This is a genomic window from Streptomyces sp. NPDC033174 (genome assembly GCF_055577795.1).
The window spans coordinates 1-110,309 of sequence record NZ_JBVIPQ010000001.1 but is presented as its reverse complement, the minus strand read 5'-3'; the positions used below and the strand labels follow the sequence as shown (position 1 = coordinate 110,309).

At 71.8% G+C, this 110,309-nt stretch carries 109 protein-coding genes, 1 pseudogene and 1 riboswitch (1 of these 111 running past the window's edge); of the genes and pseudogenes, 58 read left to right on the top strand and 52 right to left on the bottom strand.

Going from position 1 to position 110,309, the window contains the following annotated elements; all coding sequences use genetic code 11:
- A protein-coding gene (locus tag ACZ5VC_RS00550; RefSeq protein ID WP_469117949.1) for an antibiotic biosynthesis monooxygenase crosses the window boundary here: on the top strand, positions 1-145 show its 3' portion. The gene continues 590 nt to the left of window position 1, outside the view; the window shows 145 of its 735 coding nt (coding positions 591-735); the start codon falls outside the window, past its left edge; the stop codon is at positions 143-145.
- A 31-nt stretch (positions 146-176) separates the two neighbouring features.
- On the opposite strand, the gene ACZ5VC_RS00545 is transcribed toward ACZ5VC_RS00550, so the two are convergent.
- Positions 177-2,015: an endonuclease/exonuclease/phosphatase family protein gene (locus ACZ5VC_RS00545; RefSeq protein ID WP_469117948.1), complete on the bottom strand. Its 1,839-nt coding sequence runs from the start codon at positions 2,013-2,015 to the stop codon at positions 177-179.
- Between the two features lie 201 nt (positions 2,016-2,216).
- Between ACZ5VC_RS00545 and ACZ5VC_RS00540 the strand changes: the two genes are divergently transcribed.
- The 3 genes from ACZ5VC_RS00540 (at position 2,217) to ACZ5VC_RS00530 (ending at position 6,038) form a co-directional block, all read left to right on the top strand.
- Positions 2,217-3,674, top strand: coding sequence for a hypothetical protein (locus ACZ5VC_RS00540; RefSeq protein ID WP_469117947.1), 1,458 nt, complete (start codon positions 2,217-2,219; stop codon positions 3,672-3,674).
- A 489-nt stretch (positions 3,675-4,163) separates the two neighbouring features.
- Positions 4,164-5,741 (top strand): TROVE domain-containing protein, encoded by a 1,578-nt coding sequence (locus ACZ5VC_RS00535; protein WP_469117946.1) that lies wholly within the window; start codon positions 4,164-4,166, stop codon positions 5,739-5,741.
- Positions 5,742-5,816: 75 nt separating this feature from the next.
- A complete protein-coding gene (locus ACZ5VC_RS00530; protein WP_468711237.1) occupies positions 5,817-6,038 on the top strand; it encodes a hypothetical protein in 222 nt (73 codons plus the stop codon).
- A gap of 100 nt (positions 6,039-6,138) precedes the next feature.
- Here ACZ5VC_RS00530 and ACZ5VC_RS00525 read toward each other — a convergent pair whose 3' ends face one another.
- The 3 genes from ACZ5VC_RS00525 to ACZ5VC_RS00515 all read right to left on the bottom strand — a co-directional run bounded on the left by ACZ5VC_RS00525 (position 6,139) and on the right by ACZ5VC_RS00515 (position 8,584).
- Positions 6,139-7,329, bottom strand: coding sequence for a TerD family protein (locus tag ACZ5VC_RS00525; RefSeq protein WP_469118885.1), 1,191 nt, complete (start codon positions 7,327-7,329; stop codon positions 6,139-6,141).
- Between the two features lie 134 nt (positions 7,330-7,463).
- Positions 7,464-7,691: a hypothetical protein gene (locus ACZ5VC_RS00520; RefSeq protein WP_469117945.1), complete on the bottom strand. Its 228-nt coding sequence runs from the start codon at positions 7,689-7,691 to the stop codon at positions 7,464-7,466.
- A gap of 83 nt (positions 7,692-7,774) precedes the next feature.
- Positions 7,775-8,584, bottom strand: coding sequence for an NAD-dependent epimerase/dehydratase family protein (locus tag ACZ5VC_RS00515; RefSeq protein WP_469117944.1), 810 nt, complete (start codon positions 8,582-8,584; stop codon positions 7,775-7,777).
- 237 nt (positions 8,585-8,821) lie between these two features.
- Here ACZ5VC_RS00515 and ACZ5VC_RS00510 point away from each other — a divergent pair, with 237 nt between their 5' ends.
- On the top strand, positions 8,822-9,787 hold the full coding sequence (locus ACZ5VC_RS00510; protein WP_469117943.1) for a 5-dehydro-4-deoxyglucarate dehydratase: 966 nt from the start codon (positions 8,822-8,824) through the stop codon (positions 9,785-9,787).
- The gene (locus tag ACZ5VC_RS00505; protein WP_469117942.1) at positions 9,784-10,929 is read left to right on the top strand and encodes a hypothetical protein; all 1,146 of its coding nucleotides are present in this window, start codon (positions 9,784-9,786) and stop codon (positions 10,927-10,929) included. Before ACZ5VC_RS00510 ends, ACZ5VC_RS00505 begins: the two co-directional genes overlap by 4 nt.
- 28 nt (positions 10,930-10,957) lie before the next feature.
- Here the strand turns inward: ACZ5VC_RS00505 and ACZ5VC_RS00500 are convergent, their stop codons facing one another.
- From ACZ5VC_RS00500 to ACZ5VC_RS00480, 5 genes are all read right to left on the bottom strand, one after another.
- Positions 10,958-11,377, bottom strand: a complete 420-nt coding sequence (locus ACZ5VC_RS00500) for a hypothetical protein (protein ID WP_469118884.1) — start codon at positions 11,375-11,377, stop codon at positions 10,958-10,960.
- A gap of 108 nt (positions 11,378-11,485) precedes the next feature.
- On the bottom strand, positions 11,486-12,937 hold the full coding sequence (locus tag ACZ5VC_RS00495) for a penicillin-binding transpeptidase domain-containing protein (protein WP_469117941.1): 1,452 nt from the start codon (positions 12,935-12,937) through the stop codon (positions 11,486-11,488).
- A gap of 76 nt (positions 12,938-13,013) precedes the next feature.
- Complete coding sequence (locus ACZ5VC_RS00490; RefSeq protein ID WP_469117940.1) at positions 13,014-13,712, bottom strand: response regulator transcription factor; 699 nt, start codon at positions 13,710-13,712, stop codon at positions 13,014-13,016.
- Positions 13,709-14,950, bottom strand: a complete 1,242-nt coding sequence (locus ACZ5VC_RS00485; protein ID WP_469117939.1) for a sensor histidine kinase — start codon at positions 14,948-14,950, stop codon at positions 13,709-13,711. Before ACZ5VC_RS00485 ends, ACZ5VC_RS00490 begins: the two co-directional genes overlap by 4 nt.
- Complete coding sequence (locus ACZ5VC_RS00480; protein ID WP_469117938.1) at positions 14,947-15,915, bottom strand: hypothetical protein; 969 nt, start codon at positions 15,913-15,915, stop codon at positions 14,947-14,949. Before ACZ5VC_RS00480 ends, ACZ5VC_RS00485 begins: the two co-directional genes overlap by 4 nt.
- A gap of 167 nt (positions 15,916-16,082) precedes the next feature.
- On the opposite strand from ACZ5VC_RS00480, the gene ACZ5VC_RS00475 reads away from it, so the two are divergent.
- Positions 16,083-16,583, top strand: a complete 501-nt coding sequence (locus tag ACZ5VC_RS00475) for a cupin domain-containing protein (RefSeq protein ID WP_469117937.1) — start codon at positions 16,083-16,085, stop codon at positions 16,581-16,583.
- 27 nt (positions 16,584-16,610) lie between these two features.
- Here ACZ5VC_RS00475 and ACZ5VC_RS00470 read toward each other — a convergent pair whose 3' ends face one another.
- Positions 16,611-17,381: an IclR family transcriptional regulator gene (locus tag ACZ5VC_RS00470; RefSeq protein WP_468711250.1), complete on the bottom strand. Its 771-nt coding sequence runs from the start codon at positions 17,379-17,381 to the stop codon at positions 16,611-16,613.
- A 102-nt stretch (positions 17,382-17,483) separates the two neighbouring features.
- Here ACZ5VC_RS00470 and ACZ5VC_RS00465 point away from each other — a divergent pair, with 102 nt between their 5' ends.
- Both ACZ5VC_RS00465 and ACZ5VC_RS00460 read left to right on the top strand, forming a co-directional pair.
- Positions 17,484-19,013, top strand: coding sequence for an aldehyde dehydrogenase (NADP(+)) (locus ACZ5VC_RS00465; protein WP_469117936.1), 1,530 nt, complete (start codon positions 17,484-17,486; stop codon positions 19,011-19,013).
- Positions 19,014-19,017: 4 nt separating this feature from the next.
- On the top strand, positions 19,018-19,626 hold the full coding sequence (locus tag ACZ5VC_RS00460; protein WP_469117935.1) for a DUF1349 domain-containing protein: 609 nt from the start codon (positions 19,018-19,020) through the stop codon (positions 19,624-19,626).
- Between the two features lie 2 nt (positions 19,627-19,628).
- Here ACZ5VC_RS00460 and ACZ5VC_RS00455 read toward each other — a convergent pair whose 3' ends face one another.
- The gene (locus ACZ5VC_RS00455) at positions 19,629-20,627 is read right to left on the bottom strand and encodes a zinc-dependent alcohol dehydrogenase family protein (RefSeq protein WP_469117934.1); all 999 of its coding nucleotides are present in this window, start codon (positions 20,625-20,627) and stop codon (positions 19,629-19,631) included.
- A gap of 94 nt (positions 20,628-20,721) precedes the next feature.
- Between ACZ5VC_RS00455 and ACZ5VC_RS00450 the strand changes: the two genes are divergently transcribed.
- Positions 20,722-21,645: an AraC family transcriptional regulator gene (locus tag ACZ5VC_RS00450; RefSeq protein WP_469117933.1), complete on the top strand. Its 924-nt coding sequence runs from the start codon at positions 20,722-20,724 to the stop codon at positions 21,643-21,645.
- A 74-nt stretch (positions 21,646-21,719) separates the two neighbouring features.
- Here the strand turns inward: ACZ5VC_RS00450 and ACZ5VC_RS00445 are convergent, their stop codons facing one another.
- Positions 21,720-23,111, bottom strand: coding sequence for an MFS transporter (locus ACZ5VC_RS00445; RefSeq protein ID WP_469117932.1), 1,392 nt, complete (start codon positions 23,109-23,111; stop codon positions 21,720-21,722).
- A 70-nt stretch (positions 23,112-23,181) separates the two neighbouring features.
- On the opposite strand from ACZ5VC_RS00445, the gene ACZ5VC_RS00440 reads away from it, so the two are divergent.
- From ACZ5VC_RS00440 to ACZ5VC_RS00425, 4 genes are all read left to right on the top strand, one after another.
- Positions 23,182-24,303, top strand: coding sequence for a GlxA family transcriptional regulator (locus tag ACZ5VC_RS00440; RefSeq protein ID WP_469117931.1), 1,122 nt, complete (start codon positions 23,182-23,184; stop codon positions 24,301-24,303).
- A complete protein-coding gene (locus ACZ5VC_RS00435) occupies positions 24,300-24,776 on the top strand; it encodes a GNAT family N-acetyltransferase (protein ID WP_469117930.1) in 477 nt (158 codons plus the stop codon). The genes ACZ5VC_RS00440 and ACZ5VC_RS00435 overlap by 4 nt, the downstream gene beginning before the upstream one ends.
- A gap of 76 nt (positions 24,777-24,852) precedes the next feature.
- Entirely contained in the window at positions 24,853-25,551 is a 699-nt protein-coding gene (locus ACZ5VC_RS00430) for a DsbA family oxidoreductase (RefSeq protein ID WP_469117929.1), read from the top strand.
- Positions 25,552-25,620: 69 nt separating this feature from the next.
- Positions 25,621-26,673 carry an aminotransferase class V-fold PLP-dependent enzyme gene (locus ACZ5VC_RS00425; protein ID WP_469117928.1) on the top strand — a complete coding sequence of 351 codons (1,053 nt, stop codon included), beginning with the start codon at positions 25,621-25,623 and terminating at the stop codon, positions 26,671-26,673.
- Positions 26,674-26,743: 70 nt separating this feature from the next.
- Here ACZ5VC_RS00425 and ACZ5VC_RS00420 read toward each other — a convergent pair whose 3' ends face one another.
- Positions 26,744-27,241 carry a MarR family winged helix-turn-helix transcriptional regulator gene (locus tag ACZ5VC_RS00420; protein WP_469117927.1) on the bottom strand — a complete coding sequence of 166 codons (498 nt, stop codon included), beginning with the start codon at positions 27,239-27,241 and terminating at the stop codon, positions 26,744-26,746.
- 150 nt (positions 27,242-27,391) lie between these two features.
- On the opposite strand from ACZ5VC_RS00420, the gene ACZ5VC_RS00415 reads away from it, so the two are divergent.
- The gene (locus ACZ5VC_RS00415) at positions 27,392-28,459 is read left to right on the top strand and encodes an alkene reductase (protein WP_469117926.1); all 1,068 of its coding nucleotides are present in this window, start codon (positions 27,392-27,394) and stop codon (positions 28,457-28,459) included.
- 100 nt (positions 28,460-28,559) lie between these two features.
- On the opposite strand, the gene thpD is transcribed toward ACZ5VC_RS00415, so the two are convergent.
- From thpD to ectA, 4 genes are read right to left on the bottom strand one after another with little or no spacing between them, the layout of a single operon-like run.
- The gene (gene thpD / locus ACZ5VC_RS00410; RefSeq protein ID WP_469117925.1) at positions 28,560-29,426 is read right to left on the bottom strand and encodes an ectoine hydroxylase; all 867 of its coding nucleotides are present in this window, start codon (positions 29,424-29,426) and stop codon (positions 28,560-28,562) included.
- 3 nt (positions 29,427-29,429) lie between these two features.
- Positions 29,430-29,828, bottom strand: a complete 399-nt coding sequence (locus tag ACZ5VC_RS00405; protein ID WP_468711269.1) for an ectoine synthase — start codon at positions 29,826-29,828, stop codon at positions 29,430-29,432.
- A gap of 30 nt (positions 29,829-29,858) precedes the next feature.
- Positions 29,859-31,127, bottom strand: a complete 1,269-nt coding sequence (ectB, locus tag ACZ5VC_RS00400) for a diaminobutyrate--2-oxoglutarate transaminase (protein ID WP_468711272.1) — start codon at positions 31,125-31,127, stop codon at positions 29,859-29,861.
- 33 nt (positions 31,128-31,160) lie between these two features.
- Entirely contained in the window at positions 31,161-31,664 is a 504-nt protein-coding gene (ectA, locus tag ACZ5VC_RS00395) for a diaminobutyrate acetyltransferase (protein ID WP_468711275.1), read from the bottom strand.
- A gap of 531 nt (positions 31,665-32,195) precedes the next feature.
- On the opposite strand from ectA, the gene ACZ5VC_RS00390 reads away from it, so the two are divergent.
- Positions 32,196-33,077, top strand: a complete 882-nt coding sequence (locus tag ACZ5VC_RS00390) for a LysR family transcriptional regulator (protein ID WP_469117924.1) — start codon at positions 32,196-32,198, stop codon at positions 33,075-33,077.
- On the opposite strand, the gene ACZ5VC_RS00385 is transcribed toward ACZ5VC_RS00390, so the two are convergent.
- A complete protein-coding gene (locus tag ACZ5VC_RS00385; protein WP_469118883.1) occupies positions 33,058-34,158 on the bottom strand; it encodes a pyridoxal-phosphate-dependent aminotransferase family protein in 1,101 nt (366 codons plus the stop codon). The two genes, ACZ5VC_RS00390 and ACZ5VC_RS00385, sit on opposite strands and share 20 nt — an antisense overlap.
- Positions 34,159-34,237: 79 nt before the next feature.
- Between ACZ5VC_RS00385 and ACZ5VC_RS00380 the strand changes: the two genes are divergently transcribed.
- A complete protein-coding gene (locus ACZ5VC_RS00380; protein WP_469117923.1) occupies positions 34,238-35,323 on the top strand; it encodes an amidohydrolase family protein in 1,086 nt (361 codons plus the stop codon).
- On the opposite strand, the gene ACZ5VC_RS00375 is transcribed toward ACZ5VC_RS00380, so the two are convergent.
- Positions 35,313-38,105, bottom strand: coding sequence for a GNAT family N-acetyltransferase (locus ACZ5VC_RS00375; RefSeq protein ID WP_469117922.1), 2,793 nt, complete (start codon positions 38,103-38,105; stop codon positions 35,313-35,315). The two genes, ACZ5VC_RS00380 and ACZ5VC_RS00375, sit on opposite strands and share 11 nt — an antisense overlap.
- Positions 38,106-38,480: 375 nt before the next feature.
- On the opposite strand from ACZ5VC_RS00375, the gene ACZ5VC_RS00370 reads away from it, so the two are divergent.
- On the top strand, positions 38,481-39,440 hold the full coding sequence (locus tag ACZ5VC_RS00370) for an SCO1860 family LAETG-anchored protein (protein ID WP_469117921.1): 960 nt from the start codon (positions 38,481-38,483) through the stop codon (positions 39,438-39,440).
- 134 nt (positions 39,441-39,574) lie between these two features.
- Here the strand turns inward: ACZ5VC_RS00370 and cobC are convergent.
- Positions 39,575-41,319, bottom strand: a pseudogene (gene cobC / locus ACZ5VC_RS00365) (Rv2231c family pyridoxal phosphate-dependent protein CobC).
- A gap of 137 nt (positions 41,320-41,456) precedes the next feature.
- Between cobC and ACZ5VC_RS00360 the strand changes: the two are divergent.
- Positions 41,457-42,185 (top strand): ZIP family metal transporter, encoded by a 729-nt coding sequence (locus ACZ5VC_RS00360; protein WP_469117920.1) that lies wholly within the window; start codon positions 41,457-41,459, stop codon positions 42,183-42,185.
- A 9-nt stretch (positions 42,186-42,194) separates the two neighbouring features.
- On the opposite strand, the gene ACZ5VC_RS00355 is transcribed toward ACZ5VC_RS00360, so the two are convergent.
- From ACZ5VC_RS00355 to ACZ5VC_RS00325, 7 genes are all read right to left on the bottom strand, one after another.
- Positions 42,195-43,577, bottom strand: coding sequence for a cobyrinate a,c-diamide synthase (locus ACZ5VC_RS00355; RefSeq protein ID WP_469117919.1), 1,383 nt, complete (start codon positions 43,575-43,577; stop codon positions 42,195-42,197).
- Positions 43,571-44,179 (bottom strand): cob(I)yrinic acid a,c-diamide adenosyltransferase, encoded by a 609-nt coding sequence (cobO, locus tag ACZ5VC_RS00350; protein ID WP_469117918.1) that lies wholly within the window; start codon positions 44,177-44,179, stop codon positions 43,571-43,573. The genes ACZ5VC_RS00355 and cobO overlap by 7 nt, the downstream gene beginning before the upstream one ends.
- Positions 44,179-46,224: a putative cobaltochelatase gene (locus ACZ5VC_RS00345; RefSeq protein WP_469117917.1), complete on the bottom strand. Its 2,046-nt coding sequence runs from the start codon at positions 46,222-46,224 to the stop codon at positions 44,179-44,181. Before ACZ5VC_RS00345 ends, cobO begins: the two co-directional genes overlap by 1 nt.
- Positions 46,225-46,345: 121 nt before the next feature.
- A complete protein-coding gene (locus tag ACZ5VC_RS00340) occupies positions 46,346-47,836 on the bottom strand; it encodes a cobyric acid synthase (RefSeq protein WP_469118882.1) in 1,491 nt (496 codons plus the stop codon).
- A gap of 11 nt (positions 47,837-47,847) precedes the next feature.
- Complete coding sequence (locus ACZ5VC_RS00335) at positions 47,848-48,810, bottom strand: cobalamin biosynthesis protein (RefSeq protein WP_469117916.1); 963 nt, start codon at positions 48,808-48,810, stop codon at positions 47,848-47,850.
- 35 nt (positions 48,811-48,845) lie between these two features.
- Positions 48,846-48,983, bottom strand: a riboswitch (cobalamin riboswitch).
- 136 nt (positions 48,984-49,119) lie between these two features.
- Positions 49,120-49,341: a hypothetical protein gene (locus ACZ5VC_RS00330; protein WP_469117915.1), complete on the bottom strand. Its 222-nt coding sequence runs from the start codon at positions 49,339-49,341 to the stop codon at positions 49,120-49,122.
- A 12-nt stretch (positions 49,342-49,353) separates the two neighbouring features.
- Entirely contained in the window at positions 49,354-50,601 is a 1,248-nt protein-coding gene (locus ACZ5VC_RS00325; protein ID WP_469117914.1) for an inorganic phosphate transporter, read from the bottom strand.
- A 268-nt stretch (positions 50,602-50,869) separates the two neighbouring features.
- Here ACZ5VC_RS00325 and ACZ5VC_RS00320 point away from each other — a divergent pair, with 268 nt between their 5' ends.
- The 3 genes from ACZ5VC_RS00320 (at position 50,870) to ACZ5VC_RS00310 (ending at position 54,342) form a co-directional block, all read left to right on the top strand.
- Positions 50,870-51,526: a class II aldolase/adducin family protein gene (locus ACZ5VC_RS00320; RefSeq protein WP_469117913.1), complete on the top strand. Its 657-nt coding sequence runs from the start codon at positions 50,870-50,872 to the stop codon at positions 51,524-51,526.
- A gap of 191 nt (positions 51,527-51,717) precedes the next feature.
- Positions 51,718-52,845, top strand: a complete 1,128-nt coding sequence (locus tag ACZ5VC_RS00315; RefSeq protein WP_469117912.1) for an alpha/beta hydrolase — start codon at positions 51,718-51,720, stop codon at positions 52,843-52,845.
- 111 nt (positions 52,846-52,956) lie between these two features.
- Positions 52,957-54,342, top strand: coding sequence for a hypothetical protein (locus tag ACZ5VC_RS00310; RefSeq protein WP_469117911.1), 1,386 nt, complete (start codon positions 52,957-52,959; stop codon positions 54,340-54,342).
- A gap of 4 nt (positions 54,343-54,346) precedes the next feature.
- Here the strand turns inward: ACZ5VC_RS00310 and ACZ5VC_RS00305 are convergent, their stop codons facing one another.
- Together ACZ5VC_RS00305 and ypfJ are read right to left on the bottom strand one after the other, a co-directional pair.
- Positions 54,347-54,748: a VOC family protein gene (locus ACZ5VC_RS00305; protein WP_469117910.1), complete on the bottom strand. Its 402-nt coding sequence runs from the start codon at positions 54,746-54,748 to the stop codon at positions 54,347-54,349.
- Positions 54,749-54,883: 135 nt separating this feature from the next.
- On the bottom strand, positions 54,884-55,774 hold the full coding sequence (gene ypfJ / locus ACZ5VC_RS00300) for a KPN_02809 family neutral zinc metallopeptidase (protein WP_469117909.1): 891 nt from the start codon (positions 55,772-55,774) through the stop codon (positions 54,884-54,886).
- A gap of 243 nt (positions 55,775-56,017) precedes the next feature.
- Here ypfJ and ACZ5VC_RS00295 point away from each other — a divergent pair, with 243 nt between their 5' ends.
- The 3 genes from ACZ5VC_RS00295 to ACZ5VC_RS00285 all read left to right on the top strand — a co-directional run bounded on the left by ACZ5VC_RS00295 (position 56,018) and on the right by ACZ5VC_RS00285 (position 59,283).
- Complete coding sequence (locus ACZ5VC_RS00295; RefSeq protein WP_468711308.1) at positions 56,018-57,616, top strand: ABC-F family ATP-binding cassette domain-containing protein; 1,599 nt, start codon at positions 56,018-56,020, stop codon at positions 57,614-57,616.
- A gap of 457 nt (positions 57,617-58,073) precedes the next feature.
- The gene (locus ACZ5VC_RS00290) at positions 58,074-58,295 is read left to right on the top strand and encodes a helix-turn-helix domain-containing protein (RefSeq protein ID WP_018518904.1); all 222 of its coding nucleotides are present in this window, start codon (positions 58,074-58,076) and stop codon (positions 58,293-58,295) included.
- 187 nt (positions 58,296-58,482) lie between these two features.
- Positions 58,483-59,283 (top strand): enoyl-CoA hydratase/isomerase family protein, encoded by an 801-nt coding sequence (locus tag ACZ5VC_RS00285; protein ID WP_469117908.1) that lies wholly within the window; start codon positions 58,483-58,485, stop codon positions 59,281-59,283.
- 35 nt (positions 59,284-59,318) lie between these two features.
- Here ACZ5VC_RS00285 and ACZ5VC_RS00280 read toward each other — a convergent pair whose 3' ends face one another.
- On the bottom strand, positions 59,319-60,038 hold the full coding sequence (locus tag ACZ5VC_RS00280) for a hypothetical protein (protein ID WP_469117907.1): 720 nt from the start codon (positions 60,036-60,038) through the stop codon (positions 59,319-59,321).
- Between the two features lie 91 nt (positions 60,039-60,129).
- Between ACZ5VC_RS00280 and ACZ5VC_RS00275 the strand changes: the two genes are divergently transcribed.
- From ACZ5VC_RS00275 to amaP, 5 genes are read left to right on the top strand one after another with little or no spacing between them, the layout of a single operon-like run.
- The gene (locus tag ACZ5VC_RS00275; protein ID WP_469117906.1) at positions 60,130-60,600 is read left to right on the top strand and encodes an Asp23/Gls24 family envelope stress response protein; all 471 of its coding nucleotides are present in this window, start codon (positions 60,130-60,132) and stop codon (positions 60,598-60,600) included.
- A 19-nt stretch (positions 60,601-60,619) separates the two neighbouring features.
- Entirely contained in the window at positions 60,620-60,811 is a 192-nt protein-coding gene (locus tag ACZ5VC_RS00270) for a hypothetical protein (protein ID WP_469117905.1), read from the top strand.
- Positions 60,812-60,817: 6 nt separating this feature from the next.
- The gene (locus tag ACZ5VC_RS00265) at positions 60,818-61,165 is read left to right on the top strand and encodes an Asp23/Gls24 family envelope stress response protein (RefSeq protein WP_469117904.1); all 348 of its coding nucleotides are present in this window, start codon (positions 60,818-60,820) and stop codon (positions 61,163-61,165) included.
- On the top strand, positions 61,162-61,821 hold the full coding sequence (locus ACZ5VC_RS00260) for a DUF6286 domain-containing protein (protein WP_469117903.1): 660 nt from the start codon (positions 61,162-61,164) through the stop codon (positions 61,819-61,821). The genes ACZ5VC_RS00265 and ACZ5VC_RS00260 overlap by 4 nt, the downstream gene beginning before the upstream one ends.
- 13 nt (positions 61,822-61,834) lie before the next feature.
- Positions 61,835-62,425, top strand: a complete 591-nt coding sequence (gene amaP, locus ACZ5VC_RS00255) for an alkaline shock response membrane anchor protein AmaP (RefSeq protein ID WP_469117902.1) — start codon at positions 61,835-61,837, stop codon at positions 62,423-62,425.
- A gap of 60 nt (positions 62,426-62,485) precedes the next feature.
- On the opposite strand, the gene ACZ5VC_RS00250 is transcribed toward amaP, so the two are convergent.
- The 6 genes from ACZ5VC_RS00250 to ACZ5VC_RS00225 all read right to left on the bottom strand — a co-directional run bounded on the left by ACZ5VC_RS00250 (position 62,486) and on the right by ACZ5VC_RS00225 (position 67,897).
- Entirely contained in the window at positions 62,486-63,241 is a 756-nt protein-coding gene (locus ACZ5VC_RS00250) for an SDR family oxidoreductase (RefSeq protein ID WP_469117901.1), read from the bottom strand.
- 4 nt (positions 63,242-63,245) lie between these two features.
- Positions 63,246-65,030, bottom strand: a complete 1,785-nt coding sequence (locus tag ACZ5VC_RS00245; protein ID WP_469117900.1) for a glycoside hydrolase family 15 protein — start codon at positions 65,028-65,030, stop codon at positions 63,246-63,248.
- Between the two features lie 30 nt (positions 65,031-65,060).
- The gene (locus ACZ5VC_RS00240; protein ID WP_469117899.1) at positions 65,061-65,849 is read right to left on the bottom strand and encodes an SURF1 family cytochrome oxidase biogenesis protein; all 789 of its coding nucleotides are present in this window, start codon (positions 65,847-65,849) and stop codon (positions 65,061-65,063) included.
- A gap of 82 nt (positions 65,850-65,931) precedes the next feature.
- Positions 65,932-66,165, bottom strand: coding sequence for a hypothetical protein (locus ACZ5VC_RS00235; protein ID WP_468714801.1), 234 nt, complete (start codon positions 66,163-66,165; stop codon positions 65,932-65,934).
- Positions 66,166-66,219: 54 nt separating this feature from the next.
- Entirely contained in the window at positions 66,220-67,191 is a 972-nt protein-coding gene (locus ACZ5VC_RS00230; protein ID WP_469117898.1) for a DEDDh family exonuclease, read from the bottom strand.
- A 64-nt stretch (positions 67,192-67,255) separates the two neighbouring features.
- Positions 67,256-67,897 carry a TetR/AcrR family transcriptional regulator gene (locus ACZ5VC_RS00225; RefSeq protein WP_469117897.1) on the bottom strand — a complete coding sequence of 214 codons (642 nt, stop codon included), beginning with the start codon at positions 67,895-67,897 and terminating at the stop codon, positions 67,256-67,258.
- A gap of 104 nt (positions 67,898-68,001) precedes the next feature.
- Here ACZ5VC_RS00225 and ACZ5VC_RS00220 point away from each other — a divergent pair, with 104 nt between their 5' ends.
- From ACZ5VC_RS00220 to ACZ5VC_RS00185, 8 genes are all read left to right on the top strand, one after another.
- The gene (locus tag ACZ5VC_RS00220) at positions 68,002-68,799 is read left to right on the top strand and encodes an acetoacetate decarboxylase family protein (protein WP_469117896.1); all 798 of its coding nucleotides are present in this window, start codon (positions 68,002-68,004) and stop codon (positions 68,797-68,799) included.
- On the top strand, positions 68,799-69,683 hold the full coding sequence (locus tag ACZ5VC_RS00215; protein WP_469117895.1) for an SDR family NAD(P)-dependent oxidoreductase: 885 nt from the start codon (positions 68,799-68,801) through the stop codon (positions 69,681-69,683). The genes ACZ5VC_RS00220 and ACZ5VC_RS00215 overlap by 1 nt, the downstream gene beginning before the upstream one ends.
- A gap of 22 nt (positions 69,684-69,705) precedes the next feature.
- Positions 69,706-70,989 (top strand): amidohydrolase family protein, encoded by a 1,284-nt coding sequence (locus ACZ5VC_RS00210; RefSeq protein WP_469117894.1) that lies wholly within the window; start codon positions 69,706-69,708, stop codon positions 70,987-70,989.
- Positions 70,986-72,215, top strand: coding sequence for an amidohydrolase family protein (locus tag ACZ5VC_RS00205; RefSeq protein WP_469117893.1), 1,230 nt, complete (start codon positions 70,986-70,988; stop codon positions 72,213-72,215). The genes ACZ5VC_RS00210 and ACZ5VC_RS00205 overlap by 4 nt, the downstream gene beginning before the upstream one ends.
- Before the next feature lie 27 nt (positions 72,216-72,242).
- Complete coding sequence (locus ACZ5VC_RS00200; protein ID WP_469117892.1) at positions 72,243-72,953, top strand: VIT1/CCC1 transporter family protein; 711 nt, start codon at positions 72,243-72,245, stop codon at positions 72,951-72,953.
- Positions 72,954-73,096: 143 nt separating this feature from the next.
- Positions 73,097-73,981 (top strand): sterol desaturase family protein, encoded by an 885-nt coding sequence (locus ACZ5VC_RS00195; protein WP_469117891.1) that lies wholly within the window; start codon positions 73,097-73,099, stop codon positions 73,979-73,981.
- Entirely contained in the window at positions 73,978-74,667 is a 690-nt protein-coding gene (locus ACZ5VC_RS00190; protein WP_469117890.1) for a lysoplasmalogenase, read from the top strand. Before ACZ5VC_RS00195 ends, ACZ5VC_RS00190 begins: the two co-directional genes overlap by 4 nt.
- 18 nt (positions 74,668-74,685) lie before the next feature.
- Positions 74,686-75,729: a zinc-dependent alcohol dehydrogenase family protein gene (locus ACZ5VC_RS00185; protein ID WP_469117889.1), complete on the top strand. Its 1,044-nt coding sequence runs from the start codon at positions 74,686-74,688 to the stop codon at positions 75,727-75,729.
- On the opposite strand, the gene ACZ5VC_RS00180 is transcribed toward ACZ5VC_RS00185, so the two are convergent.
- Positions 75,719-77,044, bottom strand: coding sequence for a CoA transferase (locus ACZ5VC_RS00180; RefSeq protein ID WP_469117888.1), 1,326 nt, complete (start codon positions 77,042-77,044; stop codon positions 75,719-75,721). The two genes, ACZ5VC_RS00185 and ACZ5VC_RS00180, sit on opposite strands and share 11 nt — an antisense overlap.
- 95 nt (positions 77,045-77,139) lie before the next feature.
- Positions 77,140-78,675, bottom strand: coding sequence for a S8 family peptidase (locus ACZ5VC_RS00175; RefSeq protein WP_469117887.1), 1,536 nt, complete (start codon positions 78,673-78,675; stop codon positions 77,140-77,142).
- Positions 78,676-78,919: 244 nt separating this feature from the next.
- On the opposite strand from ACZ5VC_RS00175, the gene ACZ5VC_RS00170 reads away from it, so the two are divergent.
- From ACZ5VC_RS00170 to moaA, 3 genes are all read left to right on the top strand, one after another.
- Positions 78,920-79,285: a DUF485 domain-containing protein gene (locus tag ACZ5VC_RS00170; RefSeq protein WP_468714828.1), complete on the top strand. Its 366-nt coding sequence runs from the start codon at positions 78,920-78,922 to the stop codon at positions 79,283-79,285.
- Complete coding sequence (locus ACZ5VC_RS00165; protein ID WP_469117886.1) at positions 79,282-80,934, top strand: solute symporter family protein; 1,653 nt, start codon at positions 79,282-79,284, stop codon at positions 80,932-80,934. The genes ACZ5VC_RS00170 and ACZ5VC_RS00165 overlap by 4 nt, the downstream gene beginning before the upstream one ends.
- A 153-nt stretch (positions 80,935-81,087) precedes the next feature.
- Positions 81,088-82,077: a GTP 3',8-cyclase MoaA gene (gene moaA / locus ACZ5VC_RS00160; RefSeq protein WP_469117885.1), complete on the top strand. Its 990-nt coding sequence runs from the start codon at positions 81,088-81,090 to the stop codon at positions 82,075-82,077.
- A gap of 3 nt (positions 82,078-82,080) precedes the next feature.
- Here moaA and ACZ5VC_RS00155 read toward each other — a convergent pair whose 3' ends face one another.
- Together ACZ5VC_RS00155 and ACZ5VC_RS00150 are read right to left on the bottom strand one after the other, a co-directional pair.
- Entirely contained in the window at positions 82,081-82,302 is a 222-nt protein-coding gene (locus ACZ5VC_RS00155; RefSeq protein ID WP_468714833.1) for a hypothetical protein, read from the bottom strand.
- Between the two features lie 200 nt (positions 82,303-82,502).
- The gene (locus ACZ5VC_RS00150) at positions 82,503-82,880 is read right to left on the bottom strand and encodes a DUF3099 domain-containing protein (protein ID WP_469118881.1); all 378 of its coding nucleotides are present in this window, start codon (positions 82,878-82,880) and stop codon (positions 82,503-82,505) included.
- A gap of 215 nt (positions 82,881-83,095) precedes the next feature.
- On the opposite strand from ACZ5VC_RS00150, the gene ACZ5VC_RS00145 reads away from it, so the two are divergent.
- The gene (locus ACZ5VC_RS00145; protein WP_469117884.1) at positions 83,096-83,368 is read left to right on the top strand and encodes a GlsB/YeaQ/YmgE family stress response membrane protein; all 273 of its coding nucleotides are present in this window, start codon (positions 83,096-83,098) and stop codon (positions 83,366-83,368) included.
- An 81-nt stretch (positions 83,369-83,449) separates the two neighbouring features.
- On the opposite strand, the gene tyrS is transcribed toward ACZ5VC_RS00145, so the two are convergent.
- From tyrS to ACZ5VC_RS00130, 3 genes are all read right to left on the bottom strand, one after another.
- On the bottom strand, positions 83,450-84,715 hold the full coding sequence (gene tyrS / locus ACZ5VC_RS00140) for a tyrosine--tRNA ligase (RefSeq protein WP_469117883.1): 1,266 nt from the start codon (positions 84,713-84,715) through the stop codon (positions 83,450-83,452).
- Positions 84,716-84,778: 63 nt separating this feature from the next.
- On the bottom strand, positions 84,779-86,170 hold the full coding sequence (locus tag ACZ5VC_RS00135) for a metallopeptidase TldD-related protein (RefSeq protein WP_469117882.1): 1,392 nt from the start codon (positions 86,168-86,170) through the stop codon (positions 84,779-84,781).
- Positions 86,167-87,690, bottom strand: a complete 1,524-nt coding sequence (locus ACZ5VC_RS00130) for a TldD/PmbA family protein (RefSeq protein WP_469117881.1) — start codon at positions 87,688-87,690, stop codon at positions 86,167-86,169. Before ACZ5VC_RS00130 ends, ACZ5VC_RS00135 begins: the two co-directional genes overlap by 4 nt.
- Before the next feature lie 186 nt (positions 87,691-87,876).
- Here ACZ5VC_RS00130 and fabG point away from each other — a divergent pair, with 186 nt between their 5' ends.
- From fabG to ACZ5VC_RS00115, 3 genes are all read left to right on the top strand, one after another.
- The gene (gene fabG, locus ACZ5VC_RS00125; protein ID WP_468714777.1) at positions 87,877-88,581 is read left to right on the top strand and encodes a 3-oxoacyl-[acyl-carrier-protein] reductase; all 705 of its coding nucleotides are present in this window, start codon (positions 87,877-87,879) and stop codon (positions 88,579-88,581) included.
- A 5-nt stretch (positions 88,582-88,586) separates the two neighbouring features.
- Entirely contained in the window at positions 88,587-89,363 is a 777-nt protein-coding gene (fabI, locus tag ACZ5VC_RS00120; RefSeq protein WP_469117880.1) for an enoyl-ACP reductase FabI, read from the top strand.
- Positions 89,364-89,526: 163 nt separating this feature from the next.
- The gene (locus tag ACZ5VC_RS00115) at positions 89,527-89,934 is read left to right on the top strand and encodes a hypothetical protein (RefSeq protein WP_469117879.1); all 408 of its coding nucleotides are present in this window, start codon (positions 89,527-89,529) and stop codon (positions 89,932-89,934) included.
- Here the strand turns inward: ACZ5VC_RS00115 and ACZ5VC_RS00110 are convergent.
- Positions 89,897-90,583, bottom strand: coding sequence for a FadR/GntR family transcriptional regulator (locus ACZ5VC_RS00110; protein WP_469117878.1), 687 nt, complete (start codon positions 90,581-90,583; stop codon positions 89,897-89,899). The genes ACZ5VC_RS00115 and ACZ5VC_RS00110 overlap by 38 nt on opposite strands.
- A gap of 124 nt (positions 90,584-90,707) precedes the next feature.
- Here ACZ5VC_RS00110 and ACZ5VC_RS00105 point away from each other — a divergent pair, with 124 nt between their 5' ends.
- From ACZ5VC_RS00105 to ACZ5VC_RS00090, 4 genes are all read left to right on the top strand, one after another.
- Positions 90,708-92,033 carry a CynX/NimT family MFS transporter gene (locus tag ACZ5VC_RS00105; protein WP_469117877.1) on the top strand — a complete coding sequence of 442 codons (1,326 nt, stop codon included), beginning with the start codon at positions 90,708-90,710 and terminating at the stop codon, positions 92,031-92,033.
- Between the two features lie 17 nt (positions 92,034-92,050).
- The gene (locus tag ACZ5VC_RS00100) at positions 92,051-92,170 is read left to right on the top strand and encodes an SGM_5486 family transporter-associated protein (RefSeq protein ID WP_468714767.1); all 120 of its coding nucleotides are present in this window, start codon (positions 92,051-92,053) and stop codon (positions 92,168-92,170) included.
- 152 nt (positions 92,171-92,322) lie between these two features.
- The gene (locus ACZ5VC_RS00095; RefSeq protein WP_469117876.1) at positions 92,323-92,529 is read left to right on the top strand and encodes a hypothetical protein; all 207 of its coding nucleotides are present in this window, start codon (positions 92,323-92,325) and stop codon (positions 92,527-92,529) included.
- 98 nt (positions 92,530-92,627) lie between these two features.
- Positions 92,628-93,179, top strand: coding sequence for a SixA phosphatase family protein (locus ACZ5VC_RS00090; RefSeq protein WP_469117875.1), 552 nt, complete (start codon positions 92,628-92,630; stop codon positions 93,177-93,179).
- Between the two features lie 120 nt (positions 93,180-93,299).
- Here ACZ5VC_RS00090 and serB read toward each other — a convergent pair whose 3' ends face one another.
- Positions 93,300-94,505, bottom strand: a complete 1,206-nt coding sequence (gene serB / locus ACZ5VC_RS00085; protein WP_469117874.1) for a phosphoserine phosphatase SerB — start codon at positions 94,503-94,505, stop codon at positions 93,300-93,302.
- Positions 94,506-95,030: 525 nt separating this feature from the next.
- Between serB and ACZ5VC_RS00080 the strand changes: the two genes are divergently transcribed.
- A complete protein-coding gene (locus tag ACZ5VC_RS00080) occupies positions 95,031-97,568 on the top strand; it encodes an ABC transporter ATP-binding protein/permease (RefSeq protein WP_469117873.1) in 2,538 nt (845 codons plus the stop codon).
- 78 nt (positions 97,569-97,646) lie between these two features.
- Here the strand turns inward: ACZ5VC_RS00080 and ACZ5VC_RS00075 are convergent, their stop codons facing one another.
- The 3 genes from ACZ5VC_RS00075 to ACZ5VC_RS00065 form a co-directional block, all read right to left on the bottom strand.
- Complete coding sequence (locus ACZ5VC_RS00075; RefSeq protein WP_469117872.1) at positions 97,647-98,366, bottom strand: transglycosylase SLT domain-containing protein; 720 nt, start codon at positions 98,364-98,366, stop codon at positions 97,647-97,649.
- A gap of 290 nt (positions 98,367-98,656) precedes the next feature.
- On the bottom strand, positions 98,657-99,724 hold the full coding sequence (locus ACZ5VC_RS00070; protein ID WP_469117871.1) for an S-adenosylmethionine:tRNA ribosyltransferase-isomerase: 1,068 nt from the start codon (positions 99,722-99,724) through the stop codon (positions 98,657-98,659).
- A gap of 37 nt (positions 99,725-99,761) precedes the next feature.
- Positions 99,762-100,460: an SDR family NAD(P)-dependent oxidoreductase gene (locus ACZ5VC_RS00065; RefSeq protein WP_469117870.1), complete on the bottom strand. Its 699-nt coding sequence runs from the start codon at positions 100,458-100,460 to the stop codon at positions 99,762-99,764.
- A gap of 171 nt (positions 100,461-100,631) precedes the next feature.
- Between ACZ5VC_RS00065 and ACZ5VC_RS00060 the strand changes: the two genes are divergently transcribed.
- The 3 genes from ACZ5VC_RS00060 to ACZ5VC_RS00050 all read left to right on the top strand — a co-directional run bounded on the left by ACZ5VC_RS00060 (position 100,632) and on the right by ACZ5VC_RS00050 (position 102,863).
- On the top strand, positions 100,632-101,789 hold the full coding sequence (locus ACZ5VC_RS00060) for a GAF domain-containing sensor histidine kinase (RefSeq protein ID WP_469117869.1): 1,158 nt from the start codon (positions 100,632-100,634) through the stop codon (positions 101,787-101,789).
- Positions 101,782-102,462, top strand: coding sequence for a response regulator (locus ACZ5VC_RS00055; RefSeq protein WP_469117868.1), 681 nt, complete (start codon positions 101,782-101,784; stop codon positions 102,460-102,462). Before ACZ5VC_RS00060 ends, ACZ5VC_RS00055 begins: the two co-directional genes overlap by 8 nt.
- A 161-nt stretch (positions 102,463-102,623) precedes the next feature.
- Positions 102,624-102,863, top strand: coding sequence for a chaplin (locus ACZ5VC_RS00050; protein ID WP_469117867.1), 240 nt, complete (start codon positions 102,624-102,626; stop codon positions 102,861-102,863).
- Positions 102,864-102,946: 83 nt separating this feature from the next.
- Here the strand turns inward: ACZ5VC_RS00050 and ACZ5VC_RS00045 are convergent, their stop codons facing one another.
- Positions 102,947-103,726 (bottom strand): hypothetical protein, encoded by a 780-nt coding sequence (locus ACZ5VC_RS00045; RefSeq protein ID WP_469117866.1) that lies wholly within the window; start codon positions 103,724-103,726, stop codon positions 102,947-102,949.
- A gap of 123 nt (positions 103,727-103,849) precedes the next feature.
- On the opposite strand from ACZ5VC_RS00045, the gene ACZ5VC_RS00040 reads away from it, so the two are divergent.
- The 4 genes from ACZ5VC_RS00040 to ACZ5VC_RS00025 all read left to right on the top strand — a co-directional run bounded on the left by ACZ5VC_RS00040 (position 103,850) and on the right by ACZ5VC_RS00025 (position 107,038).
- Positions 103,850-104,641 carry an ABC transporter ATP-binding protein gene (locus ACZ5VC_RS00040; protein ID WP_469117865.1) on the top strand — a complete coding sequence of 264 codons (792 nt, stop codon included), beginning with the start codon at positions 103,850-103,852 and terminating at the stop codon, positions 104,639-104,641.
- 69 nt (positions 104,642-104,710) lie between these two features.
- Entirely contained in the window at positions 104,711-105,139 is a 429-nt protein-coding gene (locus ACZ5VC_RS00035) for an NfeD family protein (RefSeq protein WP_469117864.1), read from the top strand.
- Between the two features lie 81 nt (positions 105,140-105,220).
- Positions 105,221-106,171 (top strand): SPFH domain-containing protein, encoded by a 951-nt coding sequence (locus tag ACZ5VC_RS00030; RefSeq protein WP_469117863.1) that lies wholly within the window; start codon positions 105,221-105,223, stop codon positions 106,169-106,171.
- 93 nt (positions 106,172-106,264) lie between these two features.
- Positions 106,265-107,038, top strand: a complete 774-nt coding sequence (locus ACZ5VC_RS00025; RefSeq protein ID WP_469117862.1) for a sulfite exporter TauE/SafE family protein — start codon at positions 106,265-106,267, stop codon at positions 107,036-107,038.
- 100 nt (positions 107,039-107,138) lie between these two features.
- Here ACZ5VC_RS00025 and ACZ5VC_RS00020 read toward each other — a convergent pair whose 3' ends face one another.
- The 3 genes from ACZ5VC_RS00020 to ACZ5VC_RS00010 form a co-directional block, all read right to left on the bottom strand.
- Positions 107,139-107,654, bottom strand: a complete 516-nt coding sequence (locus tag ACZ5VC_RS00020) for an HNH endonuclease (protein ID WP_469117861.1) — start codon at positions 107,652-107,654, stop codon at positions 107,139-107,141.
- A gap of 191 nt (positions 107,655-107,845) precedes the next feature.
- Positions 107,846-108,382 (bottom strand): YbhB/YbcL family Raf kinase inhibitor-like protein, encoded by a 537-nt coding sequence (locus tag ACZ5VC_RS00015; RefSeq protein ID WP_469117860.1) that lies wholly within the window; start codon positions 108,380-108,382, stop codon positions 107,846-107,848.
- A gap of 44 nt (positions 108,383-108,426) precedes the next feature.
- Positions 108,427-109,209, bottom strand: coding sequence for a sporulation protein (locus tag ACZ5VC_RS00010; protein WP_469117859.1), 783 nt, complete (start codon positions 109,207-109,209; stop codon positions 108,427-108,429).
- A gap of 74 nt (positions 109,210-109,283) precedes the next feature.
- Between ACZ5VC_RS00010 and ACZ5VC_RS00005 the strand changes: the two genes are divergently transcribed.
- The gene (locus ACZ5VC_RS00005; protein ID WP_469117858.1) at positions 109,284-109,925 is read left to right on the top strand and encodes a DNA-3-methyladenine glycosylase; all 642 of its coding nucleotides are present in this window, start codon (positions 109,284-109,286) and stop codon (positions 109,923-109,925) included.
- Positions 109,926-110,309: the final 384 nt, after the last annotated feature.

The window sequence follows — 110,309 nt, the reverse complement described above, 5'->3', positions numbered from 1 at the left end:
GGCCCACATCGAGGCGCTCGGCGCGCCCGGCGAGGGGGTGGGTTCACCGACGCCGCAGTGGGACAGGGTCAGGAACTACCCCGGCGTGACTGCCGGCGGCGTGCGGCGCTACACGCCCGCGCTGAGCCTCAGCGCGGACGTGTAGCGGGTACGCAACCGGGTGCCGGCCGGCCGGGCTACGGCCGGAAGCGCAGCACCTGCGGGTCGTGGTCGCTGTCCTGCTCGGCGAACTCCGCGTTGATGTGCACGCTGTCGTACTCGAAGTCGTCGATCGACGGGCTGACCAGGATCTGGTCCAGCACCTGGCTGTTGCCCTGGAAGACGTACGAGTACCGCTCGCTGCGCGGCAGCGACTTCACCGCCGGGTAGAGCGCGCCGCCGTCGGTCAGCGCCTTCGCCGTCGCCGAGAACTCGAAGTCGTTGATGTCACCGAGGACGAGCACGTCGGCGTTGCGCTGCACCTTCAGGATGTCCTTGACGAAGGTGTTCACCGCCTGCGCCTGCTGGAGACGCTTGGCCTCGGAGGAACGATTCGGCGGCTGGTGGTGCGAGACCAGCGACTCGTCGCCGCCCTTCGAGCCGAAGTGGTTGGCGATGACGAAGACCGTGCGGCCGCGGAAGGTGAACTCGCCGCCGAGCGGCTTGCGGCTGTTGTCCCACGCCGCGTTCGCCGGGTCGATCCGGCCGGGGGAGAGGGTCAGGGCCGCGCGGCCCCGCTCCCCGCGCACCACCCCGGTCGCCGTCAGCGCGTCGCCACCGGCGCGGTCGGTGAACGACACCCGCTCCGGGTTGAAGAGGAAGACCTGACGGATGTTGCCGCCGGGCTCGCCGCCGTCCTTGTTGTTCTCCGGGTCGATGGACCGCGACTCGTACGCGGGGCCGCCGGCCGCGGCGATCGCCGCCGTGAACCTGCGCACCGTCTCGCCGGCCGCGACCGTGCCGTCGTTCTTGGCGCCGTTGTCGTCCTGGATCTCCTCCAGGGCGAGGATGTCCGGCGACGCGAGGTTGTCGACCACGGCCTTGGCCAGCGCGTCGAACTTCTCCTGCGGGTCGGACGGGTCCAGGTTCTCCACGTTGTACGTGGCCACCGCGAGCTCGCCGCGGCGCTGCTCGCGGGTCTTCTCGCGCTCCAGGCCGCCGTCGGTGACCGTGCCGAGGGTGCGGGCGGTGAGGGTGTAGCCGCCGAACTGGTTGAAGTCCAGCGGGCCTTCGGTGGTGCCCGTCAGCACGTCGCCGACGTTCGCCTTCGGGAAGGGCTGCTGCGCGATCGGCGTCAGCGACTGGATCTGGAGCCGGCCGGTGTTCTGCGAGGTGTACGAGCCGTAGACCGTGCCGCCGCGCCGGTTGTCGTGCTCGTACGGCTTCACCGTCACCCACAGCTCGGAGTACGGGTCGGTGGCGCCGACCACGCGCGAGGAGCCGATCCTGACGTTGGTGCCCTCCAGGGACTCGTAGTAGTCCAGGGCGAAGGCGCCGGGCTGGAGCGGGAGGGCGTTGATCGAGCCACCGGCCGCCGGGTCGCCCTCGGGGGCGTACGCGGAGGGGACCGACTTCGCGGAGATCGTGACGGCCTCGGGGACCGGGTTGCCGGAGGAGACCACGGTCACGGTCGGCTTGGTGATCTGGGTGAGCGACTGGTTGCCGGAGTTCACACCGCCGGGGACGTACTCGCCGACCGTGCCGGAGACCTTGACCTGGTCGCCGACGGCGACGGTCGGCGCGGTGCCGGTGTAGACGAAAATGCCCTCGCTGGTGGCCGGGTTGTCGTCGCCCTGCGGGTCCTGGAACCAGAAGCCGCGGGAGCCGTACGTCCGCACACCGGTGACGACGCCCGTGACATCGGCGACCGTCTGCCCGGTCAGCGGGGAGGTCCGGGTGGTGCCCTGGATGTCATGGATGCGGGTCGCCACGGCGTCGTCGGCCGAGGCGGCGGACGAACCGGCGAGAAGGCCGGCGGCGAGAGCGGCGGCGACGACGGCGGAGACCGCCGCGGTTCTCGGTATGGAGGAACGCATCAAGGTACTCCGGAGGTACTTGGAGGATGTGGGGATGTCTACGCGCGTCAATCTCTTGTGCGAGCCCAGGAGTTGTCAAGAGCAGCCGGAGGTTGAAAGGTGTACGGGGGCTGACGAGTTCATGAACCGGCAGGCATGGGGGCAATTGCGTCTACGCTTGGGGCCGCCTGGACCACGTACGTCCCCGAGGAGAGACCCCTGATGGCATCGGACCGCCCCACCCTGCCGCCCGTACGGCTGCATTCGGACGCGGAGCTGGCGCGGGACGCCCTCGCCACCCCGCTGCTGTCACGGGCCGTCCGCCTCGCCCGCTGGGCCGGGCCGGAGACCAGGGTCGGCGCGGGCGGCGAACTCGTCGACGAGCAACTGCCCCTCGCCGCCGAGGTGCTGGGCCTCGGGGCGGACGAGGAGGGCGCGGCGTACGCGAGCGAGGCATGGCGGTTGGCCGTGGACACCGGACTCCTCGACGTCGAGGACCCGCGGGGCGACGACGGGACGGGCGCCGGCGCGGTGACCGCGGGGGAGAACCTCGCCCTCGTCACCGGCGCGCCGCAGGACGTGCTCTCGCTCTGGCTGGACGGCCTGGACGTGGTCTTCGCAGACGCCACCGCACCTCTCTTCGACGACCTCGCCGATGTCGTCGGAGAGGACGGAGAGATCGACTTCGACAGGCTCGACTGGGACCCGGAGGCGGAGACCGAGTTCCTGGAGGGCGTCCTCGGCAACCTCTATCTGCTCACCGTCAGCGAGGGCGGCGCGGGCGAGGGCCCGGTACCGCTGCCGGCGCTCGCCGCGTCCGTGATCATCCCCGACGACATGGTGGAGCCCACCGACGACGTCCTGGAGCAGGTGTCGGAGGCGATGATGCGCCTCGACGACCAGTTCCGGCTGCTCGAACCGATCGGGCTCGTCGCCTACAAGCCGGTGGACGAGGCCCTGATGGCCGAGGAGGGTGAGGAGCCCACCCCGTCGGGGGACGCCCTCGACGAGGAGGACGTGGCCCGGTACGGGATGGTCAGGCTCACCCCGCTCGGCCTCTACGGCATCCGCTCCCGGATGCTGGAGGCGGGCGTGGTCGCGCCGGCGGTCGGCGAACTGGCCGACAAGAGCGCGGACGCGCTCCTGGACGGCGTGGCGCACTACCCCGAGCCGGCCGCGCGGGCCGAGACGGAGCAGTGGCTGGCCCGCCGTGAACCGCTGGCCGGCGCGCGGGAACTGCTCGCCGCGGCCCGGGGCGACGACGCCGGCTCCCCGCTGCGCCGCCTCCACTGCCAGCAGGCGCTCACGCTCGTCGGCGGCGAGGCCGAGCCCGCCGTCCGCGAGGTCCTGGACGACCCGGAACTGGGCGGTCTCGCCCGCGTCTGGCTCGCCGAGCGGGGCGCGGCGGACATTCCCGCGCCGCCCGAGTCCATGATCTTCTGGCTGGCCGTCGACACGATCGCGGCCCAGCTCGACGCGAACGGCGACCTGGAGGAGCTCCAGGACCTGGTGGAGGGCCTGACGGGCCGGCACAGCGGCTTCTTCGAGGCGGCGTGGCGGGTGGAGCACCCGGCGACCGCGGAGGTGCTGGAGGCGATGGGCCGACTGCACCGGGACAAGAAGTCGGCCAAGGAGGCCCGTAAGGCGGCGTTCAAGGCGCGCTCACGGGCGGCCGGCTGACCGGCGCGCCACGATAAATCCCGTGGCACGCCACCGGGTTCTCCCCCTACAGTGATCCACGTCCAGGTGCGACAGGCAGGACCTACTTCCACTCATAATGGGGAGGCCGCGGGTTCGATTCCCGCCGCCGGCACTCGTGCCGGTGTAGCTCAGTGGCAGAGCACCAACCGTCGGTTCCGCCGGCCTTGAACTCTGGACACCACAACGTCACGCACCTCCCGGTGCGCCGGCAGCGGCTACTTCACTCCAACGAAATCACGCCGCCGCCACCTTTGATCTCGGGAGGCACAGCATGCGTCGTGGGTGCCCGGTGCGCAGGCAACGGATACTTCATGGGGAACAGCCGGTTGCGGGTTCAAGTCCCGTCACGTCTTCGGGACGTGTAGCTCAAGTGGCAGAGCAGCAGTTATATGGACCGTCGCCGACCCTGAACTCGGGCACCCCCGTCGCTGTGTCTCCCCTCGCGTTCTCGAATTCGGGGGAATTCTCATGGCACGCTTCAACACCCGTACCACCAAGGCCCGTCCCACCTCGCCCGTGACCTCCACCGGCGCCACCGCCCGTACCCATCAGGGCGGCACCGGTGTACTGCGCGACGCCAGGTCCGAGCTGTTCCTGCTCGCCGTCGCCAATCTCGTCTCCCAGGACACCTTCTACGAGAGCGGCGAGAAGCGCGACGACCGCTTCGCCGCGCTCGTGCGCACCCTCGCCGTCGAGGACCCCGAGTGGACCGCCGGCCTGCTCGGCTGGCTGCGCCGGGACGGCCATCTGCGGACCGCGTCGCTCGTCGGCGCCGCCGAGTACGTGAAGGCGCGTCTGGACGCGGGCGCCGAGAACGGCCCCTCCAACCGCCAGGTCGTCGCCTCCGTCCTGCTGCGCGCGGACGAACCGGGTGAGCTGCTCGGCTACTGGACCTCGACCTATGGGCGCGCCGTCCCCAAGCCCGTCAAGCGCGGGATCGCCGACGCCGTCCGGCGCCTCTACCACGGCCGGTCCCTGCTCAAGTACGACACCGCCTCCAAGGGCTACCGCTTCGGCGACATCCTCAATCTGGTGCACGCCTCGCCCGACCCCGAGAAGGCATGGCAGGGCGAGCTGTTCCGGTACGCGCTGGACCGCCGGCACAACCCCGAGACCGCCGTGCCGCCGGCCTCCGACCGGACGCTGACCGCGCACCGGGCCCTGATGGCGCTCCCGGTCGGCGAGCGCCGCGCGGTGCTCACCGCGCCCGACGGCGCACGCCGGCTGGCCGACGCGGGGATGACCTGGGAGGCCCTGGCGGGCTGGCTCCAGGGGCCGATGGACGCGGCGGCCTGGGAGGCCGTCATCCCGTCCATGGGTGCCATGGCGCTCGTCCGCAATCTGCGCAACTTCGACCAGGCCGGAGTCTCGGACGAGGTCGCGGCCCGGGTGGCGGCGAAGATCTCGGATCCCGAGGTGGTCGCGGCATCGCGGCAGTTCCCCTTCCGCTACCTGGCCGCGTTCCAGCACGCGCCCTCGCTGCGCTGGTCGTACCCGCTGGAGAAGGCCCTCGGCCACTCGCTGGCGAACGTTCCGGCGCTGCCCGGCCGCACCCTGGTCCTGGTCGACCGGTCGGGTTCGATGTGGTCGCGGCTCTCGGACCGCTCCGAGCTGAACCGGGCGGACGCGGCGGCCATTTTCGGCGCTTCCGTGGCGATGCGGGCCGCCGACGCCGATCTGGTCGAGTTCGGCACCTCCAGCGCCCGGGTGAAGTACCGCGCGGGCGAATCCGTACTGAAGGTGCTGGGCCGCTTCGGCGAGCTCGGCGGCACCAACACCACCGAGGCCGTGCGCAAGCACTACAAGCGCCACGACAGGGTGCTGATCGTCACCGACGAGCAGGCGTCGTACAGCCACTACGGCGACCCGACCGCGCAGGTGCCGGACCACATCCCGGTCTACACCTGGAATCTGGCCGGCTACCGGGTGGGCCACGCCCCCTCGGGAAGCGGCAACCGTCACACCTTCGGAGGCCTGAGTGACGCCGCCTTCCGGATGGTGCCGCTGCTGGAGGCGGGGCGGAACGCGGACTGGCCCTGGAGCTGACGAAGGACACATGTTCGCATCTGTGCCGTCGCGATCTGGTCCTCCGGGGCTCAGGAGGGCGCATACTTAATCACAATGACGAAGCGACCCGCGCCCCGGCGCCACCTGCCCACGAGCCCCTTCCAAGCCCCGGTCGACCCCCTCATCAAGGCGTTCGCCCTGGGAGACCGCGTCTCGCACGACCAGTACGGCCTCGGAAAGGTCATCGGTGTCGAGGACGGGGTCGCCATGCTGGTCGACTTCGGCTCCAGCCGGACCCGCATCCTCAGCCCGTACTCCCGCATGAACAAGCTCTGAGCGGGCGCGCGACCCTGGTGTCCGCGCCCGGGACGAACCGCCCCGGCGCGCTGCACCGGGGCGGATCTTCCGCGTCCGCGCGGCTCTGACCTGCCGCTTCTCAGAGGATCTGGGCGGCGGGCTTCACCATGCCCCGGACCGTCCGGGACTTCACGAACTCGCCGATGGCCGTCATCTCCCACTCGCCGGAGAACTGCTTGATCAGCTTCGCCATCATCACCCCGGTCTGCGGCTCGGCGGTGGTGAGATCGAAGCGGACCAGCTCCTCACCGGTCGCCGCGTCGATGAGCCGGCAGTAGGCCTTGGCGACCTCGGTGAACTTCTGTCCCGAGAAGGAATTGACCGTGAAGACCAGACCGGTCGCGTCGGCCGGCAGCCTTCCGAGGTCGACCACGATCACCTCGTCGTCCCCCGCGCCCTCGCCGGTGAGGTTGTCGCCGGAGTGCTTCACGGACCCGCCCAGGATGGACAGCTTGCCGAAGTAGCAGCTGTCCAGGTGGTTGCGCTGGGGGCCGTACGCGATGACGGAGGCGTCGAGGTCGATGTCCTTGCCGCGATAGGCGGGCTCCCAGCCCAGACCCATCTTGACCTGGGACAGCAGCGGCCGGCCGCCCTTGACCAGGGAGACGGTCTGGTTCTTCTGGAGGCTGACCCTGCCCTTGTCGAGGTTGATCTTGCCGCTGCCGGCGGGCGCGGGTGCCGGGGCGGCGGGCGGCGCGGAGGGGACGGGCGGGGCCTGGGGTGCGGTCGTCCTCGGGTCGACATGCGCGGGGGCGGGCGCCGGGGCGGCGGCGGGCTCCTCGTCGACCGAGACGCCGAAGTCCGTGGCGATGCCGGCCAGCCCGTTGGCATACCCCTGGCCGACGGCACGCGCCTTCCAGGCACCGCCGCGCAGATAGATCTCGACGACGACCAGGGCGGTCTCGGCGCCGAGCCTCGGCGGGGTGAAGGTCGCCAGCGCGTTCCCGCTGTCGGCGTCGCGGATGGTCGCGGTGGGCTCGATGCCCTGGAAGGTCTGCCCCGCGGCGTCCGGGCTGGCCGTCACGACGATCTTCTCGATCCCGGCCGGCACGGCGGACGTGTCCACGATGATCGCGTCGGGCGCCGTGCCGCCACCGGAGCGGTAGGTGACACCGGGGCCGGCCGGCTGGTTGTAGAAGATGAAGTCGTCGTCCGAGCGGACCTTGCCATCGGCGGTGAGCAGCAGGCCCGATACGTCGAGCCGCACCGGGGCGGCGACGTCCACCGCCACACGGGTGGCGGCGAGGGGGATGTTCGAGCCGGGGGTCATTGCGGTCATGCCAGGGGTAACGAGCGAGGTGGCTTTGCCGTTCCCTTACCTTTCCAAGCTTCCGAAACGTTCCTCCGGTCGGCGGCCGTCCGCTGTCGGCCACTGACTGCCGCAGTCCGGCCGCGGGGCACCGTCTACCGGCGGCCGCGGTTGCGGGGATGGTCCCGGGCGGCCCGCTCGTTGCCGTGCTTGTACGCGCCCGTCCAGCGGGCCATCACCAGCTGGGCGTCACCGAATCCCACCTCCGCCAGGAACTTCTCCGCGCGGCTGCCACGCAGCGTCCCGGCGGCGCGTCCCTGGTGGGTGATGTCGACGCTGCCGTCGGCGTGCTGTTCGAAGGTGAATCCACGAGGTCTTGGCATGGCGGAATCCTCGTCGCACCCCACCGGGCGCGTCACCCGGATATTCGCCTCTCCCGCCGCACGTTCGCCGCGCCCACCGGACGTCAGTGCGGCCAGAGCGGCGGGCGGGTGCAGAAGTGGCCGCCCAGATGGGCGTGGTCGGGGTTGTCGTCGGAGAGCTCACCCTGCTCGGCGAGGAGATCTCGCGCGTACGGCTCCGAGTCGTCCTGGGGTTCGTAGCCGAGCGCACGGGCGCCGGCGAGGTCCCACCAGAGACGGGTGTTGGCCGACGAACCGTAGACGACGGTGTGCCCCACGCCGTCGGCGGTGAGCGCGGCGTGGAAGAGCCGGGCGCCGTCGGCGGGGCTCATCCAGACGGAGAGCATCCGTACCGAGGTGGGCGCGGGAAAGCAGGAGCCGATCCGTACGGACACGGTCTCCAGACCGTGCCGGTCCCAGTACAGCTGCGCGAGGTCCTCTCCGAAGCCCTTGGACAGGCCGTAGAAGGTGTCGGGGCGGCGGGGCGTGTCCACCGGGATCAGGGGGTCTCCCGCGCGGGGGCGGGGGGTGAAGCCGACGGCGTGGTTGCTGGAGGCGAAGACGATCCGTCCGACCCCTTCCTCCCGGGCGGCCTCGTAGAGGTGGTAGGTGCCCTGGACGTTGGCGCTCAGGATCTTCTCGAAGGTGGACTCCAGGGAGATTCCCGCCAGATGGAGGATCGCGTCCACGCCCTCGACCGCCTCGCGCAGCGCCCCCTTGTCGGCCAGATCGGCGGTGATCGCGTCGGGCGCTCCCTCGACCGGCCGCGCATCGAGGAGGCGGAGCTCGTAGCCGTACGCGGGGAGCAGTCCGCGCATCAGGGTGCCGAGGCCTCCGGCGGCGCCGGTGAGCAGGAGGGTGCGAGGAGCGGGCATGGGCGGGACTCTCCTTGAACGCTCATATGAATGACTGTAGTTCACATCCATGGAAACGCAGGGACACGCTAGAGAGTGCGTCCGAGCGTCGTCAAGCCTCCGCGTCCCGGGTCAACTCCGGTCCAGAGGCGCGGTTTTCCGCCTTGACCGGCGCACGGGCGCTGTCCTAGCGTGGCGGTGTTCAGAAATATGGACGTCGATCAGAATTGTGCACGACAGTCTGCCCAGGGAGCGCCCGTGACCTCGCCCGTGTCTTCGCCCGTGGCCGCGCCCGCCGCCCCGGCCCCGCTCGCCGGCCGGCTCGGCGGCCTGCTGTTCTTCCCCGTCACCCCGTTCGGACCGGACGGCGGGCTCGACCTCGGCACCTTCCGCGCGCATGTCCGTTCCGGAATCGACGCCGGGGCCGCCGCGGTCTTCGCCTGCTGTGGCACGGGGGAGTTCCACGCCCTGACCCCCGAGGAGTTCCGCGCCTGCGTCGCCGCCGCCGTCGAGGAGGCCGCCGGCCAGGTGCCCGTGGTGGCCGGAGCCGGCTACGGCACCGCGCTCGCCGTCCAGTTCGCGAAGCTCGCCGAGGAAGCCGGCGCGGACGGCCTCCTCGCCATGCCGCCCTACCTCGTCTTCGCCGACCAGCAGGGGCTGCTGCGCCACTACACCGATCTCGCCGCGGCCACCTCGCTCGATGTGATCGTCTACCAGCGCGACAACGCGATCCTCACCCCCGAGACCGTCGTCGCCCTGGCCCGCACCGAGGGCGTCATCGGCCTCAAGGACGGCCACGGCGACCTCGATCTGATGCAGCGCATCGTCAGCGCGGTCCGCACGGAGGGCCTCGGCCTGCTGTACTTCAACGGCCTGCCGACAGCCGAACTCACCGGCCCCGCCTACCGGGGCATCGGTGTCACCCTCTACTCGTCGGCCGTCTTCTGCTTCGCCCCCGACATCGCCCTCGCCTTCCACACCGCGCTCGACAGCGGCGACGACGCCACCGTGAACCGGCTCATCGACGGCTTCTACCGTCCGCTCGTCGAATTGCGGGCCAAGGGCCACGGCTACGCCGTCTCCCTCGTCAAGGCGGCCGTACGGACGGGTGGCCTCGACGTCGGCGGCGTCCGCCCGCCGCTGAGCGAACCCGCCCCCGCCCATCTCAAGGAGCTCGGCGAGATCATCGAGCGCGGCCGAGCCCTGCTGCGGGAGGGCGCGTGAGGGCGTCCGCCTTCGTCTATCCGTGGGACGTCGTCGGTGACCCCGACGCGCCGGCCCGTATCGCGGACCTCGGCGTCCAGCAGGCCACCCTCGCCTCTGCCTACCACTCCACCCGCGCGCTGACCCCCCGCCATCCCCGCCACCGCGTCGTCACCGCCGAACACGCCGCCGTGCTGTACGAGCCGGACCCGGCGCGCTGGGCGGGCCGCGCACTGCGGCCGAACGCGGCGGGGGCCTGGGCGCCCGGCGACACGTACGGAGAGGCCGCCGAAGCCCTGGAGCGCGCCGGGCTCGACGTGCACACCTGGGTCGTCCTCGCGCACAACTCCCGCCTGGGCGCCGAACACCCGGAGACCTCGGTGGTGAACGCCTACGGCGACCGCTACCCCTGGGCGCCCTGCGTCGCCCGGCCCGAGGTCCGCACCCTGCTCGTGGACCTCGCGGCGGAGGCGGCGGTACGCCCCGGGGCGCGCGGCACCGAGCTGGAGTCCTGCGGCTGGTACGGCATGGCGCATCTGCACGCCCACGACAAGACCGCGGGAGTCGCACTCGACGACACCGCGCAGTATCTGATGTCGCTCTGCTTCTGTGCGCAGTGCGTGCGCGGATACGCCGAGACGGACCTGGACGCCGGCGAACTGAGCGCGTCGGTACGCGCCGCGCTGGAGCCGGTCTGGCGCGGCGGACCCTGCGCGGGTGAGAGCGGCGCGCTCCTGGCCGCCACGCTGGGGTTCCGGGCCCGGGTGGCACGGACCCTCCAGGACGAGGCAATCGCGGCGGTACGGGCGGCCGCGCCCCCCGGATTCCAGGTGCTCCTCCACGCCGACCCGGCGCCCCATCACTGCGGCGCCAACGCCGGCGTGGACCCGGAACACATCCTGCGCGTCGCCGACGGTGTCGTGGTGCCCTGCGCGGGCGGGGCGGGCCTCCTCGCCCCCTTCGCCGCGCACGCCTCCCCCTCGAACGTCCTCGCCGCCAACTTCCCCGTCGTACGCGGCATGGGCGGCAGCCCGGACACCCTCGCCGCCGACGCCGCGCGCGCCGCCGGGCGGGGCGCCACCGAACTGCGCCTCTATCACGCCGGGTTGGCCTCGGACGCGGACCTGGCGTCGGTTGCGTCGGCGCTCGCCGCCCTCGGCTGAAGGGAGGGAGCGCGGGATCGGGCGGGCCCTAGCCTTCCGCCGGCCCCCGGCGGCTGTCGGCGGCGGTCCTGCGGCCGGCGCTCCCCTTCTCGTACCGCAGCGCCGCCCCCGTGAGCACCGCTCCCACGCCCTCCCAGACGCCCACGCCCAGGAAGCCGGCGGGCGCGCGGCCGCTGAGCACCGCCGCCGTGAAGACCGCGCAGGTGAGCAGGCGGAAGGGAACCGTCCAGCGGAAGAAGGCCTTCCAGTCCGCCAGCGCGGCCAGGATGTAGTACGCACCCATATTGAGCGCGGCCATCGAGGAAGCGGTGAGATAGACGAGGGTGTAGTCGCCCTCCGCGCGGCGGGACTCGGACATGGGGTCGAAACCCATGGACTCGATCATCACGTCCGGGGCGATCAGCCCCACGACACCGAGGCCCGCGGCGAGTACGCCGAAGACGGCCATGGTCCAGCCGGACAGGGAGCGGGGCAGCCGCACTGAAGTTCTCCGTAAACGAGGGACGTTGACGCGTCCCTGCCTATCGTGCGGCCTGCCCCGCCCGCGACCCGGGGTCTACCCGAGCGCCGCGGCCATCATCTTCTGGGCGACCGGAGCGGCCAGGCCGTTGCCGCTGACCTCCGACCGGGCGGCGCCCGAGTCCTCTACGAGGACGGCGACCGCGACCTCCTTGCCGGTCGAGGCGCTCTTCGCGTACGAGGTGAACCAGGCGTACGGCGTCTTGCTGTTGTTCTCGCCGTGCTGGGCGGTGCCGGTCTTGCCGCCCACCTCCGCGCCCGCCACCTTGGCGTTGGTGCCGGTGCCCTGGTCGACCACGGTCACCATCGCGCTGCGCAGCTGCTCCGCGGTGCCGGAGGACACGACGCGCCGCGCGCCGTCGCCGTCCCCGTACGACTGAAGGGTGTTGCCGTCGGCGTCCACGACCCTGGACACCATGTGGGGCGCCGCCATCACCCCGTCGTGGGCGAGGGCCGCCGACACCATGGCCATCTGGAGCGGCGTGGCCGTCACATCGAACTGCCCGATGCCGGTCAGCGCCGTCTGCGCCTTGTCCATCCCCGACGGATACACACTGGCGTAGGCGCGCACGGGGACATCGCGTGCGTCCTCGTTGAACCCGAACTTCTCCGCCATGGCTCGCACCTTGTCCTGCCCCAGGTCCACGGCCATCTTGGCGAAGACGTTGTTGCAGGAGTACCGCAGCGCGGTGCGGATCGTGGCGTTCTCGCAGGGAGCGGACCGGTTCTCGTTCTCCAGCACCGTGCGCGTGCCGGGCAGGGTGTAGGGGTCCGGGCTGTCGGTCGCGGTGTCCACCGACCCGTAGAGCCCGTCCTCCAGCGCGGCCGCCGCCACGACCAGCTTGAACGTCGAGCCGGGTGGCAGGGGCTGGCGCAGCGCCCGGTTCACCAGGGGCTTGTCCTCGTCGGAGGTGAGCTTCTTCCAGGCCGCGCCGTCCGTCGCCGAGGCGATCGTCGAGGGGTCGTACGAGGGGGTGCTGACCATGCCGAGGATCTTCCCGGTCCCCGGGTCGACGGCGACGGCCGCGCCCTTGGTGTCTCCCAGCGCCTTGTACCCGGCCTTCTGCACGGCCGGGTCGATGGTGGTGAGCACGTCACCGGGCTGCTGCCGCTCGCCGGTGAGCGCGTCCAGCGGGTTCTTCAGGCGCGTGTCGGTGCCGTCGAGGACCCCGGAGTAGATGCCCTCCAGCTGCGTGGCGCCGAACGCCTGGGAGCTGAAGCCGGTGACGGCCGCGTACAGCGGGCCGTCGGTGTAGGTGCGCTTGTACGCGAGGTCGTTGCCCTCCGTCCTCGTCGAGCCGGTGACCGGAGCGCCGGCCACGATGATGTCCCCGAGCGGCTGCGCGTACTGCGCGATGACGTTCCGCCGGTTGTGCTTGTCGTCCGCGAGAGCCGTGGCTTCGTACGCCTGAACCCAGGTCACCCGCACCAGCAGGGCGAGGACCAGGAGCAGCGAGAAGACCGAGGCGTGCCTGATCGTCTTGTTCATCCCACAGGAGGACGAAAGGGCAGGAGGGCGGCGTTCCGTTTCTCCGGGTTTCTCAGGGAATCCTCATCCTGGCCGGTCAGCGGGATGCCGTCCCGCGCGGGCTGACGAACCCCGACTCGTACGCCACGATCACCGCCTGCGTGCGGTCCCTCGCCCCGGTCTTCGCCAGGACGGCCGCCACATGGGTCTTCACCGTCGCCGGTCCGACCTCGAGCCGGTCGGCGATCTCCGCGTTCGTCAGGCCCGTCACCATCAGCCGCAGGACGTCGGCCTCCCGCTCGGTGAGCCTGGACAGCCAGGCGGGGGCGGCCGGACGCCGGCGGGCGTGCTCGGCCGCCAGATCCCGCACGGCGGCCGGGTACAGCAGCGAATCGCTGCGGGCCACCAGCCGGACCGCCGCGACCAGGTCCTCCGCCGCCGCCCGCTTCAGCAGGAAACCGGCCGCGCCCACCCGCAGCGCCTCGAAGACGTAGGAGTCGTTCTCGAAGGTGGTGACCACCAGGATCCGCGGCGGCTCCCCGGACGCGCCGAGGATCTGTTCGGTGGCCCGGATACCGTCGATCTGTGGCATCCGCACATCCATCAGGACGACGTCGGGCCGCAGTGCGCGCACCACGGAGACCGCCTCGGCCCCGCTGGACGCCTCGCCGACCACCTCCAGGTCGGGCTCGGCGTCCAGAATGACCCGCAGCGCCGTACGGACCATCCGCTCGTCGTCGGCGAGGACCACCCGGATCGGCGCGCCCTTCTCCGGCCGCTCTTCGGGCGCGCTCATCGCCGGCCGCCCGTCAGGGGGAGCCGGACCGCGAGCCGCCACACCCCGTCCACCGGCCCGGCGTGCGACGTGCCGCCGAGCAGCCGGGCCCGTTCGCCGATCCCTCGCAGCCCGCGGCCGCCCCCGGGGCGCACCACCGGGCCGTTCTCCGGCAGCGGGTTCTCCATCGTTATCTCCAACTCCCCGTCGTGGACCGCCATCTGCGCGGTCAGCGGCTCGCTCCCGGCGTACCGGGCCGCGTTGGTCAGGCCTTCCTGGACGATCCGGTACGCCTCGCGCGACACCGGCTCCGGCAGCCGGTCCAGGTCCCCGGTGACGTCCAGCGACACCTTCGGGCCGACCCCGGTCAGCAGGCCGTCCAGCGCTTCGAGTCCCGGCCCCGGCAGCTCGCCGTCGTCCTCGCCCTGCCGCAACAGCCCCAGCACGGAGTCCAGTTCGCCGACCGTGCGCCGCGTCGTCTCCTCGATCGCCGCCAGCGCCTCCCGCACGAAGTCCACATCGCTGTCCAGCACCCTGCGCGCCGCGCTCGCCTGCAGGGTGACCGCGCTCAGCGCATGGCCCACCGAGTCGTGCAGCTCCCGTGCGAGCCGGTTGCGTACGGCGAGTTCGGCGGCGCGGCGCTCGGCCGCCGCCAGCCGGTCGGCGGGCGTCGGCCCGAGCAGCCGGGGCGCCTGGCGGGCCAGCAGCGAGCCCGCCCCGGCGGCCGCCGCTGCGAGGGCCACCAGCATCAGCAGTCCGGCCGGCAGCCCCGCGTACACCACCCAGTCCCGGTTCACGGACCAGTAGTCACTCATCCTCGAATCACGCAGGGAGGCGGAGAACGGCAGCACCATCAGGCTCACCGCGAACGGCGGCAGCGCCAGGGACGCACCGCTGATCAGACCGCCGAGCCCCACATGGAGCGTGTACCAGCCCGCCGTTCTCGCCCGGGCGGCGCGGCTGCCCGCCGGGCCCTCCGCGAACCGGTCCGCCGGCACCCCGCACAGCGTCCGCGCGGCCGCCACCGACATCGGCCGGGTCAACGGGAAGAGCGCGGTGACCGCCGCCAGGGGCAGCGCGATCGCATACGCCCCGAACTGCACGGTCAGGGAGGCGGAGAACATGCTCTGTCCATCCGTGAACGGCCCGATGATCACTGTCCCGACGAGCCAGTACGGCATGAGCAGAGCTCCGCCCAGGATGAGGTGGATCCAGCGCAGCCGGGCCCGGCGGCCGAAGAGCGCACGCGCCCACCTCACGCGGCGCGCCGCCGCAGGAAGACCGCCACGCAGCCGGCCAGCAGCAATCCAGTGATCATTTCGCCAGCGTAGGCCGTGACCATCAGGGCCGTGGGCTCCTTTCCGGCATCCGTCTGCGGCATCAGTGTGGCCAGCACCATCCAGCCGCCCCAGCAGCCGACCCCGCCGGAGCCGATCCAGGCCGCGGTCAGCGCCGTCCTGACATCCAGCGACGGGCGGAGCCGGAAGACCAGGGCCAGTACGCCCGCCACCGCGACGACCAGGAAGGCGGCCTGCGCGGCCTCCAGTACGGAGAAGCCGGACGGGTGCTCGGCGACCCGGTCCGGAGAGAGACCGCGCTCCGACCCGGTGGCCCACATCAGCCGCAGGGCGAACGGCACCAGGGCCAGTACGGACGCCACTCCCGCCGCGACGCGCACACCGCGCCCCGGGAAACCGGCCGGAAGTTCCCAGAGCGTGCCCTGCCACACATGGCCCCAGCGCTCACGGGCGTAGAGGGCGAAGAGGGTGCCGAGCGTGATGCCCTGCAGGATGAAACCGGTGTAGACGACGCCGAAGACCCAGTCCTCCAGGAACGGCTCGGACCCGGCCGCCTTCTCCCCGCCGCCGGTGAACAGCGAGGCGATCAGCTGGAGCGGGAAGCCGACCATGATCGGGGCGAGCAGGCCGGTCGCCACCCACATCGGAAGGACCAGCAGCCAGGTCTTCACCCGGAGCCCCCACGGCTGGGTGAGCAGCAGCGCGAGGACGACGACGGCGACGTCCATCAGGATCGTGACGCTGTTGGCCGCGGCCATCAGCCCCCGGTGCTCCAGCAGCACACTGCCGGCCGGAATGCCGATCTCGCTGCCGGCGACCCAGGCGATCTTGAGGGAGACGTACGGGACGCAGGCGGCGACGGCGAGAGCGCGCAGCGCCCGGCGGCCGGAGCCGAGACGGTGAGCGGAGAGAGAGGTTGATGTCATGCCCCCTACGCTCCCGCCGCGAAGGTCCCGCCACCTCCTGCTCGGCGATGAACCGTCTCCCCCGAACGGCGGAGACCGCCGCGGCGGCGCCATCGATGAATTGACCGGTCATTCCGGTGCTCAAATGCACCCCACAGCAGGTCACATGAGTCGGTAGAGTCGTACTCATGATCACCGAGACGCAGACCTTCGCCCCCGTCCTGACCCGCGCCGCCGACGCCGAGACGACCAGCGACCCGAGCAGCGTGATGACCCTTCTCGCCGACTCGGACACCACCGGCGGCACGCTCACCAGCTACCGATCGTCCTTCGCCAAGGGCGCGGTCGGAGCGCCCGCGCACTTCCACACCAAGGCGTCGGAGATGTTCTTCGTGCTCGGCGGCTCGCTCCAGGTCCTGCTGGGCGAGGAGCTGACCGTCCTGGAGCAGGGCGACTTCCTGCTCGTGCCGCCGCACACCCCGCACGCCTTCGCCGCGGCTCCCGGCGCCGAGGCCGATGTGCTGTTCGTCTTCACCCCGGGCATGGCCCGCTTCGACTATCTGCGTCTGCTGGGACGGGTGATGCGCGGCGAGGCGAGCTTCCAGGAGATCAAGGACTCCTCCGAGCTCTACGACAACCACTATGTCGACAGCCCCGTCTGGAACGAGGCGCTCGCCGCGCGCTCCTGACCCCTTCCGGGTCCTTGCCGCGCGGCCTCAGAGCCGGCGCGTCGCCAGCGTCAGCCGGTCACGCGCGTCGAAGAGTGCGTCCTTGATCATCTGCTCATGGCCCGGGGTGAGCCGTGCGACCGGAACCGAGCAGCTGATCGCGTCGCGCGCCGGGGTGCGGTACGGGATGGCGATGCCGAAGCAGCGCAGCCCCAGCGTGTTCTCCTCGCGGTCCACGGCGTATCCCTGCTCACGGATGACGTGCAGCTCCTCGATGAGCGTCTCGCGGTCCGTGATGGTGTGCTCGGTCAGCGCGGGCAGCGACTCGGGGAGCATCTTGCGGACCTGCTCGTCGCTGTGGGTGGCGAGCAGCGCCTTGCCGAGCGAGGTGGAGTGCGCGGGAAGCCGGCGCCCGACCCGGGTGAACGGCCGCAGATAGTGCTGCGACTGCCGGGTGGCGAGATAGACGACGTTGGTTCCGTCGAGCCGCGCCAGGTGGATCGTCTCGGTGGTGTCGTCGGAGAGCCGGTCGAGGGTCGGGCGGGCGGCGGCCACCACCTCGTCCCCGTCGATGTACGAGGTGCCCACCAGCAGGGCCCGCACACCGATGCCGTACCGGGTTCCCGTCGCGTCGGTCTCCACCCAGCCGAGCTCCACGAGCGTCCGCAACAGCATGTACAGGCTGGACTTGGGGTAGCCGACGGCCTCCTGGACGGCGGCGAGGGAGTGCATACCGGGCCGGCCGGCGAAGTACTCGAGCAGTTCCACCGTGCGTACAGCGGACTTGACCTGCGCCCCACCGGAATCGGCAGTCGACATTCGCCCTCGCCCCTCTTGTTAACCAAGTGCGCCCGTTAATAGAGTCCCCGGTGCATTCACCTACAGGAACTATGTTCAGAATAGCGAACAAGGGGCATCGCGGTGGCAGCAGAACCAGTGTGGAGTGTGGACCCCCGAACCGGGAAGCCGCGCGAGCAGGTTGCGGTGGAGGCCACAGCCGAGGAGGTCGACCAGGCCGTCCGCGCCGCGCACGCCGCCCGCCCCGCGCTCGCCGAGCGCGCGACCCGTTCCGCCTTCCTGCGCACGGCCGCCGAACTCCTTCAAGGCGCGCACGAACCCCTCATCGAGGCGGCCGACGCGGAGACGGCGCTCGGCCCCGTCCGGCTCCGTGGCGAACTCGCCCGTACCTGCTACCAGTTGCGTGCCTTCGCGGACATCGTCGACGAGGGCGCCTTCCTCGGGGTGATCATCGACCACCCCGACGACACCGCCACGCCGCCCGTCCCCGACCTGCGCCGCTACCGCGTCCCGCTCGGCGTCGTCGCCGTGTACGCCGCCTCGAACTTCCCCTTCGCCTTTTCCGTACCGGGCGGGGACACCGCCAGCGCGCTGGCGGCCGGCTGCCCCGTCGTGGTCAAGGCCCACCCCGACCACCCCGCCACCTCCGAACTGGTTGCCGCCGTCCTGCGCAGGGCCGCCTCGGTGCACGGCATCCCCGAGACCGTCATCGGCCTGGTCCACGGCTTCGACGCGGGCGTCGGGCTGATCCAGCACCCGCTGGTCGCTGCCGCCGGATTCACCGGCTCGATCCGCGGGGGACGCGCCCTCTTCGACGCGGCTGCCGCCCGCCCCGTACCGATCCCCTTCCACGGCGAACTGGGCTCCCTCAACCCGGTCGTGATCACCGAAGCGGCGGCCGAGGAGCGCGCCGAGCAGATCGGCGCCGGGCTCGCGGGCTCCATGACGCTCGGCGTCGGCCAGTTCTGTGTGAAGCCCGGCCTGGTCCTGGCCCCCGCCGGCGCGGCCGGCGACCGCCTCCTCGACGCCCTCACGGACGCAGTCAGCGACACCGCCGCGGGGGTCCTCCTCGACCACCGGATGCGCGACAACTTCCTCACGGGCGTCGCCGAGCGCGCCGGGCTCCCCGACGTCCACGCCCCCGTGACCCCGGGAGCCGGCAGCAGCCACACGGTCAGCGCGGGCTATCTGACCGTCCCCGCGCAGCGCCTCACCGAGGAGAGCGCCCACGACCTGCTCCTGGAGGAGTGCTTCGGCCCGGTCACCGTCGTCGCCCGCTACACCGACGACGCCGAGGTCAGCGCCGTACTGTCCCGGCTCCCCGGAAACCTCTCCGCGACCGTGCATCTCTCCGCCGACGAGGCGGCGGGCAAGGGCCGCGGCGCCGAGATCCTGGCCGAGCTCACCCCCCTCGCCGGCCGCGTCCTCGTCAACGGCTGGCCCACCGGCGTCGCGGTCGCCCCCGCCCAGCACCACGGCGGCCCCTACCCGGCCACCACCTCCACCTCGACCTCGGTCGGCGGCACCGCGATCGAGCGCTGGCTGCGCCCGGTCTCCTACCAGTCGACGCCCGAACCGCTGCTCCCGCCGGAGCTGCGCGACGACAATCCGCTGGGGCTCCCGCGCCGGGTGGACGGACGCCTGGAACACTGACCGCATGGACCTGGCTCTTCCCGAACTGCCCTTCCCCCTGCGGGCCTACGGCCCCGATGCCGACTGGTCGTACGAGCAGGGCGTGCTGAGCGGCTGGGCGGGCGCCCGCCAGGACCGCTTCGTACCGCCCACCGGCGACGCCCTGGACCCGGCGTCCGACGCGCCGCGGCTGGTCGGCGCGCCCGAGGGCGACTTCCAACTGATCGCCCGCGTCAAGGTGAGCTTCGCCGCCGCCTTCGACGCGGGCGCGCTGTACGTCCATGTCGCCGATCGGGAGTGGGCCAAGCTCTGCCTGGAGCTCTCCCCGGACAGGCCCACCGTCTGCACGGTCGTCACCCGCGGCCAGTCCGACGACGCCAACTCCTTCGTCGTGGACGGCGACAGCGTCTGGCTGCGGGTCAGCCGCACCGGCGGCGCGTTCGCCTTCCACGCCTCCACGGACGGCGAACACTGGACCTTCGTACGGATCTTCGCGCTCGGTACCAAGGAGCAGGCGGCGGCGGCGCTGGTGGGCTTCATGGCCCAGTCGCCGGTGGGCGAGGGGTGCGTGGTCTCGTTCGACGGGATCGAGTTCCGTCCGCAGTGGCCGCGGGCGCTCAGGGACGGCTCGTAGCCTCAGACCGTCACGACGATCTTGCCGGTGTGGGTGTTGGACTCCATCAGCCGGTGGGCGTCGTTGATCCGCCCGAGGCCCTCGAAGGTCTCGGCGATGACCGGCGCGAGCACGCCGCCGGCCAGCCCGGCAGCGATGAAGTGGCTCGCCCGGCGCCGGAAGTCCTCGCTGCCCACGAGAGCGCCGTTGTTGTACGTGCGGATGGTCAGCGGCCAGTTCATGGACAGCGCGACGGGGCGCGGGTCCAGCCATCCGTAGAGCACGGCGGTCCCCCCGGTCACGAGCGCGTCCCCGAGCGCGGCGAAACCGGGGCCGCCGATCGCGTCGAAGGCCAGCTCGGCGCCCTTGCCGCCGGTGAACCGCCCGACCTCCTTCACCAGATCCTCGGTGTCGGTGGTGATCACGTGCGCGGCACCCAGGCCGAGCAGCCGCTGCCGCTTCTCCTCGCCGCGGGTGGTGACGATGGGCACCGCCCCGACCTGCAGCGCCGTCTGGATTGCGGCTGTCCCGACCCCACTGGAACCGCCGGTGATCAACACATGGTCGCCGGGGCGCAGGCCGCCGGTCTCCACCATCCCGCCGTACGCCGTCGAGTACGCCAGCCACAGCGCCGCGGTCGTCACCGCGTCGGCTCCCTCCGGCCGGCGCAGCACCGACTCCTGCGGCAGGACGATCCGCTCGCCGTACACACCGTGGACCCCGAAGTCGAAGTTGGCGGCGGCCATCACCGCGTCGCCGGGCGCGAACGCGCTCACGCCCTCGCCGACCGCCTCCACCACACCGGCCGCCTCGTAGCCGAGCCGGGAGCCGGGGAGCGTGGCCGGGTAGTAGTACCCGCCCGCGCGGAACAGCGCCTCGGCGCGGTTGAGCCCGATCGCCTCGACCTTGACGAGCACCTCGCCGGGCCCGGGGCCGGCCAGCGGTACGTCCTCGACGGTGAGCACCTCGGGCCCGCCGAGCTCATGGAAGAGAACTGCCTTGGTCATCCGGTTCGTTGTCATGGAAACGACCGTAGGAGGCGGCCGCGAGACGATCCATGTCCCAAGGGATTGCCTTTATGTCCCAGCGTCTCCGCCACGGGGTACGGTGCCGGTCATGGACGTACTGAGCGACGCGATCGCGGCCATGCGCACGGGGCTTCCGCACTCCAGCCGGAACCTCAAGTACGCCCCGTGGGGCGTCCGTTTCCCCGCCCACGGCGGCGCCGGGTTCCATGTGCTCCTCCAGGGCTCGGCCTGGCTGCTGCCGCCGGACGGCGCCGAGCCGGTCCGCCTCGGCCCGGGGGACGTGGTGTTCCTGGCCCACGGGTACGGTCACGGGCTCGCCGACCACCCCGACTCGCCGCTCGCCGACGTCGTCCTCGCACCCGACGGGACCTGGCCGCGGGTCCAGGACCCCGAGCCCCCGGCCGGAGGTGCTCCCGAGACGCTCCTGCTCTGCGGCGCCTACCAGTTGAGCAGGAACCGGGCCCATCCGCTGCTCACCGAGCTGCCGCCGTTCATCCATTTCCCGGCCGGGGCCGACGGGCACGACCGGCTCCGGTCGGCCGTCGACCTGCTCGGCGCCGAACTCGCCGAGCCCCAGCCCGGATCGGACGCGATCGTCCCCGCACTCCTCGACACCCTGCTCCTCTATCTGCTGCGCGCCTGGTGGACGCGGAACGGCGCCGACGAGCCGACCGGCTGGGCCGCCGCCCTCGGTGACCCGGCCGTCACCGCCGCGCTGCGCGCCCTCCATGCCGAGCCCGCCCGGGCGTGGACGGTCGAGGAGCTCGGCGCCCGGGCGGGGCTGTCCCGGGCCGCGTTCGCCCGCCGGTTCACCGCCCTCGTCGGCCAGCCGCCGCTGACGTACCTGACGTGGTGGCGGATGACGACCGCCGGCCGGCTGCTCCGCGCGGACGACGCCCCGCTGCGGACGGTGGCCGAACGCTCCGGCTACACCTCCGAGTTCGCCTTCGCCAAGGCCTTCAAGCGGGAGTACGGAATGGCACCCGGCCGGTACCGCAGACAGGCCGGGTGATCCCGGGACCGTAGAGCGACAAGCCTCACGGCGGACGGTCCTCACGCCCTCGGCGCTTCACGGCCGCCGTTGCCTCACACCCCTCTGCCGCGCGGCAGTCGCAGGGACGCCAGTGCCGTGGCGGCGAGCAGTACGGCGCTGACGATCAGGCTGATCCGCATCCCGCTCTCGAACCCGCCCGCGACCAGGGAGCCGAACACCGCGACGCTCAGGCCGCCCGCTGTCTGCCGGACGGCGTTGAGCAGCCCGGCGGCCGTGCCCGCGCGCTCGGCCGGGACCGCTTCCATCATCGCGGCGATCAGCGGCGGCAGCGAGAAGCCGCAGCCCAGCGCCAGCGGGATCAGCGCGGCGGCCAGCAGGGGGAGGGGTGTGGAGTCGTCGACGCCCAGCAGAAGCAGCAGTCCGCCGACCGCGACCAGCTGACCCGTGACGATCGGCAGCCGGGCTCCCCAGCGGGCCGCGACCTTGGCCGAGGCCACGTTCACCCCCGCGAGCAGGCCCGTCATCGGCAGGAACATCAGCCCGGCGCCGAGCGGCGAGAGGTCCAGCACCTGTTGGAAGAAGAGACTGAAGACGAAGATCATGCCGTAGAAGGCCACGCTGTTGGCGGATCCCGCGGCGACGGCCACCGCCACCTTCGTGGAGCGGAAGAGCCCCAGCGGCACGACCGGATGCGGATGGCGCGTCTCGATCCGCAGGAAGGCGGCGAAGGCGACCACCGCCACCCCCAGCGCCCACAGACCTGCCCGGCCGCCCTCGATCGCGGCGAACGTCAGCGCGCCGAGCGCGACCACGGCGGTCAGCTGCCCGGGCACGTCCAGCGGCGCCGGGCGGGGGCGTGAACGGGCGGTACGGGTCAGCAGCGCGAGCGCGAGCAGCCCCAGCGGCAGATTGATGAAGAAGATCCAGCGCCAGCTCCAGGCGCTGGTGAGCGCACCGCCCGCGACCGGACCCAGGGCGACGGCGACCGTGCCGCCCGCCGCCCACAGCGACACCGCGCTGGCCCGCCGCGCCGGATCGGCGTACGCCTCACGGACCAGTGCCAGCGAGGCGGGCAGCATCACGGCCGCGGCGACGCCCTGCACCACCCGGGCGGCGAGCAGCGCGGGCAGCCCGGGCGCGAGTCCACAGGCCGCGGACGCGAGCGTGAAGAGGACGACCCCGCCGGCGTAGGCGCGGCTGGCCCCGGCCCGGTCCGCCAGCGCGCCGGTGGACAGCAGCAGCGCGGCGAAGGCGAGGGTGTAGGCGTCCACGACCCACTGGAGGCCGGTCAGCGCGGTGCCCAGATCCGCGCCGATCGCGGGCAGGGCGACATTGACGACGGACGTGTCGAGGGTGATGAGCGCGAAGCCGAGCATGGCGGCGGTGAGCGCCGCGCCGGGGCCGCGCCCGCGCCCGGCCGGCTGCCCGGCAAAGACGGACTCGCCTTGTTCGAGAGGGGGTTCGCGCAGTTGCTTCGTAGCCATGCGCCCAGCCTCGCGATCTTCGACGCCCTAGAGTAGTGGCGGGAATGCCATACGTCCGGAGGTTCTGGCCATGCTGTCGGCTCCACGGCCGCGACGGGTCGCGGTGATCGCCGCCCCACCCGTCTCGATGTTCAACCTCTCCGTCCCCGAGATGCTCTTCGGCAAGGTCGAGGTGGAGGGTGCCCCGGCGTACGAGACGCTGATCTGCGCACCCGACCCCGGGCCGGTCACCACGGCCGGCGGCCTGGACCTGGTCGTGCCGCACGGCCTCGACGTGGTGGACCGCGCCGACACCGTGGTGCTCGCCGGCAGCGGGTCGTACGAGGAGCCCGACCCCAGGGTCCTCGACGCGCTGTGCCGCGCCGCGGCCGACGGCAAGCGGATCGCCTCCATCTGCACCGGCGCGTTCGCCCTGGCGGCCGCCGGGCTGCTGGACGGCCGGGCGGCGACCACCTACTGGACCTACACGGAGAAACTCGCCGCCCGCTATCCCGCCGTCAACCTCCAGGAGGACGTGCTGTTCGTCCAGGACGGGCCGATCGTCACCTCGTCCGGCTACGCGGCCGGGATCGACCTGTGCCTCCACATCATCCGTACCGACTACGGCGCCGCCGTCGCCAACACCGTGGCCCGGCTCGCGCTGGTCGCGCCCGTACGGCCGGGCGGCCAGACCCAGTTCACCCAGACCCCGCTGCCGCCCGAGCGCGGCGTGTCCTTCGCCCGCACCCGCGCCTGGGCGATGCGCCACCTCGACGAGCCGCTCACCCTGACCGACCTGGCGCGCCACGCCGGGGTCTCCGTCCGTACGCTCTCCCGCCGCTTCCACGCCGAGACGGGCGTCAGTCCCCTGCAGTGGCTGCTCCACCAGCGCATCGAGCGGGCAAAGGAGCTGCTGGAGACCACGGAGCTGGGCATGGACCAGGTGGCGCGGTCGAGCGGCCTGGGCACCGCCGACTCACTGCGCCGGCATGTACAGCGGCGGACCGGGCTGACGCCGAGCGCCTACCGGGGCTCGTTCACCCGCGTCGCCGGCGAGGCCCGCGTCGCGCCGGCCGGCCGGGTCGCCCGGGACGCGCCCACCGGCCGGGACGCGCCGGACCGCGTGGACATTGCCGGGGCCCCGCTCGCGATCGGGCCCGTCGTGCGCCGGGGCGCAACCGGGGCACGCCCTTCCGCGTCCCTCCCGGCATGATCAGACGTGCCACGCCCGACGACCTCGACGCCATCGCCGTCCTCCACACCGAGGCCCGCGCCACCTACTACCGGGGCCACATCCCGGACGCCGACTTCGAGGGCCCGGCCGAGCTTGCCAGGACCCGAGACGGCTGGGCCGCGGCGGTCGAACGCCGCGCGGTGCTGTGCGCCGAACGGGACGGCGAGATCGCCGGCATCGCGGCCTACGGCGTTCGCGACGGCGTCATGAACCTCACCCAGCTCCATGTCGCCCCCGCCCGCTGGCGCCAGGGCGTCGGCACCGAGCTGCACACGGCGTGCGTCGAAGCCTGGCGGCGGGACGGCGTTCCCACCGCGCGCCTGGAGGTGTACGAACACAACACCCGAGCCCAGGCCTTCTACACCGGCCGTGGATGGGAACCGGACCTGGCGGCTCCGCGCTCCGGCACCCATCTCGTGCTCCGCCTCACACTGGCGCCGCCCCAGGAATGAGCCGGGGGGCGGCCGCGTTGCCCCGGAGACGGCGGAGGGGGCCTCCGCACCGTACGACCTGGAAAGAAGCAGACACATGCGCGTCGAGATCTGGAGCGACATCGCCTGCCCGTGGTGCTACATCGGGAAGGCCCGCTTCGAGAAGGGGCTCGCGGCCTTCGCCCACCGCGACGACGTCGAGGTGGTGCACCGCTCCTTCGAGCTCGACCCGGGCCGGGCCAAGGGCGACACCGCGCCGGTGATCGACATGCTGGCCAGGAAGTACGGCCGCACCCGCGAGGAGGCGCGGGCCATGGAGGAGCACGTCGCCTCCAACGCCCGCTCCGAGGGCCTCGATTACCGCACGGAGGGCCGCGACCACGGCAACACCTTCGACATCCACCGGCTGCTCCACCTGGCCCGCGAGCGCGGCCGTCAGAACGAGCTGCTGGACCTCGCCTACCGGGCGAACTTCGCCGAGGAGCGCTCGGTCTTCGACCCCGAGGCGCTGGTCGGCCTCGCCGTCGAAGCGGGCCTCGACGAGACCGAGGTGCGTGCCGTGCTCGCCGACGGGGAGGCGTACGCCGACGCCGTACGCGCCGATGAGCGCGAGGCCGCCGAGCTGGGCGCGAACGGTGTGCCCTTCTTCGTCCTCGACCGGCGCTACGGGATCTCCGGCGGGCAGCCCGCGGAGGTCTTCACCCAGGCTCTGGAGCAGGCCTGGCAGGGCCGGGCCGTCCAGCCGGCCGGAGCCCAGGGCGAGGCGTGCGACGCCGACGGAACCTGCGACCTATAAGTAACGCTTGGGTATACCCCTTAACTTTAAGTAATTGACTTTGGGTCGGAGGCGCTCCAGGGTGGAGTCATGGAGACCCTGGGAGGCGCCGAGTTCGCGCCCGCGCAGACATATCTGAACACCTCGAGCTGTGGGCTGCTGCCCCGCCGGACCGTGGAGGCCGTCAGGAAGCTCGTCGAGGAGAACGCGGCCGGCCGGCCCGGAGGGGCGGGTGACTTCGACCGGGTGGCGGCGGCCCGGGCCGGCTTCGCGAAGCTCGCCGGCGTCCATCCGGACCGGGTCGCCGTCGGCTCGTCGGTCTCCGTCCACGTCGGCCTGATCGCCCAGTCGCTGCCCGCCGGCGCCGAAGTCCTTCTTCCGGAGGGCGAGTTCAGCTCGGTCATCACCCCCTTCGAGGTGCGCGGCGACCTCAAGGTCCGCCTCGTACCCCTGGAGTCGCTGGCCGAGGAGGTGCGCCCGGAGACGGCGCTGGTCGCCTTCTCCTCGGTGCAGTCCGCGGACGGCCGGAGCGCCGACCTGGCGGCGGTGCGGGCCGCGGCGGCCGCGCACGGTGCCCGTACGCTCCTCGACGCCACCCAGTCGGCGGGCTGGCTGCCGCTGGACGCGGGGGAGTGGGACTACACGGTCGCGGGCGGCTACAAGTTCCTGCTCTGCCCGCGCGGGGCGTCCTTCCTGACCGTCACCGAGGAGGCCCAGGACTCCCTGGTACCCATCCACGCCGGCTGGGTCTCGGGAGAGGACGTGTGGGCCAGCACCTACGGTCCCGTCGCCGAACTGGCCCGCTCGGCCCGCCGCTTCGACGAGCCTCCGTCGTTCCTCTCGTACCACGGAGCCGAGCATTCGCTCGCGCTGCTGAACGAGATCGGGATCGAGCGGATCCACGCCCACAACACGGCCCTCGCCACCCGCTTCCGGGAGGGCGTGGCGCGGATCGGCCATGCGGTGGTGCCGGGCGACTCGGCGGTCGTGGCTGTGCCGGGGCTGGGCCACCGCCACGGCGACCTGGTGCGGGCCGGGGTCCTCACCTCCGACCGGGCGGGCAACCTCCGGCTCTCCTTCCACCTCTACAACTCGGCCGCGGACGTGGACCGGGCGCTGGAGGTCCTGGACGGCGCCGCCTAGGTCTTTCGTTCGGATCGGGCCGGATCCGTGGGCGGGGGACGCGAGCCCGGCGGGATCCGAACGAGAGGCCCTACATCCCGGGGCAGTCCCCCGCCGCCTCCTTGCAGAGGTTCTCCTCCACGAGGGACAGGAGCCGGGCCAGTTCGCCGCGCTCCCGCGCGTCGAGACCCTGGAGGCTGCGCTCCTCCAGGCCGCTCCAGACCTGCGCGACCTCGCCGCTCAGTGAGCCGTTGTCGCAGGTGGCCTCGACCAGGACGGCCCGGCGGTCCGCCGGGTCGGGGGAGCGGCGGACGTGTCCGGCCTGCTCCAGGCGCTGCAGCATCTTGGTGACGGTCGACGGGTCGAGCTCCACGGCCTTGATCAGGTCCGACTGGCGCACCGGGCCGGAATCCCACAGGCACATCATCAGGAACTCCTGGCCCGGGTAGAGGCCGACGTCCTTGAGCGCCTTGCCTGCGGCGGTCCGATGGAGCCGGGCCACACGGGCCAGGGCGTGGCTCACCGGGCCGCCGCGCGCGGCGGACGGCAGCTTCGCGGTGGGACAGGCGGGGTCCGCCGGCTCGGACATCGGAACTCCTTCGCTCGCCCCCGCGGTACGGCGTCCGCGGTGGTACCGAAAGAATACCTTGGTCGGCCAAGTAATGCGTTACAGTGCCCTCAGTGGAAATAGTTGGCCGACCACAAATTGGTCGGCCACATAGTGCTCTGGGGGCATTCAGTGACCACCGCTTTCGATCCGATCGACCTCGCCGGCACCCACCTGGCCAACCGCATCGCCATGGCGCCGATGACCCGCAGCCGCGCCGAGGGCCGCGTTCCGACCGATCTGACCGCCGAGTACTACGCCCAGCGCGCCTCGGCCGGCCTGATCATCACCGAGGGCACCCAGCCGTCCGCCGTCGGCCAGGGATACCCTCACACGCCCGGCCTGCACAGCGCCGAACAGACCGCCGCCTGGCGCAAGGTCACCGACGCCGTCCACGCCAAGGGCGGAAAGATCTTCGCCCAGCTCATGCACGCCGGCCGGATCGGCCACCCGGACCTCCTGGACGACGGCCTGCACCCGGTGGGCGCGTCCGCCGTGGCCGCCGAGGGGCAGGTCTACACCCACGAGGGGCCGAAGGCCTTCCCCGTCCCGCACGAGCTGTCCGACGCCGAAGTCCACCGCACCGTCGAGGAGTTCGCGACCGCAGCCCGCAACGCCGTGAACGCCGGCTTCGACGGCGTGGAACTGCACGGCGCCAACGGCTATCTGATCCACCAGTTCCTCGCGCCCAACACCAATGTGCGCACCGACGGCTGGGGCGGCTCCGTCAAGGGCCGCATCCGGTTCGCCGTCGAGGTCGCCAGGGCCGTCGCCGCCGAGATCGGCCCCGAGCGCACCGGTCTGCGCATCTCCCCCGGAAACCCGTTCAACGGCATCGACGAGCCCGAGCCGGAGCCGACGTACACCGCGCTCGTCGACGCGATCGAGCCGCTCGGCCTCGCGTACCTGCATGTCGCCGAGGGCGGCTCGAACCCGCGCGAGCTGACGCTGGCGCTGCGCAAGCGCTTCTCGGGGACGTTCATCCTGAACCCGCTGAGGCCGAGCCCGACCGGTGCCGAGTCGCTCGCGCTCGTCGAGGACGGCACCGCGGACATCGTCTCCTTCGGCGCGCTGTTCCTGGCCAACCCGGACCTGCCGGCCCGCCTCGCGGCCGACGGCCCGTACAACACGCCGGACCGGGCGACGTTCTACGGCGGCGACCACAAGGGCTACACCGACTACCCGGCGCTGGCGCGGTAGTACGACGCCACGCCGCGACGCCACGACGGCACGCCGCGACGGCACGACGGCACGACGAAGGGGGCCCGCCGCCCACGGGCGACGGGCCCCCTTTCCCGGCTCACCGCACCGGGGTGAAGTCCCGTGCGCCGATGAACTCGGGCCGCCGTACGGGCGCCGCGAACGGCTCCTCGGCGGCGTTCTCCACGCTGTTGAAGACGATGAAGACATTGCTGCGCGGGTACGGGGTGATGTTGTCCCCCGAGCCGTGCATGCAGTTGCAGTCGAACCAGGTAGCCGAACCGGCGCGCCCGGTGAACAGCTTGATCCCGTGTGCCTCGGCCATCCTCGTCAGGGCCTCGTCCGACGGGGTGCCGGCGTCCTGCATCTGCAGGGACTTCTTGTAGTTGTCCTTGGGCGTCTCGCCCGCGCAGCCGAGGAACGTCCTGTGCGAGCCCGGCATGATCATCAGGCCGCCGTTGGTGTCGTGGTTCTCGGTCAGCGCGATCGACACGGACACCGCGCGCATCCGCGGCATCCCGTCCTCCGCGTGCCAGGTCTCGAAGTCCGAGTGCCAGTAGAAGCCGGAGGCGCCGAACCCGGGCTTCACGTTGATCCGCGACTGGTGGACGTAGACGTCCGAGCCGAGGATCTCCCGGGCCCGGCCCACGACCCGCTCGTCGCGCACCAGCCGCGCGAAGACCTCGCTGATCCGGTGGACCTCGAACACCGAGCGGACGTCCTGGGACTTCGGCTCGACGATCGAGCGGGCGTCGGCGCGGATGGCCGGATCGGCGATCAGCCGGTCGAGCTCCGCCTTGTAGACGGCGACCTCGTCGTCCGTCAGCAGCCCGGGGTCGGTGAGGAAGCCGTCCCGCTCGAACGACTCCAGGCCCGGGGCGGACCCCCAGACGACCGGGTCCCGGCGCGGGGTCGCGACCTCGGTGGCGCCACGGGTCGGGTACAGATCGGTCAGTACGTCGGTCATGGCTCAGGCCTCCTCGGTCAGCAGGGGATAGACGCCGTTCTCGTCGTGGTCCTCCCGTCCGGTGACCGGCGGGTTGAAGACGCAGACGCAACGGAAGTCCGTCTTGGGCCGCAGCGTGTGCCGCTCATGCCCGTCCAGCAGATACATCGTGCCGGGCTCGATCCAGTGCGTTCGGCCGGTCTCGTCGTCGGTGAGCTCGGCCTCGCCCTCGACGCACAGCACGGCCTCGATGTGGTTGGCGTACCACATCGACGTCTCCGTGCCGGCGTACAGCACGGTCTCGTGCAGTGAGAAGCCCACCTTCTCCTTGGCGAGCACGATGCGCTTGCTCTCCCAGGTCCCGGAGGCCGACTTCACATGGCGTTCGGTGTTCTCGATGTCCTTCAACGATCGGACGATCACGGTGGTGCAACTCCCTTGTGTGCGTGGTGTTCAGGCGGTCTCGCGGACCGCGCGGGCCAGCGTGCGCAGCCCTTCGTCCAGCTCGTCGGGGGTGATGGTCAGCGGCGGCAGCAGCTTCACGACCTGGCTCTCCGGCCCGGAGGTCTCCAGCAGCAGGCCCAGCTCGAAGGCGCGGGCGCACACCGCCGACGCGCGGGTCCGGTCGGCGAACTCCAGGCCCCAGACGAGGCCGCGACCGCGGAAGTGCGCTCCGTAGGCGGAGTTCTCCTCGCAGATCGACAGCAGAGCCTGCTCGACCTGCTCGCCGCGGGCGATGGTCTGCTTCTCCATCTGGCCGTCGGCCCAGTAGGCGTCGAGCGCGGCCGCGGCGGTCACGAAGGCCGGGTTGTTGCCGCGGAAGGTGCCGTTGTGCTCGCCCGGCTCCCAGATGTCCAGCTCCGGCTTGAACAGGCAGAGCGACATGGGCAGTCCGTAGCCGCTGATGGACTTGGACAGGGTGACGATGTCCGGGGTGATCCCGGCCTCCTCGAAGGAGAAGAACCCTCCGGTGCGGCCGCAGCCCATCTGGATGTCGTCCACGATCAGCAGCATGTCCTGGCGGCGGCAGAGGTCGGACAGCGCGCGCAGCCACTCGTTGCGGGCGACGTTGATGCCGCCCTCGCCCTGCACGGTCTCCACGATGACGGCCGCCGGCTTGTTGAGCCCGGAGCCCTGGTCCTCCAGGAGACGCTCGAACCACAGGAAGTCCGGCACCTGGCCGTCGAAGTAGTTGTCGAACGGCATCGGGGTGCCGTGCACCAGCGGGATGCCGGCGCCGGCGCGCTTGAAGGCGTTTCCGGTGACGGCGAGCGAGCCCAGCGACATGCCGTGGAACGCGTTGGTGAAGGAGACGACCGACTCGCGGCCTTTCACCTTGCGGGCGAGCTTCAGCGCGGACTCGACGGCGTTGGTGCCGGTCGGGCCCGGGAACATCACCTTGTACGGCAGGTCCCGCGGCCGCAGGATCACGTTCTGGAACGACTCCAGGAACGCACGCTTGGCGGTGGTCGCCATGTCGAGGCCGTGGGTGATGCCGTCACGCTCGATGTAGTCGATCAGCGCCCGTTTCAGTACGGGGTTGTTGTGACCGTAATTGAGTGAGCCGGCACCGGCGAAGAAGTCCAGATAGCTGTGGCCGTCCTCGTCGGTGAGACGGGCGCCCTGCGCGCGGTCGAACACGGCCGGCCAGCCGCGGCAGTAGCTGCGCACCTCCGACTCAAGGGTCTCGAAGACGCTCAGGGCGGGCGGGGAAATGGTCACGGCGTTCTCCTCGGTGGGGGGTACGGGGTTGCTTCAGGCGGTGATCGGGCCGATGCGGTACAGCACCTCTGGCTGGTGGGTCCCTTCGGGGAAGAGCCCGCCGTCGAAGAGGACGGCACGCTCCAGGGACGCGCCCCGGCGCTCGGCGTACGAGGTGAACAGCCGGTCGGACGCGGTGTTGTCCGGTGTGACCGTGGTCTCCAGCGTGTCGATCCCGAGCCCGGCCGTGCGGGCGGTCAGCGCGTCGAGCAGGACCCCGGCCAGCCCTCGGCCCCGGTGGTCGTGGTCGACGGCGACCTGCCAGACGACCAGCGTCCGCGGGCGCTCCGGCCGGACGTACCCCGTGACGAAGGCGATCGGCTCGCCGTCGGAATCCCGGGCCACCACTGAGGTCGCCGCGAAGTCACGGCACCACAGCAGGTAGCTGTACGAGGAGTTGAGGTCCAGGACCTCGGAGTCGCGGGCAATTCGCCAGATCGCGGCTCCGTCCTCCACTCGTGGGCTGTCCAGAACAATGGCTGCTTGTGCGGCGGTCATGCGGATTGAATTTACCGATCGCATTCGGAAATTGCATGCCCCGAAGGTGTTGGGCGCACGCGGAAAGTGTGTTATCGCGCGGGCGCGTCCGGTGCGCGAGCCATCGATGCTGGAGGCCCATCTGCCCAGAAATATCCGGGCAGAAAGGGCCTCCGACCAGGGGTGATGTGGAGTCGGTCACACAATGGAAATCGCCCCGGTGTCTGTCCGAATTGCCCTTATGGTGCGTGTGAAAATCTTTGCGTTTAGGACTGGGAAATCCGGGCAGAAGAATGCGGTGAACTATCTCCGGTGAATTCCGTTCTGTTATTCGGGATTCAAGGCCAATTCTGCTTTTCCGGCAAGTGCCCGCCGTAACTTCTCCGGGTGCGCCCACAGACGCCTCCGTCGCGGCGCAGTCCGGCGGAAGGCGGAACAGCGCTCCCTCCCCACTCGTTCGGCGGGATTTCCGCCCCTCCCGGGAACCAGGCACGCCCACGAAGCAGTTGAGCACCACAGTGATCACGAACGGCGATGAGTGGGGGCGTTCCCGTGGAGCTGCGTCAGCTGGAGTACTTCGTCGCGGTGGCGGAAGAGCTCGGCTTCGGGCGAGCCGCCGAGCGGCTGCACATCGTCCAGGCCGCGGTGAGCCGGCAGATCGGTCGGCTGGAGCGGGAGCTCGGGCTGCGACTCTTCGACCGCTCGGCGCGGCAGGTGCGGCTCACCGCGGCGGGGGAGCGGCTCCTGCCCGAGGCGCGGGCCGCCCTGGCCGCCGCCGCCGGGGTGCGGGCCACCGCCGCGGGCATCGCGGCCGGGACGGACGGGCTGGTGCGGCTCGGGACGAGCCGGGCGTTCGCCGACCGCGTCTACCGCGCCCTCGACACCCTGGCCACGCACCGGCCCGGGCTGCGCGTCCGGCTGGAACGGGCACCCCAGGAGGCCCGGCTGGCCGCCGTACGGTCCGGCCTGTTCGACGCGGCACTGGTCCGCACCCTGCGCCACGCGGAGGGGCTCACCCTCCACCCGCTCTGGGCGGACCCCCTGATCGCGGCGCTGCCCGCCGCGCATGTTCCGGTGGACGGGCCGGGCGCGGCGAGCGGGCCCGTCGACCTCGAACGGCTCGCCGCGCTCCCCCTGCGTCTCGCCCCGCGCGACGCCAATCCGGCCTTCCACGACCTGATCACCGGCGCGCTGCCGCGCTGGCTGCCGGGGCCGCCCTTCACCACGCTCAAGGAGACGCTGACCGAGCTGGCCGCCGACCCCGAGCCCTCGTGGACCGTCTTCTATCCGGTGGGCCCGCTGCCGCCGACCGACCGGATCGTCTTCCGTACGCTCCCGGGACTCACCGTCCCCGTCTCGCTCGCCGTACGGGCGGAGTCCCCCGCCCCACCCGTACAGGCCCTGCTCGACGCGCTTACCGCCACGCCTCGGTGACCGCCCGGCGCGCGCCCGGGAGATCCACCGTCGCGCCCGCCTCGCCGAGCGCCGCGGCCAGCGCCGCCAGCGACGACTCCACGACCTCCGGCGCCGCGTCCCGGCCGTAGTGGTTGACCCGGATCATCTCCTTGGACAGCGCCCCGCCACCCGCGGCCAGCGGCACCGAAGGGTCCGCCGCGAGCGCCCGGGCCACCAGCTCGGCCGCGTCGGTCCCCGACGGCGCGCGGAGCGTCGTGGCCACCGGTGCCGCGTCGCGTGCCTCGTGCACATACGGCTCCAGGCCGCCGCCCAGTACCGACGCACCGGCGCGCGTGGCCGCGGCTGCCGAGGCGTGACGGGCCATCAGCGCCTCCAGGCCCTCCTCCTCGATGCGCTTCACACTCGCCTCGAGAGCGAGCATCTCCAACTGCGCCGGAGCGTGCGGCAGCGCTCTGCGGCCACTGTCGATCCAGCGCTCCTTCCAGTCCAGCAGCGAGAGGTATGAACGCCGGGGCGCCGCCGGGTTCGCGGCGAATCGCGCCCACGCGCGCTCGCTCACCGACACCGCCGAGACCCCCGCCGGGCCGCCCATCGCCTTCTGTGCGCCGATGACGCACAGATCCACGCCCCACGCGTCCGGCAGCACCGGCTCGGCGCCTATCGACGCGACGGCGTCGAGGTGGAACAGCGCGCCGTGCGCCCGCACGACCTCGCCGATCTCCGCCACCGGGTTGGTGTTCCCGGTCGCCGCCTCGGCGTGCACCAGCGAGACGAAGTCGATTGCCGGGGTCTCGGCCAGCGCCTGCTCGATCTGCGCGGCCGTTACCGCGGTGTGGAACGGCACCTCCAGGTCGATCACCGTCGCCCCGCAGTCCCGAAGCCAGTTGCCGAACGTCTGCCCGTACGGCCCGGTGATCACGTTCAGCGCGGTCGAACCGGGCCGGGCCCCGCTGCGGATGCACCCCTCCAGCGGCAGCAGCGCCTCGCCCTGCGTGATCACCACGTCCTGCTCGGTGGAGAGCAGGGCGGCGACCCGCCTCTCGATGTCCGCGAAACGCGCGGCGGTCAACGGGGGCAGGTCCAGCAGCGGATGGGTCACGGCGGTGCTCACTTCGGTCGGATCGGTGTTCACTGAGGTCCTCGACCGAGGGTAGAGCAGGGCTCGTACAGTGCTGGGCATGAGCGATCACATGGTGCTGCGGGTGAAGGGGCGGGTGCTCGTCGGCCCGGAGGACGTACGGGACGAGCTGTGGGTCGTCGACGGGCGGATCACCTACGACCGGCCGGCCGCCGAGGCGGTGACCGTGTCCGGCTGGGTCCTGCCCGGTCTGGTCGACGCGCACTGCCACGTGGGGCTCGACAAGCACGGCGCCGTCGACGAGGCCACCAGCGAGAAGCAGGCGCTCACCGACCGGGACGCGGGGACCCTGCTCGTCCGGGACGCGGGCTCCCCGGCGGACACCCGGTGGATCGACGACCGCGACGACCTGCCGAAGATCATCCGCGCGGGCCGGCACATCGCCCGCACCCGCCGCTACATCCGCAACTACGCCCATGAGATCGAGCCGGAGGACCTGGTCGCGTACGTCTCCCGGGAGGCCCGGCGCGGCGACGGGTGGGTCAAGCTGGTCGGCGACTGGCTCGACCGCGAGGCTGGGGACCTGGGGGCCTGCTGGCCGCGGCCCGAGGTCGAGGCGGCCATCGCGGAGGCGCACCGGCTGGGCGCGCGGGTCACCGCGCACTGCTTCGCGGAGGACTCCCTGCGCGATCTCGTCGAGGCGGGCATCGACTGCATCGAGCACGCGACGGGACTCACCGAGGACACCATCCCGCTCTTCGCGCAGAGGGGCGTGGCGATCGTGCCGACCCTCGTCAACATCGCGACCTTCCCGCATCTCGCGGACGGCGGCGAGGCCAAGTTCCCGCGCTGGTCGGCGCACATGCGGCGGCTGCACGAGCGCCGGTACGACACCGTGCGCGCCGCGTACGACGCCGGGGTCCCCGTCTTCGTCGGCACCGACGCGGGCGGCTCCCTGGCCCACGGACTCGTCGCGGCGGAGGTCGCCGAACTCGTCACGGCGGGCATCCCGCCCGTCGAGGCGCTGTCCGCGACCACCTGGGGGGCCCGGCAGTGGCTGGGGCGCCCCGTCCTGGAGGAGGGCGCCCCCGCCGACCTGGTCGTCTACGACGAGGACCCGCGCGCGGACGTCAGGGCGCTGGCGGCCCCGCGCAGGGTCGTCCTGAACGGCCGGGTCATCGGCTGAGGAACGCCAGCCGCGCCTTCTTCTCCGGGAGGTACACCTCCGGCAGGTCGATCTCGGGCAGCACGATGAGCGGCCCGAGCGTGAACCCGAGCCGTACCAGCCGGGCGATGGCCTTCTCGTTGGCCGCGTCCGGCTCCGCGACGAGCCGGACGCGGTCGCGCAGTGCGAAGTCCATGAGCGCGCCCAGGAGTTGGGCGGAGAAGCCGGGCCGTGGAGTCGTGGCGGGCGCGACCAGCAGGTGCACACCGAGATCGCCGGGCTCGACGTCGTAGCACTCGCTGACCCGGTCGGCCGAGGGCTCGTACGTCTGGAAGAGGGCGACCGGTTCGCCGTCGAGGCGGACCAGGAAGCCGTGGTGGGTGGTGAGCGAGTCCAGGTGCGCGTAGATCTCCCGCACCTGCTCCTCGGTGGCCTCGGCCATGCCCCAGAACCTGGCGCGGTCCTGGCGGACCCAGGAGTGGATCAGAGCGGCGTCCCGCGCGGGGTCGACGGGGGCGACGCGGACGGTCCCGAAGCCGTCGACGATCTGCTCGTGGACCGCCTTGGCCGGCGGCTCCGGCATTGGATCGGCCGACGGCTCGGTCACGGGCTGGGTCACCGGGTCAGTGGTCATGACGCTCCTCGGTGGTCTCGCCGGTCTCGGCGGTGTTGGGAGCCTCGGTGTTGTCGAGGCCCCGGGGGTCCCAGCGATCCCGGCCGGGTGGTGCGGGCGGCTCAGGCGGTGCCAGTCGGTGATCACAGGGACGAGGTCTCCGCGCAGCCAGAGCGGCAGCTGGTCGCGCCGGTGCGGATCACCCGCGACGCCGGACGCGCCGAACGGCACGACCCAGAGGCTGTTGTCCCGGTCGGCCAGGTCCCAGACATAGCGGGCCGCAGGGCCGCGGGAGCTGCGGTCGGTGAGCCCGGGCACGCTCGACGTGGACAGGACACAGTCGTGGTCGCCGTCGAGGCCGGGCCACTGGTCGTCGTCCCCCTCGTCCAGCGCCGCCCACGGCGCCAGCCGGTGCGACGCCCCCCAGACCGGCGGCACCTCCCCGGCCGCCACCTCCTCCACGGCCTCGCGCACCAGCGTGACGACGTCCTCGGCGGGCACGGGGCCGGCCGTCAGCAGGGTCCCCAGCGCGAAGCCGACGCGCGGCCCGAGCGCGAGCCACGGCTGGAACAGCGCCGGATACGGCAGCGGCTGAGCGAGCCCGGCGAGCGCGGGATGGGCGGCCAGCCGCCGTACGACACCGTGTCGCACGGCCGCGTACGCCCCCGCTTCGGCGCTCCCGGCGTCCATCCGCCGGTCCCAGCCGAGGAGTCGCGCCCGCAGGCGCTGGGCGGCGGGGGTGAGAGCCGGACCGGGGGAGGGGGCGGAGGCCGGCTCCGGCAGCGGTCCCAGGGACGCGAGCACCTTCAGGAGCGGGCCGGAGGAGGCGAGGTGGGTGTCGGTGTGGATGGTGGTCAGGGCGCGGGCCGACCAGGACGGCTGCGTCGAGAGCAGCTCGGCGATCCGGTCGGCGCGGTACGGCGGGGCGAACTCGATGCCCAGCGGCCCGGCCAGTCCCCGCTGATTGGCCATCACCGCCACGCCGTCGACCTCCGCGCGCGGCAGCGGCTCGTGCCGGCCGTGCCAGGTGTGCGCGCCGTCCCACGCGGGGACGATCCGCAGCCGGTTGTCGTCGTGGCGCCGCGGGACCAGGCCCGCCACCCGGTGCAGCAGGCCGCCCGCGGTGTCCGCGGCCTGGACGACGTTGACCGGCTCCACCCAGTGGTCGAAGGCCCGGTCCACGTCGGCGACCGTGCGCGCGGCCAGCAGGGCCGGCAGGGCGCTGAAGCCCAACTCGCCGGTCACGCGCGGCGGGTAGCGCAGGCTGATCGCGGTGTCGCCCTCCGGCGCGTGGAGGACGACCGGGCCGCGGTCCGTCTCCAGCACCTCGACGGTGACCGGCTCGGAGTTGGCGACCTCGATCGTCTCGGTGTGTGCGCGAACCGGCTCCCAGCCGTCCGGGCCGAGCGCCTCGACCCGCCCCTCCGAGCGCCGCAGCCGCTCGCGGTAGAGATCCTGGTAGTCGGCCATGGCGTTGGTGATCGCCCAGGCGACGTGTCCGGTGTGCCCGAAGTGCGCGAGACCGGGAACACCCGGGACGGCGAACCCCACCACGTCGTACTCGGGGCACGCCAGATGGATCTGCTGGTAGATCCCCGGCGCCTCGATGAAGCGGTGCGGGTCGCCCGCGATCAGCGCCGCGCCCGTGGTGGTCCGCTCGCCGGCGACGAGCCAGCCGTTGCTGCCGGAGTTGCCGGGACCGTCCGTGGCGAAGAGCTCGGTCCACTCCTCGCCGAGGCGGGTCGCGACCTCCTCGCGCCACAGCTTGGTGGGGAAGCCGGCGAAGAGGATGTGCGTGGACAGCCAGACCGCCAGCGGCGTCCAGGGCTCCCAGTGGCCGGGGGTGAGTCCGGTGTCGGTGAATTCGCCCGCGCGGTCCGCGCCTTCGGCGAGCCCGTCGTCGACCCCGGCCACATACGCCGTGACCCACGCGGCGGTCTCCGGGTCGAGGCGCTCGAAGCAGCGCCGCGCCGTGTCGGCCAGCCGCGCCTGCCGGGCGAACGTGTCCCAGCCGACGGAGTCCGCGCCGAGGAAGGCGGCAGTAGTGCCCAGGGCGCGGTGACGCTCGACCTCCAGCTGCCATGCCCGGTCCAGGGCCGTGTGGCGGCCCTGCGCGAAAGCCAGTTCGCTCGGGTCCCCGGCCCGCAGATGCGGGATCCCCCAGGCGTCCCGGTAGGCCTCGATGCTCACAGTGTTCCGATCTCTTTAGGTAAGGCTGGCCTAACTATTACATGCGTGAACGGTCCCCTTGTCCGCCGCCCCGGGGCCGTCGTCGGGTTGACCCGCCGTGACTGCTTCTCGCCGCACTCGTTTAAGCACTTCACGCGTTCTTCCTGGTCGCCGCCCCGCCGCGCCCCGCCGGGGGTGACGCGTGAGGTCGGATGGAACGCCCGTGCCGGAATATTCGAATGCGAGCGCGGAAACACCCCTTTGGGGTGAACTCACCGCAGGTGTACGCGAGTTCACTCTCCGTGCGTAAAGATTCCGGTGTCTCAAGTCGCCGTGCCCACGTGTCCCCGTGGGCCGACGGGGCGACGCCATGTCTCCTGTGGGGGTTCCACCATCTTGAACAGCAATACCTTCCGCCTGCCCGCACGCCGCTCCGCCGCCGCGGCGGCCGTGGCGGCACTCGCCGTCGGGCCCGTGGTTCTCGCCGCTCCCCCGGCGCAGGCCACCGGCGGGGAGGGACGCGCGAGCGCGGTCGTCCTGCGGACCGGTCTCGACGTCTCCCTGCTCAACAAGACCGTGAACGTGCCGCTCGACGCCACGCTCAACGAGGTCAAGGCGCCGGCGAGCGCCGACAAGACGGCGCTGACCGTCGAACTGGACGGCGTCGACAAGGGCAAGCCGTTCAGCGTGCTGCGCGCCGACGTGGCCACCGCGAGGGCCACCGTCGACAAGAAGAAGGCCGAGGGCTACACCAACCTCGCCAAGGCCCGTGTGCACCTGCCCGGCCTGCCCCTGCTCTCCCTCGTCGAGATCGAGAAGGTGACCTCGAAGGCGGTCTGCGAGGCGGGCAGGCGGCCGGTCGCCGAGTCCAACCTGCTCGGCCATGTCACCGTCCTCGGCAAGAAGGTGACCCTCTCGACCGGCGGCACCACCCAGGTCGACGTCCCGGCCGTGGGACGGGTGACCCTGGACCTGTCCAAGACGCGCACCACGTCACGCACGGCCGCGGCGACCGCGCTCGAACTGAAGGTGTCGGTCAACCCGCTCAAGCTGAACGTGGCCGAGGTCAACGGCGTGGTCACGCTCGCGGAGGCGACCTGCGAGTCGCCGAAACCGGACGGAAAGCCCACCCAGGAGCCGACCGACAAGCCCTCGGACAACAAGCCCATCGACAAGGGCGAGCCCACCACCGCCGGCGTCACGGCCCACGGCGGCAGCGAACCCACCCGGCAGAACCTCGCCGAGACCGGGGGCAGCTCCACCACGCCGTACGTGGCCGGCGGCGCCCTGCTGCTCGTCGGCGCGGGCATCGGCGCCCTCGTGCTGACCCGCGGCCGCGCACGCGCCCGCGGCTGAGCGACGGCCGTACGCACCTGAGCGCGGCGCCCGCCGGCACGGTCGCCGCGCTCAGGAACGCCCCTGCGGTGAGATACGCGCCCGTGCTGAGGTGCGTCCGGTGTTGAGGTGCGTCGCGGTGTTGAGGCGCGTGTCTACCGCTTGGCGGAGCCCACCATCACCAGAGCCTGGTCCAGCGCCTGCAGAAAGCGGTTCGTCGTCGCCCGGTCGCGCACCGCGAGCCGCAGCCATTCCGTACCCAGGCCGGGAAACGTGTCACCGCGACGGGCCGCGAAGCCGAGCCCCCGCAGCCTCTCCCGTACGGCGTCCGCCCGCTCCATCCGCACCAGGACGAACGGCCCCTCGGCCGCCTCGACGGCCTGGACCTCGTCGAACTCGGCGAGCCCCGCCAGCAGATGCGTCCGCTCCACCGTGATCCGGTGCGCCGCATGCTCCGCCTCCGCCAGCGCCGCCCGCGTCATGCACGCCTCGGCCGCCGCCAGCGCCGGTGTCGACACCGGCCACAGCGGCTGCGCCCGCTCCAGCGCCGCGATCGTCTCCGGACCGGCCAGCACATAGCCGATCCGCAGCCCGGCGAGCCCCCAGGTCTTGGTGAGGCTGCGCAGCACCACGAGCCCCGGCACATCGGTCCGTCCGGCCAGCGCCTCCCGCTCGCCCGGCACCGCGTCCATGAACGCCTCGTCGACCACGAGCGTCCGCCCCGGCCGGGCCAGCGCGGCGATCGTCCCCGCCGGGTGCAGGACCGACGTCGGGTTGGTCGGATTGCCGATCACCACCAGATCGGCGTCCTCGGGCACGGCGGCCGGATCCAGCCGGAAGCCGTCCTTCTCGCTCAGCAGCACCCGCGTCACCTGGTGCCCGGCGTCCCGCAGCGCCGCCTCCGGCTCGGTGAACTGCGGATGCACGACGACCGGCCGCCGCGCCGGAAGCGCCCGGGCGATCAGTACGAACGCCTCGGCCGCGCCCGCCGTCAGCAGCACCCGCTCCGGCGCCAGATCGTGGCGCGCCGCGACGGCGGAGCGCGCGGCCCGGCCGTCCGGGTACGCCGCGAGCCCCGTGAGCGAGTCCGCGATCCGCTGCCGCAGCCACTCCGGGGGAGTGTGCGTACGGACATTGACCGCGAGATCGATCAGCTTCTCGTCCCGTACCTCCGCGTCACCGTGGTGGCGCAGATCGTGGACGCCGTCGGCAGGAGGAATGCCGGCATGACCGTCATGGACGTCGTGAACGTCAGGGTGCGTATACATGGCCGCCGTGGTGTGGGTGGGGGGTGGGGTGGACGGCAGTCCGTCGGGGACGGCCTGCCGGTGGAGCGACTCCCGGGGAAGTAACTCCGCGGCGGATCCGACGACATCGGCGGACCGCACTCGGCGTCGGGCGGGGCGCCCGCCGGACACCACCGTGGGAAGGGGCGCGGCGAACGCCGTTTTCTCAGCGGTGTACCCGTGTCCCTCGGACAACAATCGCGAGGATGAGCCAGGTTCAGCGAGGTTAAACCCGTACATCATGGACGCCCCGGGGGGCCTGGGGGAAGGGAGTCGACCGGGCAGTCGAGACGGGCCACCGCGCAGGTCGCCCTCCCCGCCCGCCCCAGGGGTGTCGACTTCCGCTTGGGAACCACCAGTTCACCGCCCTCGGCCAGCGCCGCGGCCTCCGCCACCGAAGCGGTCCCCACCGCGGCGAGCGCCGCCCCGGACGGATGGGGCACCGCCACCCCGGCCAGCCGCGCGGCCGGATACGCGCGCAACGGCACCCCGAGCCGCGCCGCCGCCCCGGCCACCCCCGGCTCCGCCGCCTTCGCGTCGACCGTCGCCACCGCGACGACCGCCGTCAACGCCAGGCCCGCGTCCCGGAGCACCCCCTCGATCAGTCCCGTCATCTCGTCCACGGACACACCGCGACCGGCCCCCACGCCGACCACCAGCGCTCCCGGCCCGTTCACAGGACCGCCCCCGGCAGGGACACACGGCACGGCCGGATGTGCGCGCGGCCCCCTCCATCGGATAGCAAAGGCCCATGGCCGTATTCGTCGCGCTCGGCGCGTTCCTGATGACGCTGTTCGGCGGCTGGACGGCCGGCCGGGTCACCGACCGGCGTCACCTGGTCCTGGGACTGGCCGGGGGCCTGATGCTCGGCGTGGTCGGCCTCGACCTGCTCCCCGAGGCGATGGAGGCGGCGGGCGGCGATGTCTTCGGCGTGCCCGAGGCGCTGCTCCTCTTCGTCGGCGGCTTCCTGCTCGCGCACCTGGTCGAGCGGCTGCTGGCCGTCCGCCAGGCCGCGCACGGGGTCGCCAGGGACGAACGCGTCCCGCAGGTCGGCCTGACCGCCGCCGCCGCGATGGTCGGGCACAGCCTGATGGACGGCGTCGCGCTCGGCGCGGCCTTCCAGGTCGGCGGCGGCATGGGCGCGACCGTCGCGCTCGCCGTCATCACCCATGACTTCGCCGACGGGTTCAACACCTACACGATCACCAGCCTCTACGGGAACGCCCGCAGCAAGGCCGTCGCGATGCTCGTCGCCGACGCCCTCGCGCCGGTGGCCGGCGCCGCCTCCACGCTGTTCTTCACCCTCCCGGAACAGCTCCTCGGCGGTTATCTGGGCTTCTTCGGCGGCGCGCTGCTCTACCTCGCGGCCGCGGAGATCCTGCCCGAGGCCCACCACGACCACCCGGCGCGCTCGACACTGGCGTGCACGGTCGCCGGAGTGGCGTTCATCTGGCTCGTGGTGGGCCTGTCGGAGGGCTGACATCGCTGCTCACACCCGGCAGTGCTCGACGAATCTGCGGGCGGTGCCCGGAACAGCCGCCCAGTGGGTGTGCAGATAACTCGCGTGCACGCTCCCCTGGACGAACCCCTCCACGCGCGGCTCGGGCTGCCGCAGCCCCCAGGCCGGCGCCGGCCCCGCACCGGGCTCGATGACCGTGCGGTGGAATTCGTGCCCGCGCATCCGGGTGCCGGCGGCGGCCAGCGGGCTGTCACTCACCGCGACGGCGTCCCGGTAGCCGAGCGTCAGGCGCTCCGACATCCGCGCGTCGGCGTCCAGCACCCCGCACATCGGCTTCCCGTCCAGCGTCCGGGCGAGATACAGCAGTCCCGCGCACTCGGCGGCCACGGGCGCGCCGCTGTGCGCCAGCGCGGTGACGGCCTCGCGCAGACGGGAGTTGGCCGACAGCTCGGAGCCGTACATCTCGGGAAAACCGCCCCCGATGACCAGTCCGGCGGTCCCCTCGGGCAGCCGCTCGTCGTGCAACGGGTCGAAGGGAACGACCTCGGCGCCGGCCGCGGTGAGCAGCTCGGCGTGCTCGGCGTACGAGAACGTGAACGCGGCGCCGCCCGCGACGGCGATCACGGGACGCCCGGACCCGGCCGGTTCACCGGGCACGAACCCCGCGCCGGCCTCGGGAGCCCCCGCCGCCGCCCCGGGCTCCCACGCCTCGCCCGACAGATCCGGCGCCGAACGCGCCAGCGCCAGCAGGGCGTCCAGGTCGCACCCGGCCCGTACCTGCTCGGCCTGCGCCGCCACGGCCTCCACCGCGGCCGCCTGCCGCTCGGCGACCGGGACCAGGCCCAGGTGCCGCGAAGGCGTCGCCACGGCCGGGGCGCGCCGCAGCACCCCCATGACCGGGACGCCCGACTCGCCCAGCGCCTCCCGCAGCAGATGCTCGTGCCGGTCGGTGGCGACCTTGTTGAGGATCACCCCGCCGATCCGCACCTCGGGGTCCCAGGACGCGAAGCCGTGCACCAGCGCCGCCACCGAGCGGGACTGCGACGAGGCGTCGACGACCAGCACGACCGGCGCCCCGAGCAGCTTGGCGACCTGCGCCGTGGACGCCAGCTCGCCCTGGTCGGCGGCGCCGTCGTACAGCCCCATCACACCCTCGACGACGGCCAGTTCGCAGCCGCGCGAGCCATGGGCGAAGAGCGGCGCGATCAGATCCGTACCGCACATGAACGCGTCGAGGTTCCTGCCCGGCCGGCCGGTGGCCAGCGCGTGGTAGCCCGGGTCGATGTAGTCCGGGCCGACCTTGTGCGGCGAGACGGCCATGCCCCGCCGCGCGAACGCGGCCATCAGGCCGGTCGCGACGGTGGTCTTGCCCGCGCCCGAGGCGGGCGCGGCGATGACGAGACGTGCTACCACTCGATGCCCCGCTGGCCCTTCTGACCCGCGTCCATCGGGTGCTTGACCTTCGACATGTCGGTGACCAGATCGGCGAAGTCCACCAGCTCCTGCGGGGCGTTGCGGCCGGTGATCACCACATGCTGCTGCCCGGGCCGGTCCCGCAGCACCTGGACGACCTCGGCGGTGTCGATCCAGCCCCAGTGCAGGAGGTAGGCGAACTCGTCGAGGACGTAGAACTTGTACTTCTCCTCCGCGAGGTCCCGCTTGACCTGCTCCCAGCCCTCGCGGGCCTTGTCCTCGTGCGACTGCTCGCCCTCGGCGGGTGCGCGCTGGATCCACGACCAGCCCTCGCCCATCTTGTGCCAGTCGACGGTCCCGCCCTGGCCGGTGGCTCCGAGAGCCTTGAGCGCGTTCTCCTCGCCGACCTTCCACTTCGCCGACTTGACGAACTGGAACACCCCGACCGGCCAGCCCTGGTTCCAGGCGCGCAGCGCCATGCCGAACGCTGCCGTCGACTTGCCCTTGCCGACACCCGTGTGCACCATCACCAGCGCCCGGTTGCGGCGCTGGCGGGTGGTGAGACCGTCCTGGGGTACGACGGTCGGCTGTCCCTGCGGCATTAAGCGGCCCTCCTCGTTGTCTGCGCGGCCTGTCCGGCCCGCACGTCCCTGACCAGTCCGGCGATGCTGTCGGCGCGCAGCTCGTCGAGTGTGACGGCGGTGCCGCCGAGATCCCGGGCGAGCTGCCCGGCGAGACCGAGCCGCACCGGCCCCGTCTCACAGTCCACGACGACCGAGGCGGTGCCCTCGGAGGCGTGCAGCCGGGCGGCCCGGGCGGCGAGCGCCACCGGGTCGGCGCCGCCGCCGGTGGCCCGGCCGTCCGTGACGACGACCAGCAGGGGGCGGCGCGACGGATCGCGCAGCCGCTCCACCCGCAGCACGTCGTGCGCCCTCAACAGCCCGGAGGACAGCGGCGTCCGCCCGCCCGTCGGCAGCTGCTCGAGACGCGCGGCGGCGGCGTCCACGGACGAGGTCGGCGGCAGCGCCACCTCCGCCTCCTTGCCCCGGAAGGTGACCAGGCCGACCTTGTCGCGCCGCTGGTAGGCGTCGAGCAGCAGCGACAGCACCGCGCCCTTGACGGCGCCCATCCGCTGCCGGGCCGCCATCGACCCGGAGGCGTCGACGACGAAGAGGACCAGATTGCCCTCCCGGCCCTCGCGGGTGGCCTGCCGCAGATCGTCCCGGCGCACCACGAGCCCCGGCCCCGACCGGCCGCGCGCCCGCTGATGGGGAGCCGCGGCCTGCACGGTCGCCGCCAGATGCAGCTTGGTGAGCGCCCCGCGCGGCCGCCGCGACCCGGTGGTCCTGCCGTGCTCGGTACGGGCCCGGGATCGGCGGCCCGCCGCGCCCTCGCCCAGCCCGGGAACGCTCAGCATCTTCGTGCGGAACGGCTCGGCGGCCTTCACGGGCGCGCGCTCGCCGGCGCCCCCACCGGGGGGCGGTGGCGGCGCGCTCTCCTCGGACTGGGCGCTCTCCGGCGTCTGAGCGCCGTCGGGGCCGTCGCCCTGGGGCGGCACACCGCCCCCACCACCGGGGCCGCCGCCGTCGGGACCCGGATCCGGGTCGTCGTCGCCCTGCCCGTCGTCCTCGTCCTCGCCCTTGAACTCCTCCAGCGTCTCGTCGAGCTTGTCCTCGTCGAGGCCGGGGGCGTCGAAGGGGTTGCGCCTGCGCCGGTGGGGGAGGGCCAGCAGCGCGGCCTGCCGAACGTCGTCGGACGTGACCTCCGTACGCCCCGCCCACGCGGCCAGCGCCGTCGCCGTCCGCGCCATCACGATGTCCGCGCGCATGCCGTCCACCTCGAACGCCGCGCAGGTGGCGGCGATCTGCAGCAGCGCCGCGTCGCCCAGCCGCACCTCGGGCAGCAGCGCCCGGGCGGCCACGATCCGGTTCCGCAGCGCCGTCTCCTCGCCGGCCCAGCGCGCCGCGAAGGCCGCCGGATCGTCGTCGTGGGCCAGCCTGCGCCTGACCACCTCGACCCGCAGCTCCGGATCGCGCGAGGCCGCGACCTCCACCGTGAGCCCGAAGCGGTCCAGCAACTGCGGTCGCAGCTCGCCCTCTTCCGGGTTCATGGTCCCGACGAGCAGGAAACGCGAGGCGTGCCGGACGGAGACGCCTTCACGCTCGACGTACGAGGCGCCCATCGCGGCGGCGTCCAGCAGGAGGTCGATCAGATGGTCGTGAAGGAGATTGACCTCGTCCACGTACAGGATTCCCCGGTGCGCGGCGGCGAGCAGCCCCGGCTCGAAGGCCTTCACGCCCTCGGCGAGCGCCCGCTCGATGTCCAGCGCACCGACGAGCCGGTCCTCGGACGCGCCCACCGGCAGCTCCACCATCCGGGCCGGACGGGACGCGGCCGGACCGGTCTCGTGAGGGCCGTCGGGGCACTGAGCGTCGGGAGCCGCCGGATCGCAGCTGAAGCGACAGCCCGCGACCACCGGCACCTCGGGCAGCAGGTCGGCCAGAGCCCGCACGGCGGTGCTCTTGGCGGTCCCCTTCTCGCCGCGTACGAGGACACCGCCCACCGCCGGGCTGACGGCGTTGAGCAGCAACGCCAGCCGCAGGTCGTCCATGCCGACGACGGCGGTGAACGGATACCGGGTGCTCATCGGGTGATCGCTCCTTCAAATCGCAGTCGTTCGGGTCGCTGTCGTTCGGGTCGCTGTCGTTCGGGCCGACGGTGTGCGGGACGCGGTCGTTCGGGTCGTGTGCCTGCGCCGCCCGCCGGGCTCACGGGGCACCCGGCGGGACGAACGGCAGTCCCGAGGGCGGACCCTGTTCGATGAGCCGCATCAGCGCGTCGGTGTCGGCGTGCTCCTCGATCAGATCGCCGAGCCGGTCCAGCTGCTCCTCGCGCAGTGTGCCGAAGCTGGTGTCGGGCGACGGGACGAAGCGGCGGCCCGCCGCGGCCGCGACCCGCCGCAGGAACGCCCGCCGGAACCCGTCGCTCTCCAGCGACCCGTGCCAGTGCGTCCCCCACACCGAACCGACCCGGCAGCCGTCCAGGAACGGCTCCCCGCCCCGCACGTCGGCGACGCCGTGGTGGATCTCGTACCCCTCGACCCGCTCGCCGAGGGCCTCGCCCACGGGCCGCGCGAGCGTCTTCTCGGGCGCGAAGCGCACCCGTACCGGCAGCAGCCCGAGCCCCTCGACCGCCCCGGCCCTGGACTCGACGTCGTCCTCGATGTGCTCGGACAGCGCCTGGAAACCGCCGCAGATGCCGAGGACCGGCCGGCCCTCCGCCGCGCGCCGCGCGAGCGCGTCCGCGAGCCCGCGCTCGCGCAGCCACGCCAGCGCCTTCACGGTGCCCCGTGTGCCGGGGACGACCACCAGGTCCGCGTCGACGAGCTCCTCGGCCCGGTCCACGAACCGCACCACCACACCCGGTTCGGCGGCGAGCGCGTCCACGTCCGTGAAGTTGGACATCAGGGGTACGGCACAGACCGCCACCCGCAGCACGTCCTCACCGACCGGCGGCGCGACGACGGACTCCCGCACCGCGCCGCGCAGGGACACCCGCAGCCCGTCCTCCTCGTCGATGCCGAGTCCGTGCGCGTAGGGCAGCACACCGAACGTCCGCCGCCCGGTGAGCCCGTGGAGCATCTCCAGGCCCGGCTCCAGCAGGGTCACGTCGCCGCGGAACTTGTTGACCAGATAGCCCGCGATCAGCTCCTGGTCCTCGGGTGCGAGCAGCGCCGTCGTCCCGAAGAACTGCGCGAAGACCCCGCCCCGGTCGATGTCCCCGACCACGACGACGGGAAAGCGGGCGGCCCGCGCGATTCCCATGTTCACGATGTCCGTACGCCGCAGATTGATCTCCGCCGGACTGCCGGCCCCCTCGCAGATCACGGCGTCATACGTGCCCCGCAGCTCCTCCAGGCACGCCACCACGGGCTCGAAGAGCTCCCGCTGCCTTCCCCCGTGGTAGCCGCGGGCGCTCAACTCGCCCACCGGCTTGCCCATGAGGACGACCTGGCTGGAGCGGTCGCCGCCCGGCTTGAGCAGCACCGGATTCATCAGCGCGGTCGGCTCCACCCGGGCGGCCTGCGCCTGCATGGCCTGGGCGCGCCCGATCTCGGCGCCCTCGCGGGTCACGAAGGAGTTGAGGGACATGTTCTGCCCCTTGAAGGGGGCGACCTTCACGCCCTGCCGGACCAGCCAGCGGCAGATGCCCGCCGTGACGACACTCTTGCCCGCGTCGGAGGTGGTCCCCGCCACCATCAGTCCGCCGCTCACGCACGCCTCCCCTTGATGGACCCGGCGGCCAGCCGTCCGGCCACACACACCGCGAGGGCCAGCGCGCTCACCCGGCGCGACAGCCGCACCGCGCGTTCGATGTCCGCGACCCCGACGTCGCGGCCCTCTGCGTTCAGTACGGGCCGGTGCTCGACCCGTCCGGCGTACGAGAGGGTGCCGCCGAGCCGTACGCCCAGCGCGCCCGCGAAGGACGCCTCCACCGGCCCCGCGTTGGGGCTCGGGTGCTTGGCGGCGTCCGCCCGCCAGGCGCGCCGCGCGCCGCGCGGGTTCCCGCCCGCGAGCGTCGCCAGGACGGCGGTCAGCCGGGCGCCGGGCCAGCCGGCCACGTCGTCGAGGCGGGCCGACGCCCACCCGAACCGGCGATACCGGGGGGACTTGTGCCCCACCATCGCGTCCAGGGTGTTCACGGCGCGGAAGCCCAACAGGCCCGGCACGCCCCCGAGCGCGCCCCACACCAGCGCCCCCACCACGGCGTCGGACGTGTTCTCGGCGACGGACTCCACGACCGCGCGGGCGATCCCCGGGCCGTCCAGCGCCTGCGGGTCGCGGCCGCACAGATGCGGCAGGCGCTCGCGGGCCACGTCGATGTCACCGGCGGCCAGAGCCCCGCCGACGGCGCGTGCCTCGCGCCCCAGGGACGTACCGCCCACGACGGACCAGACGGACGCGGCGGTCAGGGCGACGGCGGCGGCGCGCCGGCCGCGAACGGCGCGGGCGGCGAGCGCGGCGGCCGCCACGGCGCCTCCGGCGCACACCGCGGCGTGCGCGGCGCCCCAGCCCCGGTGGTCACGCCACAACACGCCCTCGACGGCGCCGGCTGCCCTCCCGAACGCGGCGACGGGGTGCCCGCGGCGGGGATCGCCGAGAACCAGATCGGCCACCAGACCGGCGGTGGCGCCGTACGCGAAGACAGCTGTGGCTGTACTACGGCCAGGCATGGCGCAATGTCCTCACTCAGGGTCCGCGCCCTGGCTCGACGTGACCGGCGGTGAGAGTTCCTGGCTCCCGAGCTCGCGCTCGGTCACAGTGGCGGGACCGCGCCGGATTCGCACCGGACTTCCTCTACTGCCGCCGTAAATGGCCTCGGCAGTCCACCACGCTGCCCGAACGCCCGTCAACTCACCGTTGACCTGCGGCAGCACACTGTGCGCAGGCCCACAGCGCCCTGGAACGGGCCCGGAAAACACGACGGCCGGGAGGCCCTCACCCGAAGGTGGGAGCCGCCCGGCCGTGCGCCGTGCGGATGATCAGACGACGATCAGATAGATGCCGTACGCCACGGCCGCCGCGCACAGCGCGAAGCAGGCATAGGCGCCGGTGCGGGCCATGGTGGCCGACCCGCCCTGAGCGGCGGCGGACTCCTGCTTGGAGAGGCCGACGATGCCGAGGGTGAAGAGGCCCACCAGGGCGACGGTGGCCACGAGACTGACACCGAAGACGGTGCCGAGAGCTGCCCAGTCGATCTTCATGCGGTTCGTTCCTTACACCGTTGCCGGAGCGCTGGGGGCTGCCGGGTCGACGGGAGCCGGCGACGGGATGGTGGTCTTGAGGTCGTCGGTGAGGGTGCCGGCCGGCGGCGGGGAGACGGCCGCGATGGCGGTCGTCACGACGCCCGCGGGCTCCGCGATCTCATCGTCGGTGACGTTGTGGTGGTCGATCGGCTTGCGGCGCGACAGCGTCCAGATCACACCGGAACCGGCGATCAGGAGGACGGCGGTGGCGGCGACGCCCCAGGAGCCCTGCCCGGTCAGGAACCCGGCGGCGGCGGCGACCAGACCGGCGGCCGGCAGGGTCAGACCCCAGGCGACGAACATCCGGGTCGCGGTCGACCAGCGGACCACGCCGCCCTTGCGGCCGAGGCCCGCGCCCATCACGGCGCCGGAGCAGGACTGGGTGGTGGAGAGCGAGAAGCCCAGGTGCGAGGAGGCCAGGATGACCGTGGCGGCGCTGGTCTGGGCGGCGAAGCCCTGCGGCGGCCGGAGGTCGGTGAGGCCCTTGCCCATGGTGCGGATGATGCGCCAGCCACCGAGGTACGTGCCCATCGCGATCGCCAGACCGGCGGCGACGATGACCCACATCGGAGGGTTGGAGCCGGGGGCGAGGACGCCGCCGGTCACCAGGGCCAGGGTGATGACACCCATGGTCTTCTGGGCGTCGTTGGTGCCGTGCGCCAGGGAGACGAGACCGGCCGAGGCGATCTGACCGGCCCGGTAGCCCTTGGCGGTGGCCTTCTCGTCCGTACGGCTGCCGATCTTGTACGTCAGCCGAGTGGCGAGCATCGCGGCGAGACCGGCGACGATCGGCGCGGCCACGGCGGGAAGCAGGACCTTGGTGACCACGACGCTGCCGTTGACCGACGACCAGCCGGCCGACATGACCGCGGCGCCGATGAGGCCGCCGAAGAGCGCGTGGGACGAGCTGGACGGCAGGCCGAGCAGCCAGGTCAGCAGGTTCCAGAGGATGGCGCCGACGAGCGCCGCGAAGATCACTTCTGTCTTGATGCCGGACTCGTTGATGATCCCGCCGGAGATCGTCTTGGCGACCTCCACGGACAGGAACGCGCCGACGAGGTTGAGCACGGCGGACATGGCCACCGCCGTCTTGGGCTTGAGGGCACCGGTCGAGATGGTCGTCGCCATCGCGTTGGCGGTGTCGTGGAAACCGTTCGTGAAATCGAACACGAGAGCTGTCACGACCACAATCGCGAGCAGCAGCGTGATGTGTTCCATTTACCCAGGCAATCGTTTGACGTCAGTGGCTCGATGAACGTAGGCAACCTGAGTGAACGGAAGATGAACTGGGAGGGGCATGGTGGTGACCCCATTAGGGGGTCTCTCGCTCCGCTTGCCGATGTGACCGGCGGTAGGCCCGGTGGATACGGGCCGTACGAGGCATTGCCTCCTCTTCGCTCACTCTTCGGACGGTCTGCCCGATGCATCAGAAGAGATCCTGATCACGTGGCGGCCGTCTTCGCGACCTGGCTGGCACGATCGCCGTATGGAACGTGAGATCGAGCGGGCGTGGCGCGACCTGGTGGACACGGCCCGCAGAACGGTGGCGGACGGCCTGGTCGTCGGCACCTCGGGCAATGTCTCCGTACGGGTGGGAGAGCGGATCCTCGTCACCCCCAGCGGGGTCCCCTACGACCGGCTGACCCGCGAGGACGCCGTCGCCGTCGATCTCGACGGCACCCGCGTCCTCGGCGAGCTGGCTCCCACCAGCGAGCTGCCGACGCATCTGGAGATCTACCGCGCCACCTCCGCCGGAGCCGTCGTGCACACCCATGCCGTGCACGCCACGGCGGTCTCCACTCTCGTGAGCGAGCTCCCGCCGGTCCACTACATGAGCGGCGCCCTCGGCGGCCCCGTCCGCGTGGCGCCGTACGCGCTCTACGGGACGCGGGAGCTGGCGGCGCACACGCTCCGGGCCCTGGACGGCCGTACCGGCTGCCTGCTGCGGAACCACGGAACCCTCACCTACGGGGACACCCTCGACGAGGCCTACGACCGCACCGCGCAGCTGGAGTGGATGTGCCGCCTCTGGCTCGCCGCGAGCTCCGTACCGGGCCTCAGCCCGTCCCTGCTCTCCGACGCCGAACTCCACGAGGCGGGAGAGAAGCTCCAGGCCTACGGCCAACCGCACCCGGCCGGCTGACCAGGCCGCTGACCGGGCCCAGCGGCCTCTGCCCGCTGGCGGCCGGCCGGAGTACGCGCCGTGCCGACGCTCCCTCGGGCGCTGCGCGCGGCGGGTTCGACCGACCGCGGGCCGAGCCCGTACAGGCCGTCGGCCGGCGCAGGCGTCCGCGCCCACTGGCACCCGCCCCCGCCCGCGCCGACACTGGGACAGTGCGCCCGGCTAAAGCGACGGCAGCGGCCGTCACCACACTGATCGGTGTCGGCGCGGCCGCGATCGCGGCCGGTCGGTACGCCTCCGACGCCGCCCTGAAGGCGCGGCCCGGCAGACCCCTGCCCGGTGACCCCCGGCTCACCGTCCACGACACCGCCCCCGGCCGGATCACCCTGACCCGCAGCCTTGCCGCGCTGCGCCCGGGAACGTACGGCCTCGAGGGCAACGGCGTGCACGCCGTCGTCGGCCCGGTCCTCGACACGGCGGCGCACACCGCGGACACCGTCGTGCGCCGGCTGGAGCGCGTCGAGCACGGCACCCTCCTCACCGGCACCCACGTCCGGCTCACCCCCGAACTCCACAGCGGCACACCGGCCACGGCGGCCGGTGTCGACTACGAGGACCTGGAGGTGCCCGGCGAGCTGGGCGCCCTGCCCGCGTGGTTCGTCCCCGGCGCCCGCTCCACCTGGGTCATCACCGTGCACGGCCTCGGCACCACCCTGCGCCATCCGCTGAACCTGCTCCCGTGCCTCAACGGTCTGCGGTTCCCGGTGCTCGACCTCGCCTACCGCGGAGACGCCGGCGCACCGCGTCCCACGGACGGACTCGGCCACCTCGGCGACTCCGAGTGGCGCGACGTGGACGCCGCCATCCGGCACGCCGTCCGCCTCGGCGCCGAGCGCGTCGTCCTGCACGGCTGGTCCACCGGCGCGTCCATGGCCCTGCACGCCGCCGCCAACTCCGGTCTGCGCGACCGGATCAGCGGCCTCGTACTGGACTCGCCCGTCCTGGACTGGGAGACGACCCTGCGGGCCCTCGCCGCGGCCCGCCGCGTCCCGGCCGTGCTGCTGCCGCTCACCGTCCGGGCCGCCCAGGGGCGCACCGGTCTGCACGGCGGCCGCCTCCGGGCAGCGGCCGACCCGGGCGCGCTGCGCGTACCCACCCTCGTCTTCCACGGGCCCGACGACACCCTCGCCCCCTGGCAGCCCTCCCGCGACCTCGCCGCCCGCCGTCCCGGGCTCGTCTCCCTGCACACCGTCAGGAACGCCCCGCACGCCGCGATGTGGAACGCCGACCCCGCCCGCTACGAAGAGGCGCTGCGCCGCTTTCTCACCCCCCTCATGTGACCCCCGCGCACCCACCGAGCAGCCCCGCCCGTGCCTCCCCGGGACCGCCCGCGACAGCGGCGATGCGCATTCCGTTTGGGCTTTCGGGCCGACAGCGGGAAGACTGCCCCCGTGACGTCTCGAAAGCCTGATGAGCAACTGGCGCGCAACTCCAGACTCCGACTCGTCCGTCCGCGGCCCCTCGTCACGGCCCGACGGGCCGTGACGACCCGGCGTACCCGTCCGGCGTCGCGGCCGCCCGAGGGCACCCCGCCCCCGGCGGAGCTCGCCCGCCAGGCGCGGGCCGTCCTCGCCGACGCCGTACGCATCGCCCGGTGGGCCGCCGTCGAGCGCGGCCAGGACGCCGCCCCCGCGAAGGAACGCGCTGCGGCGGCCCTGGACCTGACGCCGGACCAGGTGCGGGCGGGATGGGACCGCGCCCGCCTCGCCGGACTCGTCGAACTGCACGGCGGCACGGCGCGCCCCGGCTGGCGCCTGCACGCCTGGGACCGTGACGACACCGCCGTACTGCGCGGCTGGGTCGCGCTGTTCGACGCCTGGTCACTGGTCCACCCGGCGCCCGACGACGTTCCCCCGGCCGCCGTCGCCGAGGTCGTCGAAGCCGTCCCCCAGGTGCTCTCCCTCCTTCAGCTCTCGGCCGGTCCCGTGCTCGTCCCGGCCCTCCTCGACCTGCTCCAGCAGCGCGTCGCCGAACTGCGCGAGGAACGCTGCGAGGTCCCCTACGGCCCCCAGCTGCCCGACGCGGCGCAGCCGCCGGCCGGGGCCGACGCCCCCCTTCCGCTCTCCCCCCTCCTCGAGTGGGCGCTCGAAGGCCTCGCCGCGGTCGGCGCCCTGACCCTCGGCGACGGGCAGGCCACCCTCACCCCCCTCGGCAACTGGGCGGTCTGGGTCAAGCTGGAGCAGATCTGCGTCGCCGCGCAGAGCCCCGCCGGCCATATCGAGCAGTCCGCCGAGGACATGCTGCGCGGCTGCGCCCGTCTCACCCCCGGCCCGGCCCGCGCCGAGTACCGCGCCTGGCTCGCCGCCCGCACGCTCGGCAGCGCCGTCTCCGAACTCCTCGCCGTCGCCCGCGGCGAGGACGCCCTGCTGCGCGGCCTCGCGTTCGAGGCCCTGCGGGTCGTCGGCGCCCCCGCCGAGGCCGAGGTCCGTGCCTGCGCGCAGGAGCCCTCGCTGCGCCCCTACGCGCTGCTCTGGCTCGCCGAGTACGAGGGCGCGGATCCCGACGAGGCGCCCGATGTCCTCAGCCGCGAGGAAGCGACCTGGCTCTGGGTGGACACCGCGGCGGCCGTCGCCGACCACGGTGAGAGCGCCCTGCTGGTCCGCCACCTCGACTCGGCGGTGCAGGGCACCGTCCCCGCCCTCCTCGACGAGGTCCGGGCCGTGGGCCATCCCCGTACCGTGCAGGTCCTGGTGGCCCTCGCGGCCGCGCACCCGGACCCGGCCCTGGCCAAGGCGGTCCGCAGAGCAGCCTTCCAGGTGCACACCGGGGGCGCGTGACGGTCTACTCCGAGGCGCCGGGGGAGTACGTCCCGAAGCTCCAGATGTTCCCCTCGGCGTCCCGGGCCATGTAGTCCCGCGAGCCGTAGTCCTGGTCCGTGGGCGGCATCACGATCTCCACGCCGTGCTCGACGGCCCGCGCGTGGTGCGCGTCCACGTCGTCGACATGGACGAAGACCCCCGTCGGCCCGGCGTTCGCCATCAACTTGTCGAACTCGCTGCCGGTGCCCTTGCTGCCGAGCATCACCATGCCGTTCCCGTACGACAGCTCGGCGTGCATCACTCTGCCGTCCTCGCCCTCGTACACCGCGGTGTCCGTGAACCCGAAGGCCTCCGTGAGCTGCCTGATGGCCGCCTTGGCGTCGTCGTACGTCAGGGTCGGACAGATGTGCGGTGCCTCTGCCACCTCGATCACTCCATCTCGCTCGTACGCAGAATGTGACCTGGGTCTCAGTCTGGCACCCGGCACTGACAACGCACGGCTGCGCGCGAATTCCCAGGGCTCGGCTCACTCGCCGTGGGACAAGCGCGGGCTCGAGCGTCAGCGGAAGGTGTCGCACCGAGCCATGTCGCCCGTGCTGTAGCCGTTGTAGAACCACTGCTGACGCTGCCGGGCAGAACCGTGCGTCCAGCTCTCCGGCGTCACCCGCCCCTGGAACTTCTCCTGGATCCGGTCGTCGCCCACCGCCGCGGCGGCGTCCAGGCCGTCCTGAATGTCCGCGTCCGTCAGCCGCGTCAGCAGCGGCCGGCCCGTCTTGTCGTCCGGCGTGGTCGTCGCGTGGCGCGCCCACACCCCGGCGTAGCAGTCCGCCTGCAGTTCCACCCGCACGGCGTTGCTGTTCGCTCCCTGCCGCCCGTCCTGCGCCCGCTCCAGTGTGCCCATGAGGTGCTGCACGTGGTGGCCGTACTCGTGCGCCACCACATACGCCTGCGCGAACGGGCCGCCCGACGAACCGAAGGTCGTCCGCAGATCGTTGAAGAACCCCAGATCGAGGTAGACCTGCCGGTCCCCGGGGCAGTAGAACGGCCCCACCGCCGAGGTCGCCGACCCGCAGGCGGTGCCGACCCGGCCGGTGAACATCACCGTCCGCGCGTCCGCGTACCGGCCGCCCCTGCGCGCGTACTCCGCGCGCCAGTAGTCCTGCACGCTGTTGACGACCGCGACGGTCCGGCAGTCGTCCCGGGCGTTGGCGTCCGCCCCGGTCCGGCAGGTCCGGCCGACCTCGGCCGCGGACGACGCGGTCGGCGCCGGGTCGTCGTCACCGGACGAGAGCCCCAGCTGCTCCGGCCCCACCCCGAAAACCAGCCCGAGGATCAGCGCGATGAAGCCGACGATGCCGCCGCCGACGGTGGCCCGCCCGCCCGGAACGCGGCTGCCCCGGACGTCCTGGACCTCGGACGTGTCCAGGTCGGCGTCGTCGTCGAACTGCATGGGGCACCACCCTCCGCATCGTCGTCACCGCGGCAGGGGCCGCCGCCCTGCGCCGAGTATCGATCACCCGGTTCCGTACTGCCCCTTTTGTTCGTCACACGTGACCTCGGTCGCATGGCCGAAAAGCAGTTGCACAAGCCCGTTAGACTGGGCCGTATGGCCATTCTCCTTGTGCATTAGGCGGCGTCGAAGCCCCTGCGCCCCGTCGTCCTTCCGCCGTCCATACCGCCCTGGAGTCTGTCCGTGATCACCGCTTCCGGCATCGAGCTGCGCGCCGGCGCCCGCATCCTCATCGAATCCGCGTCCTTCCGCATCGCCAAGGGCGACCGCATCGGCCTCGTCGGCCGCAACGGCGCGGGAAAGACCACCCTCACCAAGTGCCTGGCCGGCGAGGGCCTCCCCGCCGGCGGCACCATCACCCGCTCCGGCGAGGTCGGCTATCTGCCGCAGGACCCGCGCACCGGTGACCTCGACGTCCTCGCCCGCGACCGTGTCCTCTCCGCCCGCGGCCTCGACGAGACGCTCCGCAGGATGCGTGAGAACGAGGACCGGATGGCGAACGGCAAGGGCGCCACCCGCGAGCGTGCGATGAAGAAGTACGAGCGCCTGGAGACCGAGTTCCTCACCAAGGGCGGGTACGCCGCCGAGGCCGAGGCCGCCACGATCGCCGCCGCCCTGGGCCTCCCCGACCGGGTCCTCGGCCAGCCGCTGCACACCCTCTCCGGTGGTCAGCGCCGCCGGGTCGAGCTCGCCCGGATCCTCTTCTCGGACGCCGACACCCTGCTCCTCGACGAGCCCACCAACCACCTCGACGCCGACTCCATCGTCTGGCTGCGGGACTACCTCAAGTCCTACCGCGGTGGCTTCATCGTGATCTCCCACGACGTCGACCTGGTCGAGACCGTCGTGAACAAGGTCTTCTACCTGGACGCGAACCGCTCGCAGATCGACGTCTACAACATGGGCTGGAAGCTCTACCAGCAGCAGCGCGAGGCCGACGAGAAGCGCCGCAAGCGCGAGCGCCAGAACGCCGAGAAGAAGGCCGCCGCCCTCAACTCGCAGGCCGACAAGATGCGCGCCAAGGCCACCAAGACGGTCGCCGCGCAGAACATGGCCAAGCGCGCCGAGCGGCTGTTGTCCGGCCTGGAGGCCGTCCGGGTCTCCGACAAGGTCGCCAAGCTGCGCTTCCCGGAGCCCGCGCCCTGCGGCAAGACCCCGTTGACGGCCGAGGGTCTGTCCAAGTCCTACGGCTCGCTCGAAATCTTCACCGATGTGGACCTCGCGATCGACAAGGGCTCCCGGGTCGTCATCCTGGGCCTCAACGGCGCCGGCAAGACGACGCTGCTGCGGCTGCTCGCCGGCGCCGAGAAGCCCGACACGGGCGAGGTCACCGCGGGGCACGGCCTCAAGCTCGGCTACTACGCGCAGGAGCACGAGACGCTCGACCCGGACCGCACGGTCCTCGAGAACATGCGCTCCTCCGCGCCCGACCTCGACCTCGTCGAGGTGCGCAAGACGCTCGGCTCGTTCCTCTTCTCCGGCGACGACGTCGACAAGCCCGCCGGGGTGCTCTCCGGTGGCGAGAAGACGCGTCTGGCGCTGGCGACCCTGGTCGTCTCCTCGGCGAACGTGCTGCTCCTGGACGAGCCGACGAACAACCTCGACCCGGCCAGCCGTGAGGAGATCCTCGGGGCGCTGCGCACCTACAAGGGCGCGGTCGTCCTCGTCACGCACGACGAGGGCGCCGTCGACGCGCTGGAGCCGGAGCGGATCATCCTCCTGCCGGACGGTGTCGAGGACCTGTGGGGCCCGGACTACAAGGATCTCGTCGCCCTCGCCTAACCGTCTTGCGTGACGAGTCCCAGCTGACCCGCCCCGCCCGGTCCCGTTCGGGGTTGCTCCGTCCCGCTCCGGCGGCCCGTACGTGCCGCCGTACCGGGCCCGAGCCCGGCGCGCGGCTCCGTTGATCATCTCCATATGGATCATTCGGCCCATGGGTGATCCGTCATCTGAGTGAGTACGTCTCGTACCGCGGCGTGGCGCCGGGTGGATTCCGTCCACCCGGCCCCGCGCCGCGTCGTCGTTCTCGGCGCTCTCCCCGCGCACCGCTGACCTGCCCATTCACCCTGAGGCCCGCCGCCGCGGTCGCGGACAGGGCAGCGGAATCGTGCATTCCGCTCGTGACGACGGTCTGCCGCCCTTCAAACCTCCCCGCACAGACCTTGTCGAATGGGTGGCCAGGAAGCCCGCTAGGGGTGATCATGAGAGTCCAGAGCGCACTTCCCATGAGGAGGCACGGGTGGCCGAGACTCTGAAGAAGGGCAGCCGGGTGACCGGCGCCGCGCGCGACAAGCTCGCGGCAGACCTGAAGAAGAAGTACGACTCCGGTGCGAGCATCCGGGCGCTGGCCGAGGAAACCGGCCGCTCCTACGGATTCGTCCACCGGATGCTCAGCGAGTCCGGAGTGACGCTGCGGGGACGCGGCGGAGCGACCCGAGGCAAGAAGGCCGCCACGGCCTGACGTCCGGGGCGTCCGGAAACCTCCGGGGTCATCTTGGATCCCGGCGATATCCAGGGCGCGGCTCGTTCCGGGCGTGGCTCGTTCGGCCCCACCGGTATTCGGCGTGGCCACCCGGTCGGTCGTGCGGTCGACCGGGTGGTTACTGTGCAGTCACTTAACTGTGCTGCACCGGAACCGGAGGAGCCCCATGACCTCGCTCGACTCTGTGCTCGTTGTGTTCGACAAGGACGGCGTACGGCTCACCGTCGAGGACGCCGTTGCCAAGGTGACCTTGACCAATCCGGCCAAGCGCAACGCTCAGTCTCCCGCTCTGTGGCGGGCGTTGGCGGAGGCCGGACGGTCGCTGCCGGGCAGCGTGCGGGTCGTGGTGCTGCGGGGCGAGGGCAAGTCCTTCTCCGCGGGGCTCGACCGGCAGGCGTTCACGCCCGAGGGCTTCGACGGCGAGCCGTCCTTCCTGGACCTCGCGCGCGGTTCCGACGCGGATCTCGACGCGGAGATCGCCGAGTACCAGGAGGCGTTCACCTGGTGGCGCCGCAACGACATCGTGTCGATCGCGGCCGTCCAGGGACACGCGATCGGCGCCGGCTTCCAGCTCGCCCTCGCCTGTGACCTGCGGGTCGTGGCACAGGACGTGCAGTTCGCCATGCGCGAGACGAGCCTCGGCTTGGTCCCCGACCTCACCGGTACGCACCCCCTGGTCGGCCTGGTCGGTTACGCCCGCGCCCTGGAGATCTGCGCCACAGGCCGGTTCGTCCACGCGGACGAGGCCGAGCGCGTGGGCCTGGCCAACCTTGTGGTGCCCGCCGACGAACTCGACGGCGCCGTGCGTGATTTGAGCGCCGCCCTGCTGGCCGCCCCGCGCGATGCGGTCATCGAGACGAAGGCGCTCCTGCGTGGCGCGTCCGACCGCACGTACGAGGACCAGCGCGCCGCCGAACGCGCCGCCCAGGCCCGCCGTCTGCGCGACCTCGCCGGCCTGGCCGACTAGCGGCGCCCGGGCGCCACCCGGCATCACCCGCCGCCTCACTGACGCACCTCGGTGACCAGTACGGTAACCGGCAGTGGGGCGGCCAGAACCATGCCGACCGCCGTGCGGACCGTTCGGGCCACGTCCAGGGCCCGATGTTCCGCGAAGGTCGCCAGCTCGACCCGGACATGGTCCTCGGCCGTGTGGACCGAAGGCCCCAGCGACGTCGTCAGCGCGGCGACCCCCGCCACGTCCAGCGCGGCCCGGGCGGCCTCCCCGGAGGGTACGGCGGAGGGCGCGGCAGCCGCGCCCCGTCGCCCGGTCGGCGCAGCGCCGTCGGCGGAATCCCGGACCGGGCCCGATGTCGCGCCGGGAGCCTTCTCCACCAGGCCCGTCACCCGGAGATCCACCCGGGTGACGACCAGGCCGAGCCGTTCGTCGGCGGCTCTGAAGAGCGCGGACCGCAGCTCCTCGGCGAGGACGGGCAACGCCGTGTTCCCCGACGCCTCGAAGTCCGCCTCGATCCTCAGCGCGCCCGCCGCGATGGCGCCCGGAGGCGGCGGGAAGTCGGCCGCGCCGGCCGCCCCCGGATCCGCGAGCGCCACCCGGACACTGCCGGGCGACACGCCTTGCACCTCCCACCCCGCGCGCCGCAGGACATCCTCGGCCGCTCGCTCCGCCAGCCATGTCCCGTCCATCGGGCCGCCCAGCGGAAGCAGCCGGCCGATGCTCAGTCGGCTTCGTACAGCCGCGGCCCATCCGTCACCGGTCGTCATTCCTCCAGCCTGCCGCATCTCCGGCGCGAGACGGGGCAAGCACACCTAATGTGGGCAGAGAAGTGCAAACCTGCCCGGAAGGGACGAGTCGATGACTGACAGCTCACAGGCCAGGCAACCGGCCGCCGACGACGCCAGGAAGACGTCCGTGACCAAGCGGGGTGGCGGCGACCCGGCCTCCCGTGGTCGCACCACCATCGCGGACGGGGTGGTCGAGAAGATCGCCGGACTCGCCGCCCGCGACGCCGTCGGCGTCCACGCGATGGGCAGCGGACTCTCCCGCACGTTCGGCGCAGTGCGCGACCGTGTGCCGGGCGGGACCAAGTCCAACGTCAGCCGTGGGGTGAAGGCCGAGGTCGGCGATGTGCAGACCGCTATCGACCTGGAGATCGTCGTCGAGTACGGCGTCTCGATCGCCGACGTCGCCCGCGAGGTGCGCGAGAACGTCGTCGCGGCCGTCGAGCGGATGACCGGGCTGGAGGTCGTCGAGGTCAATATCGCCGTGAGTGACGTGAAGCTCCCCGACGAAGAGGACGAGGAGCCGGAGTCCCGGATTCAGTAGGCGGTACGAAGGGGCAGAGATGAGCATGGCGGTGGTCGGCCTGATGGCCGGAATGGCCCTCGGCTTCGCCGGATTCTTCGGCGGATTCGGGGCGTTTGTGCTGGTCGCGGCGTTGGGGGCGGTCGGCTTCGTGACCGGCAGGTTCCTCGACGGCGACCTCGAACCCGGATACTTCTTCCGGGGTCGCGAACGCGGCGAGCGGCGGCGGTGACCCGGGGTGCCGGCGGAGCGGGTCGGGGCCGCCGACCGTGGGGAGACCACGATCGCCGACCGGGTCGTGGCGAAGATCGCGTCGCGGGCAGCGCGTGAGGCGCTGGTCAAAGTGCCGGTGGGCGGCGCCCCGCCCCGCGCCTCCGTTGTCGTACAGCGCGACACGGCACGTGTGAGGGTGACCCTCGAACTGGACTACCCCTCCGACATCGGCCGCCAGTGCGGCACCGTGCGTCGGCATGTCACCGAGCGGGTGAGGGCGCTGGCGGGGATGGAGGTGCCGGAGGTGGCGGTCCAGGTGGAGCGTCTGCATTCCGCGCACACACGCCACGAGGACCGGGAGAGGCTCCGATGACCCACTCGCCCGGAGGCCCGAGCGGCCCGCCCGCCGGCGCACCGACGGATCCGGACCGGTCCGGGTCCGCCGCGAGCTACGAGCCGGTGCCCGTACTGGACAAGGGCGAAGAGGCCCCGGCCCGGCGCTTCTGGTCCGCGCGCCGGATCCCGGCCGGTCTCGCGGCGGCGGCCGTACTGGCGGGCACGGGACTGCTCCTGTACGACATCGCTTCCGTACGCGCGAACCGCTCGGCCATGCAATGGCGCCGCTCCCTCGCCCGCGAACTCTCCGAGCGCCCCCTGGAGAACCCCTGGGTTCTGGTCGGTGCCGGCCTCGCGGTGGCGCTCGGCCTCTGGCTGATCGTGCTCGCCCTGACCCCCGGGCTCCGGGCGGTCCTGCCGATGCGGCGCGGCCCGGGCGTACGCGCGGGGCTCGACCGGGACGCGGCGGCGCTGGCCCTGCGCGACCGGGCGATGGAGGTCTCGGGCGTCCAGTCGGTACGGGTGAGGGTGCGGCGGACCAGGGCCCGGGTGCGGGCGGTCTCCCACTTCCGTGAACTCGACGACGTACGTGCCGATCTCGACGAGGTGCTCGCCACCCGCATCGGGGAACTCGGACTGGCCCGGCCGCCGGCGCTCACGGTGCGCGTGGGCCGCCCGGCGCGAAAGCGATGAGAGGGTGAGGACGATGGTCCGCGGTGTTCTGCAGACGGTCAATCGTGTTCTGCTGGGCCTGGCGGGTCTGGTGCTCCTGCTGGTGGGTGGCGGCGTGCTCGCGGCGGGGTTCGACCTCGACGTCCCGTCGTGGTGGCCGTGGTACGGCCCGCGCGACGTCCTGCTGAGCGACGCCGACCGGGCCCGGTGGCGGGACGAGGGCTGGTGGTGGCCGGTGGTCATCGCGGTGCTCGCGGTGGTGGTGATTCTCGCGATGTGGTGGCTCCTGGCCCAGTTCCGGCGTGCCCGGCTGGCCGAGGTCCTCGTCGACAGCGGTGACGGCGAAGGGGCGTTGCTGCGGGGCCGGGCGCTCGAGGGCGTCCTGGAGCGGGAGGCCGAGTCGCTGGACGGCGTCGCCCGCGCCCATGTCCTGCTGACGGGCCGCCGCACCGCGCCGAGGACCCGGGTCGCGCTGCAGCTGGAGCCGTACGCGGCCCCGCGGGACGCGCTGACCCGGCTGACGGACGAGGCGGTGGCCCACGCGAGGGACTCCGCCGGGCTGGCGGAACTGCCGACGGAGGCCCGCCTCAGAGCGGTCCGCCACGGCGCCAAGCGGGTGACCTGACAGCGGGCCGGCCGTGCTCGCGCCGACACGGCCGGACCAGGCCCCGGCATCGCGCCCCGGTCAGAAGCCGTGCCTCGCCCCGCCGTCCACCGGCAACATGATGCCGGTCAGGTAGGACGCCGCCGGAGACAGCAGGAACGCCGCCGTGTTGCCGAACTCCTCGGGTGTGCCGTACCGGCGCAGCGGGATCTGCGACTCGTTGGCCGCGCGGGACGCGTCCGCGTCGCCCGACAGGGCGTCCAGCTGACGCACCCGGTCCGTGTCGATGCGGGCCGGCAGCAGGCCGACGACCCGGACGCCCCGGGGGCCCAGCTCGTCAGCGAGGGACTTCGCGAAGCCGGCGAGGCCCGGGCGCAGACCGTTGGAGATGGTGAGACCGGGGATCGGTTCATGGACCGAGCCCGACAGGACGAAGCCGATCACGCCGCCCTCGCCGAGGGCCGCGGCCGCCGTGCGTGCCATCCGGACCGCGCCCAGGAAGACGGACTCGAACGCCGCCTGCCACTGCTCGTCGGTGTTGTCCGCCGCGAAGCCCGGCGCCGGTCCGCCCACGCTGATCAGGATGCCGTCGAAGCGGCCGAACTCGGCATGGGCCCGGGCGATCACCCGGTCCGCCGAGCGCGGGTCGGCGTTGTCCGCCACGACACCCACCGTGTTCGGCCCCAGCTCCTGCGCCGCGGCGGCGACCGACTTGTCGTCGCGCCCGGTGACGACGACCTTCGCCCCGTCGGCGGTCAGGGCCTGCGCCGAGGCGCGGCCCAGTCCACGGGTGGCTCCGGTCACGACGTACACACGGTCCTTCAGTCCAAGATCCATGGACCTATCCTGCCGGGTCGGCCCCGGCGAGCGCGAGGGCGGTCCCCACCAGCCCGATGTGGCTGAACGCCTGCGGGAAGTTGCCCAGCTGCCGCCCCGACACCGGGTCGTACTCCTCCGCGAGCAGCCCCACGTCGCTGCGCAGTTCGAGCAGCCGCTCGAACACCTCACGCGCCTCGTCGGGCCGCCCCATCAGCAGGAGCGCGTCCGCCAGCCAGAAGGTGCAGGCCAGGAAGGACCCCTCGTGCCCCGGCAGCCCGTCCACCGCCACGCCCTCGGTGGAGTAGCGGCGTACGAGACCGCCGTGGCCCAGCTCCTCGCGGACCGCCTCCACCGTGCCCACCACGCGCGGGTCGTCCGGCGGCAGGAACCCGACCCGGGGAATCAGCAGGGTCGCCGCGTCCAGCTGCCGCGAGCCGTAGGACTGGGTGAACGTGTTGCGCACGGGGTCGTAGGCCTTCTCGCACACCTCCCGGTGCACCTCTTCGCGCATTGCCCGCCACCGCCCCACGTCGCCCTTGAGCGAGGGGTTCGACTCGAGCGTGCGGACGGCGCGGTCGGCGGCGACCCAGGCCATCACCTTCGAGTGCGTGAAGTGGCGGCGCGGCCCGCGCACTTCCCAGAGCCCCTCGTCCGGTTCGCGCCAGTGGGTCTCGAGGAAGCCGAGCAGACTGAGCTGGAGGTTCCAGGAGTGCGACTCGCCCATCAGCCCGGCCTCGCGCGCCTGGAACATCGAGTCCATGACCTCGCCGTACACGTCGAGCTGAAGCTGGTTCACGGCCGCGTTGCCGATCCGCACGGGCACCGAGCCACCGTAGCCGCGCAGCCAGGGCAGTACCGTCTCCGGCAACCGCCGTTCGCCGCCCGGTCCGTACATGATCTGCAGGTCGGCCGGATTGCCGGCGACGGCCCGCAGCAGCCAGTTCCGCCATGCCTGGGCCTCGTCGAGGTATCCGGCCGACAGCAGCGCGCCGAGGGTGAGGGTGGAGTCGCGGAGCCAGCAGTAGCGGTAGTCCCAGTTCCGTACCCCGCCGAGCTCCTCCGGCAGGGAGGTGGTCGCCGCGGCGACGATCCCGCCCGTCGGGGCGTAGGTGAGCGCCTTGAGGGTGATCAGCGAACGGATGACGGCTTCCCGGTAGGGACCTTCGTACCGGCAGCGCGCCGCCCACTCCTTCCAGTCGGCGAGGGAGTGTTCCAGCGCCTCGTGCGGATCGATGAGGGCGGGGCGCGGCTCGTGCGAGGGGTGCCAGGTCAGGACGAAGGCCACCTTCTCGCCCGCGCCCACCGTGAACGACGAGCAGGTGCTGTACTGCTGGCCCCAGGTCTTGACGGCCGGTTCACTGCGCAGCCAAGCGGAGTCGGGGCCGGCGATGGCCACCCGGTGGCCGTCCGAGCGCCGCACCCACGGAACGATCGAGCCGTAGTCGAAGCGCAGCCGCAGGACGGAGCTCATCTCCACCTCGCCGCTGATGCCCTCCACGATCCGCATCACATCGGGGGCCTCGTCGCGCTGGGGCATGAAGTCGACGACCTTGACCGTGCCCGTGCGTGTCTCCCAGAACGACTCCAGGACGAGCGAGTCCTCCACATAGCCGCGGCGGGAGCAGGTGGTCGCGTCCTTGGGGGCGAGCCGCCAGTGGCCGTTGTTCTCGTCACCGAGGAGCGCGGCGAAGCAGGCCGCCGAGTCGAAGCGCGGCAGACAGAGCCAGTCGATCGACCCGTTCCGGCCGACCAGTGCGGCGGTCTGCAGATCCCCGATGAGTGCGTAGTCCTCGATGCGTTGCGTCACGCTCTGGCGTGTTCCCGCCCCGGGCGGCGCCTAAGCAGGGACGGGTGTGGCCTGCGTCGCGTCCTTCGCGGCCTGGGTGGCCCGGTCCTGCTTCTCGCGGCGCACCAGGATCACCCAGCCGACCGGGACACCGCCGGCGAAGAGCCACCACTGGACGGCATAGGCCATGTGCGGGCCGATGGAGTCGTGGTCCGGTTCGGGGATCTGCTCGGGGGTGCCGCCGGCCGGCACGGGAGCGGTCTGCTCGATGTATCCGCCGAGGACCTGGCGCCCCAGGGCCCGGGCCTGCTGCTCGCTGCTGATCAGCATGATCTGGCGGGGCGGCAGGCCCTTGAGGTCCTTGATGCCGCTGGCGCCGGTCGTCTCGTCGGCCTTGAGGCGGCCGGTGACGGTGACGGTGCCCCGGGGAGCGGGCGGCACCTCGGGAAATTCCTTCTGGTCGGGGGCGGCGGGGATCCAGCCGCGGTTGACCAGGACGGCCCGGCCGTCCTCGAGGATCAGCGGGGTCAGTACGTGCATGCCGACCTTGTCGTCCGCCGAGGTGCGGCGGCGCACCACCACTTCGTGCGCGGTGTCGTACGTGCCGGTGGCCTTGACCTGGCGCCAGTAGTCGGCGCGGGGGACGGTGTGACGGGGAGAGGTGAGAGAGGCGACCGGGGCGGGCGCGGCGCGCAGGTTCCGTGCGATCAGGGAGTTCTGCGCGACCCGGTTCTCGTGCCGGTGGAACTGCCAGAAGCCCAGCTCGATCATCGTGGGGATGAGGACGAGAGCGATGAGGGTGAGGATCACCCACTGCCGGGACAACAGGAAGCGGTACACCCCATGACCGTACAACTCGGGCCATGGGGTGTTCTCAGGGGGGTTCGGTCGCACGCCCGTCGCGGGGTGCGGCCGGCCCGGCTCAGACCTTGTCGACGATGCCCGCCTTTCCCTCCGCGCGGGCGCAGTGACCGCCGCAGAACCATTGGCCGTCGACCTCGACTCCCTGGCCGATGATCTGGACCCGACAGTGCTCGCAGATGGGCGCCATGCGGTGAATGGCGCACGAGAAGCAGTCGAAGACGTGCACCGCGCCCTGCGCGTGCACTTCGAACGACATCCCGTAATCGTTTCCGCAGACCTCACAACGTGCCATGCGCCACAGGGTGCGGCCCGGGGGCGGGGAAGGGCGGGCGGCACGCCCGGTCCGTCACCCGTCTGCCGGGGCGACGTCCCGCAGCAGCTGGGTGAAGGCGGCCTCGTCGACGACCGGTGTGCCGAACGTCTTCGCCTTCACCGTCTTCGAGGTGGCCGAGTCGGGGTCGTTGGTGACCAGCAGGCTCGTCAGCCGCGAGACGCTCGTGGCCACATGGAGGCCCGCTTCGACGGCGCGGTCCTCCAGCAGCTCGCGGTCGATGGAGGTGTCACCCGAAAAGGCCACCCTCATGCCCTGCTTGAGCGGTTTGTCTGATTCGTACCGCCCGGGGTTCGGGTACGGACAGGCCGGTCGCTTCCGCGACGGCCGCCATCCGTTGGACCGGTACGACGCCTGGTACCCGATGCGCGGGGTGGCCGGGGCCGACACCCACTCGGTGAGCGGCCGGCATTCGAGGAGCGGCAGTCGCACCCCACGCTCGGCCGCCGTGTGCAGACTCGGCCGGAACGCCTCGGCCAGCACCCGGGCGTCGTCCAGGGCGTGGTGCGCCCGCTGCTGCACGACCCCGAAGTGCGCGGCCAGCGACTCCAGCTTGTGGTTGGGCAGCGGAAGCGCCAGCTCCTTGGAGAGGGCGATGGTGCACAGCCGCTGCCGGGTGGGCGCGGTCCGCTCCGCGCGCGCGTACTCCCGGGCAATCATCGACCAGTCGAACATCGCGTTGTGCGCGACCAGTACGCGGCCTTCGAGGCGGTCCGAGAACTCGGCGGCGATGTCCGGGAAGAGCGGCGCGCCCTCCAGGACGTCACTGGTCAGTCCATGGATCCACACCGGCCCCGGGTCCCGCTCGGGATTGACCAGCGTGTACCAGTGGTCCTCGACGTCGCCCTGGGCGTCGAGGCGGTAGACGGCAGCGGACACTATCCGGTCGTCGCGAGCGAGTCCGGTGGTCTCCACGTCGACGACCGCGTACCCCCGGGGGTACGCGGCCGGCCACGTCGCTGTCGTGAGGTCGTCGAGCATGGTCACAGAGAATACGGGCCCCCACTGACAGCGCCGCCCACGGAGTCCGCCGCGCACGGCAGTTTGGCCGTCACCGCGAGCGGGATCCGCCCGGCACCGGAGCGAGCAGGCCCTCGACGAGCGCGCGCGCCGACAGGGCGAACAGCCGTTCCGGGTTGACCGGCCCGGCCAGTGAGCGGGCGAGGGCCGGGTCGTGTTCGGCCGTCGCCGCGTCCCACAGCTCCTCCTCGCCCGGGGACTGGACGGGGGCGCGCTCCCGGTTCCGCTCCACCAGGACGAAGCCCACCACATGGAACTGCACCGCCCGTACGGCGTCCGCGGCGCGCGCCCCGCGCAGCCCGGCCGCGTGCACCTCGTGCACCAGGGACCGCTGGGCCGGCAGGAACATCCGTTCTGTCAGGCCACGTTCATGGACCATCGCGACGAGATGCGGACGGTCGCGAAGGTCCCGGCGCAGCGCCCGGGCCACCGAGACGATCCGCTCGGCCGGGGTGCGCCCGCGCGGTGCGACGGCGCCGAGCTCGGCGACGGTCCGCTCCACGAGCGCGTCGAGGAGCGACTCGCGGTTGCCCACGTGCCAGTAGATGGAGGTCACCGCGGTGCCGAGCTCGGCGGCGAGCTTGCGCATGGTGAGAGCGGCCGGGCCGTGCTGCCGCACCAGCGCCGCGGCGGCGTCCAGTACCTCCTCGCGGGTCAGCGCGGGACGTGGCATGAAACCCCCAATTCTCTTGCGTGCACGGCTCTTTACCCTTCATCGGCGCCGGTGTAACTGTGTTACAGACCCGTCCCCCGACGATGAGCGAAGGGTGGTACGTCATGGCACGCGTACGGTACGGAGCACGCACCGAGGCCGAGATCGCCGCGGTCCGAGCGGCAGGAGCCAAGCTTCCCGACATCTGGTCAACCGGCGTGGTCGCCGTGTGGGAGAGCGACCCCGACGCGGTCGCGGCGGTGCTGCCGCCCCCGCTCAAACCCACCGCCGCCCCGCTCGTCCGGGCGAACATCAGCAAGGTAGACCTGCCCGGCTATCCGCTCGGCGCGGGGTCGGTGGCGGTCGCCGCGGCCCACGGCGACCAGCAGGGCTGGTATCCGCTCGTCATGCCGATGACGCACGAGCGGGCGCTGATCGGCGGCCGGGAGGTCTTCGGCGAGCCGAAGAAGCTGGGAGAGGTCACGGTCGAACGCGACGGCCTGGTCGTGCACGCCTCCCTCGCCCGGCACGGCATCGCGTTCGTCGAGGTCCGCGGGGCGGTGTCCGGCCCGCTGCCGCTGCCGGGGCCCACCGAGAAGGTCGACTTCTACTTCAAGTTCCTCCCGGCCGTGGACGGTTCGGGCTTCGACGCCGACCCCGTACTGGTCCACTGCGTACGCAACGAGAAGGTGCGCGCACTGGAGCGGATCACCGGGGACGTCGTGCTGCGGGAGTCCATGTACGACCCGGTCGCCGACCTGCCCGTCCGCCGCGTCGTCGAGATCACCCTCGGGGAGAAGACGACCGACCAGAGGGGCAGGGTCGTCGAGCGGGTGAGCGCCCAGGCCCTCCTCCCGTACATCCACCAGCGCTACGACGACCCCCGCCAGATCCTCGACGGCCCGCCGGAGGGGAGCGTCTGATGCGGCTGGAGCAGGGGCAGACCGCCGTCGTCACCGGCGCGGCGAGCGGCATCGGCCGGGCCATGGCCCGGCGGTTCGCCGCCGAGGGACTCCAGGTCGTCCTCGCGGACGTGGAGGAGAGCGCGCTCGCCAAGGCGGCCGAGGAGCTGCGCGACGAGGGCGCGCGGGTCCTCGCCCGCACCGCCGACGTCAGCGACCGCGACTCGGTGCTGGCCCTCGCCGACGCCGCCTACGAGACGTTCGGAGCGGTCCACGTCCTCTGCAACAACGCGGGCGTCGGCTCCGGCGCCGAGGGCCGCATGTGGGAGCACGAGCCGAACGACTGGAAGTGGGCCTTCGCCGTCAACGTCTGGGGCGTCTTCCACGGCATCCAGGCCTTCGTGCCCCGCATGATCGCGGGCGGCGCGCCGGGCCATGTCGTCAACACCTCCTCCGGCGACGGCGGGATCGCCCCCCTGCCGACGGCCTCCGTCTACGCCGTCACCAAGGCGGCCGTCGTCACGATGACCGAGTCGCTGTACGCGCACCTGAGGGCCGAGGGCGCCGCCGTCGGAGCCTCCGTGCTCTTTCCCGGCCCGCACATGCTCCGCACGGGACTGTGGGAGTCGCACCGCAACCGGCCCGAGCGGTACGCGAAGGAGCGGCCGCGCAGGACCCCGTACCGCAGCCTCGACCAGTGGGAGGCCGCCATGAGGAAGGCCGGCCACGAGATCGCCTTCACCCCGGTCGAGGAGGTCGCCGAACACGTCGTGGACGGCATCCGCGCCGACCGGTTCTGGATGCTCCCGGCGAGCGAGCACAGCGACCGGCAGATCCGCGCGCGGTCGCAGTCGATGCTCGACCGCGCCAACCCCGCGTACCTCGAAAGCTTCATCCTCGACTGACCGTGCGACCGAGGGAGCCGTGATGACGGACCCGAACGACCCGTACTTGATCATCTCCTCCGACTGCCACGCCGGTCTGCCCACCGAGCAGTACCGGCCCTATCTGGACGCCCGTTTCCACCGCGCCTTCGACGACTTCCTGGCCGGGAGGGACGCCCGCCGTGAGGCCATGACCCGGCTCGGCGTACGCAACGAGGCCTTCGCGGACAAGTGGTTCAGCGACAACGAGGAAGGGCTGCGCGGCGGCTGGGACAGCGCCCAGCGACTGAAGGAGCTCGACGGCGACGGAGTGGCGGCCGAGGTCGTCTTCCCGGACGCCGACGCCGTCGACAGCAGGACCGCGGCCCCCTTCGGCGTCGGCCTCGGACTCTCCGGGGACCAGGACCCCGAGCTCGGGATGGCGGGAGCACAGGCGCACAACCGCTGGCTCGCCGAGTTCGTGTCCCAGAACCCCGAGCGGCACTGCGGCGTCGCCCTGCTGCCCGTCACGGCCGACACCGACAAGGTCGTCGCCGAGATCCACCGGGCCAGGGAATCGGGGCTCGGGGCCCTGATGATCCCCTCCATGTGGGTCGACAAGGAGCCCTACCACGACCGGCGCTACGACCCCGTGTGGGCGGCCGCCGCCGAGACCGCGATGCCCCTGGTGACCCACTCGGGCGCGGCGCCGCGCGACGAGTACGGCGACCATCTCGGCATCTACGTCAGCGAAGTGACCTGGTGGCCCGCGCGCCCGCTCTGGTTCCTGCTCTGGTCCGGTGTCTTCGAGCGCCACCCCGGGCTGCGGTTCGGCGTCGCCGAGTCCGGCTGCTGGTGGCTGCCGAACCTGCTCTGGTTCATGGACCGGCTCTACCTCGGCGCGCACGGCGGGAAGAAGCTCTCACCGTTCGCCGAGCTGAAGCGCCCGCCGAGCGAGTACCTGGACCGGCAGATCTTCATCTGCGCGACCAACACCAAGCGGCGCGAGCTGGCCCAGCGCTACGAGATCGGCGTCGACAACATCCTCTGGGGCAGCGATTTCCCGCACCCCGAGGGGACCTGGCCCAACACCCGCGCGTGGCTGGCGAACACCTTCCACGACATTCCCGTCGCGGAGACCCGCCGGATGCTCGGTCTGGCGGCGGCGGAGGTCTTCGGCTTCGACACCGCCGCGCTCGCGCCGCTCGCCCGCCGGATCGGCCCCACCCCGGCCGAGCTGGGCCAGAGCGCCGACCAGGCGGCCGTCGAGGCGTCCTGGGCCCGCTCCCGGGAGGTGGGCCGTCACTGGCTGACCGACCACGACTTCCCGGTCCTGGGGGCGTCGTGACGACGGATCGCTACACGGTCATCTCGGCCGACTGCCACGCGGGCGCCGATCTCCTCGACTACAAGCCGTACTTGGAGAAGCGGTACCACGACGACTTCGACGCCTGGGCCGCCACCTACGTCAATCCGTACGAGGATCTGCTCGCCGACACGGCCGACCGCAACTGGAACTCCGACCGCCGCCTCGCAGAGCTGGAGCGGGACGGCATCGTCGCCGAGGTCGTCTTCCCCAACACCATTCCGCCGTTCTTCCCCTCGGCCTCACTGATGGCCCCCGCGCCGACGAGGGAGGAGTTCGAGCAGCGCTGGGCCGGGCTGCGCGCCCACAACCGATGGCTCGCCGACTTCTGCTCGCTGGCACCGGGCCGGCGGGCCGGAGTCGCCCAGATCCTGCTGGGCGACGTCGACGAGGCGGTGAAGGAGATCCGGTGGGCCAGGGAGGCCGGCCTGACGGGCGGGGTCCTGCTGCCGGGGGCGCCGCCCGGCTCCGGCGTCCCCGAGCTGTACTCGCAGACGTACGACCCGATCTGGGCCGTCTGCGAGGAGCTGGACGTGCCCGTGAACCACCACGGCGGGTCGGCATCGCCGCCGCTCGGCGACGAACCGGCCGCCCGGGCGGTGTTCATGGTGGAGACGACCTGGTTCTCCCACCGCGCCCTGTGGCACCTGATCTTCGGCGGTGCCTTCCGCCGCCACCCCGGCCTGAAACTCGTCCTGACCGAACAGGGCTCGGGATGGATCCCGGGCGTGATCGAGATGCTGGACTACTACCACGCACGGCTCGTGGCCGCCGCGACGAAGGCCGCGACCGCCGAGTCCAAGTTCGGGGCTGGCCTCGCCGCTTCCATGGGCAGTGGTCCGAGCGAGGTCTGGCGGGACAACTGCTTCGTCGGCGCGAGCTTCATGCGCCCGCACGAGGTGCCGCTGCGCGACCGGATAGGCCTCGACAAGATCATGTGGGGCAGTGACTACCCCCACGACGAGGGCACCACCCCGTACTCCCGCGAAGGCCTCCGCATCGCCTACGCGGGCCTGCCGCGCGAGGAGGTCGCGGCGATGGCCGGCGGCAACGCCGCCCGGGTGTACGGCTTCGACCTCGCCCTCCTCGACGCGCTCGCGGCACGGCACGGTCCCACCGTCGAGGAGATCTCCCAGCCCCTGAAGGAGGTCCCGGCGGACGCGACGAGCCCGGCGTTCGCCCGGGGCGGCTCGGTGCGCGTGTGGTGACCTCCCGGGTGTGAGACTCTCCCGGACATGACCGACGCCACACACGACGAGGCCCACGGCGGAGCACTCGGCTCCCGTCTCAACTGGCTCCGGGCCGCGGTGCTCGGCGCCAATGACGGCGTCGTCTCCACCGCGGGCCTCGTCGTCGGCGTCGCCGGCGCGACCGACTCCCGCCCGGCGCTGCTCACCGCGGGCCTGGCCGGGCTCCTCGCCGGCTCGATGTCGATGGCGGCGGGGGAGTACGTCTCCGTCTCCACCCAGCGGGACTCGCAGAAGGCGGCGCTGGCAATGGAGAAACGGGAACTGCGCGAGCAGCCGGAAGCCGAACTGGACGAACTCACCGAGCTCCTGGCGGCCCGCGGCCTCACCGCCGACGTCGCCCGCGAGGCCGCCGAGCAGCTCACCCAACGGGACGCGTTGCGGGCCCATGCGCGCGTGGAGCTCGGAATCGACCCGGACGACCTGACGAACCCCTGGCACGCGGCCGGCGCGAGCTTCCTCGCGTTCACGGCGGGCGCCCTGCTCCCGCTGCTCGCGATCGTCCTGCCGTCCCCGTCGGTCCGCCTCTATGTGACGGTCTGTTCGGTCCTGGCGGCCCTGGCCCTGACCGGCTGGTGGAGCGCCCGCCTGGGCGCGGCCCCCGCGGCCCCCGCGGTGCTGCGCAACATGGGCGGGGGAGCGGTGGCGATGGCGGTGACGTACGCCGCCGGAACACTGCTCGGGGCGGCCGGGGTGTGACCTCCCGGCCACTGATCCCAAGCCACTTTGACTACCCTCGGTAACAGTTGGCGGAAGTCGCCAAAACTCGCTGACAACTCGTCTCGCATACTTGTCGGTAACAACCACTGGCGCTGCCGCCACCCCGCCCCTAACGTGCAGGCATGCCACCGAACCTGCCCGATGTCGTGCTGTGGTCCATACCGGCGTTCGTCCTGCTCACGGTCCTCGAGATCGTCAGCTACCGGATCCACCCGGACGAGGAGGCCGCCGGATACGAGACCAAGGACGCCGCCACCAGCATCGGCATGGGGCTCGGCAGCCTCGCCTTCGACTTCCTCTGGAAGATCCCGATCGTGGCGATCTACACCGCGGTCTACGAACTCACCCCGGCCCGCGTCCCCGTCCTGTGGTGGACCGTTCCGCTGATGCTGCTGGGCCAGGACTTCTTCTACTACTGGTCCCACCGCGGCCACCACGTCATCCGCATCCTGTGGGCCTGCCACGTCGTCCACCACTCCAGCCGCAAGTTCAACCTCAGCACCGCGCTGCGGCAGCCCTGGACGTCACTCACCGTGTGGCCGTTCTATGTGCCGCTCATCGCATGCGGTGTGCACCCGGCCGCCCTCGCGTTCTGCTCGTCGGCGAACCTCGTCTACCAGTTCTGGGTGCACACCGAGCGCATCGGCAAGCTGCCCCGCCCCATCGAGTACGTGCTGAACACGCCCTCGCACCACCGGGTGCACCACGCCTCCCAGGGCGGCTACCTCGACCGCAACTTCGGCGGCATCCTGATCATCTGGGACCGGCTCTTCGGCTCCTTCGCGCCCGAGACCGAGCGGCCCGTGTTCGGCCTCACCAAGAACATCGCGACCTACAACCCGCTCCGCGTCGCGACCCATGAGTACGCCGCGATCGCCCGTGACGTCCGGGCGGCGACCAGCTGGCGCGAGCGGGCCGGACGGGTCTTCCGGGGACCGGGGTGGCAGCCGGGCCCGCGTACCGAACCCGGGCCCGCCACCGGTCCCGCCGCGGAGCCGGCGGCGTGAGCGGACCACGCGCGGCGGACGCCGGCGCCGGGCGGCGCGAGGCGGTCTCCCGCCTCCTCCTCGTCGCCTTCGGCGCGGCCGCCGCCGTCGACCTCCTCTCCCTCCTCGCCGGAGCCGAGCTCGGGCACCAGGTCGCCAAGCCCCTTCTGATGCCGTTGCTCGCGGGACACGCGGCCGTCCTCGGCGCACCGAAGCCCCTGACCGCCGCACTGCTCTTCGGCTGGGGCGGCGACGTCTTCCTGCTCTCCGACGCCGACTGGGCGTTCCTCGTCGGCATGGGCTCCTTCGCCGCCGGGCACGTCTGCTATCTGGTCCTCTTCGGCCGCGGGCGCACGTCACCGCTCCTCGGCGCGGCCTACGGCGTCGCCCTGGTCACCACCGTCGCGCTGCTGTGGCCCGGCCTCCCCGCGGACCTGCGGATCCCGGTCGCCGGCTATTCGCTGCTGCTCACCGCCATGGCCTACCGCTCCAGCGCCCTCGGGCTCACCGCCGGAGCGGGCGGCGCGCTCTTCCTGCTCTCCGACACCCTCATCGCGACCGGCGTCGCCGACTGGCCCCAGCCGCCCGTCCCCGACTTCTGGATCATGCTCACCTATCTGGCGGCGCAGTACCTGCTGGCCGCCGGAGCACTCCGTTGCTCGGCCGTCGGCGCGCGGGCGTACGGTGAAACCCGTACCAACGTCTGAGACAAGGATGCGTCCGTCATGCGCGCCACCACCATTCACGCCCCGTTCGACATGCGCGTGGAGGACGTGCCCGACCCGGTGATCAAGCAGCCCACGGATGTGGTGCTGCGGGTTCTCCGGGCCTGTATCTGCGGCAGCGACCTGTGGGCCTACCGCGGCACGGCGGCCCGCCAGGCCGGACAGCGCATCGGCCACGAGTTCCTCGGGATCGTCGAGGAGGCCGGCCCGGAGGTGTCCGGCTTCGCCCCCGGCGACCTGGTCGTCGCCCCCTTCGTCTGGTCCGACGGCACCTGCGACTACTGCTCCGAGGGCCTGCACACCTCCTGCCCGAACGGCGGGTTCTGGGGATCCGTCGGCTCCGACGGCGGCCAGGGCGAAGCGGTCCGTGTGCCGTTCGCCGACGGCACCCTCGTCAAGCTCCCCGCCGACGCGGCCTCCGACGACCATCTGCTGACCGCGCTCCTCGCCCTCTCGGACGTCATGGGCACCGGCCACCACGCGGCCGTCGGCGCGGGCGTGACGAAGGGCTCCACGGTCGCCGTCGTCGGTGACGGCGCCGTCGGTCTGTGCGGAGTCCTCGCCGCCAAGCGGCTCGGCGCCGAGCGGATCATCGCGCTGGGCCGACACCAGGCCCGTACCGACATCGCCCGTACCTTCGGCGCCACCGACGTGGTCGCCGAGCGCGGGGAGGCCGCCGAGGCCGCCGTCCGCGAACTCACCGGCGGCCAGGGCGCGCACGCCGTCATCGAGGCCGTCGGCACCGAGCAGTCGATGCGCACCGCCGTCGCCATCACCCGCGACGGCGGCTCCATCGGCTATGTCGGCGTCCCGCACGGCAGCGGCACCGGGCTCGACCTCTCCGACATGTTCAACCGGAACGTCGCCCTGCGCGGCGGGGTCGCACCCGTCCGCGCGTACATCCCCGAGCTGCTCGCGGACGTCCTGGACGGGACGATCGACCCGTCGCCGGTCTTCGACCTGACCGTCGGGCTCGAGGGCGTCCCGGACGGTTACAGGGCCATGGACGAGCGCACCGCGCTCAAGGTCCTCGTCAAGCCCTGAGCCAGACGGGGGCATCCGTGCCCGGCAGGCCCGGCGGACGTGACCAGTCCGCCGGGCCTCCCCCGTACGAGACGGGTGAGACGGCGTGCCGCAGCCGGCCCATCGGGCTGTCCGTCTCCGTCAGCCACCGCCCCGGCTCGTACCGGGGAAGCCCCTTCAGCCAGTGCGCGGTCTGCGCCAGCGCGAGACGCACCAGACGGGTGCCACCGCCGTCGTCGGCCGACTGCTCGGTGAGCGACCGGAGCACGGCCGCGGCCAGCAGATAGCCCGTACCGTGGTCCAGGGCCTGCGCGGGAAGGGCACCGGGCCGGTCCGCCGACCCCTCCAGCTCGGCGATGCCGGTCGCGACCTGGACGAGGCTGTCGAAGCCGCGCCGCTCGCTCCAGGGCCCGTAGTCGCCCCACGCGGACAGCTGCGCGACGACCAGGCCGGGCCGCATCAGCCCGAACCGGTCCAGCGCGCCCGGGCGGTAACCGGTGACCAGGACGTCCGCCCCGGCCAGCAGCTCCTCGAAGGTCCGCCGGTCCGACGGCCGGTCGAGGTCCAGGGCCACGGACCGCTTTCCGAAGCCGGTGTCGGCGTGCTGGTCGGGCAGTTCCGGGTTGGCCGGCGGATCCACGCGCAGTACGTCCGCTCCGAGCAGCCCCAGGGTGCGCGTCGCCACCGGGCCGGCGATGACCCTCGTCAGGTCCAGTACCCGCAAGGGGCCCGAACGGGGGCGCGGAGCCGCGTCGTCGAGCCGCTCCCGGGTCAGCAGCGGCCGCCCGGCGACCGCGGCGCCCTGCTCGTGCGCCGCCCACCCCTCGGGCGAGCGCAGGGCCACGGCCAGGCCGCCCGCCGCGTACACCGCCCGCTCCACCTCGATCGCCGGCCGTCCGGCGATGGCGGCCTCGACTGCCGCCGGATCCTCGCCGACCCCCAGCGCGGACAGCAGCGCGGCCCGGTGGTGGGGGTAGTTGGCGTGCGTACGGACCCAGCCGTCGGCCGCCCGCCAGAACCTGGACAGCGGCGCGAAGTTGACCGGCTCCCGGCCGTCCACGAGAAGATGGCGTTCGCTGACGAACGCGGTGGCGACCGCCCCGTCGTCGACCCGGACCCCGGGCACGGGCCCGCCGGAGGTGTGCGCGTCCCACTCCGCCGCCGCGAGCGCGCAGACCGCCACCGTCGCCCGGGCCAGATCCATCACGGGCAGCCGGGCGTGCAGCAGCCCCGAAGGGCCGCCGTACGACACACGGTCCGTGAGGGCGGGATCGCCGCCCAGCAGAGCCCACAACTGCCCGGTGTGTTCCGTGCCCCTGAAAAGTCTCTGTGTCATTCACGCACTATGGCACCGCGCATGGCACTGAGTGCCATGCGCGGTGCGAAACCCCTGGTGTGATGTGCCCCACCAGGGCCTTCACTTCAGGCTCCCTAGCGGCGAACCGCGTCCAGGGCGTCGATCATGCCGGCGCCGTAGAAGCCGTTGTCGTACTTCCCGCCCTCGCACACCGCGTCGACCTTGCCGTCGCCGTCGATGTCGTACGGGTCGGTGCACGCCTTGGCGTCGGCCTGGGCGTACAGCAGCGCCTTCACTTGCGCCGCCGAGGCGTGCGGGTGCTTGGACTTGATGAGCGCCGCGACGCCCGCCGCGTGCGGGGACGCCATCGAGGTGCCGGCCTTGTAGCCGTAACCGCCGCCGGGCAGCGTGGAGAGGATCAGACCGTTGACGGCCGGCGCGTCGGGCGTCTGGAACCTGGTCGAGTCGCCGCCCGGGGCCGCGATGTCGACCACGCCGAGACCGTAGTTGGAGTAGGACGACTTGAGGCCCTTGGCGCCCGTCGCGGAGACCGTGACCACACCCGGCAGCATGGCCGGGAAGTCCGGGCACTCCTGCGGGTTGATGACCCGCGTCACCGGGGTGGTGTCATTCGGGCTGGTGGTGTCGGTGAGCTCGTCGGAAGCCAGGTCCGTACGGGCGTTGCCGGCCGCGGCCACGTTCACGGCGCCCTTGCGCTCCGCGTACTGCGAGGCCCGGGTGACCGCCTCGACCAGCGCCTTCTGATCGTCGTCGTTCTTGCAGGCGTACAGCCACGGGTCGGTGTAGTAGCTGTTGTTGGTCACATCGACGCCGTGCTCCGCGGCCCAGACGAAACCGCAGACGACGGACTCGGTGTAGAAGAAGCCGTCGGGCGTGGCCACCTTGATGCCGGAGACCTTCACACCGGGCGCGACACCGGTGACACCGACGCCGTTCTTCGCGGCGGCGACGGTACCCGCGACATGCGTGCCGTGGTCGCTCTCGCCCGGGTTCGGACGCCAGGAGCCGGGGGTGGTGTCCGGGGCGCCGGTCACACAGTTGGCGGACGCCTTGGCGTCGAAGTTCGGCGCGAGGTCGGGGTGGGTGTCGTCGACACCGGTGTCGATGACCGCGACGGTGACCTCGCTGCTGCCGAGGAACTTCTGGTGGGCCTTGTCCGCCTTGATGGCCGGCAGGTCCCACTGGAGCGGCTCGAACGGGTCCTGCTCGTCGGACGCCTTGGCCGCTGCCGCCTTCGCCTCTGCGGCGGTCAGCGGCTGCTCCTGCGCCCCGATGGCGTCGTCGTGCTGCACGGAGAGCGGTGCCGTCCGTGTCGCACCGGCCGACTGCACACCCTTGACCTTGCGGATCGTCTTCGCGAACTCGGGGTTCTGCGAGTGGACGACGATGACCCCGATCTTGTCGTACGCGAAGACCACCGTGCCACCCGCGCGGGATATCGCCTTCTTGACCGAAGCGGCGGTGGAGCGGCCGCCCTTCACGTTGACGACGTACGACAGCTTCGGGCCGTCGGTCACGACGGCGGCCGGGGCGTCGTCCGCCGGGGCGGCCGTGGCCGCTCCGGCGGGAAGGAAGCCGAGCGAGGCCGTGAGCGCCAGACCGGCGGGCAGAGCGAGTACTCGACCGCGTCTGGATCCCAGATGAGCCATGGGTTCTCCACATCATCCGTATAGGAGCTGTTCACACACCGGGTTGTGAGTGAACAGGTTCATGACGAGCGAAGCTATCGCCGATCATCGCGGCCCATCAATGAGTTGGGAAAGAAAAAGACCGGTATTGAACCGCGTCGACCTGCTGCCCGTGCCGTTGTGCAGGGGAGGGAACGACATCACCCACCCCGTCCGAAAGGTCCCCTCCGTCATGCCTACCGCACCCGCGCCGCAAGGAGATTCCGTGGCTATCGATGCACCGCCGCCCCCGGGCGGTACGGACGCCGGCCCCGTCCAGCCCACGACCGAGGCCTTCGTCGAGGTGCAGGAGAGTGCGGAATTCGGCGAACTGCGCCGCACGTACCGCTCCTTCGCCTTCCCGCTCACCCTTGCCTTCATCGCCTGGTACCTGCTGTACGTCCTGCTCTCCAACTACGCGGGCGGCTTCATGGGCACCAAGCTCTTCGGCAACATCAACGTGGCTCTGGTCCTCGGACTCGGCCAGTTCCTCACCACCTTCCTCATCGCCTGGTTCTACTCACGGCACGCGGCCGGGAAGCTCGACCCCAAGGCGGAAGCGATCAAGTCCCGTATGGAGGCCGGCGCATGAGCAGCACCTTCCAGGCCGGTGAGGTCCTCCACACCGTCCAGCTCGCCGCGGCCAGCGCCACCTCCGAGCACCGCACGCTGATCATCTCCCTCTTCGGGGCCTTCGTCGTCGCGACCCTGGCCATCACCGTCTGGGCCGGCCGCCAGACCAAGAGCGCCGCCGACTTCTACGCCGGCGGACGCCAGTTCACCGGCTTCCAGAACGGCCTCGCGATCTCCGGCGACTACATGTCCGCCGCCTCCTTCCTCGGCATCGCCGGAGCCATCGCGCTCTTCGGATACGACGGCTTCCTGTACTCGGTCGGCTTCCTGGTGGCCTGGCTGGTCGCCCTGCTGCTGGTGGCCGAACCCCTGCGCAACTCCGGCCGGTTCACCATGGGCGACGTCCTCGCCTACCGGATGCGCCAGCGCCCGGTCCGTACCGCCGCGGGAACGTCCACCATCGTCGTCTCGATCTTCTACCTGCTCGCCCAGATGGCGGGCGCCGGTGTGCTCGTCTCGCTGCTGCTCGGTATCACCAGCGACGGCGGAAAGATCGCCATCGTCGCGCTGGTCGGCGTCCTGATGATCGTGTACGTCACCATCGGCGGTATGAAGGGCACCACCTGGGTGCAGATGGTCAAGGCCGTCCTGCTCATCGCGGGCACGCTCCTCATCACCTTCCTCATCCTGCTGAAGTTCAACTTCAACCTCTCCGACCTGCTCGGCGCCGCCGCCACCAACAGCGGCAAGGGCTCCGCCTTCCTGGAGCCCGGCCTCAAGTACGGGGCCACCGGCATCTCGAAGCTGGACTTCCTCTCGCTGGGCATCGCGCTGGTCCTGGGCACCGCCGGACTGCCGCACATCCTGATCCGCTTCTACACCGTGCCGACCGCCAAGGCAGCCCGGAAGTCCGTCAACTGGGCCATCGGGATCATCGGTGCGTTCTATCTGATGACGATCGTGCTGGGCTTCGGCGCCGCCGCGCTCCTCAAGCCGGGCGACATCATCGCCTCCAACAAGGCGGGCAACACGGCGGCCCCGCTGGCCGCCCTCGAGATCGGCGGCGGCGCCGGATCCACCGGCGGCGCGATCCTGCTCGCGGTCATCTCCGCGGTCGCGTTCGCCACCATCCTCGCGGTGGTCGCCGGACTGACCCTGGCCTCCTCGTCCTCCTTCGCGCACGACATCTACGCCAACGTCATCCGCCGCGGCAAGGCGACCGAGAAGGAGGAGGTCCGCGCGGCCCGCTGGGCGACCGTCCTCATCGGCGTCGTCTCCATCGCGCTCGGCGCGATGGCACGCGACCTCAACGTCGCCGGCCTGGTCGCCCTGGCCTTCGCCGTCGCCGCGTCCGCCAACCTGCCGACGATCCTCTACAGCCTGTTCTGGAAGCGCTTCACCACCCAGGGCGCGCTCTGGTCGATCTACGGCGGTCTCATCTCCGCCGTCGTCCTGGTGGTCTTCTCCCCGGTCGTCTCCGGGAAGCCCACCTCGATGTTCAAGACGGCCGACTTCTACTGGTTCCCGCTGGAGAACCCGGGCCTGGTCTCCATCCCGCTGGGCTTCCTGCTCGGCTGGATCGGATCCCTTCTCTCCAAGGAGGAGCCCGACGCCGGCAAGTACGCCGAGCTGGAGGTCAAGTCCCTCACCGGTGTCGGAGCGCACTGATCCCGACACCCTACGAAACCGAAGGGCCGGCCGTCTCGTAGATCCCTACGAGGCGGCCGATCAGGTCCCGTGACAATCGGCCACTGATGTTGTCGGTGCACTCGCGTAGGCTCGGACCCATACAGATTCGGGTAACCGGGGAGGGGGCACACCGTGCTCATCGACACCTACGGCCGAGTGGCCACTGACCTGCGTGTCTCGCTCACCGACCGGTGCAATCTGCGCTGCACGTACTGCATGCCCGAAGAGGGCCTCCAGTGGCTCGCCAAGCCCGATCTGCTCACCGACGACGAGATAGTCCGGCTGATCCGGATCGCCGTGACCGACCTCGGAGTCACCGAGGTCCGCTTCACCGGCGGCGAGCCTCTGCTGCGCCCCGGGCTCGTCGGCATCGTCGAGCGGTGCGCCGCCCTGGAGCCGCGCCCCAAGATGTCCCTGACCACCAATGGCATCGGCCTCAAGCGCACCGCAACCGCGCTCAAGGCCGCCGGCCTGGACCGGGTCAATGTCTCGCTCGACACCCTGCGCCCCGACGTCTTCAAGACGCTGACCCGCCGCGACCGCCACCAGGACGTCCTGGACGGCATGGCCGCCGCCCGCGACGCCGGGCTCACCCCGGTCAAGGTCAACGCGGTCCTGATGCCCGGCCTCAATGCCGACGAGGCCCCCGACCTGCTGGCCTGGGCCGTGGAGAACGCGTACGAGCTGCGTTTCATCGAGCAGATGCCGCTCGACGCGCAGCACGGCTGGAAGCGCGACGGAATGATCACCGCGGGCGACATCCTCGAGTCGCTGCGCACCCGCTTCACGCTCACCGCCGAGGGCGACGAGGCCCGCGGCTCCGCGCCGGCCGAGCGCTGGACCGTGGACGGCGGACCGCACACCGTGGGCGTCATCGCCTCCGTCACCCGCCCCTTCTGCCGGGCCTGCGACCGGACCCGGCTCACCGCCGACGGTCAGGTGCGGACGTGCCTCTTCGCCACGGAGGAGACGGATCTGCGCGCGGCGCTCCGCTCGGAGGCGCCCGACGAGGAGATCGCTCGGATCTGGAAGCTGGCGATGTGGGGCAAGAAGGCCGGTTCGGGCCTGGACGACCCGAGCTTCCTCCAGCCGGAGCGTCCGATGTCGGCGATCGGCGGCTGAGACTCAGTCGCCTTCGGCGGCGGACCACGCCTCCAGCGTCACGACGTCCTTCAGGAAACCCCGTACTCCCAGGAACTGGGAGAGGTGCTCGCGGTGCTCGTCGCACGCCAGCCAGGTCTTGCGGCGCTCGGGGGTGTGCAGCTTGGGGTTGTTCCACGCCAGGACCCAGACGGCGTCGGCACGACAGCCCTTGGCGGAACAGATCGGGGAGGTCTCGTCACTCACAGGGCGCTCGCAGAATGGGTCCGAACAAAGGCGACGCCGAGCAGCCACGGGGGGAGCTGCCCGGCGTCGGTCCGTCGCTCCGACGGGGGATGCGGAGCGCGTACGAAGTATGTCACGGGGAACGGGGTGTGGTGCACCGGAACTTCATGATTGATCTGAGCTTTTCTTGAGCTTCGCGGACGGCGGGCGGCAGCCGATGATCACGTCTGCTCGTACGTCCGTTCCTTGCCCGGCTCCTCGGCGCGCTGTGCAGGGCCTTCCTCCGGGCCCTCCGCTTCGGGCGTCGCCTCCAGCATCGGCCGCACCGGCGCCGGGACGAACGTGGACGGCAGCGACGGCGCACTCTCCCGGCCCGCGTTCGCGATCACGACCGCCACATAGGGGAGCAGCAGGCCCAACGCCAGCGCCACCACCGCCACATGGCGTTCCACATTCCACAGGACCGCCGCCGCGATGACCGACAGCGTGCGGATCGACATCGAGATCACATACCTGCGCTGCCGGCCGCGCACATCGTCGGCCAAACCCTGACGGGCTCCGGTGATCCGGAAGACCTCGTTCGCCTCGCGCTTCCGCATCGCGTTCCACCGCCCGACATCCACGCCGGACTTCCCCTGTCCGGACCTCTCTCCACGGTACGCCCCGGCATCCGCCGCCGACGAGGCCGGGTCGCCCCTTACCTGGGCATACGGCCGACGGAGTCCCACGTACGGAGCTGTCCGACATGCGCCGTATGGGCGGGGGGTCAAGACTGGGGCCCACATGCGCACACCGCGCCGCACGAGGAGGCGACATGAGTTGGTTGTGGGCGATCATCGTGGGTCTGGTCCTCGGTCTGATCGCCAAGGCGATCATTCCGGGCAAGCAGCAGATCCCGCTGTGGCTGACGACCGTGTTCGGCATTCTCGGCAGCGTTCTCGGCAACGCCGTCGCAACCTGGATCGGAGTCAACGACACCAAGGGCATCGACTGGACCCGGCATCTGCTCCAGCTGATCGGCGCGGTCGCTGTCGTCGGGGTGGGCGACATGCTGTGGGCCACCGTCAGGGGTACCAGGAGAGCCTGACCCCGGTCCCAGGGGTACGGCAGCGGCCCGGGTGCGCGATCGACGCGCGTACCCGGGCCGCTGCCGTGGCGTACCGAAGCCTCAGCCGGTGACCTCGATCGCGGCCAGGTTCTTCTTGCCCCTGCGCAGCACCAGCCAGCGGCCGTGCAGCAGCTCGTCGCGGGACACCTCGGCGTCCTCGGCGGTGACCTTGACGTTGTTCACGTACGCCCCGCCCTCCTTCACCGTGCGGCGCGCGGCGGACCTGCTCGGTGCCAGAGCGACCTCGGTGAAGAGATCCACGACCTGGCCGAGCTCGGCCACCCGCGCGTGCGGCAGCTCGGACAGGGCCGCCGCCAGCGTCGTCTCGTCCAGCTCCGCCAGCTCGCCCTGCCCGAACAGCGCCTTGGAGGCGTTGATCACGGCCGCGCACTCGTCGGCGCCGTGCACCAGAGTCGTCAGCTCCTCGGCCAGCGCGCGCTGGGCGGCACGGGCCTGCGGGCGCTCCGAGGTGAGCTTCTCCAGCTCCTCGATCTCCTCGCGGGACTTGAAGCTGAAGATCCGCAGGAACTTGGAGACATCACGGTCGTCCGCGTTCAGCCAGAACTGGTAGAAGGCGTACGGCGTGGTCCGCTCCGGGTCCAGCCAGACCGTCCCTGTCTCCGTCTTGCCGAACTTCGTGCCGTCCGCCTTGGTGATCAGCGGGGTCGCCAGGGCGTGCACCACGGCCTCGGGCTCGACCCGGTGGATCAGGTCGGTGCCCGCCGTCAGATTGCCCCACTGGTCGCTGCCGCCGGTCTGCAGCACACAGCCGTACCGCCGGTTGAGCTCCAGGAAGTCCATGCCCTGCAGGATCTGGTAGCTGAACTCGGTGTAGCTGATGCCCGCGTCGGAGTTCAGCCGCCGGGCGACCGCCTCCTTCGCGATCATCTTGTTGACCCGGAAGTACTTGCCGACGTCGCGCAGGAAGTCGATCGCCGACAGGCCCGACGTCCAGTCCAGGTTGTTGACCATGGTCGCGGCGTACGGGCCCTCGAAGTCGAGGAACCGCTCGATCTGCGCCCGGAGCCGCTCCACCCAGCCCGCGACGACCTCCGGCGCGTTCAGGGTGCGCTCGGAGTTCGGCTTGGGGTCACCGATCAGACCCGTGGCACCGCCGACCAGACCCAGCGGGCGGTTCCCCGCCTGCTGGATCCGGCGCATGGTGAGGATCTGGACCAGGTTCCCCAGGTGCAGGCTGGGCGCGGTCGGGTCGAAGCCGCAATAGAACGTAACGGGACCGTCCGCGAACGCCTTGCGCAATGCGTCCTCGTCAGTGGACAGGGCGATCAGCCCGCGCCACTGCAGCTCGTCGACGATGTCCGTCACGGTTTCCGGTCTCCTTGAACGTGTAGGCGTGTAGAGAGAAGAGCAACAGTCAGTCTAGGCGGGTCACACGCCCTGGCTGACCGAACTCATATTGAAATCGGGCACGCGCAGCGCCGGCATCGCGGCCCGGGTGAAGTAGTCGCTCCACTCGCGCGGCAGCGTCTTCTCCGTACGGCCGGCCTCCGAGGCGCGCGACAGCAGATCCACCGGGGACTCGTTGAACCGGAAGTTGTTCACCGCGCCGGTCACCTCGCCGTTCTCGACGAGATACACCCCGTCCCGGGTCAGGCCGGTGAGCAGCAGCGTCGCCGGATCGACCTCGCGGATGTACCAGAGGCAGGTCAGCAGCAGACCCCGCTCCGTGGAGGCGACCATCTCCTCCAGCGAACGCTCCGCGCCGCCGTCGAGGATCAGATTGCCGATCGAGGGGGTGACCGGCAGACCGGTCAGGGCCGCGCTGTGCCGGGTCGTGGTCAGGTGCTGCAGATGCCCGTCCCGGACCCACGCGGTCGGCGACAGCGGCAGACCGTTGTCGAAGACCGACGAGTCGTCGCCGGACGCGTGCGCGACGACGAACGGCGCGGTCTCCAGGCCCGGCTCGTTCGGGTCGCTGCGCAGGGTCAGCGGCAGCGGCGAGAGCGTCTCGCCGATACGGGTGCCACCGCCGGGCTTGGAGAAGACCGTACGGCCCTCCACCGCGTCCCGGGCCGCCGACGACCACATCTGGTAGATCAGCAGGTCCGCCACCGCGGTGGGCGGCAGCAGCGTCTCGTACCGTCCGGCGGGCAGGTCCACGCGGCGCCCCGCCCACCCGAGCCGGGTCGCCAGCTCGGCGTCGAGCGCGCCCGGGTCCACGTCCTTGAAGTCCCGGGTGGCCCGGCCCGCCCAGGCGGACAGCGACCGGTCCGGGGACTTGGCGTTCAGCTCGAGCGTCCCGTTCGGCTGGTCGTGGCGCAGCCGGACGCCCGTCGACGTACCGAGATACGTCGAGGTCAGCTCGTGGTTGGCGAAGCCGTACAGCTCCCGGCCGCCGGCCCGGGCCCGGGCGAAGGCCTCGCCGAGGGCGGGCGCGAAGTCCCCGAAGACCGCCGACGACGTCTCGGCGGGCGCGTCGGTGAAGTCCGGCGACGCCGGCACCCCGCCGACCAGCGGCTGGGCGTCCTCGGCGGGCCCGGCGGCCCGGGCGGCGTCCTCGGCGGCCCGCACCAGCGGCTCCAGCTCGTCGACCGTGACGGCCGACCGGGAGACGACCCCCGCGGCGGTGCCCTGCGTGCCGTCCACGGTCGCGATGACGGTGAGGGTCCGGCCCCGGGTCACCCCGTTCGTGGTGAGGGCGTTGCCCGCCCAGCGAAGGTTCGCCGACGACTCCTCGTCGGCGATGACCACGCATCCGTCGGCGCGGGACAGCTCAAGGGCCCGCTCGACGATCTCGTACGGCTTGCTGACGCGGCTCATCGACCGGCCTCCTGCGTCGTGTTCAGAATGTTGACGCCCCGGAAGAGGGCGGAGGGGCAGCCGTGGGAGACCGCCGCGACCTGGCCCGGCTGGGCCTTGCCGCAGTTGAAGGCGCCACCCAGGACGTAGGTCTGCGGGCCGCCGACCTTCTCCATCGAGCCCCAGAAGTCCGTGGTCGTCGCCTGGTAGGCGACATCGCGCAGCTGACCGGCGAGCTTCCCGTTCTCGATCCGGAAGAAGCGCTGCCCGGTGAACTGGAAGTTGTAGCGCTGCATGTCGATCGACCAGGACCGGTCGCCGACCACATAGATCCCGCGCTCCACACCCCCGATCAGGTCCTCCGTCGACAGACCGCCCGGGTCCGGCCGCAGCGACACGTTCGCCATCCGCTGCACCGGCACATGCGCGGGGGAGTCCGCGAACGCGCAGCCGTTCGACCGTCCCAGGCCCGTCAGCCTCGCGATCCGGCGGTCCAGCTGGTAGCCGACCAGCGTGCCGTCCTTCACCAGGTCCCAGCTCTGCGCCTCGACGCCCTCGTCGTCGTAGCCGATCGTGGCCAGGCCGTGCTCGGCGGTCCGGTCGCCCGTCACATTCATGATCGGAGAGCCGTACGTCAATTTCCCGAGCTGGTCGAACGTGGCGAAGGAGGTCCCCGCGTACGCCGCCTCGTAGCCCAGCGCCCGGTCCAGCTCCGTGGCGTGGCCGATGGACTCGTGGATCGTCAGCCACAGATTCGACGGGTCGACCACCAGGTCGTACGTCCCCGCCTCCACGCTCGGCGCCCGCATCTTCTCCGCGAGCAGCCCCGGGATCCGCTCCAGCTCGGAGTCCCAGTCCCAGCCGGTGCCGGTCAGGTACTCCCAGCCGCGCCCCACCGGCGGAGCGATCGTGCGCATCGAGTCGAACTCGCCGGTCGTGTCGTCCACCGCGACCGCCGTCAGCTGCGGGTGCAGCCGCACGCGCTGCTGGGTGGTGACCGTGCCCGCCGTGTCCGCGTAGAACTTGTTCTCATGGACGGTGAGCAGTGAGGCGTCCACATGCGCCACCCCCTCCGCCCGCAGCAGCCGCTCGCTCCACTCGGCCAGCAGCGCGCTCTTCTCCGCGCCGGACACGTCGAAGGGGTTGATCTCGTACGAGGAGATCCAGGTCTTCTCCGCGTGCACCGGCTCGTCGGCCAGCTCCACCCGCTCGCCGGAACCCGCCGCCGCGATCACCTTCGCCGACAGTTTGGCCATCGCCACGGCCTGCCCGGCGACGCGCGCCGCGGCGTCCATGGTCAGATCGACCCCGGACGCGAAGCCCCAGGCGCCGCCGTGCACGACCCGTACCGCGTACCCGAGGTCCGTGGTGTCCGAGGACCCCGAGGGTTTGGCGTCGCGCAGCCGCCAGGCCGCGCTGCGCACCCGCTCGAGGCGGAAGTCGGCGTGCTCGGCGCCGAGCGCGCGCGCCCGGGCGAGCGCCGCGTCGGCGAGCGCCCGCAGCGGCAACGCCGTGAAGGCTTCGTCGATGGAATGAGGCACGAAATGTCTCCTGTCGTATGAGACCGGTCGTCCCGATCATGTCGCGCTTCTGTGGATGATGCCCAGCTCTTTCTGTAGGGACCCGACAGGGAGTTCCGTACGCCACTGTCAGGGCCCGATTCTCCGTACGAGGGACCGGACCGATAGGTTTTCGACGTACCAGACCGCTATGGAAAGGGTGATCCGTTGAGCCGCTCGGTTCTCGTCACCGGAGGAAACCGGGGCATCGGCCTCGCCATCGCCCGCGCGTTCGCCGACGCCGGCGACAAGGTCGCCATCACATACCGGTCCGGAGAGCCGCCGGCCGGCTTCCTGGCCGTCAAGTGCGACATCACCGACACCGAGCAGGTGGAGCAGGCCTACAAGGAGATCGAGGAGAAGCACGGTCCGGTGGAGGTGCTGGTCGCCAACGCCGGTGTCACCAAGGACCAGCTGCTGATGCGGATGTCCGAGGAGGACTTCTCCGCCGTCCTCGACACCAACCTCACCGGCACCTTCCGGGTCGTCAAGCGCGCCAACCGCGGCATGCTGCGCGCGAAGAAGGGCCGCGTCGTCCTGATCTCCTCGGTCGTCGGCCTCCTCGGCTCCGCGGGGCAGGCGAACTACGCCGCCTCCAAGGCCGGCCTCGTCGGCTTCGCCCGCTCCCTCGCCCGTGAGCTCGGCTCGCGCAACATCACGTTCAATGTCGTCGCCCCCGGTTTTGTCGACACCGACATGACCAAGGTGCTGACCGAGGAGCAGCGCGCGGGCATCGTCGCCCAGGTGCCGCTCGGCCGCTACGCGCAGCCCGAGGAGATCGCCGCCACGGTGAAGTTCCTCGCCTCCGACGACGCCTCGTACATCACTGGAGCCGTCATCCCGGTTGACGGCGGATTGGGCATGGGTCACTGATCACCATGAGCGGAATCCTCGAAGGCAAGCGCATTCTGATCACTGGGGTGCTGATGGAGTCCTCCATCGCCTTCCACACCGCGAAGCTGGCCCAGGAGCAGGGCGCGGAGATCATCCTCACCGCCTGGCCCCGGCCCACGCTGACCGAGCGCATCGCCAAGAAGCTCCCCCGGCCCGAGAACGTCAAGGTCATCGAGCTCGACGTGTCCAACGACGAGCATCTCGCCCGTCTCGAGGGCCTGGTCCGCGAGGAGTTCGACAGCCTCGACGGCATCGTCCACTCCATCGGCTTCGCCCCGCAGGACGCCCTCGGCGGCAACTTCCTCAACACGCCGTTCGAGTCGGTCGCCACCGCCATGCACGTCTCCGCCTTCTCGCTGAAGTCGCTGACCATGGCCTGCCTGCCGCTGATGACCAACGGTGGCGGCTCGGTCGTCGGCCTCACCTTCGACGCGCAGTTCGCCTGGCCGCAGTACGACTGGATGGGCCCGGCCAAGGCCGCGCTGGAGGCCACCAGCCGCTACATGGCCCGTGACCTCGGCGACCACAACATCCGCTGCAATCTCGTCTCGGCGGGCCCCATCGGGTCGATGGCCGCCAAGTCCATCCCCGGGTTCTCCGAGCTGGCCGCGGTGTGGGACAGCCGTTCCCCGCTGAAGTGGGACCTGAGCGACCCGGAGCCCGCCGGCCGCGGTGTCGTCGCGCTGCTCTCGGACTGGTTCCCGAAGACCACCGGCGAGATCGTCCACGTCGACGGCGGGCTGCACGCCATCGGCGCGTAGCCGCCGGGGTTCTTCTCGTACGAGGCCGCGTGCCGTCGCAGTTGACGGCACGCGGCTTTCGTGCGTTCCGGGTGAAATCCCCCCAAGTCGAAAAGTCGGGCCTGTCGCCTCAGACTGGGTCAGAGCGTGATGTTGCGGCTACTGACGGGGAGGAGGTGCGGACATGCGCGCGATACCACGCGGAATGGTGGGCATGGCCGCGGCCTCGGTCCTCGTCGCCGGTTCCATCGGCTTCGTCGGTTTCGAGGTGAACGCGGCCCTGGCCGCCCCGGCCGACGCCGCGGATCCGGCCGACGACGCCACGGCGCCCCGCGAGCGGGAGACCTTCGGTGCCTCGTGCAACACGACCGTGGAGGGCTCCCGCGTCACCGCCGCCTGCCGCAACCCCTTTCCCCGTACGGACCGGGTCCGCCTGCACGTCGAGTGCGCCCGCTGGTGGGACGTCGACACCGACAGCGCGCCCGTCGCGGTGGCCCCCACCGCCTATGTCGAGCTGACCCAGCGCTGCTGGAAGGAAGTCCGGGCGGCGTGGATCACTCACCTTCCCGAGCGGGACTCCTCGGGCACATGAACGGATAACCGGCCGCCTCGGAAGCCGCCGCGTCCGCGTCCTGCGCCCGGATCGCGTCCAGCAGCCGCCCGTGGTCCATGTGGTTCTCCGGGCGCAGCTCCTGGCCGACGTCGTCGCGCAGCCAGTCGCGGAGCAGATGGCCGAGGTCGGCGTAGAGCTCGGTCAGCACCTCGTTGTGCGACGCGGCGACCACCGCGAGGTGGAACGTCGCGTCGGCAGCCACGAAGCTCTCGGCGTCGCCCGACTCCCAGGCCTGCTCCCGGCGCGTCAGCAGGACGTCCAACTGCTTCAGATCCCGCTCGGTGCGCCGCTGGGCGGCCAGTCGCGCGGCGGACGACTCCAGGGTGGAGCGCAGCTCGGCGATGTGGCGCGGATTGGCCCCCGCGAACCGCCGGTGCATCACCCCGGCCAGCTCACTCGTGGCGACGACATAGGTGCCGGAGCCCTGCCGGATGTCCAGCAGGCCGTTGTGCGCCAGCGCGCGGACGGCCTCCCGGACGGTGTTGCGGGCCACACCGAGCTGCTCGACCAGCTCCGGCTCGGTGGGGATACGGGAGCCGACCGGCCACTCGCCCGAGGTGATCTGGTTCCGCAGCTCGGTGATCACTTGATCACTGAGAGCGGAGCGCCGGGGGGAGGTGAGCGCCATGGTGCTCCTTCAGCTTCCGGAAACGGGAAAGGGACCGCGTGGGGGACCGCATGGACTGCATGGGGACTGCGGGGTGCTGCGAGGGATTGGACAACCAATCATCCCATGATTCTATGATGGGCCCATGCGCGACGAGACCCAGACCCTGAGCCATGCCGAAAGGGCACCGCACACCGCGCGCGGTGCCACCCAGTCTCCGGTACCACGGCCCCCCGCCGCCTGGATCACCCGGCTCGTGGTCGTCGGACTCGTCCTCGCGGCCCTCAACCTCCGCCCCGCCATCACCAGCCTCGGCGCGCTCCTCGAAGAGGTCCGCGACGGCCTGCACATGAGCGGCAGCGTCGCCGGCGTGCTGACCTCCGTACCGCCGCTCTGCTTCGCGATCTTCGGCATCACCGCGCCCCGCCTCGCCCGGCGCTTCGGCCCGGCCGCCATCGTCTGCGCCGGCATGGCCGCGGTCTTCGCCGGCCTCGCCGTCCGCCCCTTCGCCGGTGGCACGGCAGGGTTCCTCGCCGCCAGCGCCCTCGCCCTGATGGGCATAGCCGTCAGCAACGTCCTGATGCCCGTCATCGTCAAGCGGTACTTCCCCGACCGCGTCGGCACCATGACCGGGCTCTACTCCATGGCCCTCGCACTGGGCACCTCGGTGGCCGCCGCCGCGACGGTCCCCATGACGCAGGCGCTGGGCGGGAGTTGGCGCACCGGCCTCGGCGTGTGGGCGATCCTCGCCGCCCTCGCCGTACTGCCCTGGATCGGACTCGTCCGCGACAGGGGCCCGCGCGCGGCCGACGGGTCCGCGCCCCGGGTCCCCGCGCAGAGCCCGGCCGCCGAGGCCCCCGCGGCCCAGGCCCCCGCGCAGGAGGCGCGCCCGTTCCGGATCACCCGGAGCCGCACCGCGTGGGCGCTCGGCTGCTTCTTCGGCCTCCAGGCCACCGGCGCCTACATCACCATGGGCTGGATGCCGCAGATCTTCCGCGACGCCGGGGTCTCCGCCGGCACAGCGGGGGTACTTCTCGCCGTCACCATGGTCATGGGCGTCCCGCTGGCCTTCGTCATCCCGCGTCTCGCCACCCGCATGAAGACCCAGGGCCCGATCGCCGTCGGACTCGCCCTGTGCGGCATCACCGGATACTCCGGCCTCTACTTCGCCCCCGCTGCCGGCGCCTGGGCGTGGGCCCTGCTGCTGGGCGTCTCCAACTGCGCCTTCCCCCTGGCCCTCACCATGATCGGGATGCGCTCGCGGACCGGCTCGGGCGTGGTCCGGCTCTCCGCCTTCGCCCAGAGCGTCGGCTACCTCATCTCCATCCCCGGCCCGCTGCTCGTGGGCGTCCTCTACCAGCACAGCGGCGGCTGGGGGCTGCCGCTCGCGCTCATGGCCGGGCTGATGGTGCCGCAGATGCTCGTCGGAACGCTCGCCGGACGGGACCGGACGATCGAGGACGAATGCTGAGGTGCGAGACTGGCTCCATGCCTGTGCTCGACCCGAACCCCCCGAACGGCCAGAAGAAGCTGCTCATCGTGCTCGGCGCGATGCTCGCGATCACGGTGATCATCGGAATCATCGCCTCCTTCGCCTCACCCTCGTGAGCCCGGGGGTGGGGTTTCCACCCCATCCCCTAGGGGGCCGGTATCAGGGTGAAGTGGGTGGATCACCGGATGGGCCCCAGACCCCGAGATCCGTACGTTGGAGGCCACGCGGAACACACCGCGCGAGACCCCGCAGACCTACGGAGGCGGCCATGCCGGCCCCCACGCACACCCGGCCCCGCTGCACGGCCGCCCGGGGCGTCGACATCCGGCTGCCGTGGTGGGCGGTCGCACTGCCCATGGCCGCCTTCGTGGTTCTCCTGCTGCTGATAGCCGTACCCGGCGAGGCACACGCCGCGGGCGGTGACCCGACGGTCGGCCGGATCCTCGAACAGATCCAGCGGACTCTCGCCCGTTGACCGGGTCTCGCAGACGGCCCGCCCGGGGCGTCACTCGTGCAGGCGGCGCCCTTCAACACCCTGCGCCCGATGGCACGTTTCATGCGAAGCTTGAGGGCATGAGCGTCGCTGAGCCTTCCGGGGGGACGACCCCCGGACCCTCCGAGTCCCGCAGGATCGTGCTTCTCCGGCATGCGAAGGCCGACTGGCCCCAGGTGTCCGACCACGAGAGGCCGCTCGCGGAGCGCGGCCGCATGGACGCCCCCGTGGCCGGCCGCAGGATCGCGGAGACCGGCATCACCTTCGATCTGGCGCTGTGTTCCACGGCCGTCAGGACCCGCGAAACCTGGAAGCTCGCCGTCCATGAGCTGCCACACCGCCCCCGCACGGTGTACGAGGAGCGGTTGTACGAGGCCTCGCTCGGCGACCTTCTCGCGCTGCTCACCGAGACCCCGGACGAGGTCGGCGACCTTCTGGTGATCGGCCACAACCCCGGCATGCACGCGCTCGCCGACGCCCTCGCCGGCCAGGCCGAGGGTGACGCGCTGGCCCGGATGACACGCAGCGGCTTCCCGACGGCGGCGTACGCGATCGTCGGCTTCAAGGGCTCGTGGAAGTCCGTGGAGCACGGCGTCGGCACCCTCGTCGACTACTGGGCGCCGCACGACTGATCCGCGTACCGCACACGGCCGAGGGCCCTGCACCGCGCCGGTGCAGGGCCCTCCGCCATGTGTTCCGTCTCCTCGCGCGCTCGCGTGCCGTCCGTACGAGGAGCGCGCCGCCGGGCGGGATCAGTCGAGGATGTCGTCGGCCGCCTCGACCTCTTCACGGGTGACGCCCAGCAGATAGAGCACGGTGTCCAGGAACGGCACGTTGACGGCGGTGTCCGCGGCCCTGCGGACCACCGGCTTGGCGTTGAAGGCCACGCCCAGCCCCGCAGCGTTGAGCATGTCCAGGTCATTGGCGCCGTCGCCGATCGCCACGGTCTGGGAGAGCGGCACGCCCGCCTCGGCGGCGAACCGGCGCAGCAGCCGGGCCTTGCCCGCCCGGTCGACGATCTCGCCGGTCACCCGGCCGGTGAGCTTCCCGTCCACGATCTCCAGCGTGTTGGCCGACGCGAAGTCGAGCCCGAGACGCTCCCGCAGATCGTCGGTGACCTGGGTGAACCCACCCGATACGACGCCGACTTGATAGCCGAGCCGCTTGAGCGTACGGATCAGGGTGCGGGCGCCGGGGGTCAGCCGGACCTCGGCCCGGACCTTGTCCACCACGGACGCGTCGAGGCCCGCGAGCAGCGCCACGCGCGCGTGCAGCGACTGCTCGAAGTCCAGCTCCCCGCGCATCGCGGCGGCCGTCACCTCGGCGACCTTGTCCTCGCAGCCGGCGTGCGCCGCGAACAGCTCGATGACCTCGTCCTGGATCAGCGTCGAGTCGACGTCCATGACGATCAGCCGCTGGGCCCTCCGGTGCAGCCCGGCCGACACGACCGCCACATCGACACCGATCTCGGCGGCCTCCGTGGCGAGCGCGGTCCGCAGGGGCTCGGTCTCGGTACCGGAAACGGCGAATTCGACGGCGGTCACGGGGTACTTCGCCAGCCGGAAGATACGGTCGATGTTGCCGCCGGTCGCGGTGATCCTGGCCGCTATGGCCGCCGTGGACTCCGCGGTCAGCGGGTGGCCCAGGACGGTGACATGGGAACGGCCGCTGCCGCGCGGCCGGTTGTCACCGGTGCCGGAGAGGATCTCGGCCTGCAGCTTGAGCGACTCGGCCCAGCTGTGCACGGTGGCCCGCAGCTCGCCCTCGGAGCTCACCGTCGGCTCCGTGACGAGCGCGCACAGGACGATGCGCCCCCGGGTGACGACCTGCTCGATGTCGACCACATCGACGGAGAAGGCGGCGAGGGTGTCGAAGAGCCCGGCGGTGATCCCGGGACGGTCCTTCCCGAAGATCTTGACGAGAAGGGTGGGAACGTCTGAGGTCTGCGATGCGCTCATGGTGCCTCCACCGTATCGGGCACGGCGTGCCACCAGCCTCCCCGTCCCGCGTACCGGACACTCGTTCGGCCCACCGGCGGACGGGCCCTTACGCCCCGCAGTCGCCGGACCACCCAGCGCGAACGCCGACCGCGAACGCTGACCCCCGAGCCCCTCCGCGATCTGCGAACGCCGACCGCGGGCCGGGTGCGAGCCCGCCCCGACCCCGGCTGCGAACCCGGGCGCGAGCCCGCCCGCGACCGCCCAGGGCCACCCCGACCCCCGACCCCCGACCCCCGACCCCCGACCCCGCCCCCGACCGCGAACCCGCGCCCCTCCGCGCCATCGCGGCGAGCACGCTCCCCGGACCGTTCGCAGATGCCCCACGTCGCCCGTTTCCTCCCCGCCAACAGGCAGCGCCGTCACGGCCTCTGCCGGGTCTTCACACCGCCCGACTTTCCGATCCGGGACCGGGCCTGAAATAGTTCCCCACGATGTTCGCCATCCCTAGACTCCCTGCGACGGGGGTAATTCGGGGGACAAGTAGTGGGGCATGGAGTGCCAGAACTCGTACTGGAATTGAACGGAAGGACCTGGACTCTCGATCCGTCCAGGTCATACACCCTCGGACGTGATCCGCAGGGCGACCTGGTGATCGACGACGCCAGGGTCTCGTGGCGCCACGCCACCATCGGCTGGGGCGGCCGGAGTTGGGTCATCGAGGACCACGGCTCCACCAACGGCACCTTCGTACAGGGCCAGCGGATCCACCAGATGGAAATCGGCCCCGGTGCGGCCGTGCACCTCGGCAACGCGACCGACGGTCCGCGGCTGAATCTCACCGGTGCGGCGGCGGGCGCGTACAGCGGCGCCCCGCAGGCGCAGCCGATGCAGGCGCAGGCCCATCAGGCCCCCGCCGCGCAGCCCCACCAGGCCCCCGCCGGCTGGCCCGGGCAGCAGCAGGCCCCGCAGGACTGGCAGCAGCAGCCCGCCGCCCAGGTCCCGCACCAGCAGGGCGGTCCCCAGGGGATTCCGGGCGCCGGCGGTGTCGCGGGGGCTCCACCGGTCTACGGCGACCGCAGCCCGACGACCTTCCACCAGCTCTCCCTCGGCCGGGTCATGCGCATCGGTCGTGCTCTCGAGAACGAACTGGTCGTCTCCGACCTCCAGGTCTCCCGTCTGCACGCCGAGTTCACCGCGACGCCCGACGGCCGCTTCCAGATCCGCGACCTCGGCTCGCACAACGGCACGTACGTCAACGGTCAGCCGATCGCCAAGTCCGGCACGGTCCTGATCGGCCCGAACGACATCGTCGGCGTCGGCCACTCGACGTTCCGGCTCGTCGGCGACCGTCTCGAGGAGTTCGTCGACACCGGCGAGGTCTCCTTCTCGGCCCGCCACCTGACCGTCACGGTCGACGGCGGCAAGCAGATCCTCAAGGACGTCTCCTTCGGCGTCCCCGAGAAGTCGCTGATCGGTGTCATCGGCCCGTCCGGCTCCGGAAAGTCCACCCTGCTCAAGGCGCTCACCGGCTACCGGCCCGCCAACCAGGGTGACGTCCTCTACGACAACCGCAGCCTCTACAAGCAGTTCGCCGAGCTGCGCCAGCGCATCGGTCTGGTCCCGCAGGACGACATCCTGCACAAGGAGCTGACCGTCCGCACCGCCCTCAAGTACGCGGCCAAGCTCCGCTTCCCCGGCGACACCGCCGAGGCCGAGCGCGAGGCCCGCATCGACGAGGTGCTGCGCGAGCTCAAGCTCGACATCCACAAGGAAAAGAAGATCACCTCGCTCTCGGGCGGCCAGCGCAAGCGCGTCTCGGTCGCCCTGGAGCTGCTCACCAAGCCCTCGCTGATCTTCCTGGACGAGCCCACCTCGGGCCTCGACCCCGGCATGGACCGCGATGTCATGCAGCTGCTGCGCGGCCTCGCCGACGACGGCCGCACGGTCCTCGTCGTCACCCACTCCGTGGCCGAGCTGGGGCTCTGCGACAAGCTGCTCGTCATGGCGCCCGGCGGCGCGGTGGCGTACTTCGGCCCGCCGGAGGAGGCGCTCAACTTCTTCGGCTACAGCACCTGGGCCGATGTCTTCTCCGCCTTCGAGAACTACCGCGACTACGACTGGGCGGGCCGCTGGAAGGGCTCGCAGCACTACCAGATGTACGCCGCGGACATCGACGCCGTCGCCGCGCAGTCCGTACAGATGCCGTCGCCGCAGGCCATGCGCCCGCCGAAGCCGCAGGGCTGGGGGTCCCAGCTCTGGACCCTGATGCGCCGCTACGCCTCGGTCATCGCGTCCGACAAGGGCTTCATGGGCCTGATGGTGATCCTGCCGGCCGTCCTCGGCCTGGTCTCGGTCGTCATCCCGGCCGACTTCGGCCTGGCCGCGCCCAAGCCGCCGTCCCGCTTCAACGGCGACGCCGGAACGATCATGCTGATCCTCGCGGTCGGCATGTGCTTCTCTGGCGCGGCGAACTCCGTACGAGAGCTGATCAAGGAACGGGTCATCTACGAGCGGGAGCGGGCCACCGGCCTGTCCCGGTCCGCGTACCTGATGTCCAAGGTCATCGTCCTCGGCGTGATCACCGCCATCCAGGGCGTCATCATCTGCGGCATCGGCTTCGCCACCCGCGAGCTGCCGGCGGAGGGCCTGATCATGCCTCCGGCCGTCGAGCTCTGCGTCACCATCACCGCGCTGGGCTTCACCTCGATGATGTTCGGCCTGGTCATCTCCTCGCTGGTGAAGACCGCCGAGAAGACCATGCCGCTGCTGGTGATGTTCGCGATCGTCCAGGTCGTCTTCACCGGCATCCTCTTCCAGGTGTACGGCTCGCCGGGCCTGGAGCAGTTCGCCTGGCTGATGCCGTCCCGCTGGGCCATCGCCGCCGCCGGCTCCACGCTGGACCTCGCGCACCTGATGCCGCCGTGGGACCACAAGGACCCGACCAACCTGGACCCGCTGTGGGACCACACGGCCGGCCAGTGGGGCTTCAACCTCACCGTCCTGGTGCTCATCGGAGTCGCCTGCGGTTTCGCCGTGGCACGGCTGCTGCGCCGCCACGAGCCCGAGGTCATGCGCAAGTAACGGTCACCGCACACGCGGACGCCGAAGGGCGGCACCCCAGCACGGGTGCCGCCCTTTCGGCGTTCTGCGCAGCGTCCGTCAGTAGGCGCTGTTGACGTTGTCCATCGAGCCGTAGCGGTCGGCCGCGTAGTTGCAGGCCGCGACGATGTTGGCGACCGGGTCGTACAGGTCGAACTTGGTGCCCTTGACGTGGTACGTGTTGAAGGTCGGCTGGATGACCTGCAGCAGGCCCTTCGAGGGGATGCCGTTGATGGCGTTGATGTCCCAGTTGTTGATGGCCCGGGGGTTACCGCTGGACTCCCGCATGATGTTGCGGTGGATGCCCTCGTAGGTGCCCGGGATGTTGTTCTTCTTCATGATGTCCAGCGCCTCGCGGATCCAGCCGTCGAGGTTGTTCGCGTAGACGGGCTTGCGGACGGCGGCGCGGCTGGCGGCGGCCTTGACGGCGGCACGCTTCTGCGCGTCGGCCTTCGCCTTGGCGGCAGCCTTGGCCTTCGCGGCAGCCTGGGCGGCGGCCTTGGCCTTCGCGGCGGCCTGGACCTTGGCGGCGGCCTCGGCGCGGGCCATGCGGCTCACGGCGTCGTGCTGCTGGGTCAGGCTCGTCTGGATCGAGTTCTGGACGCTGCCCGTGTTGGAGGCCCACGCCACCGGCATGGTGGCTATCGCCTCGGTCTCGGTCTCGGCCGAGGCGTTGCCCGGGACGAGGGAGAACGTGACGGCCGCGGCACCGATGGCGGCGACGCCGGCGATGGAAAGCTTGTGGCTCTTCTTCAGGCTGTTACCAGTGAACGCGGACATGCGGGAGTACCTCTTCGAATCGCGGGAGTCGCTCAGGCCGGTGGCGGCGCTGCGCCTTCTCGGCGGCGACGGATGCAATTCTTAGCGGCAGCAAAATGCCCTGGCAAAGGTGTGACGTACGAAGCCGGGTAGTGGATCAGGCCCTCCGGCGAGACCCCCCAAAAGGGGCGAGTGACCCGCCCATACAGCCTTGATCTACCCTTTACGTGCTTACTAGAGGGCTTCGTAAGTGACCTGCGTCCTATGCGCGGGCTCACATCGGGCGAGTAGCGACCTGACCAGCTGTTGCATCAGCAATGCGCAGAGTGAGGGCTCTCGTTCGGGAGGATGAGATGGACGTCCCCGAACTCGTGCCAGAGGTAGAGCCGCCTCAGCGCCTCGGTGTACGCACGCCCCAGAGCCTCCCGCCCGGCCAGCGCCTCCAGCATCAGAAGATGCGACGCCTCCGGCTCGTGCAGCCCGGTCAGCAGGCCGTCGACGGCCCGCACCCCACGCCCCGGCGTGACCACCAGCTCCGTCCACCCCGAGGCCGCCCGCACCACCCCGTCCGCCCCCGCCGCCGACTCCAGCGCCCGTACCGCCGTCGTCCCGACCGCGACGATTCGCCCGCCGCCCGCCCGGCCCGCGTTCACCAGCCGCGCCGTGGCCGCCGTCACCTCGAAGCGCTCCGGATACGGCGGCTCGTGCGCCTCCGCCGACGCCACCCCGGTGTGCAGCGTGATCGGCGCGAACTGAACACCCCGGCTCACCAGCTCGGTGACGAGGGGTGCCGTGAAGGGCCGCGCGGCGCTCGGCATCTCCGCCGAACCCGAGCCGTCGGGGCACGGCAGGGCGAAGACGGTCTGGTACGCGGCCAGCGGCTGGTCCCGCTCCGTATAGCGGTAGCGGATCGGCCGCCCGTACCGCGCCAGCAGCCCCGGCACACCGGTGGACACCACGGCCCACCACAGCCGCGCCCCGCCCGGCGCCAGAGGCCCCTCCAGTACGAGCTCCGCCCCGCCCGGCAGCCGCACGATCCCGCCGGGCGGCCCGCCGGCCCGCGGTCGCGTGCTGCCCCGCCCGTCCGGGGCGCGCAGCTCCACCGCCCAGCGTCCGTCGTCCCCGCGCGTCGAGAAGTGCACCACGACCGGGTCCCCGCCGAGCCGGCCGGTGACCGCCGCGGGCAGGGTGGACGACGTATTGACCACCAGCACGTCGCCCGCGCGCAGCTGGCCCGGCAGGTCGCGGAAGGCGTGGTGGGACACCGCGCTCCCGCGCGACACCATCAGACGGACGTCCTCGCGGCCCGCGCCCCGCACCTCGGCCGGCACCCGCGCCGAGAGCTCGTCCGGTACCCGCAGCGCCTCCAGCACGCTCACCGCCCCGCCTCCCTCACTCCGGCCGCGCCCGCAGGCGTCACCGGTTTGCCCCGGCCAGAGCGGGCGCCGCGTACCGCCCGCTCGCCGGCCGCCGCTCCAGCAACCGCAGGAAGCCGGGCACCACCGACTCCGGAGCCGGCCGCGGCTCGTCGTCGTCCGGCACCGCCGCCGCGTACAGGTCGGTCCCCATGTCGCCCGGGTCCACCGACCACACCCGCAGCAGCGGCTCCTCCACCGCCAGCACCGCCGCGAGATGGTCCAGCGCCGCCTTCGATGCCCCGTAGCCACCCCATGTCTCGTACGCCTCCGCCGCCGCGTCAGAGCTGACCGCGATCACCGACCCGGCCCCGCTCGCCCGCAGCAGCGGCAGCGCCTCCTGTACGAGCCCCAGAGCGGCGACCACATTGGTCTCGAGCGCCGCCCGCAGCCCCGCGAGGGGCAGCTCGTCCAGCCGCACCAGCGGCTCGGCGCCCAGCGCGCTGGCATTGCTCACCAGGAGATCCAGACCGCCGAGCCGGCGCGCCGCGGCCACCAGGGCAGCGCGGTGCGCGGCGTCCGTGACATCCCCGGCCACCGCCACGACCCGCGTCCCGTGGGCACGCGCCTTCCCGGCGCTCTCCTCCAGTACGTCCGCCGTCCTGGCGTCCAGCACCAGATCCCATCCCTGCCGGGCGAGCGCCACCCCGAGCGCCCGCCCCAGTCCCTTCGAAGCCCCCGTGATGACCGCGACTGGCATGACATCCATCCCCTCATCGACCGACGCCTCCAGCGTGTGACGCCCGGCACCGCCGCCGCCTCGTCCACGGGCCCCGGTCGGGGGACACACTTCGACCTAGGCCCTGCGCCCTAATCAACGGCCGTCCCGGGGCCGATACGGAGTGTCACAAGCCGCCGGTACCGTGAAGACATGAGTCATCGACCGAGCTCCGGCCTCGCCGCCGTGAGCACCGCGCTCCTGGCGATGAGCAGGCACCTCGAGGTGCGCGACGTCCTCAAGACGATCGTCGCCTCGGCCCGTGAACTGCTCGACGCCGAGTACGCGGCACTGGGCGTCCCCGACGACCACGGTGGCTTCGCCCAGTTCGTCGTCGACGGCGTCAGCGACGAGCAGTGGAAGGCCATCGGCCCGCTGCCCCGCCAGCACGGCATCCTCGCGGCGATGCTCCACGACGCCCAGGCCGAGCGCCTCGCCGATGTGCGCAAGGACCCCCGCTTCGAGGGCTGGCCCTCCGCCCACCCGGAGATGTCCGACTTCCTGGGCCTGCCCATCCGCGACGGCGACGAGACGATCGGCGCCCTCTTCCTCGCCAACAAGCGCTGCCCCAAGACCTCACGCACGCGCGAGGACGGCTGCGGCTTCACCGAGGAGGACGAGGAGCTCCTCGGCATCCTCGCCCAGCACGCCGCGATCGCCCTCACCAACGCCCGGCTGTACGAGCGGAGCCGGGAGCTCACCATCGCCGAGGAGCGCTCGCGCCTCGCCCACGAGCTGCACGACGCCGTCAGCCAGAAGCTGTTCTCGCTCCGCCTCACCGCCCAGGCCGCCGCCGCCCTCGTCGACCGCGACCCTGCCCGGGCCAAGGGCGAGCTCCAGCAGGTCGCCGAGCTCGCCGCCGAAGCCGCGGACGAGCTGCGCGCCGCCGTCGTCGAGCTGCGCCCCGCCGCCCTCGACGAGGACGGCCTGGTCAACACCCTGCGTACGCACATCCAGGTCCTGGACCGTGCCCACACCGCCCGTGTCACCTTCGACAGCCGCGGCATACGCGCCCTGCCCGCCGCCCAGGAGGAAGCCCTGCTCCGGGTCGCCCAGGAGGCGCTGCACAACGCGCTGCGCCACTCGGAGGCCGGCCTGGTGGCCGTCTCGCTGGTCCGCCGGGGCCAGGGCGCGCTGCTGAGCGTCACCGACGACGGCAAGGGGTTCGAGCCCCGCGCGGTCCGCCGGGCCGGGCGCCACCTCGGGCTGGTGTCGATGCGCCACCGGGCGGGCGGCGTGGGCGGCAGACTCACCGTGCAGTCGGCGCCCGGTCAGGGCACCACGATCGAGATGGAGGTCCCCGGTGGCTGATCCAGCGTCGTCAGCGTCGTCAGCGTCGTCGACGAAAGCCGGCATCCGCGTCCTGCTGGTCGACGACCACCAGGTGGTCCGCCGCGGCCTGCGCACCTTCCTGGAGGTCCAGGACGACATCGAGGTGGTGGGGGAGGCCGCCGACGGCGCCGACGGAGTCGCCCGCGCCGAGGAGCTGCGCCCCGACGTCGTACTGATGGACGTCAAGATGCCCGGCATGGACGGCATCGAGGCCCTGCGCAAGCTGCGCGAGCTGGCCAACCCCGCGAAGGTGCTGATCGTCACCAGCTTCACCGAGCAGCGCACCGTCGTCCCGGCCCTGCGCGCGGGTGCGGCCGGATACGTATACAAGGACGTTGATCCGGACGCGCTGGCCGACGCCATCCGCTCCGTTCACGCCGGTCATGTGCTGCTCCAGCCGGAGGTGGCCGGCGCGCTGCTCTCCCAGGACGACGGCCACAGCGGCACGGGCCGCGGCGGCACGCTCACCGAACGGGAGCGCGAAGTCCTCGGCCTGATCGCCGACGGACGTTCGAACCGGGAGATCGCCCGGGCGCTGGTCCTCTCGGAGAAGACCGTCAAGACGCATGTCTCCAACATCCTGATGAAGCTCGACCTCGCCGACCGCACACAGGCCGCGCTCTGGGCCGTCCGACATGGGATGACGAACTGAACGGACGGCCGCGCACCGGTCCGACCAGATGGTTGCACGCCGATCCGAGATTCATACCGTCGTGTGTATGTCACCCACTTGGCGCATCCTGCGCGCCGCCCGGCCGTTCTTCATGGCGTGCCGCGGCGATTGGTCGCGGCGATGACCAGGAGGATCCTGAAGTGAAGAACCTGAAGAAGGCCGCTGCCGTAGCCATGATCGCCGGTGGCATCGTCGCCGCCGGTGCGGGCGCCGCCTCCGCCGACGCGGACGCGAACGGCCAGGCCCTCAACTCGCCGGGTGCCGTCTCCGGCAACCTGGTGCAGGCCCCGATCCACGTCCCCGTGAACGCCACGGGCAACAGCGTGAACGTGATCGGCGCCCTGAACCCGACCTTCGGGAACGCGAGCTCCAACCACTGAGCACCTGACTGTCCCGACCGGCCCCCCCCACTCCCCGGGGGGCCGGTCGCGCGTGTGCGCTCACGCGTCCCGGCCCGCACCCCTCACCGCTCCCGCTCCTCCACATATGCGTTGTACGCCGCCACCTGCGCGCGCCGCGCGACCCGCTCCACCGGGCGCAGGGCCTCCCCTCGCGCCGCCATCTCCGACGCGCTGACCGCGCCGCCATGACCGTGGTCGTACGCCAGCGAGATCAGCAGGGCCACCCGCTGGGCCAGCTCCAGTACCCGTACCGCCCGTGGCGGATACCCCGGAGCCAGCACCTCGCGGCCCGCCTCGGCCCTCGCCCGGTACGCGTCCCGCGCCGCGTCGGCCACCGGCCCCGACCCCGCCACGTCGAGCCGGGTCAGCGCCGCCGTCGCGTCCCGCAGTGCCTCCGCCAGCTCCCGCTCGGCCTCCCCCAGGGACGGCACGTCCGCCGGCGGAGCCTCCCGTACCGGCAGACACCGCCAGACGACCTCCACATGCACATCGCCGCGCGGTCCCGCCTCGGAGACCTCCGGCACCAGCCCGTACGGCGCGCCGAACCCGACGACCGCCTCCTGCGCCTCCAGCGCCGCCGCGTTGAAGTCCGCCGGCCCGCTGAGACCCAGCGGATGCCCCGGCGCGGGCAGCGCGACCCGGTACCCGGTGATCCCGAGCCTCCGCAGCCGCCCCAGCGCAAGCGTCAGACCGACCGGCGCGGCCTCGCCAGGCAGCCCCTCCACGCGGTGCACCGCGTCCTCACCGACGATCGCGAACGCGGCGTCATCAGGTGATACAAATCCGGCCAACAGGGCATTTCCCCAAGCGGCCAACCGTCCTGAGCGTGGTTCAGAGAGCATGGACCCAGCCTAGGCACCTGCCCACGCACCGGCCCCCTCCACCAGTGGCGTAGGTTTTCCCTGGGAGCTGCGCCCACAGGCGCACGCGACAACGACTCGACCGCAAGGGGAGACAACGCGCTCATGAGCGATGTACTGGAGCTGGTGGACGTATCCGTGGTCCGCGACGGACGCGCTCTGGTGGACGATGTCTCCTGGTCGGTCAAGGAAGGTGAGCGCTGGGTCATCCTCGGGCCCAACGGCGCCGGCAAGACCACCCTCCTCAACATCGCGTCCAGCTACCTCTTCCCCACCAGCGGCACGTCCAAGGTCCTCGGCGAGCAGCTCGGCAAGGTCGACGTCTTCGAACTCCGTCCGCGCATCGGCATGGCCGGCATCGCCATGGCCGAGAAGCTGCCCAAGCGCCAGACCGTCCTGCAGACCGTCCTCACCGCCGCGTACGGCATGACCGCCACCTGGCACGAGGACTACGAGGCCGTCGACGAGCAGCGCGCCCGCGCCTTCCTCGACCGGCTCGGCATGACCGACTACGTCGACCGCAAGTTCGGCACGCTCTCCGAGGGCGAGCGCAAGCGGACCCTCATCGCCCGCGCCATGATGACCGACCCCGAGCTCCTCCTCCTCGACGAGCCCGCCGCCGGTCTCGACCTCGGCGGCCGCGAGGACCTGGTCCGCCGTCTCGGCCGTCTCGCCCGCGACCCGTACGCCCCCTCCATGATCATGGTCACGCACCATGTCGAGGAGATCGCCCCGGGCTTCACCCACGTCCTGATGATCCGTCAGGGCAAGGTGCTGGCGGCGGGCCCCATGGAGACCGAGCTCACCTCCCGCAACCTGTCCCTCTGCTTCGGCCTGCCGCTCGTCGTCGAGCACGTCGGCGAGCGCTACACCGCCCAGGGGCTCCCGCTCGGCTGATCCGCCGGAGCCTCCCGCCGGACCCACCGTGCCCTGTCCGGGAACCGGCCCGCCGCCTACCATGACGATGTGGACATCGACGCGTGGGTGTGGTGGCTGATCGGCGCGGTGGGACTCGGCATCCCGCTCGTCCTGACCGCGATGCCCGAGCTCGGCATGCTCTCCGTCGGCGCCATCGCCGGAGCAGTCACCGCCGCACTCGGATTCGGCATGGTGACGCAGGTGGTGGTCTTCGCCGCGGTCTCCGTGGCCCTCATCGCCGTCGTCCGCCCCATCGCGGCCCGGCACCGCGACGGACGCCCCCAACTCGCCACCGGCATCGACGCCCTGAGGGGCCGTCAAGCCGTCGTACTGGAACGGGTGGACGGCAGCGGTGGCCGGATCAAGCTCGCCGGCGAGGTCTGGTCGGCCCGCACCCTGGACTCCACGCAGGCCTTCGAACCGGGCCAGCAGGTCGACGTCGTGGAGATCGACGGGGCCACCGCCGTCGTCATGTGACCGAACGGCACACACGAGGGCCCGCGGTCTGGAAAACTCGATGATCAGAATCAACCGGTAGCGAAGGGCTCGGGGAACACGATGCCATCAGTCATCATCGTCCTGATCATTCTGGTGGTGCTTGTCTTCATCGCACTGATCAAGACGATCCAGGTCATCCCGCAGGCGAGCGCCGCGATCGTGGAGCGCTTCGGCCGCTACACCCGCACCCTCAACGCGGGCCTGAACATCGTCGTCCCGTTCATCGACTCGATCCGCAACCGCATCGACCTGCGCGAACAGGTCGTCCCGTTCCCGCCCCAGCCGGTGATCACCCAGGACAACCTGGTGGTCAACATCGACACGGTCATCTACTACCAGGTGACCGACGCCCGGGCCGCGACCTACGAAGTCGCCAGCTACATCCAGGCGATCGAGCAGCTCACCGTCACCACCCTGCGCAACATCATCGGTGGCATGGACCTGGAGCGGACCCTCACCTCCCGCGAGGAGATCAACGCGGCGCTGCGCGGCGTCCTCGACGAGGCCACTGGCAAGTGGGGCATCCGCGTCAACCGCGTCGAGCTCAAGGCGATCGAGCCGCCGACCTCCATCCAGGACTCGATGGAGAAGCAGATGCGCGCCGACCGTGACAAGCGCGCGGCGATCCTCACCGCCGAAGGCATCCGCCAGTCGCAGATCCTCACCGCCGAAGGTGAGAAGCAGTCCGCGATCCTGCGCGCCGAGGGTGAGGCCAAGGCCGCCGCCCTGCGCGCCGAGGGCGAGGCCCAGGCCGTGCGTACGGTCTTCGAAGCCATCCACGCGGGTGACCCCGACCAGAAACTGCTGTCCTACCAGTACCTCCAGATGCTCCCGAAGATCGCCGAGGGCGACGCCAACAAGCTCTGGATCGTGCCCAGCGAGATCGGCGACGCCCTCAAGGGCCTCTCCGGTGCCTTCGGGAACCTCGGCGGGGGAGCGCCCGGATTCAACACCGGCGGCAACGGCGGCAAGCCCGGCACCGAGCGCCGCGAGGAACCTCCGGTCGACTGACCGCAGTCGACTGCGCCGTACAACGCTCGTGCATGATCAGTGAGGCCCCCCGACCTCCATGGCGGGGAGGCGTCTCACTGATTGTGTAAGGAGATGGCTTTGTCCATCTGGGAAGCACTCGCAGTCTTCGCCGCCGGCATCGGCGCCGGCACCATCAACACGATCGTCGGCTCGGGCACCCTCATCACCTTCCCCGTGCTCCTGGCCACCGGCCTCCCGCCGATCACCGCGAACGTGTCCAACGCACTCGGCCTGGTCCCCGGATCCATCAGCGGAGCCATCGGCTACCGCCGCGAACTGCGCGGCCAGCGAGCGCGCGTACTCCGCCTCGGCGGCATCGCCCTCCTCGGCGGCCTCCTCGGCGCGATCCTGCTCATCGCCCTGCCGTCCGACGCCTTCGACGCGATCGTCCCCGTACTGATCGGCCTCGCGCTCGTCCTCGTCCTGCTCCAGCCCCGCCTCGCCGCCGTCGTCGCACGCCGCCGCGAGGCCACCGGAAACGAAGCACATCCCGACGGCGGCTTCGCGCTCCTCCTCGGACTCTTCGTCGCCAGCGCGTACGGCGGCTACTTCGGCGCCGCCCAAGGGGTGCTCTACCTCTCCCTGATGGGCCTGCTCCTCAACGACAGCCTGCAGCGGATCAACGCCGTGAAGAACATCCTCGGCGCCGTCGTCAACGGCGTCGCCGCCGTGTTCTTCCTCTTCGTCGCCGAGTTCGACTGGACCGCCGTGCTGCTCATCGCCGTCGGCTCCACCCTCGGCGGCCAGATCGGCGCCAAGGTCGGCCGCCGCCTCCCGCCCACCGTCCTGCGCGGGGTGATCATCGCCGTCGGCATCGTCGCGATCCTCCAGCTCACCCTCAAGTAGGCCGACACCGCCGGACACCGGCCGGCGGGACGACAAGAGCCCGTCCTCCACGAGGACGGGCTCTTCACACACCCGAAGACCGGAGACCCGGCTACGGGACCTACGCGGCCGGAGCAGCGCCCGAAGCCAGCCACTCGGGCAGCGCCGACCGGTCACCGGCCGCCAACGACAACAGCATCGCGTCCGCCGGAGACGGCACGAACGGCTGCCTCAGCAACGGCATCCCCGCCTGCTCGGGCGTACGGTCGGCCTTCCGGTGATTGTCCTCGGCACACGACGCGACCGTGTTCAGCCAGCTGTCCGCACCACCCTGCGCCCGGGGCACCACATGGTCCACCGTCGTCGCACGCCTCCCGCAGTACGCGCACCGGTGCTGGTCCCTGACCAGCACACCCCGCCTCGACCACGGCGCCTGTCTTCGGAAGGGCACCCGTACATAGCGGCAGAGCCTGATCACCCGCGGCACCGGAAGTTCGACGGCGGCCGCACGCACGCGAAGAGCCGGGTGAGCCTGCTCGACGACGGCCTTGTCCGTCAGGACAAGCACCACCGCACGGTTGAGTGTGACCGTCGAAAGCGGCTCGAAGCTCGCGTTCAGAACCAGCGTGTCCCGCATTGTGCCCACCTCCCGTGTGCCGGCCCAGCCCTGTTCCAGGGCTTCGGGCTTGGACCAACTCTGGCCGGGCGCGCCGCGTTGGACAACGCAATATCTGTGCTCCGCCGGGGTCACCCCCGGACGTCCAGAAATAAAAGATGCCCGCTTCTGATCTCTCCAAGACCAGAAGCGGGCAAACAACGAACGAACGCTCAGCGGCCCGAGGGGCCCTCGTACTCACCGATCAGCTGGGCACGCCCGAGCGTGTGGAACCGCAGATTGAAGCCCACCGCCGCGGGCGACGCATCCGCGTCCGGCCCGAGCTTCTCGGTGTCCACCGCGTACACGGTGAAGACGTACCGGTGGTTCTCACCGGCCGGCGGCGCGGCGCCACCGAAGTCCTTCGACCCGTAGTCGTTGCGGGCGTGCACCGCGCCCTTCGGCAGCCCCTCGAACCTGCCACTGCCCGCACCCGCCGGCAGCTCCGTGACCGACGCCGGAATGTCGAACAGCACCCAGTGCCAGAAACCGCTGCCGGTCGGCGCGTCCGGGTCGAAACACGTCACGGCGAAGCTCTTGGTCTTCGCGGGGAAGCCCTCCCAGCGCAGCTGCGGCGACATGTTGCCCTTCGCGTGCACCTGCGCGTCCTTCAGTACCGCCCCCGGTTCGATGTCGTCGCTCACCACTGTGAACGACGGCACCTGCGGGTGGAAGTCATGAGGGAGCGGCGCCCTCTTGCCCTCGGCCACGTCTGAACCTCCGAAATCGCCTGTCCTGGCTTGCCGAACCGAGCCTAGAGCCAGTTGCGGCGACCACCGACGTCGGCGAGCCACTGGTTCAGGTACGCCGCCCAGTCGGTCGTGTGGAAGTCGTTGAGACCCACCTTGAAGGAACGGAACGAGTCGCTGCCCTCGCTGAACAGACCCGGCTTCTTGTCCATCTCCAGGACGACGTCCATCTCACGGTCGTCCGCGACGAAGCTGACCTCGACCTGGTTCAGCCCCCGGTACTGCTGCGGCGGGAAGAACTCGATCTCCTGGTAGAACGGCAGCCGCTGACGCGTGCCCCGGATGTGCCCGCGCTCCATGTCCGCGCTCTTGAAGCGGAAGCCCAGCTGGATGAAGGCGTCCAGGATGGCCTGCTGCGCCGGCAGCGGATGCACGTTGATGGGGTCCAGGTCGCCCGAGTCCACGGCCCGCGCGATCTCCAGCTCCGTGGTCACGCCGATGTGCATGCCGTGCAGCCGCTGCCCGGCGATGGTGGTGACAGGCGTCTCCCACGGAATCTCGAGCCCGAACGGCACCACGTGCACCGCACCCGGCTGCACCACGAAAGCGCCCCCGAGGCGGACCTTGGTGAACTCGATGTCCTGCTTGACCTCCTGCTCACCGCCCTCTACCTCGACCCGCGCCTGCAGACCGACCGAAAGCCCTTCGATCTGCTGCTCGACCGAGCCGCCCTGGATCCGCACCTCGCCCTGGACGACGCCACCGGGAACGACGTTCTCCTCGGTGAGCACCGTCTCGACGGACGCCCCACCGGCACCCAGGCTCGCGAGCAGCTTCTTGAACCCCATGTCCACTCCTTCTTGGTCTTGACCCCTACATACGCGCGACGACCGTAGCCGGTTCCCCAGTACCCTCGGACGCCATGATCGAGAGCTCCGACCGTACGCCGCTTCCGCGGGCCTTCTTCGACCGCCCCGTACTGGAGGTGGCGCCCGACCTCCTCGGCCGCACCCTCGTACGCAGAACGAGCGAAGGCACGATCGAGCTCCGCCTCACCGAGGTCGAGGCATACGCGGGCGATCTCGACCCCGGCTCCCACGCCTTCCGAGGCCGCACGCCGCGCAACGCGGTCATGTTCGGTCCGCCCGGACACGCGTACGTCTACTTCACCTACGGCATGTGGCACTGCCTGAACCTGGTGTGCGGCCCCGAGGGAAGGGCAAGCGGAGTCCTGCTGCGGGCCGGGGAGATCCAGGCGGGCGCGGACCTCGCCCGCACCCGTCGTATCTCGGCCCGCAACGACAAGGAACTGGCCAAAGGCCCGGCCCGGCTCGCCACCGCCCTCGACGTGGACCGCGTCCTCAACGGCACGGACACCTGCGCCGGCCCCGACTCCCCCCTGTCCGTCCTTACGGGCACCCCGCCCCCCGCTGACCAGGTCCGCAACGGCCCCCGCACGGGAGTGGGCGGCGACGGCGCCCCCCACCCCTGGCGTTACTGGATCGACGGCGACCCCACAGTGAGCCCCTATCGGGCCCATGTCCCTCGCAGGAGGGCAACTTGACTCGACCTCCGAGGCCGCCTAACGTAGCCCGAGCCGCTTGAGACGGGTCATGCTGTTCAGCAGCCCTGAAGCGGCCATCCACTACCAACGACGAACCCCAACGGGTGCGGATTTCGGCATGCCGGAATTCAATCCGGGAGACTCGATTATGAGTCGCCAGGGAAATCGGCTAACGTAGTGAACACGCCGAAAGGGAGCCGAAAAGCAACCAGAAGGCAAAAGGCCCCCAACGGCCACCGGAAACAGAATCCCGACCGGAAACGGAACGGAAAACGGATCTGGTAAGGTTGGAAACACGAAATACCGAAGGGAAGCCCGGAGGAAAGCCCGCGAGGGTGAGTACAAAGGAAGCGTCCGTTCCTTGAGAACTCAACAGCGTGCCAA

What these genes read in the sequence shown, in the direction of transcription:
- ACZ5VC_RS00180 (WP_469117888.1), bottom strand. Translation starts at nt 77,044, where the DNA reads ATGACACAGAGACTTTTCAGGGGCACGGAACACACCGGGCAGTTGTGG.
- ACZ5VC_RS00440 (WP_469117931.1), top strand. Translation starts at nt 23,182, where the DNA reads ATGCTGTCGGCTCCACGGCCGCGACGGGTCGCGGTGATCGCCGCCCCA.
- ACZ5VC_RS00040 (WP_469117865.1), top strand. Translation starts at nt 103,850, where the DNA reads ATGAGCGATGTACTGGAGCTGGTGGACGTATCCGTGGTCCGCGACGGA.
- ACZ5VC_RS00435 (WP_469117930.1), top strand. Translation starts at nt 24,300, where the DNA reads ATGATCAGACGTGCCACGCCCGACGACCTCGACGCCATCGCCGTCCTC.
- ACZ5VC_RS00045 (WP_469117866.1), bottom strand. Translation starts at nt 103,726, where the DNA reads ATGCTCTCTGAACCACGCTCAGGACGGTTGGCCGCTTGGGGAAATGCC.
- ACZ5VC_RS00165 (WP_469117886.1), top strand. Translation starts at nt 79,282, where the DNA reads ATGAGCAGCACCTTCCAGGCCGGTGAGGTCCTCCACACCGTCCAGCTC.
- ACZ5VC_RS00475 (WP_469117937.1), top strand. Translation starts at nt 16,083, where the DNA reads ATGATCACCGAGACGCAGACCTTCGCCCCCGTCCTGACCCGCGCCGCC.
- ACZ5VC_RS00235 (WP_468714801.1), bottom strand. Translation starts at nt 66,165, where the DNA reads ATGGCACGTTGTGAGGTCTGCGGAAACGATTACGGGATGTCGTTCGAA.
- ACZ5VC_RS00445 (WP_469117932.1), bottom strand. Translation starts at nt 23,111, where the DNA reads ATGGCTACGAAGCAACTGCGCGAACCCCCTCTCGAACAAGGCGAGTCC.
- ACZ5VC_RS00185 (WP_469117889.1), top strand. Translation starts at nt 74,686, where the DNA reads ATGCGCGCCACCACCATTCACGCCCCGTTCGACATGCGCGTGGAGGAC.
- ACZ5VC_RS00210 (WP_469117894.1), top strand. Translation starts at nt 69,706, where the DNA reads ATGACGGACCCGAACGACCCGTACTTGATCATCTCCTCCGACTGCCAC.
- ACZ5VC_RS00005 (WP_469117858.1), top strand. Translation starts at nt 109,284, where the DNA reads ATGATCGAGAGCTCCGACCGTACGCCGCTTCCGCGGGCCTTCTTCGAC.
- ACZ5VC_RS00420 (WP_469117927.1), bottom strand. Translation starts at nt 27,241, where the DNA reads ATGTCCGAGCCGGCGGACCCCGCCTGTCCCACCGCGAAGCTGCCGTCC.
- ACZ5VC_RS00030 (WP_469117863.1), top strand. Translation starts at nt 105,221, where the DNA reads ATGCCATCAGTCATCATCGTCCTGATCATTCTGGTGGTGCTTGTCTTC.
- ACZ5VC_RS00215 (WP_469117895.1), top strand. Translation starts at nt 68,799, where the DNA reads ATGCGGCTGGAGCAGGGGCAGACCGCCGTCGTCACCGGCGCGGCGAGC.
- ACZ5VC_RS00520 (WP_469117945.1), bottom strand. Translation starts at nt 7,691, where the DNA reads ATGCCAAGACCTCGTGGATTCACCTTCGAACAGCACGCCGACGGCAGC.
- ACZ5VC_RS00110 (WP_469117878.1), bottom strand. Translation starts at nt 90,583, where the DNA reads ATGGCGCTCACCTCCCCCCGGCGCTCCGCTCTCAGTGATCAAGTGATC.
- ACZ5VC_RS00135 (WP_469117882.1), bottom strand. Translation starts at nt 86,170, where the DNA reads ATGAGCCGCGTCAGCAAGCCGTACGAGATCGTCGAGCGGGCCCTTGAG.
- ACZ5VC_RS00025 (WP_469117862.1), top strand. Translation starts at nt 106,265, where the DNA reads ATGGCTTTGTCCATCTGGGAAGCACTCGCAGTCTTCGCCGCCGGCATC.
- ACZ5VC_RS00535 (WP_469117946.1), top strand. Translation starts at nt 4,164, where the DNA reads ATGGCACGCTTCAACACCCGTACCACCAAGGCCCGTCCCACCTCGCCC.
- ACZ5VC_RS00450 (WP_469117933.1), top strand. Translation starts at nt 20,722, where the DNA reads ATGGACGTACTGAGCGACGCGATCGCGGCCATGCGCACGGGGCTTCCG.
- ACZ5VC_RS00095 (WP_469117876.1), top strand. Translation starts at nt 92,323, where the DNA reads ATGCCGGCCCCCACGCACACCCGGCCCCGCTGCACGGCCGCCCGGGGC.
- ectA (WP_468711275.1), bottom strand. Translation starts at nt 31,664, where the DNA reads ATGACCGCCGCACAAGCAGCCATTGTTCTGGACAGCCCACGAGTGGAG.
- ACZ5VC_RS00060 (WP_469117869.1), top strand. Translation starts at nt 100,632, where the DNA reads ATGAGTCATCGACCGAGCTCCGGCCTCGCCGCCGTGAGCACCGCGCTC.
- ACZ5VC_RS00360 (WP_469117920.1), top strand. Translation starts at nt 41,457, where the DNA reads ATGGCCGTATTCGTCGCGCTCGGCGCGTTCCTGATGACGCTGTTCGGC.
- ACZ5VC_RS00530 (WP_468711237.1), top strand. Translation starts at nt 5,817, where the DNA reads ATGACGAAGCGACCCGCGCCCCGGCGCCACCTGCCCACGAGCCCCTTC.
- ACZ5VC_RS00090 (WP_469117875.1), top strand. Translation starts at nt 92,628, where the DNA reads ATGAGCGTCGCTGAGCCTTCCGGGGGGACGACCCCCGGACCCTCCGAG.
- ACZ5VC_RS00340 (WP_469118882.1), bottom strand. Translation starts at nt 47,836, where the DNA reads ATGGTGGCGGGGACCACCTCCGACGCGGGCAAGAGTGTCGTCACGGCG.
- ACZ5VC_RS00515 (WP_469117944.1), bottom strand. Translation starts at nt 8,584, where the DNA reads ATGCCCGCTCCTCGCACCCTCCTGCTCACCGGCGCCGCCGGAGGCCTC.
- ACZ5VC_RS00250 (WP_469117901.1), bottom strand. Translation starts at nt 63,241, where the DNA reads ATGGATCTTGGACTGAAGGACCGTGTGTACGTCGTGACCGGAGCCACC.
- ACZ5VC_RS00150 (WP_469118881.1), bottom strand. Translation starts at nt 82,880, where the DNA reads ATGCGGAAGCGCGAGGCGAACGAGGTCTTCCGGATCACCGGAGCCCGT.
- ACZ5VC_RS00075 (WP_469117872.1), bottom strand. Translation starts at nt 98,366, where the DNA reads ATGTCCGCGTTCACTGGTAACAGCCTGAAGAAGAGCCACAAGCTTTCC.
- ACZ5VC_RS00115 (WP_469117879.1), top strand. Translation starts at nt 89,527, where the DNA reads ATGCGCGCGATACCACGCGGAATGGTGGGCATGGCCGCGGCCTCGGTC.
- ACZ5VC_RS00380 (WP_469117923.1), top strand. Translation starts at nt 34,238, where the DNA reads ATGAGCGATCACATGGTGCTGCGGGTGAAGGGGCGGGTGCTCGTCGGC.
- ACZ5VC_RS00105 (WP_469117877.1), top strand. Translation starts at nt 90,708, where the DNA reads ATGCGCGACGAGACCCAGACCCTGAGCCATGCCGAAAGGGCACCGCAC.
- ACZ5VC_RS00065 (WP_469117870.1), bottom strand. Translation starts at nt 100,460, where the DNA reads ATGCCAGTCGCGGTCATCACGGGGGCTTCGAAGGGACTGGGGCGGGCG.
- ACZ5VC_RS00345 (WP_469117917.1), bottom strand. Translation starts at nt 46,224, where the DNA reads ATGAGCACCCGGTATCCGTTCACCGCCGTCGTCGGCATGGACGACCTG.
- ACZ5VC_RS00010 (WP_469117859.1), bottom strand. Translation starts at nt 109,209, where the DNA reads ATGGGGTTCAAGAAGCTGCTCGCGAGCCTGGGTGCCGGTGGGGCGTCC.
- ACZ5VC_RS00545 (WP_469117948.1), bottom strand. Translation starts at nt 2,015, where the DNA reads ATGCGTTCCTCCATACCGAGAACCGCGGCGGTCTCCGCCGTCGTCGCC.
- ACZ5VC_RS00225 (WP_469117897.1), bottom strand. Translation starts at nt 67,897, where the DNA reads ATGCCACGTCCCGCGCTGACCCGCGAGGAGGTACTGGACGCCGCCGCG.
- cobO (WP_469117918.1), bottom strand. Translation starts at nt 44,179, where the DNA reads ATGCCGCAGGGACAGCCGACCGTCGTACCCCAGGACGGTCTCACCACC.
- ACZ5VC_RS00270 (WP_469117905.1), top strand. Translation starts at nt 60,620, where the DNA reads ATGAGCATGGCGGTGGTCGGCCTGATGGCCGGAATGGCCCTCGGCTTC.
- ACZ5VC_RS00490 (WP_469117940.1), bottom strand. Translation starts at nt 13,712, where the DNA reads ATGAGCGCGCCCGAAGAGCGGCCGGAGAAGGGCGCGCCGATCCGGGTG.
- ACZ5VC_RS00335 (WP_469117916.1), bottom strand. Translation starts at nt 48,810, where the DNA reads ATGCCTGGCCGTAGTACAGCCACAGCTGTCTTCGCGTACGGCGCCACC.
- ACZ5VC_RS00495 (WP_469117941.1), bottom strand. Translation starts at nt 12,937, where the DNA reads ATGAACAAGACGATCAGGCACGCCTCGGTCTTCTCGCTGCTCCTGGTC.
- ypfJ (WP_469117909.1), bottom strand. Translation starts at nt 55,774, where the DNA reads ATGCAGTTCGACGACGACGCCGACCTGGACACGTCCGAGGTCCAGGAC.
- serB (WP_469117874.1), bottom strand. Translation starts at nt 94,505, where the DNA reads ATGAGCGCATCGCAGACCTCAGACGTTCCCACCCTTCTCGTCAAGATC.
- ACZ5VC_RS00220 (WP_469117896.1), top strand. Translation starts at nt 68,002, where the DNA reads ATGGCACGCGTACGGTACGGAGCACGCACCGAGGCCGAGATCGCCGCG.
- ACZ5VC_RS00280 (WP_469117907.1), bottom strand. Translation starts at nt 60,038, where the DNA reads ATGACGACCGGTGACGGATGGGCCGCGGCTGTACGAAGCCGACTGAGC.
- ACZ5VC_RS00525 (WP_469118885.1), bottom strand. Translation starts at nt 7,329, where the DNA reads ATGACCCCCGGCTCGAACATCCCCCTCGCCGCCACCCGTGTGGCGGTG.
- ACZ5VC_RS00275 (WP_469117906.1), top strand. Translation starts at nt 60,130, where the DNA reads ATGACTGACAGCTCACAGGCCAGGCAACCGGCCGCCGACGACGCCAGG.
- ACZ5VC_RS00500 (WP_469118884.1), bottom strand. Translation starts at nt 11,377, where the DNA reads ATGGCCGTCTTCGGCGTACTCGCCGCGGGCCTCGGTGTCGTGGGGCTG.
- ACZ5VC_RS00330 (WP_469117915.1), bottom strand. Translation starts at nt 49,341, where the DNA reads ATGAAGATCGACTGGGCAGCTCTCGGCACCGTCTTCGGTGTCAGTCTC.
- thpD (WP_469117925.1), bottom strand. Translation starts at nt 29,426, where the DNA reads ATGACCGACGTACTGACCGATCTGTACCCGACCCGTGGCGCCACCGAG.
- ACZ5VC_RS00320 (WP_469117913.1), top strand. Translation starts at nt 50,870, where the DNA reads ATGGAACGTGAGATCGAGCGGGCGTGGCGCGACCTGGTGGACACGGCC.
- ACZ5VC_RS00175 (WP_469117887.1), bottom strand. Translation starts at nt 78,675, where the DNA reads ATGGCTCATCTGGGATCCAGACGCGGTCGAGTACTCGCTCTGCCCGCC.
- ACZ5VC_RS00020 (WP_469117861.1), bottom strand. Translation starts at nt 107,654, where the DNA reads ATGCGGGACACGCTGGTTCTGAACGCGAGCTTCGAGCCGCTTTCGACG.
- ACZ5VC_RS00425 (WP_469117928.1), top strand. Translation starts at nt 25,621, where the DNA reads ATGGAGACCCTGGGAGGCGCCGAGTTCGCGCCCGCGCAGACATATCTG.
- ACZ5VC_RS00285 (WP_469117908.1), top strand. Translation starts at nt 58,483, where the DNA reads ATGACCTCGCTCGACTCTGTGCTCGTTGTGTTCGACAAGGACGGCGTA.
- ACZ5VC_RS00470 (WP_468711250.1), bottom strand. Translation starts at nt 17,381, where the DNA reads ATGTCGACTGCCGATTCCGGTGGGGCGCAGGTCAAGTCCGCTGTACGC.
- fabI (WP_469117880.1), top strand. Translation starts at nt 88,587, where the DNA reads ATGAGCGGAATCCTCGAAGGCAAGCGCATTCTGATCACTGGGGTGCTG.
- ACZ5VC_RS00540 (WP_469117947.1), top strand. Translation starts at nt 2,217, where the DNA reads ATGGCATCGGACCGCCCCACCCTGCCGCCCGTACGGCTGCATTCGGAC.
- ACZ5VC_RS00100 (WP_468714767.1), top strand. Translation starts at nt 92,051, where the DNA reads ATGCCTGTGCTCGACCCGAACCCCCCGAACGGCCAGAAGAAGCTGCTC.
- ACZ5VC_RS00260 (WP_469117903.1), top strand. Translation starts at nt 61,162, where the DNA reads ATGACCCACTCGCCCGGAGGCCCGAGCGGCCCGCCCGCCGGCGCACCG.
- ACZ5VC_RS00480 (WP_469117938.1), bottom strand. Translation starts at nt 15,915, where the DNA reads ATGACATCAACCTCTCTCTCCGCTCACCGTCTCGGCTCCGGCCGCCGG.
- amaP (WP_469117902.1), top strand. Translation starts at nt 61,835, where the DNA reads ATGGTCCGCGGTGTTCTGCAGACGGTCAATCGTGTTCTGCTGGGCCTG.
- ACZ5VC_RS00325 (WP_469117914.1), bottom strand. Translation starts at nt 50,601, where the DNA reads ATGGAACACATCACGCTGCTGCTCGCGATTGTGGTCGTGACAGCTCTC.
- ACZ5VC_RS00430 (WP_469117929.1), top strand. Translation starts at nt 24,853, where the DNA reads ATGCGCGTCGAGATCTGGAGCGACATCGCCTGCCCGTGGTGCTACATC.
- ACZ5VC_RS00145 (WP_469117884.1), top strand. Translation starts at nt 83,096, where the DNA reads ATGAGTTGGTTGTGGGCGATCATCGTGGGTCTGGTCCTCGGTCTGATC.
- ACZ5VC_RS00200 (WP_469117892.1), top strand. Translation starts at nt 72,243, where the DNA reads ATGACCGACGCCACACACGACGAGGCCCACGGCGGAGCACTCGGCTCC.
- ACZ5VC_RS00195 (WP_469117891.1), top strand. Translation starts at nt 73,097, where the DNA reads ATGCCACCGAACCTGCCCGATGTCGTGCTGTGGTCCATACCGGCGTTC.
- ACZ5VC_RS00460 (WP_469117935.1), top strand. Translation starts at nt 19,018, where the DNA reads ATGGACCTGGCTCTTCCCGAACTGCCCTTCCCCCTGCGGGCCTACGGC.
- ACZ5VC_RS00455 (WP_469117934.1), bottom strand. Translation starts at nt 20,627, where the DNA reads ATGACAACGAACCGGATGACCAAGGCAGTTCTCTTCCATGAGCTCGGC.